We start from the raw sequence: 115,343 nt of genomic DNA, 5'->3' as shown, positions 1-115,343 counted from the left end.
GTGGGATTACTGAACCGCAAAGATTTCTTTCCTTCGCAGCTTTCCGGCGGCCAGCAGCAGCGAGTGGCGATTGCCCGTGCACTGGCGATGGAGCCGGAAGTGATGCTGTTTGATGAGCCGACTTCCGCGCTGGATCCGGAGCTGGTGGGGGATGTACTCAAGGTGATGCACAGCCTGGCTGAAGAGGGAAGAACCATGCTGGTGGTGACACATGAGATGGGTTTTGCCCGAACGGTATCGAACCGCGTGGTGTTTATGCACCAGGGGATGATTGACTGTGAAGGCGCGCCGGAAGAGATGTTTGGTGACAGCGGCTCGCCACGCTTCCAGCAGTTTATTTCCAGCCACCGGGCCAGCTGAGATGACAGATAAAGAACAGATAGTCTGGGGCGATGCTCGTCTGCGCTGGCAGGATGTGGTGCGGGTGGCAAAAACGGGCGCTCAGTTGCAGCTCAGTGAGGGTGCCTGGCAGCGCATTCATGCCGCGCGGGAGATCGTCAGGCTGATTGTGGCGGAAGGGCAGATTGCCTACGGCATCAATACCGGGCTGGGCGCGTTGTGCAATATCACTCTGGCAGAAGATCAGCTCAGCCAGCTGTCGCGCAATACGTTAATGAGCCATGCCTGCGGCGTTGGGCCTGCGCTGGATAATGTCCAGGCTCGCGCCATTATCTGTGCGGCAGTGGCAAATTACAGCCACGGCAAGTCTGGCATATCTCCGCAGGTGGTGAAAAGTTTGCTGGCGCTGCTGAATCACGGCATCACGCCGCAAATCCCTGCGCAGGGGTCGGTAGGATATCTGACGCATATGGCCCATGTCGGGCTGACGCTGATTGGTATCGGCAACGTCAGCTATCGTGGAGAGCGTGTTCCGGCTGCCGTGGCGCTGGAGTCTGAAGGGTTGCAGCCCTGTCCGTTAGGTGCAAAGGACGGTCTGAGCCTGGTGAACGGTACGCCCTGTATGACCGGGCTTTCCTGCCTGGCGCTGGGTGAAGCCAGCCAGCTGCTGGCGTGGGCAGACGTAACCGGCGCGATGAGTTTTGAAGCGTTGCGCGGCCAGATGGATGCCTTCGATGCGGAGATCCTCGCCCTGAAGGGCAGCGCAAGCGTGCAGACAGTGGGTGAAAGGCTGCGACATTTGCTGAACGGCAGCGAGATTATTGCGCTGAGTAAAGGCGTGCGAACCCAGGATGCGCTGAGTTTGCGTTCAATGCCACAGATCCATGGCGCCTGCCGCGATCAGTTCGGGCACGCCGAGAAGCTGATCGAAACCGAGCTCAACGCCGCAACGGATAATCCGCTGGTGCTGGGCACGGTGGATAACTGGCGGGTGGTTTCGCAGGCGAATCCGCATGGTGAATCAGTGGCGATGGCGGCTGACGTGCTGGCCATTGCGTTGGCTGAGATTGGCAGCGTGGCGGAGCGTCGTCTCGACAGGCTTATCAACCCACTGGTCAGCGGGCTTCCGGCGTTTCTGGTGGCGCAGCCGGGGGTGAACTCCGGCATGATGATCGCCCAGTACGTGGCGGCTTCGCTCTGCGGTGAAAACCGACAGCTGGCCCAGCCCGCGGTACTGGACAACTACGTGACCTCCGCGCTGCAGGAAGATCATCTGAGTATGGGAACCAGTGCGGCGCTGAAATTGCTGAAGCTGGCGGAAAATACTTATCAGATCCTCGCGATTGAGTATTTACTCGCGGCTCAGGCGCTGGACTTCCATGACGCAGATAAGGCGGGAAGCGGAACACGTGAAGCCTGGGCATTGCTGCGTGCGCAGGTGGCAACCTGGCAGGAAGATCGCTGGCTGGCCCCGGAGATTGAGAAAGCCGCAGGGATCATCAAGACGCAACACCTGCACCCGGAGCCACCCCTGACTAAATCTTCCGTGCATCCGGCCGGATCAAATCAAACCGCAACTCATCGCTGATAGCATAATAAGCGCTTGGGCCGCCCGCGCGCAAAATCGGGTTGGCTCTGGCCGTCTGGTAAATGCCCTCTTCCAGCAGTGCGTGGTCGATATGGATCGCTACTGCTTCGCCCAGCACCAGCCACTGGTCGATCTTGCCGCCATCTGCTCCCTGCAACTGAATTAACTGAGTTAGCTTGCATTCGAAGTTTACCGGGCTTTCCGCCACCATACTGACGTTAACCTGCGTGCCGGGCAGGGCGGTCAGTCCCGTCAGGGTAAATTCATCTTCACCGTGCGGGACCGAAGCAGAACTCTCATTCATTGCTACTGCCAGCTCGCGCGTGGCCAGATTCCAGACGAATTCTCCGGTCTCAGCAATATTGGCCACGCTGTCTTTCCAGCCCTGACTGGAAAAACCAATGATCGGTGGCTGATAATTGAAGCAGTTAAAGAAGCTGTACGGTGCCAGATTGCGCTCGCCTCTGGCACTCTGTGAGCTAATCCAGCCTATCGGCCGGGGACCAACGATCGCATTCAGTGGGTCATGTGGCAGACCGTGGCCCAGACGGGGTTGATAAGAGTGGCGGGAACGTGTCATCAGAACTCCTTAAAATTCGCAGAATGACCTTATAGTAGCTGGTCTGCAAAGGGAAAAAAGGCGGCAATTGTTTACGATCTTTACCACAGAAGGTATCTTACGCGCCTCAGACAAGAGAGCCGAATATGAAAAATACCGCCGAAAAAACTCAGCTTCATCCCCGCAACCGCCATCGTGGCCGTTATGACTTTCCCGCGCTTATTGCCAGCCATCCGCCTCTGGCGGAGTTTGTGGCTGTGAATCAGTACGGCGATGAGTCGGTCGACTTTGCCGATCCTGCGGCGGTCAGAATGCTGAACCAGGCGCTGTTGCACCATTTTTACCAGATTGAACACTGGACTATTCCGGATGGCTTTCTCTGCCCGCCTGTGCCCGGCCGCGCCGACTATGTTCACCATCTGGCGGATTTGCTGGCGGAAGATAATAAGTCCGTGGTGCCGCGCAATATCAACGTGCTGGACATCGGATGTGGCGCAAACTGCATCTATCCGCTGATCGGCAATCGCGAATACGACTGGCGCTTTACCGGCAGCGAAATCAATGAAGAGGCTATGCGTTCTGCCAACGCTATTATTGCGGCTAACCCCAGCCTGAACCGTGGCGTTCGTTTGCGCAGGCAGAAAGATCATCAGGCGATTTTCAGCGGCATTATCCATAAAAACGAACAGTATCATGCAGTAATCTGTAACCCACCGTTCCATGCCTCAGCCAGTGAGGCACAGCAGGGCAGCCAGCGAAAAGTGCGCAACCTCGGGCTGGCAAAAAGCGCGCCGCTTAACTTTGGCGGTCAGCGGGATGAGCTGTGGTGCGAAGGCGGTGAAAAAGCCTTTATCGCCCGGATCATCGACGAAAGCGTGATGTTTTCCCGCCAGTGCATCTGGTTCACTTCGCTGGTCTCACGCAAGGAAAACCTGCCGGACATCTGGCGCGCGCTGGAGCAGGCCGGAGCCGTTGCCGTACGCACTGTTGAAATGGCCCAGGGTCAGAAGCAGAGTCGCTTCATCGCCTGGACCTTTATGGAAAAACCGGTGCGTGAACGCCAGATGTCCCGCGTTTAATCGGGCGCAGGCAGCGACTGGAAGCTGGCCGCACCGTCGATTTCGGTGCCGGTCTGCATCACCTGGACCGTCTGATGCGGGGCTTTGATCCCTGCAGCATCAAAGTGCTTCTTCACCATATTGTCCAGCGCGAAACGCACGGTCCACTGCTTCAGTGGCTGGGTGGTGAAGGAGACCCGCACGGTAAAGCCCTGGTTAGTCAATCCGACCAGCCCGGCAAAAGAGGGCTCGCCAATCACCATTCCACGAATATCCTTATCCTGCATCAGCTCCTCAACGGCCGCCTGCAGAGTGGCATTTACCCGCTCGCTGTCCTCACGCCTGTCAACATCATAGTTGGCGACAAACGAACCGATACCTCGCACGAAGTTGGCGAAGGTGGTAATCGATGACCACGGAATAATATGGTAAGCGCCGGTATCCTGGCGGACGCCAACCGAACGGATCGACATCCGTTCCACCGTACCGGTAATGGTGCCAATTGTGACCAGGTCGCCGGTATTCATGCCGTTCTCAAACTGGATGAAGATGCCGGTGATAATATCCTTCACCAGGGTCTGTGAACCGAATGACACAGCCAGACCCAGTGCTCCGGCACCGGCCAGCAGCGGCGCGATATTCACCCCAATTTCCGACAGCAAAATCATGATGGTGATGGTGCTGATCACCACCGCCAGCGCGTTACGGAACAGTGTCAGCAGCGTGCGGGTTCTGGCGCTGGGCATTGGCCTGCCGTGCGAGTCGGAAGCCAGGCGGCTTTCAATCAGGCTGGCAAGCAGCGTCCAGCCCACTGCCGAGAAGAACAGGATCATCACGATACGGATAATCACATCGACCATCTTCACGCCTGCACCCACCGTCAGCCAGTGCCACAGGTCAAACAGGTTCCACGCATTGAGCAGCAGCAGGCTGACGGCAAACACGGTCAGCGTTCTTGCCAGTTTCAACATCACCGAAATCCAGCCATTAACCCGCTGCTGCAGCTCAGGATAGTTACGGCGCAGGTCGGGGGACAGGATGATGGTCTTGGAAATCCAGCGGGTCAGAATGCCGGAGATCAGCGCACCAATGCCGATAATGGCCAGCGTGCGAACAGAGGCGGACATCATAAACTTAAGGCTGTCGCCGGGGTTGAACATTGAGAACAGGAACAGCGCGATAAAATAGGCGCTGGCCAGCCAGTGCCAAATCAAGGCAAAAGCGCGGATAAACAGCGAAAAGAAGGTCATTGAACGATCGGCGACACGGTTCAGTTCGATCTGAATGTTGTGGCGATTGTGGAAGATCAGATACAGCGCCCAGAGGGTGATCAGCCCCATCAGCACCACGTTGACCAGCGCAGCCACCTGCACATTCACCTGGTTGGAGACAATCGGCACAATCACCAGCAGCCCGTAGCCAATCACGCCGCTCAGCCAGCTCAGACGGGTATTCCAGTAGGCGGCGCGATCGTCCGGCAAATGGAAAAAGCGCAGCTGTGGAAAACGCGGGCTGAACATCAGCCGCAGGATGGCTTTGAAAAATTCGATCAGCGCAAAAGCATTCAGGAATAACCCCTGCTGATAGGCGATGGTGCGGCTGCCGGCATTCAGGGAATCACTCAGGATCTGCCCGACGAACAGCGCCAGACCGAGCAGCAGCAGGTCGATAATAAACGCGCCGAGGATCACCGAAGGCAGGTGCAGCCAGTTAGTCCGGTCGCTGTTTTTCTGCCGTCCCCACTGACCCATCCGGCGATAAATTGGACTCATTGCCCAACTGATCAGCCAGTAGAAGGCAAACAGCGCGATAGCGAGCATCGCGAAGTGGCTGAGTGCGTTGAAAAAGGTATTTTGATTGAAAGGCTTATGCGGGGCATCAGCGATGTTGCGCTGAAGTTTCTCCACCCGGGTGAGAAACTCCCCGCCAAAATGACGGCTGACATCGGTCACGCTTTCCAGCACCGTTTTATCTTCATCCTCACCGGGTGGCGTCAACACTGGCGCTTTGGTGGTTGAGGGGCTTTCGGAGGCGGAGCGCAGCTGATCGATTAATTCTCGGCGAGACTGATCGTTTTGCAGAATATTCGCCAGTGCGGCGTAGGCGGCTTTTTTCTGTTCAACGCTGGGTTCACCGCTTTGGGAGGAGGTTGCGGCAGACTGTGACTGAGAAGCGGCAACGGCCGCGGCAGGAAGCGATACTGCCTGGCTTTGTCCGGCAAAAATAAAAAAAAGCGTAAAAAGTAGCCACCGTAAGGCGAAACGCCAGGGTGAAAGGGTTCCCAACATCATATTCTCCCATTGCGGCGCAAAGTCGGCGTCGACCAGAAAGTATAGTCTGCTAAGTGTAAGTGGAGGGTAAAGAGGGCTTTTTTTAGACCAGGACGAGTAGAAAGGGCGGACAGGTGTCCACCCTTTCAGATTACGACACGTGCTGTAAAAATTCCTGCAGGCGCGCGCTTGGCGGGTTATCGATCAGCTCGTCAGGGTTGCCATCTTCGGCAATGCGTCCCTTGTCGATAAAGATCAGCCGCGAGGCCACTTTCCTGGCGAAGCCCACTTCGTGAGTCACGATCACCATAGTCATGCCTTCTTCCGCCAGATCCTGCATCACCTTCAGCACTTCATGACGCAGTTCCGGGTCCAGCGCAGAAGTGGGTTCATCGAACAGCATCATTTTCGGCTTTACCGCCAGCGCACGGGCAATCGCCACGCGCTGCTGTTGTCCACCTGACAGCTCGGAAGGGAAGTGATGGGCGCGCTCGGCGAGACCCACTTTGCCCAACAGCTCTTTTGCCAGACGATGAGCTTCTTCCTTCTTCGCGCCACGCACGCGGATGGGGCCAAAGGCGACGTTGTCCAGCGCAGTCATCTGCGGAAACAGGTGGAACTGCTGGAATACCATGCCCGCTTCCTGACGGATCAGACGGTCGTCAACCTTTGGATCGTTTACTTTCAGCCCGTCAACAATCAGTTCGCCGCTGGTGATCTCTTCCAGCTTGTTGATGCAGCGTAACAGGGTAGATTTACCGGAACCGGAAGGGCCGATAATCACCACCACTTCTCCCTGTGTGATAGTCAGATTGATGTCGTGCAGAACCTGAGTCTGGCCAAAATGCTTCGAGACGTTTTTAAATTCAATCACAGGATTTTCATCCTTTTTTCAATGCGACGCAGAACAAAGCTCAGCACCAGCGTAATAATCAGATAGATAACGGCCACGGCGCTCCAGATTTCCAGCGCGCGGAAGTTTCCGGCAATAATTTCCTGGCCCTGACGAGTCAGCTCGGCCACGCCGATCACGATAAACAGCGAGGTGTCCTTGATGCTGACGATCCACTGGTTGCCCAGCGGTGGCAGCATACGGCGCAGCGCCAGCGGCATGATCACGTAGCGCAGCGTTTCACGGCTGGAAAGGCCAAGCGCCAGACCGGCTTCACGAAATCCTTTGTTAATTGACAGTACGGCACCACGGGTGATTTCCGCGATGTAAGCACCGGAGTTAATCATAATGGTGACGACCGCAGCGCTGAACGGATCGATGCGCAGGTCGTTAAAGGCCATCGGCAGGGCGAAATAGATAAACATCACCTGCACGACAATTGGCGTGCCGCGGATCAATTCGATAAATACCAGGGCGATATTGCGTGACAGCCAGCCGCCGTAAGCGCGGGCAAAACCGGCCACCAGGCCGATAATCAGACCGCCGACCAGCCCGAGGACCGAAATCCACAGGGTCAGTCTGGCACCTTCAAGCAGGGCCGGAATTGATGGCCAGATGGCGCTCCAGTCAAACTGCATTATTTCTTCTCCGGTTCAAAACCATTTTTATCTGGGTCGTGGAAAACGCAGGCGAGTGCGCCTGCGAAAAGTGAATCAAAATGTCTTATTTAGGTTCGGTACCGAACCATTTTTTATACAGCGTGTTATAAGTCCCGTTTTCACGCAGTGTTTTCAGGGCGCCGTTCACTTTCTCACGCAGCTCATCGCTGCCTTTCGGGAAGGCGATGCCGTACTGCTGAGCTTCGAGAGAGTCGCCTACCGCTTTGAACTGGCCTTTGCCAGCCGTATGAATGAAGTACAGGATGTTTGGCGTGTCGTGCAGCACTGCATCAGCACGGCCGGTGCCCAGCTCCATATAGGCGTTGTCGATATTCGGGAACTGACGCAGGTCTTTGGCCTTGATGTGCTGTTTAGCGTAGTCCACCGAGCCGGTGCCGCTCTTCACTGCCACCACTTTGCCGTTCAGATCGTCGATCCCTTTGATCGAATCATTACTGGCTTTGACCATCACCTGCAGGCCGCTTTTGTAGTAGCCGTCGGAGAACTCAATGGCTTTCTTACGTTCATCGGTAATGGTGATACCGGCCAGCGCCAGGTCGATGTTACGGGTCTGCAGGGCAGGGATGATGCCGCTGAAGTCCATTGGCTTCAGGGTATAATCAATGTTCAGTTGTTTAGCGATAGCGGCCCACAGGTCCACATCGAAGCCCACATATTTGTCACCCTGTTTAAACTCGAAAGGAACGAAGGCGGTGTCAGTAGCGACAACCAGTTTTTTTTCTGCGGCAGTTGAAGAGACGGCAAACGCCAGCGTCAGCGCAGCCAGGGAAAACTTAACAATCGACTTCATTTTTTTATCCTTATGCAGTCAGGCAAGGTCTATGCCCGATTGAATGCCAGCATCCATATGAAAAAATTATGCCACTTTTTCGGAATATATGAAAAACAGCACTTTAAGTCAATTTTTCCGGACCTGAGCAGTCATTGATGGTGGTTTGCACCAAAAGTGCGCACCAAAACAGGGCGTGAGGTTTATTGTGGTGCAGATCAGTTGTAGCAAAAAAGGACATAAAAACAACCTGCAAGGAGCAGGGAGGAGGAGAATTGTTAAGAGAGTCTGAATTTTACTGAAATGGCTGAAACTGGCGAGGCGTAAAAAAAGAGCAGATGAAATTCATCTGCTCTTTACCGTTCAGTAAAAGGCAGGCTGTGGGGAAGCCTGCCGTCGTGTTACTCGATGTTAGACTCGATGAACCACAGGAATTTATCCAGGTCACGCGAGGCAGCGGTGAAAATATCCGCCGTATCTTCATCTTCCACTTCAGTGATCGCTTTACGGGTGTCATTGGCGACGACAGCATAGCGTTCAGCCAGTGCTTTAAGGTGATCCTGAACGCTGTGGATATTCAGCGGGTAGCTCTTTAACGGCGTTTTATCGTTAACGATCTGAGTTGTCCCCAGTGCCACGCCGCCTAGCTGAACAACACGCTCAGCGATAGTGTCCTGATGCTCGGTGATAGCGGTGCGGAAACCGTCCAGCATCTCATGCACACCAATAAAGTTAGCGCCACGCATGTTCCAGTGCGCCTGCTTGGTGATCAGGGACAAATCAATGAATTCCGTTACCAGACGATTCAGCACCTCAATGGTGGCTTTTTTCTCGTCGTCAGCCACGTTGTTACGGGTGTAAATCAGATCAGAAGATTTCGTTTTTACCAGTTTAGCGGTACTCATCATTAATATCCTCTTAATGGGGTTGTCCTGAAAGTTACGAGAATAAGTATAGCACCGCTTTTTAAATCTGCCGGAAAGTTACTGCCTGTCAGTCTAATAGCCGGAACCTTAAGGTTGAAGTTGCCGGTTAATTGAACATATTCAGCGAGTTAAATGAGATTAATAAAGATTATCAGTTAGGTTTAATTAGTTAAATTACTGATATAATTCTTATTTTTTATTGAAAGGGAAAGGTTAAATGGGGGTGTTATTTTTAATGATTATCTGTTGTCGGATATTTCTGAGCGGAAATTTCACATCGATGTCACCAAAATATAACAGGTGTAATGGCGCAAAAGTTAAAATAACTTCGCCCCATCGGTTGGGGCGAAAATAGACTGGGGCGTCGCGGGTAATCAACTGTCAGTTTGACCCGACATCCGGGAGGGGGCAGGGTGGCAATCATTCCCGCAGCTCGCTTACCGGATCGATTTTCTTTTTTCTGGGTCGCATGGTCAGCGTCGACCCTGCTGAGGCCAGGATAATTGCCAGCAGGCCCAGCCACTGCACCAGCGTCAGCTCCTCACTCAGGAACAACATTCCGGAGAGTGCCGCCATTGCCGGTTCAAGGCTCATCAGCGTGCCGAAAGTTTTCGCTGGCAGACGGGTCAGTGCCACCATCTCCAGCGAGTAGGGCAACGCACTGGAAAGCACCGCAATGGCCAGTGCGACGGGGATCAGCGACAGGCTCCAGATGCCGCTGCTGGCATAAGCCAGACCTATCGGCACAAAAATCAGCGAAGCAATCAGCGATCCCATTGCCACGGTGGCCGGGCCATGCTCAGCGCCGGCACGTTGGCCGCTAAGGATATAGACTGCCCAGAAGGCACCGGCCAGCACTGCCAGCAGGGCACCTTTAGGATCCACACCGGAAATACTCTGCCCGATGGGTAACAGGATCCACAGGCCCAACAGCGCCAGCAGCACCCAGACAAAGTCCAGCGGGCGGCGTGAACCGGCCAGTGCCAGTGCCAGTGGGCCGGTGAACTCCAGCGCCACCGCAATACCCAACGGGACGGTGCGTAACGCCAGATAGAAGGAGTAGTTCATGCCGCCCAGAGCAATGCCATACAGCACCAGTGGCAGGAGCTGCTGACGGCTGAAGCGTAAACGCCAGGGTTTAAAGATAATGCAGAGGATCAGCGTTCCCAGCGAAAGACGCAGAGCAGTAATACCCGGCGCACCAACTACCGGGAACAGGGTTTTTGCCAGCGCCGCGCCGCCCTGAATAGAGATCATGGCTATCAGCAGAACCAAAACGGGTAGCCAGATGGGAGTGTGTGAAGATGATGTAGCAGAGGAAGAGGACATCCTGTAGACCAGCCTTATTTGTCCATCAAAGTGAGAAAAAGTTCCCCACAGTGTAATGGAACGCCCGGTCAAGCGGGTGGAAAGGCTGAAAAAAATGTCAGCGAAACGCTGAAATCAGGGCCAGAACGGTAAAGAAACGTCAGGATTAATTAAGAATAGCCTTAATGAACATTTTTTTACATTCTGATGACGGAGGTGAGGGAACTCCTAAATTATAAGGAAAAAGAATGACATGCAAAACTTCATTAACGTCCTGTTACACCAAACTTTGTGTTGGACAACAATTTCGGGGCAGAGTTTCTTCCTGAGTTTTGTTATATTTTCAGCGTTGTCAGGAGATAAGTATTTTCACATTTGAGGTGGTTATGAAAAAAATTGCATGTCTTTCAGCACTGGCTTGCGTACTGGCAGTATCTGCTGGTTCAGCAATGGCACAAAGCACTGTTTCCGGCGGTTACGCACAAAGCGATATGCAGGGCGTAATGAACAAAGCTAATGGCTTCAACCTGAAGTACCGTTACGAAGATGGCAGTAACCCACTGGGTTGGATCGGTTCTTTGACTTATACCGCTAAAAATGACTCCGAAGCGGGCGTTTACAACAAAGGCCAGTACTACGGCCTGACCGGTGGTCCTGCTTACCGTCTGAACGACTGGGCAAGCATCTACGGTGTTGTAGGTATCGGTTACGGTAAATTCCAGCACAACGGCGTGGATCGTAACAAAACTGATTCAAGCGATGTTGGCTTCTCTTACGGTGCAGGTATGCAGTTCAACCCAGGCATCGAAAACGTTGCACTGGACGTGGGCTACGAGCAGAGCCGTATCCGTAGCGTTGACGTTGGCACCTGGATTGCTGGCGTAGGTTACAGCTTCTAAGTTGTCACCGCCTTGCCGGTTCCGGCTGGCAATAAAAAATCCGCCCTCAGTGGCGGATTTTTTTATGCTCAGAGCACGGTTCTGCTGGCTTACTGGTCAGCATTTCCAGCAGCTGAAGCCGCAACGTAAACGGTGAGCGACAGAGCAGCTGCAATAAAAGTGGCTTGTTCATCCGACGTTCCTCCCGTTCGTTTTATCATCAGGTATAGCACAAGCTATCTTTTGTAGCCAGTGCTATTGCGCGAAATTTTGAGCTGTCGAGAGCTTCGTTTACAATGTGGCACCAACAGGCTGATGCGGCCGTTATCGGGCATCAGTGATAATAATGAGGAAGCTGAATGAGTCGTCGCGCAAAAACAGCAGTGCCCGCGCCACTGAAAGATATCGAAGAGCATGTCGAAGGCTTCCGTCAGGTGCGGGAAGCCCATCGTCGTGAGCTTATTGATGACTATGTTGAGCTGATTTCCGATCTGATCCGTGAGTTTGGCGAAGCGCGCCAGGTGGATATGGCGGCACGTCTGGGCGTGTCTCAACCCACCGTCGCCAAGATGCTGAAAAGGCTGGCTGGCGGGGGGCTTGTAGAGCAGGTTCCTTACCGGGGCGTTTTCCTGACTGCAGAGGGTGAAGCGCTGGCTGAAGAGAGCCGTAAGCGGCACCATATTGTGGAAACCTTCCTGCTGGCGCTTGGGATCAGTCCTGATACCGCACGCCGCGATGCAGAAGGACTGGAGCACCATGTCAGTGATGAAACGCTGGCCATTTTCCAGAAATTTTACGAAAGCCGACAATAACCCATTCTGTGAGTCCGCATGGCAACGCTGCTCAGGCCTTTTCTGCACGATCGCTTCTTGCATCTGTTAGTTGTTCTGGGCCTGCTGCTGGCCTGCTTTGTTCCCTTCAGCCTGCGGCAGCTGCCTGCCGCGGTTGACTGGCCCACGCTGACCACGCTATGTGGTCTGCTGATGCTGACCAAAGGTATTGAAGCCAGCGGCTACTTTGACGTACTGGGACGGCGGCTGGTGCGGCGTTTTCACCATCAGCGGGCGCTGGCGCTGTTCTTTGTCGCCGCTTCCGCACTGTTGTCCACCTTTCTGACCAACGATGTGGCGCTGTTTATTCTGGTGCCGTTGACGTTGTCGCTACGCCAGTATTCTGCACTGCCCATTGCCCGGTTGATCATCTTTGAAGCGCTGGCGGTTAACGCCGGTTCGCTGTTGACTCCCATCGGGAACCCGCAAAATATTCTGCTGTGGCGTCACGGGGAAGCAGGCTTTGGCGGTTTTGTCTGGCAGATGTTGCCGCTGGCTGCCGTGCTGGTCGCCAGTTTGCTGATCCTGACGGCAATCTGTTTCCCCCGTCGCCGGATTGAGCTCTCTTCCCATCAGCAGGAGACAAGCTGGCAGCGTCCATTACTGATTGCCAGCGCCGTGCTTTATCTGTTGTTTATCGTTGCGCTGGAGCTGGACTTTGCCGTCTGGGGTCTGCTGGTGGTGTTTTTGCTGCTGCTGGTGATGGCCCGCCGTATTCTGCTGAGCATTGACTGGAGTCTGCTGGTCGTATTTATCGCCATGTTTATTGATGTCTTCCTGCTGACACAGTTGCCCGCTCTGCAGCACGTTCTTCATCAGATGACACAATTGCCGGGGGGAGGGCAGTTCCTGGTGGCGATTGGTTTATCTCAGGCGATCAGTAATGTGCCTGCCACTATTCTGCTGCTCAGCAGCCTGCCCGCCAGCACGCTGCTTGCCTGGGCGGTAAATGTTGGGGGCTTTGGGCTACTGCCGGGCTCGCTGGCTAACCTGATTGCCCTGCGCATGGCGAAAGATCGCCGTATCTGGTGGCATTTTCATCTCTATTCTGTGCCGATGCTGGCGTGGGCTGTCGCGGTTGGCTGGGGGCTTTATTTAGTAATAAATGCGGCCTGACCTCAGTCTAATCTGACTTAGTAAAGAAACGCTGGTATTTGTCAGTTTACGTTCTATTGTTATAGCAGCGTACTCTTGCGGACCTGGTTTGGGTCCGCTGTAAACTGATGAGAACTATGGCTAATCAATCAACTTCCCCGTCAGATGATGACCAGCGTCATCAGGATGACACCCAGCAGCAGGACAACAACGACCAGTCTGAACGCAAGCGTCCCGGCAAGAAACCGCTGATTATCCTCGGGATAGTGGTGGTAATTGCGCTGATTGTGGCGCTGTGGTTCTGGTTGAGCACCCGCAATATCGAAACCACCGATGATGCCTTTACCGAATCGGATGCGGTCACCATCGCGCCGAAAGCTTCAGGTTATGTCACCAAACTTCTGGTGCGTGATAACCAGCGCGTGAAGAAGGGCGATCTGCTGGTGCTGATCGATCCCCGTGACAATACAGCCCAGCGCGATCAGGCGCAGGCTCAGCTTGGCCTGGCTGTCGCTCAGCTGCATCAGGCTCAGGCCTCGCTGGCGCTGTCTAAAGTTCAGTATCCGGCGCAGAAAGATCAGGCTCTGGCCCAGCAGGCGAAAGCGGAAGCCAACTTGCTCAACGCCCAGGAAGATTACAAACGCCAGCGCGGCGTCGATCCCCGTGCCACCTCTCAGCGGAATATCGATGCGGCCAGCGCGCAGTTAAGAAGCGCCAAAGCCGAGCTGGAAAGCGCCAAAGCGCAGGTTGAAGTGGCTTCACAAATCCAGCTGCAGATTCGACAACAGGAAACCAATGTGGAAGCCCGTCAGTCGCAGGTGCAGCAGGCTCAGGCCCAGCTGAATACTGCCAATCTGAATCTCTCCTATACCGAAGTGCGTGCGCCTTACGATGGCTTTGTCACCAAGCGTAATGTGCAGGTCGGCACACTGGTGCAGGCAGGCAGCTCGCTGTTCTCACTGGTTTCGCCGGACGTGTGGATCACCGCTAACTTCAAAGAGTCGCAGCTGAACCGGATGAAGCCGGGTGACAAAGTGGATATCTCCGTTGATGCATGGCCGGACCTGAAGCTGCAGGGGCATGTGGACAGCGTGCAGATGGGGTCTGGTTCGCGCTTCTCCACCTTCCCGTCCGAGAATGCCACCGGCAACTACGTGAAGATTGTGCAGCGTGTCCCGGTGAAAATCGTTATCGACAAAGGGCTGGATCCGGACAAACCTCTGCCGCTGGGGCTGTCGGTTGAGCCTAAGGTGACGGTTGAATGAGTCACAGCGAGAACTGGAAACCGGCCAGTAATCCCTGGCTGGTCGCCATGACGGTTACGCTGGCGGTGTTTATGGAGATCCTGGACACCACCATTGTTAACGTGGCGCTGCCGCACGTCGCCGGTTCGCTCTCTTCCAGCTATGACGAATCCACCTGGGTGCTGACCTCCTATCTGGTGGCAAACGGCATCGTTCTGCCCATTTCGGCGTTTCTCAGCCGCCTGTTTGGTCGCAAACAATTCTTCCTGATTTGTATTGTGATGTTCACGATCTGCTCTTTCCTCTGCGGTATCGCCACCGAGCTGTGGCAAATCATCCTGTTCAGGGTTTTGCAGGGTTTCTTTGGGGGGGGCTTGCAGCCGGTGCAGCAGTCTGTTCTGCTTGACTACTTCAAGCCAGCCGATCGTGGCAAAGCGTTTGGCCTCTCTTCGATTGCCATCATCGTGGCACCGGTGCTGGGTCCGACCCTCGGTGGCTGGATCACCGATAACTACAGCTGGCGCTGGGTGTTCTTTATCAATATCCCGGTGGGGATTTTCAGCGTGCTGGCGATCTACCAGTTGTTGGAAGATCCGCCGTGGGAGCGTAAGTGGGCGAAGGGTAAACTCAAGATCGATTACATTGGCATCAGTCTGATCACCCTGGGTCTGGGTTGTCTGCAGGTGATGCTGGACAGGGGAGAGGACGATGACTGGTTCAGCTCCAGCTTTATAGTCACCTTTGCCATCCTTACTGTGATTGGGCTGGTCGGTGCCGTTTACTGGCTGCTGTACGCGAAGAAGCCAGTGGTCGATCTGCATGTGCTTAAGGATCGAAATTTCTGGGTCGCCAGCATTTTGATGGCCGGGATGGCGGCGATCCTCTACGGCAGCTCGGTGGTTATTCCTCAACTGGCGCAGCAGGATCTGGGTTATACCGCCACCTGGTCGGGACTGGTGCTGTCGCCGGGCGCGGTGCTGATTGTGCTGTCGATCCCGCTGGTGTTGAAGCTGATGCCGATTGTACAGACGCGCTGGCTGATCGCCTTTGGCTTCATCTGCCTGTTTGTGTCGTTCATTTATTCAGCGACGCTGACGCCAAATGTCGATTTCACCACGCTGGTGCTGATGCGCAGCGCACAAACTATCGGACTGGGTTTCCTGTTTGTGCCGCTGACCACCATCGCGTTCGTCACCATTCCGCAGCGGCTGAACGCCGATGCCTCGGCGCTGTTCACCATGTGCCGTAACGTGGCCGGGTCGATAGGGATTTCGCTTTCCACCGCGATGATCACCGAGCGGGAGCAGGTGCGCAGTGCGAATATGGTGCACAACATGACCCCGCTGAATGAACCGTTCAACCTGACGGTGGAGCGCTGGGCGCAGGGGGTGAGGGACTTCACCTCGGCGGTGGGCGATCCGGTGACCATCGCCACCGGCCAGCTGTATAAAGAGATGATTGCTCAGGCCCGCATTCTGGCCTATATCGACGTCTTTATGGGCCTCAGTATTGTTGCCCTGGTCCTTATTCCCTTATGTTTACTGCTCGCGCCGATTAAGAGCGAGGGCAGTGCAGGAGCACACTGACATGAACGTTTTCCCTTATTCCGCGCGTTCGCGATTCAGCGTGCTGCTGGTCGCCACCCTGGCGCTGTCGGCCTGTTCGGTCGGCCCTGATTACCAGTCGCCGAAGCCGTCCACCCCGGCGACCTTTAACTCACTTCAGTCGGAAGCAGGTTCCCGGCCGCAGGCGACGGTGACTAATCCCGGCTGGTGGAAGTCGTTTAATGACCCTCAGCTGGACAGCCTGATTGAACGTGCCATTGCCGGGAACCTGAGCCTGCAGCAAGCGGTTCTGCGTATTGCCGGTTCGCGTCAGCAGCTGAATCAGGCGCGCGGGGCTTGGTTCCCTTCAGTGAACGGCAAGCTCTCCGCCCAGCGTCAGCAGTTGGGGGTGAAAGGCGAGCTGGAGTCTAACGGTGTTTACGATCAGATCGATCAAACCGATCCGGATCTGAAGTCTGCACTCAGCGGGTTAACCAGGCCGGTCGCCCTGTATCAGGGCAGTTTTGATGCTTCCTGGGAGCTGGATCTGTGGGGCAAGGTGCGCCGTCAGGTTGAAGCCGCCGATGCCCGGCAGCAGGAGTCGCTGGAAAGCCGCAACGATGCGCTGGTCTCGCTGGAAGCGGAAGTGGCGCGGACCTATCTGCAGTTGCGCGGCGCGCAGTCGATCAGCCAGACGCTGCAAACCCAGATTGATGTTGCGCAGCAGACGCTGGAGCTGACGCAGAGCCAGCAGCGTAACGGCCTGGCTCCGCAGATGGACGTCGAAAATGCCCGCGCCCAGCTTAATTCCCTGCGCGCTCAGCTGCCGCAGTATCAGTCCCAGATCCATCAGGCGATGAATGGCCTGGCGGTGCTGACTGGCAAACCTCCAGGCGCGCTGGATGGTGAACTGATGGCCACTAAGCCGTTGCCTGCGTTACCGAAAGAGGTGCCGGTCGGTCTGCCATCCACGCTGGCGCGTCGTCGTCCGGATGTGCGCCAGGCCGAAGCGAAGCTCCATGAAGCTACAGCGAATATTGGCGTCTCCGTTGCTCAACTGTTCCCGGACATCTCGCTGACCGGCCAGTTTGGCATGCGTAACACCGATATCAGTTATCTGGACAACTGGAGCAGCCATTTCTACAGCTTCGGACCGTCAATCTCGATTCCTCTCTTCCAGGGGGGGCAGCTGGTTTCCAGCGTCAAACTGGCCAGGGCAGAGCAGGCCAGCGCAGCGCTGGGTTACCGCCAGACAGTGTTGACCGCTCTGCAGGACGTGGAGAATGCGCTGGTCAGCTACCGCACCGATCAGCAGCAGGTGGATGGCCTGAACGAGACGGTTGATGCGCTGCAAAACGCATTCAACCTGGCGAATGACAGCTATTCCAAAGGTCTGTCATCATTTATTGATGCGCTGGATGCACAGCGCCAGCTGGCTCAGGCCGTGCAGCAGGCCGCTTCGGCAAAAGTGCAGAGCAGTCTTGACCTGGTGGCGTTGTATAAAGCGCTGGGCGGCGGCTGGGAGCTTTATCAGGACGTTAAGCTTCCGGAGTACTCAGTCTTTGGTCCCGCAGAGACCCCTGAGTAAAACCCGTGCTCTCAACGGGGGGGCAGTGTATTCGCCGTCCCTTTTTTTTGGCATAATGCGCGCTGGTTCACATTCTCACATCGCAAACGAAAGGCAATCCTGTGCTAGTTTCCAGCAACGTCACCATGCAGTTTGGCAGTAAGCCGCTGTTCGAAAACATCTCTGTCAAATTTGGCGGCGGTAACCGCTATGGCCTGATCGGTGCCAACGGTAGCGGCAAGTCCACCTTTATGAAAATTCTGGGCGGCGACCTGGTCCCGTCAGGCGGGAACGTGTCGATCGATCCTAACGAGCGCATTGGTAAATTGCGCCAGGATCAGTTTGCCTTCGAGCAGTTCACCGTGCTGGATACGGTGATCATGGGCCACGGCGAGCTGTGGGAAGTGAAAGAAGAGCGCGACCGCATCTATGCGCTGTCGGAAATGAGCGAAGAAGACGGCTATAAAGTCGCCGATCTCGAAGTGAAATACGGTGAAATGGACGGCTACACCGCAGAAGCGCGTGCGGGCGAGCTGCTGTTGGGCGTGGGCATCCCGCTGGAGCAGCATTACGGCCCGATGAGCGAAGTGGCACCAGGCTGGAAGCTGCGTGTGCTGCTGGCGCAGGCGCTGTTCTCTAATCCGGAAATTCTGCTGCTCGATGAACCGACGAACAACCTGGACATCGATACCATTCGCTGGCTGGAGCAGGTGCTGAACGAGCGTAACAGCACCATGATCATCATTTCGCACGACCGTCACTTTCTGAACATGGTCTGCACCCACATGGCGGATCTGGATTACGGCGAACTGCGCGTTTATCCGGGCAACTACGACGAGTATATGACTGCGGCCACTCAGGCCCGTGAGCGTCTGCTGTCTGATAACGCCAAGAAAAAGGCGCAAATCAACGAACTGCAGTCTTTTGTCAGCCGTTTCAGTGCTAACGCCTCTAAATCCCGCCAGGCGACTTCCCGCGCCAAACAGATTGATAAAATCAAGCTGGAAGAGGTTAAAGCGTCAAGCCGTCAGAACCCGTTTATTCGTTTTGAACAGGACAAGAAGCTGTTCCGTAACGCGCTTGAGCTGGAGTCCGTGACTAAGGGCTTCGACCAGGGGCCGCTGTTTAAGAACGTTAATCTGCTGCTGGAAGTAGGCGAAAAGCTGGCAATCCTTGGCCCGAACGGGATCGGTAAAACCACCTTTCTGAAAACGCTGGTGGCCGATTTGCAGCCGGATAACGGCACGGTGAAATGGTCTGAGAACGCCCGTATTGGTTACTATGCTCAGGATCACGCGCATGACTTTGCCAACGATCTGACCGTCTTTGACTGGATGAGCCAGTGGAAGCAGGAAAATGATGACGAGCAGGCGGTGCGCAGCATTCTGGGACGTCTGCTGTTCAGTCAGGACGACATCAGGAAGCCAGCCAAAGTGCTGTCCGGTGGTGAGAAAGGGCGCATGCTGTTCGGCAAGCTGATGATGGAAAAACCGAACGTGCTGATTATGGATGAGCCGACCAACCACCTGGATATGGAGTCCATCGAGGCGCTGAACATGGCGCTGGAGATGTACGAAGGTACGCTGATTTTCGTTTCTCACGACCGTGAATTCGTCAGCTCGCTGGCGACTCGCGTGATTGAGATGACGCCTGGCAAGCTGAACGACTTTACCGGCAACTACGAAGATTATCTGCGTAGCCAGGGTATCGTTTAAAACCAGGCTTATGGGGGGCTTGTGTGCCCGCGCGATGCTGATGTTGATAAAAACAGCGCATGCGCAGGGAACACAGGCCGCTTATAAAGACGCAAAAGGCGCCGTCCCTGGCAGCTCGTTCCGCACCGTCCATGGTGCGGGACGCTTTATTCCCGGCCTGTGTTCGCCGCGCTTCAGGTTTCAGCGTTGTTTGTGGGGAAAGTCTCATTTTCCGCGCTTCAGACATCTGCGTGGTTAAACTCCCAGACGATCGCGCAGGCTGTAATAGGCAGCGCCCATTGCCGTCAGCGGGATACGCATGTTGCGGCCCCCCGGGAACGGGTAGTGCGGCAGGGTCGCGAAGGCATCAAACCGTTCTGCATCTCCCCGCAACACTTCTGAAATCAAGCGGCCTGCCAGATGGGTACAGGTCACGCCATGGCCGCTGTCGCCCTGCATGTAGTAAATGTTGTTTTCCAGCCGGCCGAACTGCGGCATCCTCGATAGCGTCAGCAGGAAGTTGCCCGTCCATCGATAGCCGATTTTCACGCCTTTAAGTTGCGGGAAGGTTTTCAGCAGCTTCGGCATCAGCAGCCGCTCAATATCATCCGGATCGCGTGCGCCATAGACCACGCCGCCGCCGTACAGCAGACGATGATCGGCGGTCAGGCGAAAGTAGTCCAGCAGGTAGTTGCAGTCCTCAACGCAGTAATCCGAAGGCAGCAATGAGGCCGCAAGCTCCGGGCTGAGCGGTTCAGTGGTCAGTACCTGGGTACCGCAGGGCATGCTGCGTTTCGACAGTGCCGGTTCCAGCTTGTTGCCCAGGTAGGCATTGCCCGCGACAATTACATAGCGTGCTTCAACCTGTCCTGTGGCCGTTTTCACGATCGCCGGGTTGCCATGTTTAATCTCAATAACCGGCGATTGCTCGAAGATTTGGCCGCCGTTCAGCTCCACTGCCTTTGCTTCGCCAATGGCAAGATTCAGCGGGTGAAGGTGACCGCCGCGCTTATCCAGCAGCGCACCGACGTAACGGTCGCTGTCGACTTCCTTGCGGATCTGCCGGGCATCCAGCAGCTCAAGCTGGTCATTGCCGTAGCGCTCCCAGTTCTGTTTCTGCTCCTCCAGCGTACTGAACTGCTTAGAATTAAGTGCCACAAACAGGCCGCCCGGTCGGTAGTCGCAGTCGATTCCGTAGCGTTTGATGCGCTCACGGATAATATCGCCGCCTTCAAACATCATGCTGCCCAGCATGCGGGCGGCATCCGCGCCGTAAGTTCTTTCAATCACGTCCACATCGCGGCTGTAAGAGTTCACCACCTGGCCGCCATTGCGCCCGCTGGCACCAAACCCCACGCGGGCTGCTTCCAGTACCACCACCTTATAGCCATTTTCGGCCAGGTGCAGGGCCGAGGAGAGGCCGGTATACCCGGCACCAATAATACAAACGTCACAGGAGAGTGCCCCTTCCAGCGTCGGGAAAGGGGCGTATTTGTTGGCGCTTGCGGCGTAATAACTTTGCGTATGTTCTGTCATTATCAGGACTCCAGAGCGATCCAGATGGTTTTCAGTTCAGTGAATTTTTCGAGTGCATGCAGTGATTTGTCCCGCCCGTTGCCGCTTTGCTTAAAGCCGCCAAACGGCACGGTCATATCACCGTTGTTGTAGTTATTGACGAACACCGAGCCTGCTTTCAGGCGCCGGCTGACGCGGTGTGCACGGGAGAGGTTGTCGGTCCATACTGCAGCACCCAGGCCGTATTCGCTGTCATTGGCCAGTGCCAGCGCTTCTGACTCATCGCTGAAGCGGGTGACCACCAGAACCGGGCCAAAAATCTCCTCGCGGGAAAGACGATCCTGCGGATTAACATCGGTGAAAATGGTCGGGCCGACGCTAGCCGGATGCTGGTTGGTTCGGCCATCCAGAGCCAGCACGTTGCCACGCACTTCGCCATCACGGATAAAGCCCTGCACGTTGTCGGCGTGGGTGGCGTCGATCAGCGTGCCGTGTGTAGTGTCCGGATCGAGTGGGTTACCCGGCTGCCATTTCTGCGCCTCCGCCTTAAGTAACGTCACAAATTCGTCGGCGATGCTCTCCTCAACCAGCAGTCGGGTTCCGGCAATGCATACCTGACCCTGGTTGTAGAACACACCGGCAGCGGTGGCAGCGGCCGCTTTCTGCAGGTCAGGGCAGTCGGCAAAAATGATGTTAGCGCTTTTGCCTCCGGCCTCCAGCCAGACCCGTTTCATGTTCGACTCACCGGCATCTTTCAGCAGCTGCTTTGCGGTGCGGGTCGATCCGGTGAAGGTCATTACGTCGACATCTGCGTGGCGGGACAGCGCCTGTCCGGCTTCATCGCCGAATCCGCAAATGACGTTCAGCACGCCATCCGGCAGACCGGCCTGTTTTGCCAGACCGGCGATTTTGAGGGCGGTCAGCGGCGATTTCTCTGACGGTTTAAGTATCACACTGTTACCGGCCGCCAGCGCCGGAGCCAGTTTCCAGCAGGCCAGCATCAGCGGAAAATTCCACGGCACTACGGCAGCAATCACCCCCAACGGTTCACGGGCGATCAGCGCCAGTGCATCGCTGCTGGTGGGGGCAATTTCACCGTAGACTTTATCAATCGCCCCGGCATACCAGCGGACGGCTTTGATCGCGCCAGGAATGTCATCACGCAGGCTGTGGCGGATTGGCTTGCCGGTATCCAGCGTTTCCAGCAGCGCCAGCTCCTCGTGATGTTGCTCCATTAAATCTGCCAGGCGATTCAGCACGGCCTGACGTCTCTGCGGCGATGACTGCGCCCAGTCGCCCCGTTCAAACACCTCCCGCGCCGCTTTAACCGCCAGACCGACATCCTGCCAGTCTCCACGAGCGACCTGCACCAGCGTCTGCTGGGTTGCCGGGTTTTCAACGGCAAAAGTTGCTCCGCTGACGGCGTTCCGGTACTCACCGTTAATAAATAACCGTGTTTCTGGTTGTACAGTGCGGGCGGACTCTTTCCAGTATTCCAGAGCGTGATAATCCACAGTGACTCCTTCTTTTTTCAATGAGACAGCTTGAATTGATCCTGGGCGCAGCAAAATCAGGCTGCAGCAAAGCCCCGGAAAGAGTCCCGGGACAAAAATCATTATTAAGAACGGCGGTGTGGCACTAAGCGATCAGAACGTTGTCGGGGTATGGGCGCTGATAATGCGGCAGACTTTAGCGGAGGTGTTGCTGAAGCTGTGTGGAATGCCGGTATTAATGGCATAACTCTGCTTCGCAACCAGGTGGTAGCTCTGGCCGTTACACTTCAGAACCACTTCCCCTTCCAGCAGCGTGCCGATCTCTTCCCCCTGGTGCTTGATACGCTCCCCTGTAGTCGAACCCGGCTGATAGGTTTCAATCATCATTGCCAGCGTGCGGTCAGGGCCGCCGTTATGGATAAGCTTCATGGAAACGCCCTGGCTGCCGATTTCAATCAGGTCTTCATAATTGATGATTACCTGCGGCTCAGCCGGGATTTCCGGTTCGGCAAAAAATTCAGATAACGAAAGCCCGTACACTTTCAGGAGCTTTTGCAGGGTACTGATTGCCGGGCTGACTTTATCCAGCTCAATGGTGCTGATGGCGCTGTGTGTTAATCCAGACAGTTCGGCAACTCGGCGCTGCGACAGACCCCTTTGCTGGCGGATCTCAGACAAACGCTTACCGGGCTGGCCCTCATGATTCATAAAAGCATTTCCTTTCAAGTGAGTCAGAGTCGCTGTTTCTCAGCGTTATAGTTCTGACATGCTGTGATAAAACCTTCGAGCAATATGCGCGACAGGGCATATTCGCTACTTTTCCATTCCGGGTGCCACTGTACACCCAATGCATACGGATGGTCGTGGACGCTGACCGCCTCTACCAGCCCATCCTGTGAACAGGCCTCGACGCGCAGCATCGGCCCCAGGGTTTTGGTCCCCTGTCCGTGCAACGAGTTTACCCAGAATGTTTTACTCCCGGGAATCAATTGTGAAATCAGCCCGCCCGGCTGAATTTTGATTTCATGGGAGGGGGCGTACTGCTGCTCGATGGGCAGGTCCGGGTCTTCGCGATGCTCAAGAAACTGAGCATGATCGCATAACCGGCGATAAAGCGTTCCGCCCGTCGCCACCACTAATTCCTGCAGACCACGACAAATGGCAAAAATGGGGATGCGCCTTTCGAGCACGTGCGCAATCAGCGCCATGCTCAGAAGATCTCGCCCGGGATCGGCATCAGGCTCATCGCCGTTTTCACCATAGAGGTGCGGCTGCATATTACTGGGACTGCCGGGCAGTAAAATACCATCAAGCAGGGGCAGGGTTTCTGCCAGCAGCTGCGGCTCTGCCAGCGCATGGGGCAGCGCAATCGGCAAGCCTCCCGCCTCCAGCACCGCATTCAGGTACTTATCTTGCAACGTGTGGCTATGTTGGCCTTTTACCGTGTTACTGCACATCACCACACCGATAACTGGCCTGTAAAATATATCGACCATGATCAACCTCTCATTCTGGACTAAATTTTTGACAAATATTCGATTTCTCGTCTAAAGCGTGCATTATTTTCAGTCTTCTGTATTTTGATAACCCTTTTCTAATTCAAATGCAACATTTGAAAAACAATTTATTTGCGTATAGATTTCTGTTGTGTGCATTATATTTGACATTGTAGTCGTGACTTTGTAACCCACAAAAAGCGGTGAATCATGGAAACCAATATCGTAGAAGTTGAAGATTTTGTGCAGCATGCAGAAGAGAGACGGGGCAGCGCCTTCATAAGAGAGGTGGAAGAGTACCTCAGGCTCTGTCCCGCCACCCAGTATATAGACGTGATGTTGACCGATCTTAATGGCTGCTTCCGCGGGAAACGTGTCCCGGTTTCGGCCCTGCGTAAACTGGAGAAAGGCTGTTATTTCCCGGCTTCCGTATTCGCGATGGATATTCTGGGCAACGTGGTGGAAGAGGCGGGGTTGGGCCAGGAGTTAGGCGAGCCAGACCGCACCTGTATCCCGATTCCCGGCACATTAACCCCTTCAGCTTCCGATCCGGAATACCTTGGTCAGGTTCTGCTGACCATGCTTGATGAAGATGGCGCTCCCTTTGACGTTGAACCCCGTAATGTCCTTAACCGCCTGTGGCAGCAGCTTGCCCGGCATGGACTGCATCCTGTGGTAGCGGTAGAGCTGGAGTTCTATTTACTTGACCGTCAGCGCGATGCCGAGGGGTATCTGCAGCCGCCATGTGCGCCAGGCACTCAGGATCGCAATATGCAGAACCAGGTCTACTCGGTGGATAACCTGAACCACTTTGCCGACGTGCTAAGCGACATCGACGATCTGGCGCGTTTGCAGAAGATCCCGGCCGATGGTGCCGTGGCGGAGGCCTCTCCGGGCCAGTTTGAAGTTAACCTGCATCACACCAAAGATGTGCTGCAGGCCTGCGATCACGCTCTGGCATTAAAACGTCTGGTGCGGCTGGTGGCGGAGAAGCACCACATGCACGCCACCTTTATGGCCAAACCGCATGAAGAGTATGCCGGGAGCGGGATGCATATCCACATCAGCATCCTTAACGATAAAGGAGAAAACGTACTGGTCACTCCGCAGGGGGAAGACTCCACCATTCTGAAGCGTGCGCTGGCCGGAATGATCGAGCTGATGCCTGCCTCAATGGCGCTGCTGGCACCGAACGTTAACTCTTACCGCCGCTTCCAACCCGGTATGTATGTTCCCACTCAGGCCTCCTGGGGGCACAACAACCGCACTGTGGCGCTGCGTATCCCTTGTGGCGATCGCGATAACCACCGTGTGGAGTACCGTGTTGCGGGCGCTGATGCCAACCCTTATCTGGTGATGGCAACCATCTTCGCGGGCATTCTGCATGGTCTGAATAACGATCTGCCGCTGCCGCAGGGCGTCGAGGGCAACGGGCTGGAGCAGGAAGGTCTGCCATTCCCGATCCGTCAGAGTGACGCGCTGTGGGAGTTTGATCAGCATAAAGCGCTGCGCCAGCATCTGGGCGAGCGGTTCAGCCACGTCTGGCACGCCTGCAAAAACAATGAACTGATCCAGTTCGAACGCCTGATTACCGACACCGAGATTGAATGGATGCTGAAGAATGCCTGATCGCATCCCAGAGTACTGATGCAGTACAACGTGTCCTGCCGGAGCCGGGGCATCCTTCTCTGCCGGAGTTTTCCGGCTATTACCCGGCAGCCGCTGGAGGAGAAAACAGCGGCGACGGGGCTGTCACACCTTTACCTGGTGTGCAGAAAGGGGACTGTTAATGGCAATAGCTACAGAAGAAACAACGGAAAAACCGGGATTAAAGAAATCGCTCAGACTCTGGCAGGTCGTGGTTATGGGGCTGGCGTATCTCACGCCGATGACGGTTTTTGATACCTTCGGCATCGTCTCCGGGATCAGTCATGGTCACGTGCCGGCTTCCTACCTTCTGGCGCTTGCTGGGGTGCTGTTTACCGCTATCAGCTATGGCAAGCTGGTGCGCAAATTCCCGCAGGCGGGGTCGGCTTATACTTATGCCCAAAAGGCGATAAATCCTCATGTGGGTTTTCTGGTGGGGTGGTCGTCGCTGCTGGACTACCTGTTCCTGCCGATGATCAACGTCCTGCTGGCGAAGATCTATCTGTCGGTGCTGTTCCCTGAGGTCCCTCCGTGGGTCTGGGTGGTCGGTTTTGTGGCGGTGATGACCGCGGCTAACCTGAAAAGCGTCAGTCTGGTGGCGAACTTTAATACCCTGTTTGTGTTGATCCAGATCTCCATCATCGTGGTGTTTATTTATCTGGTGATCCACGGCCTGCATAAGGGCGAAGGGCTGGGGACCGTCTGGTCGCTGCAGCCGTTTGTCAGCCAGAATGCTCACCTGATCCCGATCATCACCGGCGCCACCATCGTCTGTTTCTCGTTCCTGGGTTTTGATGCGGTGACCACGTTGTCGGAAGAAACTCCCGATGCTGCAAAAACTATCCCAAGGGCAATCTTTCTTACGGCGTTGTATGGTGGAGTGATCTTTATTTGCGCCTCCTTCTTTATGCAGCTGTTTTTTCCGGATATCAGCCGGTTTAAAAATCCCGATGCGGCGCTGCCGGAAATTGCACTGTATGTTGGCGGCAAGCTGTTCCAGTCGATTTTTCTTTGCACCACTTTTATCAATACCCTGGCTTCCGGGCTGGCTTCTCATGCCAGCGTCTCACGCCTGCTGTACGTGATGGGGCGAGATAACGTGTTTCCGGAAAAGGTTTTCGGTTACGTCCACCCTAAATGGCGGACACCGGCACTGAACGTGATTATGGTCGGCTTCGTGGCGCTGTCTGCCCTCTACTTTGACCTGGTGAAGGCAACGGCACTGATTAATTTTGGTGCGCTGGTTGCTTTCACGTTTGTGAATCTCTCAGTGATTAACCACTTCTACCGTCGTGAAGGGCTGAATAAGTCCTGGCGGGAAAAACTGAACTATCTGGTGATGCCGCTGCTGGGTGCGGCCACGGTCGCCGTGCTGTGGTTCAATCTGGAGGCAACGTCGCTGACGATGGGGCTCTCCTGGGCGGCGATTGGCATTGTTTATCTGGCGTGGCTGACCCGTCGTTTTCGCCAGCCACCGCCGCAGTTCGATAAGCTGGATGTCGGGCTGCGTGGTGAATAGCTGAAGGGTCGGAAGGTGGGGAATTTATCTGCCTGATTTCAGCTAAAAAATCCCCGGAAGAGAGTCTCTTTTCCGGGGAGTGTTGCTTAATAAACTTATCCTTTAAGGATATTCGTCAGGATAGTCAGGGAGTGTTTGAACTGCGCATCCGGAATGGTTAACGGATAGAGGAAACGAATAACGTTACCGTGGACGCCGCAGGTCAGCAGGATCAGGCCTTGTTCCATGGCGCGTTTCTGAATGCTGCGGGCAATTTCACCGGAAGGTGCGCCGGTCGCCGGATCTTTAAACTCCGCAGCGATCATCGAGCCACGGCCGCGAACCTGGGCGATGGCCGGGTTGCCTGTACTGTTAAGCGTTTCGCTGAGGTCAGCGCCCAGCGTGTTGGCACGTTTGCACAGTTGCTCTTCATCAATAACGTCGAGCACGGCATGAGCGGCGGCTACAGCAATCGGGTTACCGGCGTAGGTTCCGCCCAGCCCGCCTGGTGCCGGGGCATCCATCAGCTCTGCACGGCCAGAGACGCCAGAGATAGGGAAGCCGCCGCCAAGGCTTTTTGCCATGGTGATCAGGTCGGGTTTTGCATCCGGGTAGTATTCGCTGGCAAACACTTTGCCGGTACGGGCAAAACCGGTCTGGATTTCATCGGCCACCAGCAGAATACCGTGCCGATCGCAGAGCTGACGCAGCGCGTTAACGAATTCAGGAGGCGCGACGTTAAAACCGCCTTCGCCCTGTACCGGCTCGAAGATGATGGCTGCGACCTGCTGCGGGGCGATATCGCAGTGGAAAATATCTTCCAGGCTTTTCAGCGAGTCTTCGGTGCTGACGCCGTGAAGAGCATTGGGATAGCGGGCATGGAACACTGAGCCGGGGAAGGGGCCGAAGCCAGTCTTGTAGGGGGCGACTTTGCCGGTCAGCGCCATGGTCATCATGGTGCGGCCATGGAACGATCCGGTGAAGGTAATCACGCCCGGACGGCTGGTAGCAGCGCGAGCTATTTTCACCGCATTTTCGACCGCTTCAGCTCCGGTGGTGAAAAATGTGGTTTTCACTTTGCCTTCAATTGGCACCAGCTTGTTCAGGCGCTCGGCCAGGGAAAGGTAATTTTCATAAGGGATCACCTGGAAAGCGGTATGGGTGAAGCAGTCCAGCTGCTGTTTTACGGCAGAGATCACTTTTGGGTGACGGTGGCCGGTATTCACTACGGCGATCCCCGCAGCAAAGTCGATATAGTCACGGCCATCGGTATCGGTGATGGTCGCATTTTCTGCTTTGCTGACCAGGAAATCACACATTACGCCGACCCCGCGAGGGGTGGCGTCATGGCGGCGCTGCTGAACATTATTATTTTGCATGGTGTGCTCCATTTATCGGGTAACAGAGAGAGTCGGACAGAATGGTAATGACTGACTTATAATGATTTTTAGCGTTTCTGGGGGGCGGTTAGCCAGATCCAGTTTCAACTATTTTAGGGAGCCACTTTGCGCACACTCGTTGGCGACCTGGTTGCTTACCGCATCGGGCAGGCGATGTCGGGCACACTGGGCAAGCGTCTTTATGATGCGTTACAGCAATCTATTCAGGAAGGCACTCTCGCGCCGGGCACCCGGCTGCCCGCGTCCAGAGATCTGGCGGCAGAGCTGGAGGTGTCGCGCAATACGGTGATTGCTGCCTATGAGCAGTTGCAGTCCGAGGGTTACCTGAAGACCCGCAAGGGGAGCGGGACCTTTATCAGCGATCGCCTGCCGGAACCTGATATGCCGGTGGGCGAGGAGCGGCTTGATGGTGCGCAGAACACTTCCGGCCAGCTCACGCTCTCACGTCGAGGCGAGCAGTTGCTGAGCCGCTCCGGAGCCAGCCAGCGCCAGTGGGGAGCCTTTATGCCTGGCGTGCCGGACGTGCGGCATTTCCCGCACAAGACGTGGCAAAAGATCGTGCGGCGTCTGAACGCCAGGCTGCCAGTGGAGCTGCTGAGTTATTCCCAGCATGGGGGCTATGCTCCTTTGCAGCACGCACTGGTGGACTATTTGCGGGTGGCGCGTTCAGTCAGATGCACTACCGATCAGATCCTGATTACCTCCGGTACTCATCAGTCACTGGATCTGCTGGCGAAGATGCTCTTTAATCCGGGCGACCGGGTCTGGGTGGAGGAGCCGGGTTACTGGGGGCATCGTAGCGTACTGGAGATCAACGGTCTGCAGACTGTCCCGGTAACGGTGGATGATGATGGGATGCAGCTGCCGTCCACCGGGGAGGTGACTGTGCCGCCAGGGCTGATTTGTGTGACGCCTTCGCATCAGTACCCGACGGGGTCAGTAATGGGACTGGAGCGGCGTAAGGCACTGCTTATGCAGGCGAAAGCCTGGGGAAGTCTGATCGTCGAAGATGATTACGACAGCGAGTTTCGCTACGGTGAGAATCCGATCTCGTCCCTGCAGGGGCTGGATGCCTCGGACAGCGTTATCTATCTGGGCACCTTCAGCAAGACGCTTTATCCGGGATTGCGCACCAGTTATATGGTGGTGCCGAAGCCGCTGGCGGAAAGGCTGAAAATAGCCCATTCCGAGCTGTACCGTGGGGGCTATGGCATTACCCAGTTGACTCTGGCGGAGTTTATCCGCGAGGGGCATTATGCAGCGCATGTCAGGCAGATGCGGCAGTTGTACAGCCGGAGGCGCGAGGCGCTGGTAGAGGTGATCTGCCGTGAGCTGGGGCCGGAATTTATCGGGCAGAACAGCAATGCCGGGCTGCATCTGATTCTGGCGCTGCCGGAGACGGTGGATGATGTGGCGCTGAGCAGGCTGCTGGAGCAGCAGGAGGTGTGGACGCGGCCGCTGTCAGTGTATTACCAGGCAGAGGCGAAGCGGCGGGGCCTTATTCTGGGCTATGCCTGTGTGGATGAGGCGGCGATGGCGGAGACTTTTATGCCGATAGTCCGGTGTCTGAAATCTCAAAACAGTGCCTGCGCGGGGAAATTCTGACAAGGTTAAAATCGCACTGGTGCCTGCGTTCCCCGCGCCTTTTGTACATGGTGGAGATGCCAACGTGCACTCTTTGCTGCCCATATTCATGGTGCCAAGACAGAGGCGTGACACCTTCAGCCCGCTGTTGCCCAGATTGATGTATTCCATGTCAGGCTCCTTTTACTTCCGGCGTGTAGAAAGGGTTGCCGGGCGGTTTCAGCGCCTGGTGAAGCTGGACCTGTCCGGGTATTTTCTCCATCGCGGCCTGAATAGCCTGAGTACAGGCTTTGTAGCCATTGCGGTAGACCTCGTCCACGTCGTCGCAGGCCGGGTTAACGTACAACGTCATCGGTTTGGCCGGGACATTGGGCTTCAGCACCACCATAAACGGGTTGTGTCCGCGGGAAGGGGAGACCGACTGCTGGAAAACGCCTGGCCGACCAGGCCGTCACGCGGTCCAATCATGATACTGATATGCGCGGCATTGATGCCGTCGCCTGCAAACCCTTCGCCGATATACATTTCTATGACTTCCTCCTGCTAGTGATATAGGGATGTCGTCCGGGGGGACGGTGGTTGCTCTTCTGGTCTGGCGGCCTCACCGGCGTCAACCAGCGTTAACCCTTTGGTTTCGGGTGCCCAGGCTAGCGAAACCAGTGCGCCAACGGCGAGGATTGCGGCCAGAATGGCGATGGTGGTGGAGAGGCCGAGATGCACGATACCCAGCGGCAGCAGCAGCGTGCCGGTGGCCGATCCCAGGCGGCTCATCGAGGTGGCGAAGCCGACCCCCATTGAACGCACCTCGGTAGGGAAACTTTCTGCCGGGAAGACGCCCACCAGGTTGCTGACGGCGGACATCAGCAGGGTAAATGCGGCGAAGAAGGCGATCAGCCAGCCCGACTGGCTGCCGGTCAGCAGGCTCATCGCCACCAGGCAGGCGGTCAGCACCACAAAGGAGCCGATCAGGAAGCCGCGACGTGAACAGACAGCCGTCAGCACAATACCCAGCACCGCACCCACGATCAGCAGGCCGTTAAGCAGCAGGTCGGTGCCGAAATTTTTATCCAGCCCCATGGCCTGCAGAATGGCGGGCAGGAAGGTGTAGATGGCGAAATAAGGGATCACCAGGCAGACGAAGAACAGGCAGTTAAAGGCGGTTCGCTTGCGATAGAGTGGAGTGAACAACACCATCAGATTGTGCTGCTGACGGTGCGCCGGTTCCGCCTGCAGTGTGACGTGCTCGCCAAAATAACGATGCACGATAGCCAGCGCCTGTTTTTTACGTCCTTTGCGCATCAGCCAGCGGGGGGATTCCGGTGTGCCGATCCTCAGCAGCAGAATGATCCCTGCCGGAACGGCAGAGGAGGCCAGCAGCCAGCGCCAGGCTTCCGGCCCCATCCCGGCAATGAAGTGCCCGGCGAAGCTGGCAGCAACATAGCCCACGGTCCACAGGACGCTGAACGCGCCGAGCATCACGCCGCGATGCTTACGTGTGGCAAATTCGGCCAGCATAGTGTGGCCGACCGAGAAGTCGCCGCCCAGCCCAAAACCAATCAGCATCCGCAGCAGAAAAAGCTGTTCCGGACTGGTGACGAAGAACTGCAGGGCAGACGCGAGGGTGATCACCACAAAGCTGAAGGAAAAGATTTTCTGACGGCCGACGATATCGCCGATCCAGCCGAGCAGCAGGCTGCCAAGAAACAGACCGAGCAGCGCGGAGCTGCCGAGCATCCCTTCCTGAAACGGTGTCAGGCCCATCTGTGATTTGATCTGCGCCAGCGCAAAACCAATCACTCCCAGCACATAGCCGTCGGTGAGGTGTGCGCTGAAGGTCAGCCCGGAGATCTTCAGGTGAAAGCGGTTCAGGGGTATATCATCCAGTTGAATGTTCTGTTGCATCTTTCCGTCCTCGTTGCGTGGAGCGGGCATTCGCCACGTGCAGTTGCGTAACCCTCTGCAACATCTGCGACTGCAGGTCGCCCCGACTTTTGCCACCCGCTGGCTGGTTCCGCGACTGGCTTTTTGAAGAAATGGGAAGCCTTTCACAGGAAAGTGCTCTGCACGAGGCCGTCGGTAGCGTTTAGTCTTCACCTCAGGCAGCATAACGCCAGAATTCCTGACCGCGTGAAGAGAGTGACCGTGCCTTTGTCCCAATTGTTAAAGAAACATCCCGTGGTGGCCGCCGTAAAGGACGCCCAAAGCCTGGAAGTGGCCATCGCCTCGGACTGCGCTATCGTTTCCGTGCTGTACGGCAACATCTGCAACATCGGGCGCATTGTTCAGCAGATTAAGCAGGCCGGGAAAATGGCCTTTGTGCATGTCGATCTGCTGGAGGGCAGCTCCAACCAGGAGGTGGTGATCAACTTCCTGAAAATTGTCACCCAGGCTGATGGCATCATCAGCACCAAAACCGCGATGGTGAAGGCAGCACGCCAACAGGGGTTCTACGCTATCCATCGGCTGTTTGTGCTGGACTCTATCTCCTTCAGCAATATTGAGAAGCAGGTCGCGCAGTCGCAGCCAGACCTGGTGGAAGTGCTGCCGGGTTGCATGCCGAAAGTGCTCGGGTGGATAACAGACAAAATTGCCCAGCCGGTGATCGCCGGTGGGCTGGTTTGTGATGAAGAAGATGCCTGTCTGGCGCTGACTGCCGGTGCGGTGGCCGTTTCGACCACCAATCACCAGGTCTGGCAGCTGCAGCTGGGAACGTAAGGCGCAGGATCTGAAGCCAGAACCGGCACCTGTTCTGGCCGCAGCGGTCAGTGGCTTTTCCAGACCGTCAGCCCGTCAACTCGCTGAGCTTCATCAGCAGCGGGTCCAGATGCCCGTGCAGCGGCTGATAAACCTGGCGGTTGATCTGCTGATAGAGCTGGTGATGTTCAGCGACTGGCTCAAAGCAGTCGGCGTGCTGCACCAGCTGGTCGCTGGCCTGCTGATAGCTTTTATAGACACCCACCGCCATTCCGGCATTGATGGCACAACCGATCGCTGCGGCGCTTTTCATCTGGTTGCGCTGGGTCGGGATGCCAAACACATCGGCAAAGATCTGCATCATCAGATCGCTGTTAGCCCCGCCGCCGGAGAGAATAATGCGGGTGAAGGGTTTGCCCAGCTCCTCTGCCATGCCATCCATATGGTTCTTCATGGTCAGTGCGATCCCCTCCAACAGGGAGCGGAACATATGCGCCCGGGTATGCCTGCCGTCAAAGCCGATAAACGCCCCTTTGCGATACTCTGCTTCAGCTGGTGCGGCCCAGTCATGCAGCGTGATCAACCCTTCGCTGCCTGCCGGAACCCGGCTGCCTTCTGCGTTCAGCAGCGATTCCACCGACACGCCCTTAACGCTGGCTTCCGCCAGTGCCGCCGCGCCAAACTGGTCGCGGAACCAGCTGATGGTCCACATCCCACGGCGTACGCCCATGCATTCATACAGATACTGGCCCGGCACGGAGGCCTGGAAGGGCCAGAATTTTTTTGCGTCGGTGCGGTTGTAATCGCCCTGCACCATTGCACCAATGTAGGTGCCCAGTGAGACAAGGCAGACTCCCTGCTGCAGCGAACCGGAACCCAGGGCTTCCACGGCTTTATCGTGCGCCGTTGCCACTACCGGTAACCCCGCCGGGAAGCCCGTGGCTTCCGCTGCCATCGGCGTGATGTGGCCGAGGATTTCGCCGGGTTGCACCACATCAAAGACCTGGTCGCGACGCAGGTTGCAGTCACGCCAGTCGGCGGCTTTATCGCTCCACTGCTGGCGATCGTTGTCCATTGGCCACCAGCCGATATAGTTGGCGCTGGTATCTTTAATCTCCCCGGTCAGACGGTGGGTGATATATCCAGAGGTGGTGGTCACATAGCCCACCTCGCCGTAGCGGGGATCGTGCTCATAGGGTTTGTTCAGGCGGCGATCCATCCAGTTAATCACCGGCCACGCCAGCCCGCCGTTGGATTTCAGCAGCACCCGGCAGCAGCGGATGATACAGATCCCCATCCCTAAAATGGCTTTCTCATCAAGATGCTGCTGGCGGAAACGCTGCATCGCCTGCTGGCTGGCAGCCTGCAACGCCGTCCACAGATCGTCGTCGGGATGCTCTGCCAGCTGAGGGGCCGGGATCTCCAGCGGACGCAGCGGCTGCTGACCTTCGCACACCACTTCGCCACTGACGCGAAAAATGACCACTTTGGCACTTTGCGTCCCGACATCGACGCCGATCAAATAGCCTGATTTCATGATAACTCTCCTGATAGCTTGTGCGTTTCCTTGTGCCTCTGCTGGCGGAGCTGCCTGAACAGCAGGATGGTAAAGAGGATCACCAGCGTGACCGCACCCAGTCCCATCAGCCACATGCGGTGATACGCGGCATCCGCGGGCAGTGAGTCCTGCCAGTAACCAATAATGGGATAAACAAAGACGTCCGGTAAAAAGCCGATCACCGAGCAGATACCGACGGTGGTGCCCATAATGCGCGTCGGCGTTCTCGCTTCGCCAATGCAGGCAAAGTAGAGCCCGCGTGAGGCATAACAGGTGAAGCCCAGCAGCAGGATCAGCGTGATGGCCACGGCGAGGCTGACCGGGTGAGCGGTGGTGAAGATCAGCAGTGCGACGATCGCAAAGGCTACTATCGCCAGGAACTGGATCACGCGGGTAGGTGAACGCCAGCGGCTGTAGGTGGTAAACACGCCGCCGAGCGGGCCGCAGATGGCGCGGAAAATTTTATTGATGACGATGCCCATATAACTGGCCGCCACCAGCGTCATGCCATACATCTCTGCCAGGTAGTTGGTGGAGTAGCTGAGCAGCGCGTAGATGGTATAGACGCCAAAGATGATCATACTGCAGTACCAGGTAGTGGGGATTTTCAGCACGGCGACGATATCGCGCCAGGTGAATTTCCTGCGCTCCGCTGGCAGTTCTTCCTGCGGCTGATGTGCCGCAGCGTATCCGTCGTTGACCAGAAGCCAGCAGGCGATGCCCAGCAGGATATAGACGCCGCTGTAAACCAGGATCACCGTTTTCAGACTGGACGGATCGTCCGGGCGAAACAGCGAGAAGATCCACATGGTGAAAACGGCCAGCGCCATCACACCCACGCCGCGCAGCCCTTCCATCCAGCCCATGATCTTGCCCTGCTCACTGTGGCTGCCCAGCAGCGAAGCCGCTTTGATCGACACCGACCACAACAGCAGAATGGTAGTGATGGCGAAGGCGACCTGAATCACCAGCATCAACCACAATGGAGGGAAGGTGGACATCAGCAACCCCAGCAGGCCGGTGGCGATCATCGCCACGGTCATCATTTTCCGGTGCGAAAATTTATCCGCCACGATACCGCTGGGGGCATAAAGAATAATCGCCGCAATACCAAAAGTGCTCATAATTAAGCCAATTTCGGTATTGCTGAAGCCCATAAATTTCGCCATGGGGATTTGATAAATATAGCGTAAATAAGCCAGGTCAAAACTTATTCCCCCGCTGATACTGATAACTGCCAGCGTCAGCCAGCTTCGGACAGATAATTTTTCCATGGATTTACTCACCGCAGGCAAAAAAAAAGAGAAAAGCAAGCTCCCCGACGCGCGGGAAGTTACTTTTCTCTGGGTCTCATTCAGTAACGGCAGAATTAATACCACGCCGGAGAACCACGTTACTGTGAATATACTCACACAATCCATAATGACTGAAATAAGAAACGAATTGATTGCCGTTTTATATTTAAATCCTGATGTAATTAGGATTAATCTGTTTAATTTTGATTTTTTTCTGTGATGTTTTTTTGTGACGGCGATCGCTGGCGGGAGTTAAGCTGGCTGTGTTAGCGTTTAATACAGTTACTCGAGACGAAGAGAAAAGTAACTTCTCCGCCAGCCGCGGAGGAGATTGCTTTTCTCTTTTTTTTTGTCCGGCAAAGGAGCGAACCATGAGTGCCAATATGTTAAATGCATTTTCACTGGATTTTTTCTCGCTGCAGGGAAAGGCAGCGATTGTCACCGGCGGGAACAGCGGGCTGGGACAAGCCTTTGCCGTCGCGCTGGCGAAAGCCGGGGCCAACCTGTTTATTCCGGATCTGAATCCGGCAAGTATTGAGACGCGCGATCTGATTGAAAAGCAGGGCGTGCGCGCCGAGTTTATGCAGGTGGATATCAGTAAAAAAGGCGCGGCGGCGCAGGTGATGGCTGAATGCCTGGAGCGCTATGGCCGCATGGATATTCTGGTGAACAACGCCGGGATCTGCCGCCTTAATCCCGTGCTGGAGTTTGGTCGCAGCGACTGGGATCCGATGATTGAAATCAACCTCAACGCTGCGTTTGAAATGAGTCATGAAGCCGCAAAAATCATGGTGCCACGCGGTCAGGGTAAGATCATTAATATCTGCTCGCTGTTCTCCACGCTCGGCGGACAATGGTCGCCTGCCTATGCCGCCTCCAAACATGCTCTTGCTGGGTTGACCAAAGCTTATTGTGATGAATTAGGTCAGCATAATATTCAGGTCAATGGGATCGCGCCAGGCTATTACGCCACGGCTATTACTACCGCGACTCGTGCTAATCCGGAAACTAATCAACGTGTACTTGATCATATTCCAGCCAACCGCTGGGGAGAAACTCAGGATTTAATGGGCGCAATGGTATTTCTTGCCAGCCGGGCCTCTGATTATGTTAATGGCCATTTACTGGTTGTCGATGGCGGCTATCTGGTTCGCTAGGGTCGATTTTATTAAACGCTGTAAAGAGGGATATATGTCATTATCACGCGAAGCAATCGTAAATAATTTAAAAGAGATCGTCGGTCCCCATCAGGTAATTACCGATCGGGAAACCCTTAAGCACAACAGTATTGACCGCTTCCGCAAATATGCTGATATTCACGGCGTGTTCACGCTGCCGCTGCCTGCTGCCGTGGTTAAGTTGCAAAATACGCAGCAGGTATCATCAGTACTGTCATTTATGAACCAGCATAGCATCAACGGCGTACCGCGTACCGGTGCCTCAGCCACTGAAGGTGGGCTGGAAACCGTGGTGGAAAATTCCGTGGTGCTGGATGGCGCGGCCATGAACCAGGTCATCAAAATTGACGTGGAGAACATGCAGGCCACCGCACAGTGCGGCGTGCCGCTGGAAGTGCTGGAAAATCAGCTGCGTGCCAAAGGCTACACCACCGGCCACTCACCGCAGTCCAAACCGCTGGCACAGATGGGCGGCCTGGTGGCGACCCGCAGTATCGGCCAGCTGTCGACTTTGTATGGTGCCATTGAAGATATGGTGGTCGGGCTGGAAGCGGTCTTCCCGGACGGCACCATCACCCGCATCAAAAATGTGCCGCGCCGCGCCGCAGGTCCTGATATTCGCCACGTGATAATCGGTAATGAAGGGGCACTGTGTTATATCACTGAAGTTACCGTGAAAATCTTCAAATACATGCCGGAAAACAACCTGTTCTACGGCTACGTACTCGACGACATGAAGACCGGCTTTAAGATCCTGCGTGAGGTGATGGTGGAGGGATACCGTCCTTCTATCGCCCGCCTGTATGACGCCGAAGATGGTAGCCAGCATTTTACCCACTTTGCCGATGGCCGCTGCGTCCTGATCTTTATGGCGGAAGGGACCAGAGGAATTGCTCAGGCGACCGGAAAAGGGATCCACGAGATTGTTGCCCGCCACCCGGAATGCCAGCCGGTGGAGAGCAAGCTGATTGAAACCTGGTTCAACAACCTGAACTGGGGCCCGGATAAGGTTGCCGCCGAGCGTGAGCAGATCCTGCGCACCAGCAATATGGGGTTCACCACCGAGGTTTCCGGTGACTGGTCAAGTATCCATGCTATCTATGAGAACGTGATCCGTCGTATCCGTACGGAGTTCCCGCACGCGGGCGATATCACCATGTTGGGCGGCCACTCTTCTCACAGCTATATCAATGGCACCAACATGTACTTTGTCTATGACTACAACGTGGTGGGCTGCAAGCCGGAAGAGGAGATCGACAAGTACCATAATCCGCTGAACAAGATCATCGTGGAAGAGACGATCAAACTGGGCGGCTCGATGGTTCACCATCACGGTATCGGTAAACACCGCGTGCACTGGTCCAGGGATGAGCACGGCTCAGCGTGGTATATCATGCAGGCGCTGAAAAAGGCTTACGATCCGAAAGGTATTATGAACTGCGGTACGATTTTCCCGCTGGAGAAGTAACGGCGGAAGGCGTTGCGCCATGATGACCGACGCATTGATACCGGCGTAATGGACCCCGTTATTATTGCAGGGGCGGAATAAATTCCGCCCTTTTAATTTGCATACTTTTAAGACAGGTAGCGAATTTATTCACTGAACCAGATAACAACGCCTCAGGACATTTCCAGCCGGTTTCGCCCTGACGCCTTAGCCTGATACAGCGCTTTATCCGCCAGCCCAATCATCGCCTGACGACTCTCTTCACTCAGCCCGCCCTGCATCACATGCACCCCAACACTGATGGTCACCACGCTGACATCACTGTCACTGTTTTCGTGCGGGATCTGCATTGCCGCGACGGCTTCTATCGCGGACTGAGCGAAGCGCAAAGCCCCCTCTTTATTACTGCCGGAAAGAATGACCGCAAACTCTTCACCGCCGTAGCGGGCGATCAAATCGTCGCTACGATGAGGGACTTGCTGCAGCGCCTCGCCGACACGTCGCAGGCAGTCATCTCCGGCCAGATGTCCGTAGGTATCGTTGAAGCGCTTAAAGGAGTCCACGTCGATCATCAGCAGTGCCAGCGGCGTGCGCAGCTTGCGGGATCGCTCAAGGCTGCGGTCGAGATAGAGATCAAACTGGCGGCGGTTTGCCAGCCCGGTCAGGCTGTCCACCAGCGCCAGGGTTTGCAGTGTGCGGTTCATCGTCGTCAACTGATCGCGTACCAGGGCTAACTCCCGCTGGTCGCGGATATTCTGGCCAATATTACGCAGCAGCAGATAGCCCAGCGCGGCCAGCGCCAGCAGCAGCATCAGGCACAGCACCACATATACTATCAGATCGGCAAACCAGGCATGCAGCAGCTGCTGCCTGTCAAAACCGACCGTCACCACCAGCGGATAACGTTTCAGGCTGGCATAGCCGAACACCCGTTCCACGCCATCCAGCGCGGCTTTATAGATGGCCGTGCCGCTGGGCGACGTTTTCAGCAGGCTGCTGAATAGTGGGCTGCGGGAGATGTTCTGATTAATGGTGCTGTCCGGAAAGGGGCGGGCATAAAGGATACTGCCGTTGCTGCTCATCAGCGCCATCAGGCCACGATCGCCGAGGTTGTAGTAACCGAACATCTGCCGGAAATAGTCAATGCGCAGCGTTGCCAGCAGCACGCCACGAAAGGAGCCGTCGCTGTTATTCAACCGCATTGAGACCGGGATGATCAGATCGCCGGTTGAGCGGCTGCGGATCACCTCACTGATATGCACGCCAGGATCGGTATTTTGGCGGTGATAGCGGAAATAAGCGCGATCGCTGTTATTACTGTGCTGCTGCAACATGTCTTCAGAGGTCACCAGCCAGCTGCCTTTGCTGTCGTAAATAAACAGCCCGTGCAGCTGGGGCAGGGAACTTTTGCGTTCGGCGAGCAGTCTGCGCAGGTAACCCTGACGCTCCGGGTCCAGCCCGACCAGCCTGATACGGTCACGCAAATCCTGCAGCGTCAGCTCAACCTGCAGAAAGGAGTCTTCCGACTGGCGTGAAACCGACTGTGACAGGTTGCGCGCATCGTTTTCACTCTCGGTTACCATCCGTTGCCATGTGTTGATTGTCAACCAGCCGTTGACCAGAATCACCGCACTGCCGATCACCAGCAGAAACACGATCAGCATCCTGCGCAGGCTAAGTATACTGACATCCGGCGCCGGCCGAGGCTCCCTTATCATCAGAAAAACACTCCATTTTGCAGAGGGGTTTTAAAGATAACTATAGTGCCCGGGGCGAGAAATCGTTGTTTTTTAAATCTTAAAATAAACAGAAGTGAACGCGCCGAGGCAAAGATGGCGCGCGGAATATGAAATCAGGCTGATGAGTTCTGCAGACGATGGCACAGAAACCTTAAGGACAGGCAAAACGGATTATCCGCCGCCGCAGACTTCACAGGCCGGATCTTTAGCCAGCTTCATCTCGCGGAACTGCAGCGTCATGGCGTCGTACATCAGCAGCCTGCCTGCCACGCTGCCGCCATAATCAGCCAGCAGACGAATCGCTTCCATCGCCTGCAAAGAACCGATCACTCCGACCAACGGTGCCATGACACCGGCTTCCACGCAGCTCAGCGTGCTGTCACCAAACAGCCGGCTGATGCAGCGATAGCAGGGTTCATGTTCCTGCCAGCGAAAGACGCTGATTTGACCCTCCATGCGAATGGCCGCGCCGGAAACCAGCGGCGTTTTGCTGGCAAAACAGAGGCGGTTAAGCTGCTCGCGGGTGGCGACATTATCGGTGCAGTCCAGCACCACATCCTGTGCAGCAATCAGCTCAGCCAGCTGTGGATCATCCAGCTGTGCATCAATCGCCCGCACGGCAATATGCGGGTTGATCGCCTGCAGCTGCTTACGGGCGGATTCCACTTTAGGCTGACCAATCACGGCGTCACGATGCAGGATCTGGCGCTGCAGGTTAGAGAGGGAAACACGGTCATAATCCAGCAGGGTAAGCTGCCCGGTGCCCGCAGACGCCAGATAAGGGCTGGCGGCACAGCCCAGCCCGCCCAGCCCGACAATCAGCGCTTTCGACGCCTTCAGCTTCTCCTGGCCGTCGAAGTCAAAGCCGCGCAGAACGATCTGGCGGTTATACCGCAGGGCCTCTTCATCGCTGAGTTCGGACAGCATTTACCCCTCCAGCAGGCTGTTGAACGGTTCGACTTCGACCCACTCACCGGCCGCAACGTTACCGCGTTCGCGCTCCAGCACGATAAAGCAATTTGCCAGGCTGAAGGAGCTGAAGACGTGCGAACCCTGATGGCCGGTACTGTGCACTTCCAGCTCGCCCTGCTCATTACGCGCCAGCCACCCGCGCTGGAAATCCAGTCGTCCCGGCGTCTTCTTCAGTTCGCAGGCGACTCTCACACGCTGACGTGGTGGCATTGCCGGAGCCTGCTGGCCAGTCAGCTTTGCCAGCAGCGGCTGTACCAGCTGATAGAAGGTCAGCGCCGCGGAAACCGGGTTACCCGGCAGGCCGCAGAACCAGCTGTTATGCAGGCGGCCAAAGGCAAACGGTTTACCGGGTTTGATCGCCAGCTTCCAGAAGGTGATTTCACCCAGCTCCTCCAGCATGGTTTTGGTGTAATCCGCTTCGCCCACGGAAACGCCGCCGCTGCTGATCACCACGTCTGCCTCGCTGTCTGCCTTAATAAAGGCCGCACGTAGCGCCTCGCGATCGTCACGGATAATCCCGAAGTCGATCACGTCGCAACCGAGCTTATCCAGCATCAGCTTCACGGCAAAGCGGTTGGTATCGTAGATCTGTCCGGCGGCCAGCGGCTGCCCGACCGGTTGCAGCTCATCTCCAGTGGAGAAGATTGCCACCCGCAGTTTGCGTAGCACCTTAACCTGCGGGATACCCAGCGACGCCAGCAGCGGCAGCGTGGCAGCGCCCAGACGAATACCGGCGTTCAGCACGCTGGCACCCTGTACAATATCATCACCGGCCAGGCGGATATTCTGGTGTGGCGTGACCTCAGCAGCGATCTCCACCGCATCGCCAACCTGACGGGTCTGTTCCTGCATCACTACCGCTTCGGTACCTGCCGGGACCGGCGCTCCGGTCATAATGCGGATGCAACTGCCCGCAGGCCATTCACCGCTGAAGGGTGCACCGGCAAAGGCTTTACCGGCAACCGGCATTGGCTTACCAGCCCGCACATCCGCCAGGCGCACGGCATAACCGTCCATTGCGGAATTATCGAATGGCGGCACATTAATCGGGGAGATAACTGATTCCGCAGTAATTCGTCCCGGGGCTGAAGTCAGCGGCACCGTTTCCGTTTCGCTGATGGGGGAGATGCGCGAGAGCATCGTCGACAGGGCATCATCAAGGGAGATCAGTCCCGCAGTAAAGGCTTCCATAGTGTCTCCGGCGTGCCCGAAATGCCGGGCAGGCAAATAGTCAGTTAGCGGTATTATGGCGCGATTTGCCGACAGGGTCACGAAATCCACCGCAACGTTATGGCATAGAATATTTCGGTATTATCAGTCAGCGAACATTCTGCTTTACATCACTTTACAGCCTGCCTATAGTCAAAAACGGGTTGAATTCGAACAAAATCATTCTAAGCCAGTGTTTTTCATGCTGATTTGTCACGCAGGGTAATCGGTTATGGTCAGAGCAGTGATCGCCATTCACGGCGGTGCAGGGGCGATTGCCCGTGCCAGTATGAGCGCAGAAAAAGAGCAGCAGTACATTCAGGCTTTATCCTCCATTGTCTCCAGTGGACAGGCGGTACTGGCCGCAGGCGGCAGTGCGCTGGATGCCGTGACCGAAGCGGTCCGGCTGCTGGAAGAGTGTCCGCTGTTTAATGCAGGTTTTGGGGCGGTGTTTACCCATCAGGGTACCCACGAACTGGACGCCAGCGTCATGGATGGCCGTTCACTGGAAGCGGGCGCCATTGCCGGCGTAGCGCGTATCCGCAATCCTGTTCTTGCAGCCCGTGCAGTGCTGGAAGTGAGTCCTCACGTGATGTTTATCGGCGAAGGAGCAGAAAAATTTGCTGCTGTTCAGGGCCTGGAGCTGGTCGAACCTGATTACTTCTCTACCCAGGAGCGCTGGGACCAACTGCAGCGTGCTCTGTCCGCCGACCAGATGATACTGGATCATGATGGGGCCGCACAGGACAGTGGCGATCCGCTCGATCCCGATCGCAAATTTGGCACCGTCGGCGCAGTGGCACTGGATCTGAACGGCAATCTGGCAGCAGCCACCTCAACGGGCGGCATGACCAACAAACAGGCTGGTCGGGTCGGGGATTCTCCGGTTATTGGTGCGGGTTGCTATGCCAATAATGCCAACGTGGCGGTCTCCTGTACCGGCACGGGTGAGGTCTTTATGCGCACGCTGGCCGCTCACGATATTGCCGCGCTGATGGAATATGGCGGACTTTCGCTGAAAGAAGCCAGCGAGCGGGTGGTGATGGAAAAAATTGTGGTGCTGGGAGGCAGCGGCGGAGTCATCGCGGTAGATCGTGAGGGCAATGTGGCGCTGCCATTCAACAGTGAAGGCATGTACCGCGGCTACGGTTATGTCGGCGATGCGCCAAACGTGGGTATCTACCGCGAAGAATAGTGGAGGCAGGATGGCAGTGACCAATGGGTCCAACTTGCCTGCCGGGCAGGTATTAGCGGTAAAAGATCTCAGCGTCAGCTTCAGCCACCAGGGGGAAGTGGTGCGGGCAGTGAAAAACCTCTCGCTGGCCGTAAATCGTGGGGAAACCCTGGCGATTGTCGGCGAATCCGGATCGGGGAAATCAGTCACCTCGCTGGCCTTAATGAGGCTGGTGGAGCAGGGCGGTGGCGTTATCGACAGCGGTGAAATGCTGCTGCGGCGGCGCAACAATCAGATTGTCGACCTGGCACAGGCCAGACAGTCGCAGCTGCGGGGTATCCGTGGTGCCGATATGGCGATGATTTTTCAGGAGCCGATGACCTCGCTTAACCCGGTCTTTCCCATCGGTGAGCAGATTGCGGAATCTATCCGGCTGCACCAGGGAAAGAGCCACCGTGAAGCGCTGAAAGAGGCGGAACGGATGCTGGATCTGGTGCGTATTCCGGAAGCCAAAAATGTGCTGTCACGTTTTCCACATCAGCTTTCTGGCGGCATGCGTCAGCGCGTGATGATTGCGATGGCGCTCTCCTGCCGCCCGGCGCTGCTGATCGCCGATGAACCCACCACCGCGCTGGACGTGACTATTCAGGCACAAATCCTGCAGCTGATCCGCGTGCTGCAAAAAGAGATGGACATGGGGGTGATTTTTATCACCCACGATATGGGCGTGGTGGCGGAAATGGCCGACCGCGTGCAGGTTATGTATCGCGGGGATGTGGTGGAAACCGGCCCGGTTGACGCTATTTTCAGCAACCCGCAACAGGAATACACGAAAGCGCTGCTGGCGGCGGTGCCAAGGCTGGGTGCGATGACCGGCAAGCCTTATCCGGCCCGCTTCCCGTTGCTGAACACCGGCGCAGAAGAGATATCGCTGCCTCAGGATACCGTCTCTGCGGATGCTGAACCGGTGCTGAAGGTACGCGATCTGGTCACCAGATTTGATCTCCGCAGTGGGATCTTCAACCGCGTCACCCGTCGTGTTCATGCGGTGGAGAAGGTCAGTTTTGATCTGTGGCCGGGTGAAACGCTGGCGCTGGTTGGCGAGTCCGGCTGTGGAAAATCCACCACCGGTCGGTCACTGCTGCGGCTGGTGGAAAGTCAGGGCGGCACCATCACTTTTAACGGCCAGCGTATCGACAACCTGACCGGCGCAGCGCTTTCTCACCTGCGGCGCGATATTCAGTTTATCTTCCAGGACCCTTATGCGTCCCTCGATCCGAGGCTGACGGTAGGGTTCTCAATCATGGAGCCGCTGCTGGTGCATGGTATTGCCAAAGGCCAGGAAGCGGAAGAACGGGTGGCCTGGCTGCTGGAGAAAGTCGGCCTGCTGCCGGAACATGCACGGCGTTATCCGCATGAATTTTCCGGCGGCCAGCGTCAGCGTATCTGCATTGCCAGAGCGCTGGCCCTCAACCCGAAGGTGGTGATCGCCGATGAATCGGTTTCCGCGCTGGATGTCTCTATCCAGGCGCAGATCGTTAACCTGATGCTGGATCTGCAGCGGGAATTGGGTATTGCCTTCCTGTTTATTTCCCATGATATGGCGGTAGTGGAGCGTATCAGCCACCGCGTGGCGGTGATGTATCTTGGCCAGATCGTGGAGATTGGCCCACGCCAGTCGGTATTTGAAAATCCCCAACATCCCTACACGCGCAAGCTGATGTCTGCTGTGCCGGTGGCCGATCCGCGCCATCGCCGTCGGGAGAGAGCGCTGTTGGTGGATGAGATCCCCAGCCCGATCCGGGCGCTTGATGACGAGCCGGAAGTGGCACCGCTGGTGGAAGTCAGCACCGGACACTACGTTGCCCGTCATGCGATTGGCGGTGCCTGAATTGCTGTAAAACGACAACAAGGAACGACAGGAGAAACACGCAAAATGATGAATCAAAGCAAGCGCATACTGTTCACTGCCGGCTTACTGAGCAGTTTTGCTGCCCTACCGGCCTGGGCAGCGAAAGACGCGGTGATCGCCGTCGGCTCCAACTTCACCACGCTCGATCCTTACGACGCAAACGATACGCTGTCGCAGGCAGTCGCCAAGTCCTTCTATCAGGGGCTGTTTGGTTTCGACAAGGACATGAAGCTGGTCAACGTGCTGGCGGACAGTTATGACGCCAGCAAAGACGGGCTGACCTACACCATTAAGCTTAAGAGCGGCGTGAAGTTCCAGGACGGCACGGATTTCAACGCTGAGGCGGTGAAGGTCAACCTCGATCGTGCCAGCAATCCGGACAACCACCTGAAGCGCTATAACCTGTTCAAGTCCGTTGCCACCACCGAAGTGGTCGATCCGACCACGGTGAAAATCACGCTGAAACAGCCGTTCTCCGCGTTTATCAACACCCTGGCCAGCCCGGCGGCGGCGATGATCTCCCCGACCGCGCTGAAAAAGTACGGTAAGGAAATCGGCTTCCATCCTGTGGGGACCGGACCGTTCGTGCTGGATAACTGGAACCAGACCGATTACGTCAAGGTGAAGAAATTCGACGGCTACTGGAAGAAGGGGTACCCGAAACTCGATACCATTACCTGGCGTCCGGTGATCGACAACAACACTCGTGCGGCCATGTTGCAGACCGGTGAAGCGAATTTTGCGTTCCCGATCCCTTACGAGCAGGCCAAACTGCTGGAGAAAAACAGCAAGCTGGCGCTGGTGACTTCGCCTTCGATCATGCAGCGTTACCTCAGCTTTAACGTCACGCAGAAGCCGTTTGATAACGCCAAAGTGCGTGAGGCGATCAACTACGCCATTAACCGCCAGGCGCTGGTGAAAGTGGCCTTTGCCGGTTACGCCACTCCGGCGACGGGAATTGTGCCGCCTTCCATTCAGTATTCGCAAAGCTACCCGGCGCCGGAATATAACCCGGCGAAGGCGAAAGAGCTGCTGAAGGAAGCAGGCTTCCCGAACGGTTTCAGCACCACGCTGTGGTCTTCACATAACAACAGTACCGCGCAAAAAGTGCTGCAGTTTACCCAGCAGCAGCTGGCGCAGGTGGGGATAAAAGTGAAGATCACCGCGATGGATGCCGGACAGCGTGCGGCAGAAGTGGAAGACAAAGGGCAGAAAGAGAGCGGCGTCCGGATGTTCTACACCGGCTGGTCAGCCTCTACCGGCGAAGCCAACTGGGCGCTGACGCCGCTGTTTGCCACCGGATCCTGGCCGCCAGCCATCTTTAATACCGCGTTCTACAGTAATACCCAGGTGGATAAAGATCTGGACGACGCGCTGAAAACGACCGATGGCACCAAAAAAGCTGCGTTGTATAAAGATGCTCAGGACCTCATCTGGAAAGATCAGCCGTGGGCACCGCTGGTGGTGGAGAAACTGGTTTCAGCCAACACCAAAAACCTGACCGGTTTCTACGTCATGCCTGATACCTCATTCAGTTTTGATGACGCCGATCTGAAGTAAACCCCCGCTGGAAACCAACCGCGCCTCTCCCTGTGAGAGGCGCGGCTGTGATAAGCGCAGGATAACTTATGCTCAACTATTTTATTAAACGCTTGCTGGGATTGATCCCCACGCTGCTGATTGTGGCAGTGCTGGTGTTCCTGTTTGTTCATATGCTGCCGGGCGATCCGGCAAGGCTGGTGGCCGGGCCGGAAGCGGACAGCACGGTGGTGGCGCTGGTGCGTCAGCAGCTCGGGCTGGATCAGCCATTAATCCATCAGTTCTGGCACTTTATCAGTGACGCTGTACAGGGCGATTTTGGTCAGTCGATGGTCTCCAAACGGCCGGTTTCCTCGGAGATCGCGCAGCGTTTTTTACCCACTCTGTGGCTTACGCTAAGCAGCATGGTGTGGTCGGTGATTTTTGGCATGGCTATCGGCATCGTTTCTGCTGTCTGGCGCAATCGCTGGCCCGATCGCCTCGGCATGACGCTGGCGGTGTCAGGGATCTCTTTTCCTGCCTTCGCGCTGGGAATGCTGCTGATGCAGGTCTTCTCCGTTGAGCTGGGCTGGCTGCCGACCGTCGGGGCTGATGGCTGGCAGCACTACATTTTACCGTCCATCACCCTCGGGGCTGCCGTAGCCGCAGTGATGGCCCGTTTTACCCGGGCCTCCTTCGTTGAAGTGATGCAGGAAGATTACATGCGCACCGCGCGTGCCAAAGGAGTGCGCGAGTCGCTGGTGGTGGTGAAGCACGGCCTGCGCAACGCGATGATCCCGGTCATCACCATGATGGGGCTGCAGTTTGGTTTCCTGCTGGGTGGCTCGATCGTGGTGGAAGTGGTCTTCAACTGGCCCGGATTGGGTCGTCTGCTGGTGGACTCGGTAGAAATGCGCGATTACCCGGTGGTGCAGGCTGAAGTGCTGCTGTTTTCGCTGGAGTTTATTCTGATCAATCTGATTGTCGATATGCTGTATGCCGCCATTAACCCGGCAATACGCTACAAATAAGGACCCGCGATGAAAAACTGGCGACGTAAAGCGGCTTTGTCCGCCATGCCAACCATTAATCAGCATCGCGTGCGCACGCCCTGGTGGGAGTTCTGGCGGCGTTTTCGTCGTCAGCCGGTGGCAATGGCGGCTGGTGTGTTTGTGGTGCTGTTAATTGTGGTGGCGATCTTTGCGCCCTGGCTCGCCCCGTTCGATGCTGAAAACTATTTTGACTATGACCGCCTGACCGAAGGGCCTTCGGCAATGCACTGGTTCGGCGTGGATTCGCTGGGTCGGGATATCTTCAGCCGCGTGCTACTGGGAACCCGGCTTTCGTTGATCTCCGGCTTCTTCTCGGTGGCGCTGGGCGCGGCGACTGGCACCTTTCTTGGCCTGCTGGCAGGTTATTATGAAGGCTGGTGGGATCGCATCATTATGCGTATCAGTGACGTGCTGTTTGCTTTCCCGGGTATTCTGCTGGCGATTGCCGTGGTGGCGATTATGGGCAGCGGCATGTCCAACGTGATTATTGCGGTGGCGATTTTCAGCATCCCGGCCTTCGCCCGCCTGGTGCGCGGCAACACGCTGGTGCTGAAGCATCTGACCTATATCGAGTCGGCCCGCAGTATCGGCGCCTCTGATGTCACTATCATCATGCGCCATATTCTTCCGGGAACCATCTCTTCGATTGTGGTCTATTTCACCATGCGTATCGGCACCTCGATTATCACCGCAGCCAGCCTCTCCTTTCTGGGGCTGGGGGCACAGCCGCCCACGCCGGAATGGGGCGCGATGCTGAACGAGGCCAGGGCCGATATGGTGATGGCTCCGCACGTAGCCATTTTCCCCAGCCTGGCGATTTTTCTGACCGTGCTGGCATTTAATCTGCTGGGGGATGGCCTGCGCGACGCGCTCGATCCTAAACTGAAGATCTGACTGACAACGAGTAGCCGCCTGGCCATTTCCGGGCCAGGTTTTAAGGAGGAGCGGGATGAAGGCGTTTGATTACCAGCAGGACTTCAAAAATACTGACTTTCGCCAGCATCCGGATCGCTACCAGGTCGGGCGGGGCGAGCAGGGCGTACTGATGGTTGAACCTTATAAGAGCGAAATCCTGCCGCACTGGCGCTTCAAAACACCGGCAATGGCCGAAGCTTCAGCGCAGGAGATTATGCGGTTGTTTGAAGAGTATCGCGTAGCGGATGACTTTGTCGGCATGGATATGGCGCGCAAATTTATCCAGATGGGTTATACCCGTGCGCGCCGCTACGCCAATCATAAAGGCGGAAAAAAGTATGGGCCGGACGGCGAGCTGCTGCCGTTTAGCGTGAATGAGGAGAAAGCGGCTTCCGCCGCTATCTTCAAAGGCTGGTGGGACAAAATCCGCGCGGATAAAGATTATCTTGCCCGTAAAAAAAAGCATCAGGCGCAATACGGCTGAAAACGGCTTCCGACTGGCTGAAGAGTGTTTCGTTATGGGGTATTTTTCAGACTCCGTTCACAAATATTATTTATGTTCATGTATGGTAGTAGACTTTGTTTTTCGCGTATAAGTTGATCCAGATAATTTCGTTGTCAGGGATAGATTAATTATTCTCCAGGAAGGATGAAATCATGTCTGGTGTCACACGTAAGATTACAATGCCCGTCAGTATTGGTTATGGACTCACGGATATAATGGGGGGCGAAGCCTTTACTGTTATGGGTGCCTGGTTATTATTTTATTACACGACTTTTGCCGGGCTTTCGCCGAAGCGCAGGGAAGGATTTTTTGCCGCAGTAATGACGTTTTCCCGTAAAACGACCCTGGCGATAGCGACTTTTGTGATTGGCTTAGTTCTGCAGTTTGGTGGCTTGATTAAGGGAAGTCAGTTCCAACCGCAGGAGGCCATCAATACCATCGCGATTACCCTCTTTGCAGGGACTGTCGGCTTGCTGCTGCTGGCACTGTGGCAGGCATTCACATTTCACCTGAATAAGAGAACGCACAAGATCTTCGTTGATGAAATGGAGCGCCTTAAAAACCACGGTTTCCGTGAAGATGTCACTAATGAAAGCCGGGCCGTTGTCGAGGATCTAACGGGGCTGGGTTATGAAGAGGTGTGGCCAGTTAAGGTGACGGACCAATAGTGGGGGCTGCAAAGCAAACCAAGGGTATTATCGGTAGCGACCAGCCCGCTGGCTAAGAAAGCGGGCTGGACGGACATCAGAGCTTAGTGGCCCAGAGGTCGTACTCGTCAGCATTCTCCACGCGCGCGCGGATCACATCGCCCGGTTTGACGTTTTTCTCACCGTTCAGGTAAACCGCACCGTCGATTTCCGGGGCATCCGCCATGCTGCGGCCGATAGCGCCTTCTTCATCCACTTCATCAATGATCACCAGAATATCGCGGCCGACTTTCTCCTGCAGGCGGCTGGCAGAAATCGCCTGCTGCAACTGCATAAAGCGGTCATAACGCTCTTCCTTAACGGATTCAGGCACCTGATCGGGCAGATCGTTAGCCGTGGCGCCTTCCACCGGGCTGTATTTGAAGCAGCCCACGCGATCCAGTCGGGCTTCCTGCAGGAAGTCGAGCAGCATCTGGAAGTCTTCTTCCGTTTCGCCCGGGAAGCCGACGATAAAGGTCGAACGCAGCGTCAGCTCCGGACAGATTTCACGCCAGCGTTTGATGCGCTCCAGCGTGCGCTCTACGGCACCCGGACGCTTCATCAGCTTCAGAATACGCGGGCTGGCGTGCTGCAGGGGAATATCCAGATACGGCAGGATTTTGCCCTCCGCCATCAGTGGAATAACGTCATCCACGTGCGGATAAGGATAAACGTAGTGCAGGCGCACCCAGACGCCCAGCTTCGCCAGCTGCTCGCACAGGCTGACCATGCTGGTTTTTACCGGCGATCCGTTCCAGAAACCGGTGCGGTGCTTCACGTCCACACCGTAGGCCGAAGTATCCTGAGAAATCACCAGCAGCTCTTTCACTCCGGCTTCCACCAGGCGCTTGGCTTCATCCAGTACTGAGCCAATCGGACGGCTGTCCAGATCGCCACGCATGGAAGGGATGATGCAGAAGGTGCAGCGATGGTTGCAGCCTTCAGAAATTTTCAGGTAGGCATAGTGACGCGGCGTCAGTTTTACGCCCTGTTCCGGCACCAGGCTGAGGAACGGGTTGTGCTGAGGCTTGGGCACATACTGATGCACGTGCGACAGCACCTGCTCGTAGCTGTGCGGTCCGGTGATCTCCAGCACGCGAGGATGCACTTCGCGGATCTGGTTCTCTTTTGCGCCCAGGCAGCCGGTGACAATCACCTTGCCGTTTTCATTCAGCGCTTCGCCAATCGCTTCCAGCGACTCCTGCACGGCGCTGTCAATAAAGCCGCAGGTGTTGACGATAACGATCTCCGCGTCATCATAACGCGGCACCACTTCGTATCCTTCCGTACGCAACTCGGTGAGGATCCTTTCAGAGTCGACGAGGTTTTTGGGGCAGCCCAGCGAGACGAAACCGACGCGGGGAGCCATTGTTGTATTTTGCGACATTACTCATTTCCAGTTCAGCACAGCAATTTGCGCGGGATTTTACCGATGTCGAAGCAAAATTTATACAGCAATATGAAGAGTGCGGACATTCACATTTTAACCCTGAGAATGGCAAAGCCTCATCTGACCGCTATGCTTCAGAAGTCTCTCCCTGTTTTCCGCGATTATACCGATAAGCGGATGCAAAACAGCGTGCTGTATCTGGAGGCGCAATCGCAGGAGGGAAGATATGTCGCGTTTAGTTAAAGGCTGTTTGCTGGCTGGTTGCCTTCTGCTGGGTCAGCAGGCGCTGGCTGCCAGTGTTACTGTCGAACAGTTGCAGAAAGGGCTGGATCATCCCTGGGCAGTGGCCTTTCTGCCCGATAATCAGGGGCTGCTGATCACTGAGCGTTCCGGTCAGCTGCGCCGCTGGCAGGCCGGGAAAGGGCTATCGCCACCGATCGGCGGTGTGCCAAAAGTCTGGGCGCACCGTCAGGGAGGGCTGCTGGATGTGGCTCTGGCACCTGATTTTGCCCAAAGCCGCCATGTTTATCTCAGCTATACGGAAGCCGACAGCGCTGGACGGGCAGGCGGAGTGGTGGGATACGGTACGCTGAACAAAGAGAACAGCCAGCTCAGCGACTTTAAAGTGATCCTGCAGCAGGAACCTAAACTCTCCAGCGGGGCAAATCTGGGGTCGCGGCTGGCATTCGATCGTCAGGGCTCTCTGTGGATAGCCTTCGGTGACAACTTCCAGGCCGAAAGCGCGCAGAACACGGAGGCGCTGACCGGCAAAATCATCCGGCTCAATGCCGATGGCAGCATTCCGAAAGATAATCCTTTTGTCGGTAAAAAAAATGCCAGAGCGGAAGTCTGGAGCTACGGCATGCGTAATCCGCAGGGGCTGGCGCTGAATCCCTGGACGAGTGAAATGTGGGAAACGGAGCACGGTCCACGGGGTGGGGATGAGGTGAATATTCCCCGTAAAGGCATGAACTACGGCTGGCCGATCGCCACCTGGGGGATCGATTACAGCGGTGAGAAAGTGCCGGGTTCAAAAGGGGGAAAAGTCCCCGGAACGGAACAGCCCGTTTTCTACTGGAAAGTTTCGCCGGCCGTCAGCGGCATGGCGTTTTATGACAGCGACCGCTTCAGTGAGTGGAAAAACTCGCTGTTCGTCGGGGCGCTGAAAGAGAAAAGCCTGATCCACCTGACGGTAAATGGTGAGCATCTGGTGGAGAAAGAGCGTCTGTTAAAAGATCGCGGAGAGCGTATCCGCGATGTGCGCACAGGACCGGATGGCTATCTCTACGTGCTGACGGACGACAGTGACGGCAAGCTGCTGAAAGTCGGGCTGAGTCGATAACAATGGCGCTGGCCTATTCCGTATCGCTGACGATGAAGTTGCCGTTTAACTGCCAGCTTTGCCTGTCGCTGACGCGGGTCTGACCGGCAGGCAGATAAGTGCTGATGGCCACTTTAGCCCGCAGTGAGGAGCCGGAAAGGCGGGTACCTTCCCGCCAGAAGGTCAGACGCTTATCGGCAGCCAGGATTATCGCCTGGCTGCGGTCTGTTCCGGCGAGATTACTGGCAATCTCTGCCGGTTGATTATCCACGGAGGCATCATAGAGTTTCAGCACGGCTTTTCCTGAACGGCCAAAACTATAGCTCTGGCTGTCCCGCGCTGGCGCAATGAACTGCAGGCTGAGCGGAGCCGGACGATCGCAGGTGATGTTGACATCAATAATCCGCTCTTCACCCAGGCTTAATTCCGCAGCCGTCAGCTCGTTCCCGTTTTGCTGCAGCAAATCGCCCCGGGTTTGCGATCCATAATCAATTACAGCATCGCTCAACTGAACTGAGCACTCAGCATGGGCGAGCGGTAAACCGGCAATGCTCAGCAACAGAACGAGCAGCGAGTGGCGAACGGGCTGGGTTTTCATTATTCACATCTCGCTGTCAGAGCGGCGTAAAGGGTATCCGGCATGTATTGCCAGGGGCTGTTCAGTTCAATCCGGCAACGGGTGCCTGTTGTGGTCTGGCCAAAGAGAGCACCCTCGGGCAGATCGTCAAAAAAGATGGTTTTATCTTCATTCACGAAGGCAACCAGCTCAGCCTGGTCATTTTTGACCGGCGATCCCGGAGCCAGCTGCACGCCCGGCACGAATGAAACCAGCGCGCGGCGCACTTCGTGGGCCGGTAAACTGATCGGCAGGACGGCACCACGGTAAGGGGTAACTTCAGCAATACCACTCTGCACCTGAACATTTTTTTTCAGGCTGCGGGTGTTGATTTGCACGGTATTCTTTTGCCAGGGTGTCCACGAGGCGATGGCGTAGCCCTGACGGTCGGTCCACACTTTGCCCCGTGGTGTGGTGATTTCCACATCCGCCTGGTTGCTGTTAAGCGAAATGATGCCAAACGTATCGGAAACCTGGCGTGGGGTGAAGGTGAGCCCTTCACTGTGCACTACCGCTCCTCCGCGCGCGCCCAGGGAATAACTGTTGCTGTCGCCTTTCGAAACGCTGCCGTTTAGCTTGCTGTATTTACTGGTCCAGGTCGCTGCGGCGGATACGGACGGATCGCGTTGTGAACGTTTCTCGCTGTTCATGTTCCAGGTCAGCTTTTCATTGACCGTCTGATCAAAGCCAACACCATAGCGAGACTGGTTGTGAGTATTGCTGGCCCAGCTTCTGAGGCTGAGGTTTTCGCCCAGCGGGATGGAAAGGTTCAGATAGAGATAACGATTGTCATAGCCTCTGCCGTCAGTGGTCAGTCGGTTTTTCTGCAGGCCAACGTTAATATTGGTGCGGCCAATGCTTTTTCCCCAATTCATCACGTAACCGATGACATCGGAAGAACGGTAGTTGTGCGTTACGGTGCCAGAGAGCGACAGGCTTCCCAGTACGGGATGGCTATAGCTCAAACCCGTGGAATACTGCGTTTTGATCTGCCCCGTTTCAGCGATAAGTCATGGCGCTGCCCGGTTCCAGGAAATTTTTGCTGTAAAAACTTGCCACGGCGTTTGCCGATAAATGCCCGGTTACGGGATAAGCCAGTGAAGCCTGGTTTTTAATTCCTTTAACGTGACCGCTTTGCTCCTGGCTGTCTTTCGCCAGTGAAAGGGTCTGGGTCAGGGTGCTCAGGAGGGTCTCTGTCAGCCTGATGTCGGCTCGCCAGGCTGCTGACTGATAATCCTGACTGACCAATCCTCCGCTCACCAGCGAGAGTCGGGTATTCTGATAAACGCCTGCAGAAGCTGTAGCCAGCGGGAATTTCTCAGAACTTAAACGCAGTTGACCTGCTGCGAGGCTCAATCCCGTTGAGCTGAATACCCTCGCGGTTCTTGCCTGAACATAGGGGATAATCTGCTGCTGTTCGCCACCGGCATCGTCCCGGATTTTGAGGATAAAATCGTCCTGACGATTGAGCACCGGAATATCTTCCAGCGTCACAGCCCCAGCCGGGAGACGAAAAGATTTTAGCAGGATATCCCGCTGCCAGACTTCAACGGTTGCCGCCAGCGGGATAACAGTATCAATCGTTGCGTGGTTACTCCCGCCCTGCAGCGCCATTTCCGGAAACAGCTGTGCCCCGGTCAGGTTAATGCCGCCGAAAACCGGATCATTAGTCGAGATCTCCCCGGCCTGGAGTACCGAAGAGAGGTTGGTAAAGGTCTTTTGGGTATAGGTATAAAGGCGGGAAAAATCTTTCTTCCCTCCCCAGGTGGAAAAACTCTGTCCGCTGCGTACTATCCAGTCATTAAAGTTGATGCCTGCTTCGCTGGTCAGCGTCTGATTGGTGGCGCTATTAGCGGACTGCCGCTGATAACGATAAACATTAGCGTCGTAATTCAGGATCAGCGCTTTGCCACCTGAGGCGTAATGCAGCCGATCCTGTAACCCGTCAGGCGGCACTTTTAATTCCAGGCTGTTTCTGTCCGGATGCTCAATGACAGTGATGTTATTCTCAGGGGCAGGAATCAGACAGTCACTCTCTGCCGCGGACGTGAAAGCGCGCGGGGTAATCCCCAGCTCTTCCAGGAGGGCGCTGGACCAGCAGGCTTTGCCCTGGCGATCAAAAGTCAAGTCTTTGCTGCCTTTCTGCTGGCCGTTAATAATAAGGGTGACCTGATGATGACCGGGGAGAAAATGGGCTTCTTCCGCCAGCAAATCCCCAACGGAATCATCATAGCCAAGATCGCGTAGCATCTCCCGATCAAAACTATCTTTTGCAAATGCATGACATGACAGGAGCAGGCTGCAAAAGAACACTGTTTTTTTCATCAGGATTATGGGCGCGATTTACAAGGAAATAACATATGGTGTGGTCAGCACACCAAAGCGAGTCACCGGATGGATACGGATCTCTTTAATCTTGCTGGCATCCGATTCCTTCAGGGAAAGCAGAACCTTCTCACCGGGAAGAAGGTAGGTTTTTTTCAGGCTGATGCTGTTTTTCGACGGTAAAAGATCGATCTTATCGGTCATCCTGACGATATACTTTGAAGGATTTTCCACCTGAATAGTTTGGCCGTTGCGCTGCCATTTCAGTAACTTCCATGGCTCCAGATTTTGCGGCAGGCTCGCCGGTGAGATAATGACCGGGATATTCTGACCGATAAGAATTCGGGTACGATTTTGTTTACCGTTATCTTGCGGCACGGAAATAAAATTAATCCGCTGCATGCGCTGCTTGTCCAGCATCACGCCCTGTTTCAGCATCACGCGAACCTGCTGCTTCTGTCCGGCATTTACGCGGGCCAGTTGCGGGGTGATAATTAACAGGTTCTCCCGGTCTTCAGGAATGGTTTGCAGGCTGCTGTGCAACAAAGCCAGGGAGCTGTCAGTATTCTGAACATTGATGGTGGCTTCGCGACCGCCATCATCGAGAAACAGGGCCGGGACTTCTGGCCTCATTCCGGCGGCCTGCGCAGTATTCAGCAACAGCGGGAAAAGCAATAGTGCAGAGAAGAGTTTCGATAATGTTGTCATTTTCTGACTCGTAAAATAGCGAAGGGCTGTCGTCTCTCGCCAGAAGGATTATAAATACACCAGCGAGAAGGTGACATTGCCGTCAATGTCTACTTTTTCACCCCCCGGATAATGGTCGGCTTTCTTTAAAACCAGGAGCGAAGATATTTCAAACGTGGCATTGGTCACTGTGGTGGGGGCCGTATCTCCGCTGCTGGCAGCTAAAGCGAAATAACTGTTTTTTTCCAGTGGTATTGGCGTAGCCTGGGAAATCGTTTTGGCTGTCCAGCTGCTCTTGTCGCTGCTGCTCAACAGGTTGTTGTTGCTTGTGCCATCAGCCGTGGCTGAGGCAACTGCCAGAGCGAGCATCCCCACCTTTTTACCGGCAGAATCATTGCCAATACCAAAAATATTCGCATCAGTCATCGACGTTATATCTATCTTCATTTCCGAACTTACCTCAGCTTTTGTCATCGCTGAAGCCGAACGGTTATCAGTAGTCTGTATCGCTACTGCAGAGGCTGCGTCGCAGGCAACAGATAAGGTACTGTTTCCTGGCTCGAATTGATTAACATCGTTGGTCAGGCTCGATGCCGCTATATTTCCTGCGCTCAGAGAGGTATTACTCAGTGACACTTCACAGGTTGCAGGGGTGATCGTCCCGGTAATTGCCAGCGTGGCGGTATCTGCTGAAAAAGCAGAAAGGCTTAATATACTTGCCGCTAATGCGATAGCCGACGCAATAACTAATTTACGCATGAGTAATTTTCTCCATTTAATTACTTCTTTTTAACATGATGGCTATTTTTTTTTGCATCAGGTTGTTCATGGACTCTTCCATTACGGATTTTTATCAACGGATTCCTTGCCCGGATGGCTATCGTTACATACCTCATCTTAATAAAAGTTAAATGCGGTATTGTTTTTTGATAGCGTGTATTTATATCGGTTAATTTGGTCAGTTATGTCCTTTTTCTGCAGAATGAAATAATGCCAGCTTCTCTGGCATTATGGTATTTGTGAAAATAAAATTAAGTTAATTAACCTTGAGAATGTTAGCCTCAAATTACTGCAACGATCTGTTTACAAATACACTACAGAGAAGGTGACGCTACCGTTAATTTTGACCTCTTCGCCGGCCGGGTAGGCTGAACCTTGTTTCAGATAGATTCGTGGAGAAAGAGTCAGGGTCGCTTCAGTAAAGCTGTCCGGTGTGGTACCGCCCGCATTAGTGGTCAGTGCAACATAGCCATTTTTAGCCAGCAAATAACTATTGCCTTGAGAAGTCCAGCTGGATTTATCCGTACTGGCCAGCACTGTTGCGGCAGTACCGTCAATGTTGGCTGCGGTAATCACTAACTGCAATGATCCGATTTTCCCATCAGCGGAATCCGTCCCCAGACCGAAAATGTTTTGGTCCACGCCAGGCAAAGTCAGTGCAGAAACAGTCTGGAAGTCGGCATTGGTATAGGCACTTGCTGCACGATCGTCGGTGGTTCGCAGTGCGATCTGGCTTGCGGCATCACAGCTGACTGATAACGATTGATAGTCCTGAGTATAATCGTTGGCTTTTGTCAGGAGCTCGGTGGCAGGGATATTCCCCAGATCCACAGAGGAAGCACTCAGCGCGACATCGCAGGTGGTGGGGGTAATAGTGCCTGTCACAGCCATCGTCGCCGTATCAGCAGCTGAGGCAGTAAAGGACATTGTGGCAACAGCCAGCGTGAGGGCTGAAGCGAGTAATGAAATACGCACAGTAATTTTCTCCATTTAATTACTTGTTTTGAAAAATGAGTTGAAAAAATTTCTGATTTACAGAGATGCCGTGGCATCCTCCTCAGATTGTGCAGATTGCAAAAGAGAGAAATCCTTTCAATGCTGTCAGCCTGACCTCTCTGGTCGTGCTGGAAGTATTGCGCTTTTACTCCTGCTGGTATTCTTAAAGCGTCTCTCCGGAGGGGAAACTTAACGGGTACAATGAAGTTTTTATTTTTTTAATAATTTTATGTTTTATATCGATTTTTCACTGCATCTTCTGACAGAAGATAGTCACCCATGCAATTATACAGTGCCTGTTTTACACAGGTTGATTTCAGCGAGATGTTTATAACTGGTCATCAGGATTAAAGAAAAAACAATGTTTCGGTTAAAGCAGTACTGAAACTGTCATTATGCAAATGGTGAGCATAAGGGCTACCGAACCAATTAATAAAGTGCGTACGGTCATCATGGTAATTCTCTCCTTTTAATTACTTATCTGTGTGTGTAGAGGTAATGCCTCGGGTCAGGATAAAACGTATCTTTGATAACTCATTAAGCCTCGTTGATGATTAAAAGCGGCCTCATGACTTGAAACTTAAAGTCAGTAAACTGAAATATGTAAAAAACCGGGCACTTTAAAAGAAGTGCCCGTGAGGGAGAGTAGAGGGAAGGGACTGAGATGAGGGTAAAACGATACTCCCGCTTATCGCATCCAGCGGCAAACTTCCCAGCCGCGCTGTTTTGCTAACTGGTGTAAGCTTTCACTCGGGTTAATAACATGGGCGTGGTCGGCATGTTCCAGCATCGGTAAATCGTTCATCGAATCACTGTAAGCCCAGGTATGATTAAACCGGACATCCTCCTGTACCGACAACCAGTCATTGAGTCGCGTGACCTTGCCCTCTTTATAAGTCATGGTGCCATAGGTCTGGCCACTGTAGCGGTCATCGATAATTTCCACACCAATTGCCAGCGCGGCATGGGCACCCAGTTGCAGAGCAATCGGTGTCACCAGATGTTCACCGCTGGCAGAGACCAGAATAATGGTATCGCCGCGCTCCTGGTGCCAGGCCATTCTTTCGCGGGCTGAGGGGTAAACTCTTGGCATGATGTCGCGGTGGATAAAACGTCTTATCCAGCCCGCTACCGTCAGCGTCGCCATTCCTGCCAGCGGGGACAGCGTGGTATTCATATACTCTTCCATCGACAGCGACCCCCGGTAGTACTGGGTCATCAGCGCTCTCTCCTGCTCTATCAGCGCCTCCGGGGCAAATCCCTGGGAGACCAGCCAGCGTAACCAAAGGCCGGTGCTGTCTTCACAGATAACCGTCTCATCAAGATCGAACAGGGCTAAATCCATCGTTAGTACTCCTCTGGCAACCTGTATTCAGGTTAGCGGAATTTTGTGACCGGCTTAACTGTTCTGCGAAAAATCGGAATTTCACCTGGCACAGCTGACGCGGAAGTGCCAAAAAAAGGCCGCCAGCGGCGGCATATCCCAGATTTATCTAATAAACTTCAAAAAACTTTACGGTAAAGCTGTTCTTTTTCAGCTTCAGAAGCGTTAGCGTAGGTGGGTCTGTGCCCGCCAGCACCAGAAATATTTATCTTTCAAATGGATACTTGGGTCTTGCCATGATGAAAACTCGCCTTTCCGCCGGTCTTGCTCCACTGGCTGCCTCACTTTCACTGCTCCTGATCGTCGTCTCTCCTGCCCGGGCTGAAAACGCCCCCGCACCACCCCAGATTGATGCCAAAGCGTGGATCCTGATGGATTACCACAGTGGCAAAGTCCTGACTGAATCCAATGCGGACGATCGCCTTGACCCGGCCAGCCTGACCAAAATGATGGCCAGCTATGTGATCGGCCAGGCGATTAAAGCCGGGAAGATCACCAATGACGATATGGTAACGGTCGGTAAGGATGCATGGGCCACCGGCAACCCGATTCTGCAGGGTTCATCGCTGATGTTTCTCAAGCCTGGCGACCGTATCCCGGTTTCTGAACTGAATAAAGGCATTGTTATCCAGTCGGGTAATGACGCGAGTATTGCACTGGCCGATTACGTGGCCGGTAGCCAGGACTCGTTTGTCAGCCTGATGAATAACTATGTGCAGGCGCTTGGCCTGAAAAATACCCACTTCAGGACGGTGCATGGGCTGGATTCGGAGGGGCAGTACAGTACAGCTCGTGATATGGCGTTGCTCGGTCAGGCGCTCATCCGTGATGTGCCAGCCGAGTATGCGCTGCATAAAGAGAAAGAATTCACCTTTAACCGTATCAAACAGTACAACCGTAACCGTCTACTCTGGAGCAGCAATCTGCACGTGGACGGTATCAAAACCGGTCATACCAATGGCGCAGGGAATAATCTGGTGGCCTCAGCAACCGACGGCGATCAGCGCTTAATCTCAGTGGTGCTCGGTGCGGCAACGGATGCGATCCGCTTCCGTGAGAGTGAAAAACTGCTGACGTGGGGCTTCCGTTTTTATGAAACGGTGACGCCGATTAAAGCCGATAAGCCTTTCTCAACGCAGCGCGTGTGGTACGGCGATAAAAATGAGGTCAACCTTGGCGTGGCTAACGATGCTTCTGTCACGCTGCCAAAGGGACAAATGAAAAACCTCAAGGCCAGCTTTACGCTGTCGCAGCCACAGCTGACCGCGCCACTTAAAAAGAATCAGGTGGTAGGGATTATCAATTTCCAGTTGGAGGGTAAAACCATTGAACAGCGGCCGCTGGTGGTGATGGAGAATGTGAACGAGGGCGGGTTCTTCAGCCGCATCTGGGATTTCGTGATGATGAAAATGAATGGCTGGTTCGGGAAATGGTTTTCCTGACGGAGTCGCGCTCGTTTCGTGCCAATATTGTTTAACTGATTTCAGGGGCTGGGTTGATACTCAGCCCCTTTTCTTTGGGATCAGAACAGGTCGAAAGTAATCGCGGAGATGGCAATCAGGCCGATCAGCACCACAAAGACGTTGCTGATTTTACCGCTGTACTGACGCATCGCCGGAACCTTGTTGATGGCATACATCGGCATCAGGAACAGCAGCACCGCAATCACCGGCCCGCCCAGCGTTTCGATCATACCCAGGATGCTCGGGTTCAGCGTTGCCACCAGCCAGGTGGTGATCAGCATAAAGATGGCGGTCACGCCGTTCAGCCTGCTTTCCGGCAGCTTTTTGCCTTTTTCTCCCATAGCCTTAACGATCAGGCCATTAAAACCTTCACGCGCGCCAAGATAGTGGCCGAGGAACGATTTGGTGATGGCTACCATCGCAATAATCGGTGCCATCCATGCCATCAGCGGCGTGTCAAAGTGGTTAGCAAGGTACGAGAGGATCGAAATATTCTGTGCTTTCGCTTCCGCCAGATTCTCCGGTGACAGGCTGAGAACGCAGCTGAACACGAAGAACATCACCGTCACCACCATCATCAGATGGCTGCGCAGCAAAATGCGTGAACATTTTTGCTCTGCACCGTCGCCGTACTCCTGACGTTTTGCCACGGCAAAAGCAGAGATAATCGGGGAGTGGTTAAACGAGAACACCATTACCGGGATCGCCAGCCACAGCGTCATCCATAAGCTACTGCCGGAACCGCTCAGGCTGGCATGTTCAAAGATTGAGCTGTTCCAGTGCGGGATCAGGAACAGCGCCAGTGCCATCAGCACCAGCACGAACGGGTAGACCAGCACGCTCATGGTTTTGACAATTATCTCTTTGCCGAAGCGAACAATGGTCATCAGTCCGACAATCAGGATCAGCGCCAGCAGGGCGCGCGGCGGTGCCTGCAGATGCAGCTGATGGGTCAGGAAGCTTTCCACTGTATTGGTGATTGCCACACTGTAAACCAGCAGTATCGGATAGATAGCAAAGAAGTAGAGCAGGGTAAGCAGCTTACCGGCACCGGCACCGAAATGTTCTTCCACTACGCCGGTGATATCTTCGCCTGCTTCACGGCCGGACAGCACAAAGCGGCACAGGCCACGGTGAGCAAAGAAGGTCATCGGGAAGGCGAGCAGGGCCATAATAATCAGTGGGACCAGTCCGCCGATACCGGCATTAATCGGTAAAAACAGCACGCCAGCCCCAATCGCCGTGCCATACAGGCCCAGCATCCACATTGTATCGCTTTTACGCCAGCTGGTTGAATCGACAACGTCCTGTGTCAGCGTAACGGCTTCAGATGATTCCATGACTTTCTCCGGATTGAAAACAATAAAGTAAATAAAGCCGGGCGCAGGCTGAATACAGCCACGCAGCGTGATTTAATTTAGGGCTCTGTATCAGACGGCGACACTCTACCATCTGGCAGAGAAGAAGGAAGTGGAAGATCGGCGCTTTCTGGCGATCGTAATCACAGTTATGAAATTATTATCAGAGTTATGCGCTATCTCTGTTTTTTAATGCAGGTTCATATTCTGGTATATCGTCTTTCTGGTGGTTATTTAAACTGCATTGTGACCGGCGTGCATTGTATAAATTTCAATTTTCTGTTTAAAAAACAACCAGTAATTTAAATTTAAGTTGTTTATTATCATTACGTTGCGTAATTCTTCTGCGTCAGGTTGTTTGCGAATTATCCATTTGCGCAACGAATCAATACTATTTCCTTTTTTTACCATGATGTTGCGCAATAATTCTGGCGGTAATTGAAAAATAAAAAAGGGTGGAATCATATCCACCCTGGCTATGCGCAACAGTTATTTAATCACGAACCCAACCTTTGCGGATTGGCAGGGCGAACAATAACCGGTAAACGGACGAAATATTTTGCAATAAGCGACGTCCACAGAAATACCATGCCACCTGCGCAAACAGGCAGGAGAGCATGCCAACCAGCAGTCCGCCGATCATATCCATCGGCCAGTGAACGCCAAGATAAACGCGCGACCAGGCGATCGCCGTACCGACCAGCATCAGCACCACGCCTGACCAGGCACGATGCCAGCAGAGGAAAGCAATGGCGAAGGTGAAGATAGCCGTGCCGTGGTCGCTGGGGTAGGAGTCATCCGGCGCATGCGACAGGAACTGATGACCCAGACCGATAACGAAGGGGCGCGGATGCGGGAACAGATTGCCAATACACCAGGAAATGGCCAGCGCATAAATCAGGGCAATGCCGGTTTTCAGCACCAGCACCCGTTGCGAGGTGAGCTGGCTTCCAGGTCCCCACAACCACAGTGCAACGATCAGCAGGGGCACGATGGCGATCAAATCCCGTGCGATAAAAGTTGCCAGTGAAATCAGCCAGCCTGGTGATTCAGGCGTGGCATTGACCCAGAGAAACAGCATCCGGTTCAACTCTTCCAGCATGGTTATTTCCTCGTCTTGTTCAGCAGATACGACACGCATCCGAAAGTAAAACATTGGCTCAGCCAGACCCACCAGCCAGCCCATAAATTGTGGGAAAGAAAATGCGCGCCGCGCATCATCTGGCCATAACCCATCAACATACCCAGCGCGGCACCGGCGAAAAAGCACAGCCATGCCAGCCGGGGACGCTGCGGACAGAACCAGAAAAACAACGCCATTACGCCAAAGCCGCTGGATGCATGGCCTCCGGGGAAGCAGCGCCCGGGACCGCTGTCCAGCGGAATGGCGGAAAACAGCGGGTACGACACCGCTTTGCCACCAAACTCAATCAAGTCCCAGGGACAGGAGTGTGCGCTGGTGGCCTTCAGGATGCCGACGACCAGTGGGCCGACGCCGGTCAGCAAAGCAACCAGCACCAGGCGACAATTCCGCCTGATTACGCCTGTCACCAGCGCGATGACCGCCATGGCAATCACTGCATCTTTGGCTATGCGATGGTTAATCAGGTCCAGCCAGAAATTTTCCTTCCAGGGAAACTGCTGTGAAACCGGGTCAAACCACATCCGGGACAGGGCAAAATCCCACGTCTCGTTACGGAACACCCAGGTGAAGGCCAAACCGGTCACCGCCAGCAATATCAGCTGGATAAGATAAAAGCGTCGGGGAAGAAGATAAATAGCATTGTTCCTGGTTGAACCAGTGATTGAGCTTTCGTTAAGACTTGATGATGTTTTCATGACGACCGGATGAAGGTGAATGCAGCTGCGCATGGTGCTGAAAAGCGATTAAGGAAACATTAAGAGGAGGGAGTGCAGATAGAAAAAAACCCGCTAATCATTCGATTAACGGGCTCCACAATTTGGGGATTTCAAAGAAAAGCAGTGGCACTAATTAAGACTGCGCCCCGTTATAAAAGTTCTCAGAAATTTTTAAATTATTTTCAGCCGCCAAACATTGGCCAGATTATGACGATTAGCGTACCGGCTAAGGTCAGCAAAACGTTAGCAATTGCATAGGTGCCGGCATAGCCAAGAGCCGGGATATTACTGCGCGCCGTATCGCTGATAATTTCCATGGCCGGGGCACAGGTGCGTGCTCCCATAATGGCACCGAACAGTAATGCGCGATTCATTTTCAGCACGTAAGCCCCAAACAGGAAGCACAGCACCACCGGCAGCAAACTGACCACCAGCCCCGCAACCAGCATCAGCAGCCCTGTATCGCCCAGTCCATGCGACAGCCCGCTCCCGGCGCTGAGCCCCACGCCAGCCATAAATACCATCAGCCCGAACTCTTTAACCATGGTCAGCGCACCCTGTGGGATATAGCCAAATGTCGGGTGGTTGGCACGCAGGAAGCCGAGCATAATGCCGGAAAATAATAATCCGGCCGCGTTACCAATACTGAAGTTAAAACTGCTGAACTGGAAAGTGATCATTCCGACCATCAGTCCGATTATAAAAAAGGCACAAAAGGCGAGAAGGTCGGTCACCTGACTGTGAATTGAGATAAATCCGATTCGGTCTGCTACGGATTTAACCCTGCGTGCCTCGCCGCTAATTTGTAACACATCGCCTTTATTAAGGATGATGCTGTCATCGATAGGCATTTCAATCTGGCTGCGGATCACCCGATTAAGGAAACATCCGTGATCGGTCAATTTCAGCTGACTGAGTCTTTTATTTACCGCATTGTTATTTTTAACCACGATCTCTTCATTGATAATTCGCATATCGAGCAGATCGCGGTCGAACACTTCTTTGCCATTGCGGAAGCTTGGATCGAGGCGGGAATGTGCATCCGGATAGCCCACCAGCGAAATTTCATCTCCCTGCTGCAGCACCGCGTCGCCGTCCGGGTTCGCCAGGATACCGTTACGGCGGATACGCTCGATATAGCAGCCGGTCTGGCGATATATCCCGAGTTCACGCAGGTTTTTACCGTCAGTCCATGCCACCAGTTCCGGGCCCACACGATAGGCACGGATCACCGGCAGGTAGACTTTACGCTGGCTGTCAGGATCCAGTCCCCGCTCGCGGGCAATTTGTTGCGCACTGGTAGGCAGATCCTGATGCTGTAACTTGGGCAAGTAACGGGCGCCAAAGATCAGACTGACCAGGCCGACAAGGTAGGTCAGGGCATAGCCGAGACTGAGGTTAGACTGAGCCGCATTTAGCAGACTGCCTGCAGGATAAGTTTGTCGCAGCGTATCTCCGGCCCCCACCAGAACCGGCGTGGAGGTCATTGATCCGGCCAGCATCCCGGCGGTCAGACCGATGTCCCAGCCAAACAGTTTACCCAGCCCCAGCGCCAGAATGACCGCGCTGCCGACCATGACCGAAGCCAGCATCAGATAATTTTTGCCGTCACGAAAGAAAATTGAAAAAAAGTTGGGGCCTGCTTCAACACCTACGCAAAAAATAAATAACATGAAGCCCAAATTAAGAGCGTTGGGATTAATACTAAAATGCTGCTGGCCTAACAGGAGAGAGACGACTAAAACGCCAATGGAATTACCCAGTTGGACAGAACCCAGCCGTAATTTACCCAGACATAATCCCAGTGCCAGCACGACAAATAATAACAGAATGTCATTTCCACTTAACAAGTCTGCGACGTTTATATTCACGGTTTAACTTCTTGTTTACCAGTAACGTGTTGAAATAAAGGGCGTTTTGCGCTAAATTTGCCTGACTGCCAGCAGAGCAGCGGCAACATTCAGGTTTATCCGCGAATTACAGCCCAGCGCCAGTTAAAACGGCCGCCATTTTAGTCGCTTCATTCTATTTCAGCCAGTAAAAGCCGTGAACAATTGTAACGGTATTTAGTTTTTACCATCGGGGAAAATGGTCCGGAGTTTGTCTGACCAGGGGACTACATCAATTACCGAGAGAAAATCCTATGATGTTTAAGGGTATGTCCTGGACAAGCGTGATAAGCAGTCTTGCCCTGTACTGCATTGTCTTTCTGGCGGTGCGTTATGACATGTTTATCCAGGGTGCCGCGGCAATGCAGGCGCGTCCCGGTTTGCTGATGTTAACCATTCCCGGAGCGGTAGCTGCGCTGACTTCGAAAGAGGCTCCGCTGACGGTGGCGCTGTTGGGGGCTCTGCTCGGTACGCCAATCTGCCTGGCGATTATGCGCTGGTACTCAATGTGGGGACACGATCTGCTGCAGGAGCTGGCTTTTGATGCCAGCGCGATTTTCTGGTGCGGATCCGGAGCCCTGGCCGTGATGCTGTTGAGAACCATTTTCTGGCATCCGCATGGCTGAGGCCCGGCAGGGAAGAACGGTGCAACGGGTGTGAAAATACGCAGATAAAAAAAGAGGGTCGATAGCAATATCGACCCTCTTTTTGCCGGAAGCTCCCAGCCGCAAGAATTTTACTGGAACAGGCCCAGATTCTCTTTCGCGTAAGCTTCGAAATCAGTACAGCCACCGATGTGATTCTGATCGAGAAAAATCTGCGGCACGGTTTCTACTGGTTTGCCGACGGTTTTTTCCAGGTCAGCCTTGGTGATGCCTTCGGCGTGAATATCCACATAGCGGAAATTGAAGTCATCACGCTCTTCAGTCAGCTTCTCGGCCAGTTCTTTGGCACGGACACAATAAGGACAGCCAGGACGTCCAAAAATCACTGCAAACATAGGTTTCTCCTCAAAGGTCAAAAATTTATGTGATTTGAATCACAAAATAATCTGAATTGGCGCTTATGATGCCCGCATCATTGGGTAAAAGGAAGAAGGAATTACCTGTTGATCCGATTCGTCCAGGCTATACCCCGGTGGAATTATGTGGGTCCTCTCTTACCCCGCACTTGATCTGGTGCTACCCTTGCCGGCAACATTTTATCGCTCATTCTTCAGGAGAAAAGCATGACGCCGACCATTGAGCTACTTTGCTCTCACCGCTCTATCCGGGCCTTTACTGACCAGCCCATCGGCGACGCCGGGCGGCAGGCCATTCTGGCCGCTGCCCAGTCGGCATCCAGCTCCAGCTTCCTGCAGTGTTCATCTGTGATCCGGATTACCGATCGTGAACTGCGTGAAAAGCTGGTTACTCTGACCGGCGGCCAGCGGTATGTCGGCCAGGCGGCTGAGTTCTGGGTGTTCTGTGCCGATTTTAATCGTCACCTGCAAATCTGTCCGGAAGCGCAGCTGGGGCTGGCCGAACAGCTGCTGCTGGGCTGCGTGGATACCGCACTGATGGGGCAGAATGCGATGATTGCTGCAGAGTCTCTTGGCCTCGGCGGCGTGTTTATCGGCGGTATCCGTAACAGCATCGCTGAAGTGACCGGGCTGCTGGGGCTGCCGAAATTTGTCCTGCCGCTGTTTGGCCTTTGCCTGGGCTGGCCCGATCAGAAACCGCAGCACAAGCCGCGTATGCCAGCACAAATGCTGGTGCATGAAAACCGCTATCAGCCGATCGATCCTGAAGTGCTGGCCGCTTATGACAGCCAGCAGGAAGAGTACTATCTGACCCGTGAAAGCAACCCGCGGCGCGAAAGCTGGAGCCAGCACATCCAGAAAACCATTATTAAAGAAAGCCGGCCATTTATGCTGGATTATCTGCACAAGCAGGGTTGGGCAACACGTTAAGCTCCCCCGGAGGCATCTGGTGAAAATTGCGATTCTTTCCCGAGACGGTTCACTCTATTCGTGCAAAAGGCTGCTGGAGGCCGCCCGAAAGCGCGGCCACAGCGTGGAAGTGATTGACCCGCTTTCCTGCTACATGAATATCAATCCGGGTTCTTCCGCAATCCACTATCGCGGCAAGCAGCTGGACCATTTCGACGCGGTGATCCCTCGTATCGGCTCGGCCATTACCTTTTATGGCACAGCGGTGCTACGCCAGTTTGAGGTATGCGGCAGCTACCCGTTGAACGAGTCGGTGGCGATAACCCGCGCGCGGGATAAGTTGCGTTCGCTGCAGCTGCTGGCGCGGCAGGGGATTGACATGCCGGTTACCGGTTTTGCCCATTCACCGGATGACACCAGCGATCTGATTGAGATGGTGGGCGGAGCGCCGCTGGTGGTAAAACTGGTTGAGGGCACGCAGGGGATAGGAGTGGTGCTGGCGGAAACACGTCAGGCGGCCGAAAGCGTGATCGACGCCTTCCGGGGACTGAACGCCCATATTCTGGTGCAGGAGTTTATCAAGGAAGCCCACGGCCGGGATATCCGTTGTCTGGTGATTGGCGGCGAAGTGGTTGCTGCAATTGAACGAGAGGCGAAGGAAGGGGACTTCCGTTCCAACCTTCATCGTGGCGGCACGGCGCGCAGCGTGGAAATCACCTGCCGTGAGCGGGAAATGGCGATCGACGCCGCCGCGACGCTGGGCCTGGACGTGGCCGGGGTGGATATTTTACGCGCCAGCCGTGGACCACTGGTTATGGAGGTTAATGCCTCGCCAGGGCTGGAAGGCATTGAAAAGACCACGGGTTTGGATATTGCCGCGATGATGATCGCCTGGATTGAAGAACAGGCGCGACCTGGTTTCTGTCTGAAAACCGGCGGATGACGTCATATTTCTGTCGCAATCGTGGTGTTCCGGGGCTTTTTTCCGTAAGCTAGGGCGCAATTTTAAGGCAGTATGAGACAAATCACATGGATTCACTCGTCGTTCCGGATATCGACGTCATTCGTCGTTGGCTGGATCAGCAAAGTATTACCTGGTTTGAGTGTGACTCCTGTCAGGCGCTTCACCTGCCGCATATGCAAAATTTTGACGGCGTGTTCGATGCCAAGCTCGATCTGGTGGACAACGTCATACTGTTTTCCGCACTCGCCGAAGTAAAGCCCACCGCGCTGATCCCGCTGGTTGGCGATCTGTCACAGATCAATGCCAGCTCGCTGACGGTAAAAGCCTTTGTGGATATTCAGGATGACAACCTGCCCAAGCTGATTGTCTGTCAGTCGCTTTGCGTTACGGCCGGGCTGACTTACGGTCAGTTCGTGCACTTTATGAAGCAGAGCGAAGAACAGATCTCCATGGTGGTGATGGAAGCCTTTGCCAACCATCTGCTGATGATGAACGAAGATGAAGAAGAACGCGGTGAGTTCATCTCCTCTCACTCCATGCTGCATTAATTCCTCTCTCTGAACTGCCCGGGTCGATCGACGATTGGCCCCTTTGAACTTCCTGTCTGGTGCATATTTCTCCTGTTAACCTCAGTTGTTGCTATTTTCAGCAGACTTCCGGCCACCAGTGCCATTTTTTATGCTGCATTTAAGCGGCAAACGCCCGATTTTCCTCGTCGTTTGTGCCGCGTTTGGCCTATCACATAGAGGAAAACTGCATTAAAAATCGATAAAAGGCGTTTTTTACGCCTGGGTCTGGCCTGGATCATAGAGTGGGGCTATTCTTGCGAAGCTGCGTTTCGCGTGCAACGTCGCTACAGGTATAGGTTTTTTCTATTTAACAGCAGGGTGAATAATCATTCATTCTAATGGCCTTTACAGGCCCGCTGTCATAACGAGCCGTGATTATCTTTTTCTGGAGGAAGGAAAAACATGTTCAACCAACGTAAAAAATGGTTGTCAGGTGTGGTGGCCGGTGTGCTGATGGCGGTTTCCGCGGGATCGGTGGCTGCTGATAAGACGCTGCACGTCTATAACTGGTCAGATTATATTTCCCCGGATACCGTGCCGAATTTTGAAAAGCAGACCGGTATCAAAGTGGTGTATGACGTCTTCGACTCAAACGAAGTGCTGGAAGGCAAACTGATGGCGGGGAGCACCGGTTACGACGTCGTGGTGCCTTCTTCCAGCTTCCTCGCCCGCCAGCTTCAGTCCGGCGTGTTCCAGCCTCTGGACAAGAGCAGGCTGCCTAACTACAAAAACCTCGATCCAGACCTGCTGAAAAAGCTGGACCAGCACGATCCGGGCAATAAATACGCCATCCCGTATCTGTGGGCGACCACCGGTATTGGCTATAACGTCGATAAGGTCAAAGCGGTACTGGGTAAAGATGCGCCGGTCGACAGCTGGGATCTGGTGCTGAAACCGGAGAACCTCGAAAAGCTGAAGAGCTGCGGCGTTTCCTTCCTCGATGCGCCGGAAGAGATTTTTGCTACCGTGCTTAACTACCTGGGCAAAGATCCTAACAGTAGCGATCCGAAGGATTACTCCGGTGCGGCAACCGACCTGCTGCTGAAGCTGCGTCCGAGCATCCGCTATTTCCACTCTTCCCAGTACATCAACGATCTGGCTAACGGCAACACCTGCGTGGCTATCGGCTGGGCAGGGGACGTGCTGCAGGCTAAGAACCGTGCGATTGAAGCAAAAAATGGCGTGCACCTTGCCTACAGCATTCCTAAAGAGGGCGCGCTGGCGTTCTTCGATATGCTGGCTATTCCGAAAGATGCCAAAAACGTCGATGAGGCCTATCAGTTCCTGAACTATCTGATGGAGCCAAAAGTCATTGCCGACATCTCAAACAAGATGTTCTATGCCAATGGCAACAAGGCTTCTGTACCACTGATTAATGCTGACATTCGTAACAATCCGGGCATCTTCCCAACCCCGGAAACCATGGCGAAACTGTTCGTGCTGAAAGTCCAGGATCCGAAACTCGATCGTGTGCGCACCCGTGCATGGACTAAAGTTAAGAGTGGTAAGTAATTAACAGAGGCTGACTCTTTCTTCACGGAATAACAGAGGTGCCTGCCTGGCCTCTGTTTTGTTTTTTACGGCAGGGCCCGGAGAGTTATGGAAGTGAACGACGCGATCCCCCGTCCGCAGCAAAAAGCGGGCAAGGCGTTAACGCCGCTGCTGGAAATCCGCAATCTGACCAAGTCTTTTGACGGACAACATGCGGTTGATGATGTCAACCTGACCATCTACAAAGGCGAGATTTTTGCGCTGCTGGGTGCCTCCGGCTGCGGCAAGTCTACTTTGCTGAGGATGCTGGCGGGTTTTGAATCCCCGACATCCGGACAGATTATGCTCGACGGCCAGGACCTGTCCCATGTGCCGCCGTATCAGCGACCGATCAATATGATGTTTCAATCCTACGCGCTGTTCCCGCACATGACGGTTGAACAGAATATCGCGTTTGGCCTGAAGCAGGATCGCCTGCCAAAAGGCGAAATTGCCACCCGCGTCGCTGAGATGCTGACCCTGGTGCACATGCAGGAGTACGCCAAACGTAAACCGCATCAGCTTTCCGGCGGTCAGCGTCAGCGTGTGGCACTGGCCCGTAGCCTGGCGAAACGGCCAAAACTGCTGCTGCTGGATGAGCCAATGGGGGCGCTGGATAAAAAGCTGCGCGATCGGATGCAGCTGGAAGTGGTCGATATCCTTGAGCGCGTGGGCGCGACCTGTGTGATGGTCACCCATGACCAGGAAGAGGCGATGACCATGGCCGGGCGCATTGCGATTATGAACCGCGGCAAGTTTGTGCAGATTGGTGAGCCGGAGGAGATTTACGAGCATCCGACCACGCGCTACAGCGCGGAGTTTATCGGCTCGGTAAATCTGTTCGAAGGCCTGCTGCGTGAACGTCAGGCTGACGGCCTGATTATCGACAGTCCGGGGCTGATCCACCCGCTGAAGGTGGATTCCGATGCTTCGGTGACCGACGGCGTGCCGGTTCATGTGGCGCTGCGCCCGGAAAAAGTGATGTTGTGTGAAGAGGTTCCTGCTGACGGCTGTAACTTTGCCGTCGGGGAAGTGGTGCACATTGCCTATCTCGGCGACCTGTCGATATATCATGTGCGTCTGCGCAGCGGCCAGATGATCAGCGCCCAGTTGCAGAACGCCCATCGCTTCCGCAAAGGCGCGCCGACCTGGGGAGACGAAGTGCGTCTCTGCTGGGACGCGGACAGCTGTGTGGTTCTGACGGTGTAGTGGGGGAGTTATGAGCCAGCATTCTTCAAATACCACTGAACCACCAGGCCGCACTCCGGCACCGGTTTCCTCTTTGCCGGGCCGCCTGAAGATAAAGCATGGCCGTAAACTGGTCATCGCTTTACCTTATCTCTGGCTGATCCTGCTGTTTCTGCTGCCGTTCCTGATCGTGCTGAAAATCAGCTTTGCTGATATTGCCCGTGCTATCCCGCCGTATACCGATCTGCTCAGCTGGGCTGACGGTCAGCTGACGATGGTGGTTAATCTCGGTAACTATCTTACGCTCACGGACGATCCGCTGTATGTGGATGCCTATCTGCATTCGTTACAGGTCGCGGCAGTCTCCACGGTAATCTGCCTGCTGATTGGTTATCCGCTGGCGTGGGCGGTGGCGCACAGCTCACCTTCCACCCGCAATATCCTGCTACTGCTGGTTATCCTCCCTTCGTGGACCTCGTTTCTGGTGCGCGTCTATGCCTGGATGGGGATCCTGAACGATAACGGGGTGCTAAACCGGTTTCTGATGTGGACCGGCATCATCGACCATCCGCTGACAATCCTCTATACCAATCTCGCGGTGTATATCGGCATTGTGTACTGCTATCTGCCGTTTATGGTGCTGCCAATTTATACCGCGCTGACACGTATTGATTATTCGCTGGTGGAAGCCTCGCTGGATCTGGGCGCAAGGCCGCTGAAAACGTTCTTCAGCGTGATTGTGCCATTGACCAAAGGTGGGATTATTGCCGGATCGATGCTGGTATTTATTCCGGCGGTCGGTGAGTACGTTATTCCTGAACTGCTGGGAGGCCCGGACAGTATTATGATTGGCCGTGTGCTGTGGCAGGAGTTCTTTAATAATCGTGACTGGCCGGTGGCATCGGCGCTGGCGGTCATTATCCTGCTGATCCTGATCCTGCCAATTATCTGGTTCCACAAGCATCAGAATAAAGAGATGGGGGAGAAGGAATGACCACGTTACCGACAATCCGCTCGCCGTGGCGTATCGCTATTCTGGTGGTGTGCTTCTTCTTCCTGTATGCGCCGATGGCGCTGCTGGTGATTTACTCCTTTAACTCGTCACAGCTGGCGGCATGGGAGAGTTTCTCACTGCACTGGTATAACGTGCTGTTCCATGATGATGCGATGATCGGCGCAGTGACGCTCAGCCTGAGTATTGCGGCGCTGGCGGCTACCGCCGCCTCGATCCTCGGCACGATTGCCGCAGTGGTGATCGTGCGTTTTGGCCGTTTCAAAGGGTCAACCGGCTTTGCTTTTATGCTGACTGCACCGCTGGTGATGCCGGATGTGATCACCGGGCTGTCACTGCTGCTGCTGTTTGTGGCGATGGGCAATGCTTTTGGCTGGCCTGCCGATCGTGGCATGTTAACCATCTGGCTGGCACACGTCACTTTCTGTACGGCGTATGTCGCGGTGGTGATTAACTCCAGGCTGCGCGAACTGGACCGCTCGATTGAAGAAGCCGCAATGGATTTAGGTGCAACGCCGCTGAAGGTGTTCTTTGTGATTACCGTGCCGATGATTGCTCCGGCTATCGTCACCGGCTGGCTGCTGGCCTTTACGCTGTCACTGGACGATCTGGTGATTTCCAGCTTCGTGACCGGGCCCGGAGCCACCACGCTGCCGATGCAGATCTTTGCAACCGTGCGCCGGGGGGTGAATCCGGAGATTAACGCGCTGGCCTCGCTGATCCTGTTCGTGGTCGGGATTGTCGGGTTTATCGCCTGGCGGTTTATGGCTCATGAAGAGAAACAGCGGCTGCGGGATATTCAGAAGGCCCGGAGCGGGCACTGAGGTCAACGCCAGCTTTGGTACCCACAAGGTCAAGACTGGTTCTGGCAACGACAAGGTCAAAACCGGCGCTGATGTCCGGCGTCGGTAAAGTGAGCCTCATCCGGGACGCCGTAAACCCGTCCATGGGGGCTTGATTGCCGCGTCCCTGCAGCAACATTATTGCTTTGAAGCGGAGGGGTTATCCGGATAAGCGGACTGTTGAGCGCATGGACGCGCGAATCAAGCCTACAGGGAAGTATTTACGGCGTGTCCGTGTTCCGGATAACCCCTCCTGCAGACATCAGATTTAGCAGCGACTTAACGTACTAACCGCCAATCCTGAGCTGCTTCAGTTTTCATCAGTTTTTGCCGCTACTCACCCCAGCACTTTCAGCACGCAGGCCTTAAAGATCTTAATGCCCACTGGCAGCGAGTTCAGGTCGAAGTGCATATCCGGGTGATGCAGGCCCGGCACCAGTCCGGTTCCCAGTCCCCAGAAGCCGGATTTTACCTGCGGACGCTGTACCGCATAGTGGAAGAAATCTTCGCTGCCAGGCGTGGAGCGAACCGGCATTACTGCCTCTTCTCCCAGCACTTCTTTAATCGACTCTGAGATCAGCGTGGTCATCTCATCATCAATTTCTGCTGCTGGCATCGATTTCAGCACCATGATTTCAGCCGTTGCGCCGTAGGCCGCCACGCTATGCTGGATCGCCCTTTCCACTCTGGCCTGCAGCACTTTCATATCCTCATTCTCTGCCGTGCGCAGATCGAATACCACGCGGGCTTCATCAGGGATCGAGTTGGTCACCCCGGCGTCACAGAGAAAACGGGTCGCTTTCGCACTCCAGCTGTTACCCGGGGCCATATGCACGGCATTGACGGCCTGAACCGCGCTGCTGGCAGCATCCAGCGCGTTAATGCCCAGATGAGGGCGTGCGCCATGTGCGGTCTGACCGCGCACGGTAGCCTCAATGGTGACGCAGGCCGAGTAGTAAACGGCAGGGATGGCGGTGCCGACGGCGCACTCTTCGGCCGGACGGACGTGGAAACCCAGGATCATATCGACATCGTCAACAGCTCCGCCAGCAATCATCGCCAGCGCACCGGTGCCCAACTCTTCCGCAGGCTGGAAAATGACTTTCAGGCGGCCTTTCTTCACCGCGCCTTCTGCGATCAGTTCCTGAGCGGCGGCCAGCACTACTGAAGAGTGTCCATCATGACCGCAGGTATGGCGTGCGCAATGTTCGCCATTAATGACGTGGCCAAGTGCATCCATATCTGCGCGCAACGCCAGAGTGGGACCTGGCACGCCGCTGTCCAGCACGGCCACAATGCCGGTGGTGGCATTAAAATTATCCTGAACCTGATAACCGGCGGCTTTCAGCTGCTGGCTGATATAGGCCGAGGTTTTAAACTCCTGAAACCCCAGCTCCGGGATCTCATGCAGATAAGCGTAATGTTCCAAAACTTTTAACACGTTAAGCTCTCCATTCAGCCACTATCAGGGGTTAGCCTTCCGATAATCACACAGCCCTTGCCCTGTCCGGAAGTAAATTATGACGTTAAATGTAACATCGTCTGGAAATAGAGGAGTGGGAGGAACATCCCGCCGCCATTTAAAGAATAAATACCGGGATTCGACGTTTTTTATAATACCTGTCAAACTGTTCCGCAGAGAAATATCCCGGAGAGTGGATATATTCCTTCAATTGCGCTAAAAATAGTTGGCGGTTATTTCATGATATCGGGAACCCAGGTGCGTCAGCAGGAGAAAAACCATGTCAGAAGTGCTGAGAGAAGGTAAAGCGGTTCTGTCATCACCATCGGTTATCCCCGTGCCGGTGCTGGTGGCCGGGATTGGCATTATCGCCATCCGCTGTCTCGGTGTTGGCCTGCAGATGCACGAGCTGGGGCTGAATGAGCTGATGAGTTTTGTCCACCGCAGCGCCCAGGCCTGGGATTCCACTCTGATCTTTATTGCCAGCCAGCTGCTGTTTTTTGCCCAGTTGCGTTGTGCCATTGCGGTGATGCGTGGCCGCCGTTGGGGACGCCTGGGTTACGCTCTGGCGCAGGCAGTGGTGATGTTCTATCTGTTTATGGCCTCAATGGGATGGGTCTACCCTGAGCTGTTTAATATCAGCGGCGGAAGCGATGGCCGTATTCTTCCTTTACTTATTTCCCTCAAGCTGCCGGATCTGTTGATCATGCTGCTGCTGTTTGTCCCTGCCAGCAGTCGGGAATTTTTTCGGCATCGCTAAACGTACAGTGATACAATCCCCGCCCGCTTTTTTAATCCGGATTAACTGATTTCTCATGCACTGCGCCCTTTACGATGCCGACCGCTGCCGCTCCTGCCAGTGGCTGGAGATCCCTTATCCACGTCAGCTTGAAACCAAGCAGGAACGGCTTCGTCAGTTGCTGGCTGAGCAGCCTGTCGGACAGTGGCTGGCGCCGGTGATTTCTGCTGAGCAGATGTTTCGTAATAAGGCCAAAATGGTGGTCAGCGGCAGCGTGGAGCGACCGGTGTTGGGTATCATGCATCGTGATGGTCATCCGGTTGATCTTTGTGACTGCCCGCTCTATCCGCAGAGTTTTTCCGAAGTCTTTGCAAGACTGAAGCCGTTTATTGCCCAGGCCGGGCTGACGCCGTATAACGTCGCGCGTAAACGAGGCGAGTTGAAGTTTATCCTGCTCACTGAAAGCTCACACAGCGGCGAGCTGATGCTGCGCTTTGTATTGCGCTCAAAAGAGAAGCTGGCGCAACTGGAGCATGCGCTGCCAGCCCTGCAGCAGCAGTTGCCGCAGCTGAGCGTGATCTCTGCCAATATCCAGCCGGTACATATGGCCATTCTGGAAGGGGAAGAAGAGATCCCACTGACAGAGAATCAGGCGCTGGCCGACCAGCTAAACGATGTGCCGCTGTGGATCCGCCCGCAGAGTTTCTTCCAGACCAATCCGCAAGTGGCAGCCTCGCTGTATGGCACTGCCCGCCAGTGGGTCAGCGAGCTGGCCGTCGGCAGTATGTGGGATCTTTTCTGTGGGGTGGGCGGTTTTGGCCTGCACTGCTCAACAAAAGAGATGAGCCTCACCGGTATTGAGATTAGTGCGGAAGCTATTACGTGTGCGAAACGCTCGGCTGCGGCAATGGGCCTGGAAAACATCAGTTTTGCCGCGCTGGATTCGACGGCGTTTGCCACCGGTGAAGGGGAGGTGCCGGATCTGGTGCTGGTGAATCCTCCGCGACGCGGAATTGGCGTGCAGCTCTGCAACTCTCTCAGCGCGATGGCGCCAAAGTGGATCCTCTATTCCAGCTGTAATGCGCAGACGATGGCCAGTGATATTGCGTTAATGGCTGATTATTCGGTGGAAAAAGTGCAGCTGTTCGATATGTTCCCGCACACTGCCCACAGTGAAGTACTGACGCTGCTGAAGCGTCGCTGAGCGCCGCTACTTTTCACTGCCAAGCCAGCGCAGGCTCAGCTTACGCAGGGTGCCATCATCCTTGATGCCCTGCAGGGCTTCGTCTAGCTGGCTGAGCAGCTCCTGATTGCCTTTTCTCACGGCGATCCCCAGCCCGGAGCCGAAATAACGACTGTCCGTCACTGGCTCGCCGACCCGGGCCAGCTGGGGATTGGATTTCAGCAATTCATATACCGCTGGCGTATCGCCAAAGATGCCTTCCAGCCTGTCGTTATGTATATCCAGCAGCGCATTCTGGTAGTTGTCATAGGTCACGGCAATGATGTCCGGCCATGCCGATTGCAGATAAGCCTGCTGGGTGGTCTCGCCACCCACGCCTATACGTTTGCCTTTTAGCTGCTCAAAACTGCTGTAGCGCCCCTTCACGGCGACGATGGTGCCAGAGTTGGCGTAATAGGGCTGGGTGAAATCCACCTGTTTTTGCCGCTCAGCGGTGATGTCCATCCCGGAGATGACCACGTCATAGCGGTGAAATTTAAGCGAAGGCAGCAGGCGATCAAAAGCGTTATTAGTGAAGATACACTGGGTTTTCATGCGCTCGCACAGGGCTTTTGCCATGTCGATATCAAACCCTACCAGTTGCCCGTCACCGTCAAGAGACTCAAAGGGTGGATTGGTTGCCGAAAAGGCGAAACGAAGGGGGCCATTGGCCAGCGAGTTAAAGCTGAGGCTGGCAAGCAAAAGGGCCAGGACAAACTTGTGCATCACTTACCGTCCTTGCGGTCAAAATACCCGGCTATTATACCAGTCGGCGATAACGGGCTATCCGCTGATTAACCTGCAAAGAAGGGCTGTTTCCTGGAAATACCGGTGGTGCTGACCACCACCGGTACGATCAATTACGGTGTTCGAAGGCCAGCGCGCGGCGCTCAATCAGACGCATCATCAGGGTCAACAGTCCATTGACGCACAGATAAATCAGGCCTGCGGCCGCAAATACCGTCACGTCATAGGTCCGTCCGTACAGCAACTGCCCGTGTCCCATCACTTCCATCAGCGTGATGGTGTAAGCCAGGGAGGTACTTTTAAACACCAGCACCACCTCGTTGGAATAAGAAGAGAGGGCACGTTTAAAAGCATAGGGCAGCAGGATGCGCAGGGTATCTTTACGGTTCATCCCCAGAGCGGCACAGGACTGCCACTGACCGGAAGGGATGGCCCGCACGGCACCGTAAAACAGCTGAGTGGTATAAGCTGCACTGTTCAGCGACAGCGCCAGTAGCGCACACAACCAGGGCTGCGAAAGAAAATGCCACAGCCACGGGATCGACTGAATCGACGGGAACTGCCCCGGGCCGTAGTAGATCAGAAAGATCTGCACCAGCAGCGGAGTGCCGGTAAACAGCGTGATATAGCCACGCACGATCAGGTTCAGCACCGGAACCTTCAGGGAGAGGATCACGGTAAACAGCAGTGAGAGCAGTAGCGCCAGCATCAGTGATGCAACGGTCAGCGTCAGGCTGGTATGCAGTCCTTTCAGCAGCTCGGGTAAATAGCTCAGCATCAGTTATTCCCCCGCTCAAACCGCGTGGTATGGGCATCAATCCGCTTGAGGATCTGCTGGCTCAGCAGAGTGATCACCAGGTAAATCGCCGCGGCGATCATGTACCAGGTAAAAGGCTCCTGCGTGCGGGAGGCAATGCTTTTGGTCTGCAGCATGATGTCATTAACGCTGATCAACGACACCAGCGCGGTATCTTTCAGCAACACCAGCCACTGGTTGCCCAGGCCCGGTAATGCGTGACGCCACATCTGTGGCAGGATCAGGCGGAAGAAAATCGCCGTCGTCTTCATTCCCAGCGCCTGGCCAGATTCCCACTGACCAACCGGCACTGCTTTCAGCGCGCCGCGCAGCGTTTGCGATGCGTATGAAGAGTAGAGAACAGACAACGCGATCACGCCACAGAGAAACGGGCTGACATCGAAATTCTCGATGGTCATCTGTACCGGGATTTTCACCAGGCCCAGATTAATGGTGAAACCATCGGAAAGCGTCAGCAGCAGCTGCGAAGCGCCGAAGTAGACAAACAGCACCACCAGAATCTCCGGCAGGCCGCGAAACAGCGTCACCAGACCGGTACCGATCCAGGCGACAGGCCGCCAGCGGGCTGATTCCCAGACGGCAAAAATCATTGCCAGGATCAGGCCCACGACCAGCGCAGAAACGGCAAGGCCGACGGTCATCCCGGCGGCGCTTGCAAGAGGATAAAGTTCGCTCATTCAGAAATTACTGCTGAAACCATTTGCTGTAGATGGTTTTGTAAGTGCCATCTGCCTTCACTTTGTCCAGCGCAGCGTTGAACTGGCTCTGCAGCTCGCTGTTGCCCTGGCGAACCGCGATGCCCAGACCGGTGCCGAAGTAGGCTTTATCCGTCACTTTCTCACCGACCGGAGCCAGGTTAGCGTTCTGTTTCAGCCACTCGTTAACCACGGCAGTATCACCGAACACGGCATCGATACGACCATTTTTCAGGTCGAGGATGGCATTCTGATAGCTGTCGTAAGGCACTGTGCTGACACCAGCCATTTTTTCAGTCAGGTATTTCTGGTGTGTGGTGCCGTTCTGCACGCCAACACGTTTGCCTTTCAGCGCGTCAACGGAAGCGACTTTGCCTTTCTGGGCAATAAACAGCGCGGAGTTGTCGTAGTAGGCTTTAGTGAACAGCACCTGTTTTTCACGCTCTGGCGTGATGTCCATACCGGCCATCACCGCATCAAAGCGACGGAACTTCAGGCTGGGGATCAGGCTGTCGAATGCCTGATTAGTGAAGGAGCAGGTCGTGTTCATCTCGCGGCACAGCGCGTTAGCCAGGTCCACATCGAAGCCCTGGATCTTATTGTCAGAGTCAACAAACTCAAACGGAGGATATGAGGCTTCAGTAGCAAAACGGATGGTCTGTGCGGCGCTTGCGCTCAGGCTCAGGCCGGCTAACAGCGCGGCGAGTACGACTTTTTTCATCATTATGTCCTGCATCAGTGCGATAAATAATGGGCAAACGCTTCGGTTTGCGGCTGTGTAAAGCGGCTGGCATCGCCCTGTTCGACCACGTAGCCATTTTCCATATACACCACGCGGCTGGCGGTTTTGCGCGCCACTTCCACTTCGTGGGTTACGATCACCTGGGTGATATTGGTCTGGGAGAGTTCCTGAATAATTGACACAATCTGGGCGGTAATCTCCGGATCCAGTGCGGCGGTCGGCTCATCGAAAAGCAGGACCGCAGGCTCCATCATCAGTGCCCGGGCAATGGCCACCCGCTGTTGCTGACCACCGGAAAGATGCAGTGGGAAGCGGTCGGCAAATTTGGTCAGTCGCAGGCGCTCCAGCAATTTGTCGGCGCGGGCATGGGCCAGATCTTTGCTCAGGCCCAGCACGCGACAGGGCGCTTCGATCAGGTTCTGTGTCACCGTGAGATGCGGCCAGAGATTGTATTGTTGAAAGACCATGCCGACATTCTGCCGCAGTTCGCGGATTGCTGCATCGGAAGGGCTTTTACTGAAGTCAAAATGGTGGCCGGCGATACCCAACGTGCCGGAGCGCGGCATCTCCAGCAGGTTCAGCACGCGCAGGAGGGAGCTCTTACCGGCACCGCTTGGACCCAGCAGAACCAGCGTCTCGCCTTCGGGGCACGCCAGTTGAATATCGAACAGCGCCTGGTGGGCACCGTAAAAGCAGTTAATACCGTTAAGTTGAATACTCATGCGCAAAAAATGAATAGTAATTAGTGCTGCAAATCTTAACGTTGACGGCATAGTTATGCAATCATCGCTTTGAAAATTCGCGAATGCATGGATTAAAAGTTAAAGGCTAGCACATTATCGTGCGGGTTGAGCTAAATAGCAGCAGGGTTTGGGGCAGGGGGCGGGTTCGCGCCCTCATTCAAAAAGGACACGAACCGGAGGTCTATTTCAGCAGACGCTGGCTGAGGGAGCCGCCATCGATATGGGGATTCTGTCCCAGGTAGCGGACATCGTCCACGGCCCAGCAGGTGCCTTCACGCACCATCAGCACTTCATCCTGCCATTTCACCGGTGTGCTACCGTCGCGGGTCAGCTTCACCCGCAGCGGGATATTGCGCGCGTCGGTATTCGGGATAGTTGAAGAGTCAGCCACGCTGGCTGAAGTCGGTCCGGCAGGCAGGCTGGAGAACAGGTCACCCTGCGCCAGTGCCGCTTCTTTATCCTGTTCGCTGTTGGCTTTCAGCAGGGTCTGGTAGAGTTTGTCGCTAAGATACGGGCGGTATTTTGCCAGCTGCTGAGCGTCAGGCAGGCCCTGGGTAGGATTTTCAATGCGCATATCGTAGAACTGCTGCGCAACAGAATCCGGGCCGCCATCCACACACGGGCCCATGCGGGTGCCGATGTCCTTATAGGCGGGTTGAACTGTGGTACAGGCGCTCAGCAGCAGCGCCAGCGGAGCCAGCGCAGCAATCGCTTGGTATTTCATCTTGATTTCCTTATTGTTTCTGGATGGCGTTTTTTAGCATAAAGTATAGCCGCTCTGCTTGACCGCAAGGGCTACATCTGGAAAGAACTGTTAAAGGAGAAAAAACGATGCAGTTTTCAACCACTCCCACCCTCGAAGGCCAGCCGATCGCAGAATATTGCGGTGTGGTGACCGGTGAGGCGATCCTGGGCGCCAACATCTTTCGTGACTTTTTTGCCGGCATTCGCGACATCGTTGGTGGCCGCTCAGGCGCCTATGAAAAAGAGCTGCGAAAAGCCCGGCAGATTGCTTTTGCCGAGTTGGAAGAGCAGGCTAAGGCGCTTGGCGCTGATGCGGTAGTCGGCATTGATATCGATTATGAAACGGTCGGTAAAGACAGCAGCATGCTGATGGTCAGCGTCAGCGGCACCGCTGTTAAAACCCGCAGCTGATGCGTTTGCTGTTCGCTCTGGCAGCGGCGATGCTGCTCAGCGCCTGTGCACCGCCCGGGCTGGAAAAACATGAGGGTTACGTGGTAGACACGCGCCACCCCGCATGGGGCGCACGCCCTCGGGTCAAGGTTCTGGTGATCCATTATACCGCCGAAGATTTTCCCAGTTCGCTGGCAACCCTGACCGATCGCAATGTCAGCGCGCATTATCTGATCCCGGCCAGGCCGCATCAGCTGGGAAATCAGCCGATGGTGCTGCGGCTGGTACCGGAAACTCAGCTCGCCTGGCATGCCGGGATCAGCTTCTGGCGCGGCGCGACCCGGATAAACGATACTTCCATTGGGATTGAGCTGGAGAATCAGGGATATAAGCGCACAGCAGGCGGGCTGATCTGGTATCCGTTTACTCCCCAACAAATGGGTGCTCTGATGCCGCTGACCCGCGATATCGTAAAGCGCTATAACATCCTGCCGCAGGACGTGGTGGGACACAGCGATGTTGCGCCGCAGCGTAAGCAGGACCCGGGCCCGCTGTTCCCCTGGCACTGGCTGGCAGAGCAGGGTGTTGGAGCATGGCCAGATGCGGACCGTGTGAGGTTCTTCCTGGCGTGCAGAGCGCCGGACCAGTTGACCGATCCGGCCAATTTGCTGACCCTGCTGGCACGCTATGGCTATGAAGTGACGCCCGGTATGACGCAGAAGCAGCAGCAGAAGGTGATTGCGGCCTTCCAGATGCATTTCCGCCCGGCAGACTATCGCGGGCTGGCGGATGCGGAGAGTGAGGCTATTGCTGAAGCGTTGCTGGAGAAATACGGAACGGGCTGAATAACGATGAACTCTGCCCTGGCTGCGGAGGAATGTTCGCCCCGTAGCCAGGTTCAAATGGCGTTAAAGCGCGGCTAAAAAGGCCTTCCACTCTGCTACCAGTGTTTCCAGCGCAGGGCGGTCCACATCCAGATGCGTGACCAGGCGCGTCACACTACCGGTGCTGAGCAGGATTCCTCTCTCCTGCATCCACGCCTTCAGCGGGGCAATCTGCGCTTCTGGCAGGCGTACAAAGACCATATTGGTATCCTGACGGGAGACGTCCACCCCGAGGTTTTTCAGCTGGCTTGCCAGCCAGGCAGCGTTGTCGTGATCCTCTTTGAGGCGGGCCACATTATGCTCCAGGGCATACAGCCCGGCGGCGGCCAGGATGCCAGACTGGCGCATCGCGCCACCGGTCATTTTCCGCCAGCGCCGTGCGCGCTGAATATACTCTTCACTGCCACACAGCAGCGATCCCACCGGTGTCCCCAGTCCTTTTGACAGGCAGATGGTCAGCGTGTCGCAGTAGCGGGTTAACGCTTCAAGCTCAACGCCCAGCTCAACGGCAGCATTAAAAATGCGCGCGCCATCCACATGCAGCGCCAGTTTGCGTTCACGAGTGAACTCCCATGCCTCTTTCAGGTAGCTCAGCGGCAGCACTTTGCCGTTATGGGTATTTTCCAGGCTCAGCAGCTTAGTGATGGCGAAGTGGAAATCGTCGGGCTTGATAAACTGTGCCACCACGTCGAGCGGCAGGGTGCCGTCTGCAGAAGCCAGGATCGGCTGAGGCTGAATGCTGCCCAGTACCGCCGCACCACCGGCTTCATATTTGTAATTATGCGCCAGCTGGCCAACGATATATTCCTCACCACGCTGGCAGTGGCAGAGCAGCGCAATCAGGTTGGCCTGGGTGCCAGTTGGCAAGAACAGCGCAGCTTCTTTACCGCTGAGGCTGGCCGCTTTCGCTTCGAGTGCGTTAACCGTGGGGTCATCGCCGTATACGTCGTCACCCGTTTCAGCAGCCATCATCGCTGACAGCATGGCGGCACTCGGGCGGGTTACCGTATCACTGCGTAAATCAATCACTCTTGCACTCCTTTGATAAAAAACGGACGCCGCAGCGTCCGTAAAAAAAGACATCAGAATGTTTTACCGCAGCCAGTTGGTTTTTGCCAGTTCGACAACTTCGTCGCCACGCCCGCTGATAATGGCGCGCAGCATATACAGGCTGAAGCCCTTGGCCTGCTCCATTTTAATCTGCGGCGGCATCGCCAGCTCTTCGCCGGCCGTCACCACATCAATCAGTGCCGGGCCATCATGCGCCAGCGCCTGCTGAATGGCGGCATCCAGCTCTGAGGCCCGCTCCACGCGAATGCCCTTTACGCCACAGGCGTTGGCAATTGCGGCAAAGTCAGGGTTTTCCAGCTCGGTCCCGTCGGTCAGGTAGCCTCCGGCTTTCATCTCCATGGCGACGAAGCCCAGCACGCTGTTGTTGAAAACCACCAGCTTAACCGGCAGCTTCAGCTGCGCAACGGAGAGAAAATCCCCCATCAACATACTGAATCCGCCGTCGCCACACATCGCCACGACCTGGCGCTGACGGTCAATCGACTGCGCACCCAGCGCCTGGGGCATGGCATTCGCCATCGAGCCATGATTGAACGAACCGATCAGGCGACGCTGGCCGTTCATTTTCAGGTAGCGGGCCGCCCAGACCGTCGGTGTGCCCACATCGCAGGTAAAGATGGCATCATCGTCAGCATACTGGCTGAGCTGCTGGGCCACATACTGCGGGTGGATCGGCTGTTTGTCGTTGGCGGTAGCCAGGTCATCCAGCCCTTTACGCGCTTCGGCATAGTGCTCCAGCGCCTTATCGAGGAAGTCGCGATCCTGCTTTATGTCCAACTGTGGTAGCAGGGCGGTTAGCGTGGTTTTGATATCGCCAATCAGCGCCATATCCACATGGCTGTGCGCTCCGATGCTACCCGGATCGAGGTCAATCTGAATGATTTTTGCCTCTGCCGGATAAAACGCCCGGTAGGGAAAGCGCGTACCCAGCAGCAGCAGCGTGTCAGCGTTCATCATCGCGTGGAAACCGGATGAGAAGCCGATCAACCCGGTCATGCCGACATCATAGGGATTGTCATATTCCACATGTTCCTTGCCGCGCAGGGCATGAACCACCGGCGCTTTCAGCGTCTGAGCCAGTTTCACCACTTCATCGTGGGCCCCGGCACAGCCGCTGCCACACATCAGGGTGATATTTTGTGAACCGTTCAGCAGCCCGGCCAGCTTTGCCAGCTCTGCTAAAGGTGGCTGCACTACCGGCAACAGCGGAGGATACCAGTTTGCCGTGGCATTCTCCGGCGCGAGCTTGAGTGCCACATCGCCAGGCAGAACGACCACTGAAACGCCGCGATTCAGGATCGCTTTGCGCATGGCAATACCCAGTACCTGAGGCAACTGTTCAGGATTAGACACCAGCTCACAATAGTGGCTGCACTCCCTGAACAGCTCCTGCGGATGCGTCTCCTGGAAGTAGCCGCTGCCTATTTCACTGGAAGGAATATGCGCGGCAATGGCCAGCACCGGAACGTTATTGCGATGGCAGTCGAACAGGCCGTTAATCAGGTGCAGGTTGCCCGGTCCGCAGGAACCGGCACAGACCGCCAGTTCGCCGCTGATCTGCGCCTCGGCTCCTGCGGCAAAAGCGGCCACCTCTTCGTGACGGGTGGGCATCCATTCGATAGTGCCCATGCGGTTCAGACTGTCGCTCAGGCCATTAAGTGAGTCCCCGGTAACGCCCCAAATGCGCTTAACGCCGGCGTTTTCTAATGTTTTTGCCACCAGAGCGGCTACGGTTTGCTTCATGCTTGACTCCTTTTTTCTGGTCTTATCCCAAATTAAAACCGACTGGGAAAAGCATAGTCGAGACCGGGGGGAATGGGAGACGGATAATGGGGCCGTGGCACGTTCAGGCCCCAAGGAGGATCAGGCAATAATGATATCGCTGACAGGGAGGCAGCTGCATGCCAGAACATATCCGGCCTGCTGCTCTGAATCACTCAGCGTCTGGGTACTGCTGGTGGTATAACTTCCGCTGAGGATTTGTGTTTTACAGCAGCCACAGACGCCGGATCGGCAGGCTGCTTCAATGCTGAACTGGTTCTTCTCCATGGCGTTAAGGAGTGTATTGCCAGCGCTGAAGGTAGCGGATTTTACCTGACCCGAAGAACGCAGCGTGAATATCTCTGCTTTGCCATTCTCTTTGGTGTCGTCGGGCGCGGTAAAGTTCTCCTGCCAGATATTCTCAGCCCCAAGGTCGCGAGCGAATTGATCCATTTGATGCATATATGGTTGGGGACCGCAGATCATTACCGTTCGCTGGTTGATATCCGGCACGCATTTTTGTAACCATTCACGGGTAATTCGTCCTGCGGGAAGATCGACCGTTGGAGCATCTTCGGCAATGATTACCAGCTTTAGCCAGCTGGAGAGCGTGGCCAGCTCCTCAGCGAAAATCACCTCACTGGCGGAGCGCACGCTGTACAACAAACTGACGCTGCACTGAGGTTGCCAGGCCCGAAGCCAGCGGCACATTGACATAATGGGGGTGATACCACAGCCTGCAGCCAGCATCAGGTAGCTGTCGGCCGGGTGCTGTTCACAGGTGAAGGATCCCTGCGGGTCGGAAAGCCATATATAGTCGCCAGGCCGGACATGCTGAGTGAGCCAGCCGGAACCGAGCCCCTCTGCGATATGGCGAACTGTCAGCGTAATGTACTCACTCTGGCCCGGTGTGGATGAGAGAGTATATGCGCGAAGGTTAGCGGAGTTAGCCACCTGGACTAAAGCAAATTGTCCTGCCTGCCAGCGGTAAAAATCAGCGTTGATCAGGGCAATGGTCCAGACGTCTGAGGTTTCCTGCCGGACATGATGGACCTGCATGCGCCAGCGGCAAAGTGGATGAGTGGACATGATTTTATCTCTCGCCAATAGGGGAATGGGAAGTTTGCATGACCGTCTCCTTATGGGGCCAGGATGGCGTGCAGGTCGTTTTCAACCGTGGTCACCGACTGCAGGGCAAATTCTTTTTCCAGCAGTGCCAGCACATTTTCACTCAGGAAGGCCGGTGCAGTCGGGCCGACGCGAATATTTTTCACTCCCAGTGACAGCAGGGTCAGCAGTACCACAATGGCTTTCTGCTCAAACCAGGAGAGCACCAGTGAAAGAGGCAGGTCGTTAACTCCGCAGTTAAGCTTTTCCGCCAGCCTGATGGCGAGCGTAATGGCTGCATAGCTGTCATTGCACTGACCAACATCCAGCAGGCGGGGAAGCCCTTCCAGCGTGCCAAAATCAAGTTTGTGAAAGCGGTATTTGCCACAGGCCAGCGTGAGGATCAGACAGTTATCAGGAACTGCGGTAGCCAGATCGGTGAAATAACTGCGTTGTTCCCGGCTACCGTCGCAACCCCCAATCAGAAAGACGTGACGCAGTTTGTTTTGCGCCACCAGGTCAATCACGCTGTCGGAGGCATCCAGCAGGACCTGGCGGCCAAAACCAACGGTAATCTTGTGCGGAATTTCACTCCAGGGAAAGCCCGGGAGCGCCTGTGCCTGTTCAATAACGGCGGAAAAATCTTCTCCATCAAGGTGATTCACACCCGGCCAGCCAACAATACTGCGGGTCCAGATACGATCCTGATAATGGCCGCTAAATGGATCGATAATACAGTTAGAGGTCATTATCACCGGCCCGGGGAAGCGGGCGAATTCTTCCTGCTGGTTTTGCCAGCCACTGCCGTAGTTAGCGACCAGGTGAGGAAATTTTTTCAGTTCAGGGTAGCCATGAGCGGGCAGCATTTCCCCATGGGTGTAGACGTTAACGCCCGTGCCTGCCGTTTGCTGCAGCAACAGCTCAAGGTCTTTCAGGTCGTGGCCCGAAATCAGAATGGCTTTGCCAGCCACGGGGCGGGTGTTCACTGACACGGGCTGAGGATGGCCGTAAACGCTGGTCTGTGCTTCATCCAGCATCGCCATAATCGCAAAGTTCATTTTGCCAATGTCCATTGCGGTCTGCACTAATTCACCCATCTGGTCAGGTGAGGTGCCCAGCCATGCCATTATCTGATGATATTGCTGATAAATATTCACATCGTAACGGTGATGAACATGAGCATGTTCCATATAGGCCGCCGCCCCTTTCAGGCCGTACAGGCAGAGCAGGCGCAGGCCAAAGATATCTTCATCGGTTTCGCCTTGTGCCAGCGCCCAGCTGGCGGCCTGCTGCTGAAGCTGCTGCAGGTCGTTGCTCAGCAGGGTAATTTCAGCGGCGGGATGAAGGGGACCGCGTGAGAGGCCAGACAGCTGCGCTTTCAATTGTTCACGATAAGCGATGGCCTGCCGGGCATACTCCACGATGCGTTGAGAGTCGAAATTCACATTCGTCAGGGTGGCAAAAAAAGCCCTGGGAGCGAAGCTGTCAATATCATGATCCACAATGTCATGCTCGCGCGCTTCCAGCGCCCAGGCTGACAGCCCTTGCAGAACGGCAATCAGTAAATCCTGCAAATCGGAAGTCTGGGCTGTTTTGCCACACATGCCCTGAGCATATGAACAGCCATTACCAGAGGGAGATCGAATCGTTTGCTCACATTGAACGCAAAACATGCTGAACCTTTATAAGTTGTATTTAAAATGCAACTTTATACCTATGCTGTTTCGGGTGCCGCAAAAAACACCCGCTTAGTTGATCAGGCTCAAAAACAGCGATCAGGAAGAGAACAGGGCAATCAGAATGGGTGCCGCCAGGCTGAGAATAAAGCCGTGTACGATAGCTGCAGGCACAATCTCCATCCCGCCGCTGCGCTGCAGGACCGGCAGAGTAAAGTCCATGGAGGTTGCGCCGCACAGTCCCAGTGCGCTGGAGCGGTGATGGGCGATCAGCGCCGGGATCAGCATAATCGCCAGCAGTTCACGCAGCAGATCGTTGAAGAAGGCCGCACTGCCGATCACGGGCCCGAAGGATTCGGTCATCAGTATCCCGGAGAGGGAGTACCAGCCAAAGCCCGAGGCCATTGCCAGCCCGGTTTTTAACGGCAGGCCCAGTGCAAATGCGGCTATCACTCCACCGATCATTGCGCTGACAAAAACCACCAGGGCCACCATCAGGCCGCGGCGATTCAGGATGATTTGCCGCAGCGTCATGCCGTTTCCGCGCAGCTGCAGACCAACCAGGAACAGCAGAAACAACAGCGCATATTCGCTGGCTTCCGAGGCAAACTTCAGCGGTGGCCAGTGGCAGAGGCCAATCACAAAGCCGCCGACCACCACGCCGCAGAGCTTCAGGGACTCCAGCGCCATATGCAGCCGGGAGGGTAGCGCTTCCTTGTGATGATTATGCTGCCAGGGAAACCTGGCTTCGAGCAGGCGCAGTGCCAGCATGTTGCAGATAAGGATGCAGGCGGCGCTGATCAGGCAGTAGTGGAAAATGGCCAGCAGATTGGTCGCCAGGTTATCAAGGAAGGCCAGGCTGATCCCCATAAAAAACAGGATCACATACACCATCCAGCTCAGCAGCTTATTGACCAGTTTTTGCAGAGAAACGCGCTTAGCGGGCAGAAGATAACCGACAATAAGCGGCACAAGGATGATCAGAAGTCCTGAGTACATGATGCAGTTCGTCCGTGGAAGTCATTTTGGCGCTATCCTGACGAAATTTTCAATCTGAGTAAAGCTCTGTTCAGGCCGGTAACTTGACCCATTGAGAAAGGACGACCATTCTCTGTAAAAACACAGGGAAAACCTGATGCTCATTGAACACATTTCCATTGCCGGCTTCCGCGGAATGCCCAGACTTTCTCTGCCGCTGGAGCAGGGCAACGTGCTGATAGGCGAGAATGCCTGGGGCAAATCCAGCCTGCTGGATGCCCTGACATTGCTGCTGGCTCCACAGGGCGAACTCTACTCTTTTGCGCTGCACGATTTCCATTTTCCGCCTGGCTCACAGGGGGAACGGCTGCGCCAGCTGCATATTCAGTTTACCTTTCGTGAAAGTGAAGAGGGTGAAGCAGAGACATCCCGTCTGAAGGCTTTGAGATCGGTTTGGCAAGATGGCTCAACGGGATATAAACAGCTTACTTTCCGTGCTGAAGGTGAAATTCTGGACGGCGAAAAAGTCAAAACACGCCGGCAGTTTCTGACTGCCTCAGGTGAGATAATCAGCGAAATTAACACCGAAAGTCTGACCCGGGAATTGATTAAATTGCATCCGGTGCTGCGGCTGCGAGATGCGCGTTTTAATCGCCGCCTCAGGCTCGAAGCCTCCTCCGAAGCAAATAAACAAAATATTGCCCCACTGGTCACCCAGGTTGATACGCTGACCCGTGAGCTGGCCTCCAGCCCGCAAAACCTGACCGATGAGGCTATCCGTCAGGGATTGCTGACCATGCAGCAACTGCTGGAGCACTATTTCGCCGTACAGCCGGCTGAGCTTTCAACGCCGCAGCGTCGCACTCCTCCAGCACACCGGCAGGATCGGCAGGGCTGGCGGGCACTCGATAGCCTGAATCGCCTGATTGCCGGAGATGATAACCGCAGCCGCCAGTTGATCCTGCTGCGGATGTTTGCCCTGCTGGTTCAGGCACAGGGTACCTGTCAGTTAGACCCTCTTTCGCGCCCGCTATTGTTGATTGAGGATCCGGAAACCCGGCTGCACCCAATTATGCTGGCGGTAGCCTGGGGGCTGCTCAGCCTGCTCCCGCTGCAAAAGATCACTACCACCAACTCCAGTGAGCTGCTGTCACAGGTCCCGGTTGAGGACGTCTGCCGTCTGGTGCGTGAAGCGGATCGGGTGGCGGCATGGCGGCTCGGTCCCACGGGAATGAATGCCGAAGACAGTCGACGTATTGCTTTCCATATCCGTTTTAACCGGCCTTCATCATTATTTGCCCGTTGCTGGCTGCTGGTGGAAGGTGAAACCGAGGTCTGGGTGATGAACGAGCTGGCCCGGCAGTGCGGGTTTCACTTTGCCGCAGAGGGCATCAAGGTGATTGAATTTGCCCAGTCTGGCCTGCGGCCTTTACTGAAATTTGCCCAGCGGATGGGGATAGAATGGCATGTGCTGACCGACGGCGATGATGCGGGGAATAAGTACTCCGCCACCACCCGCAGCCAGCTGAAAGATCATCAGCAGCATGAACAGCATCACCTGACCCAGTTACCCGCACTGGATATGGAGCATTTCCTGTACAGGCAGGGATTTTCAGACGTTTATCATCGTTCAGCACGGCTGCCGCCGGATGCGCCGATGAACGCAAGACGGATTATTACCAGAGCCATTCAGCACTCTTCGAAACCGGAACTGGCCATTGCGGTTGCGGCGGAAGCCGCAGAGCGGGGTGTGGGGTCCATTCCCCCGTTGCTGCGCACAATGTTTGATACGGTGCAGTGGCTGGCACGCAGAAGGGCGGATTAATTTCAAATTGAGCGGGCTTGAAAAATGACAGCGAAGCCCAATCTTACTAATGTTGGTGAAAAGAGATGATAAAAATGCCAGCTGGTGTGGCTGGCATTTTACACAAGGGTTGGTCAGAATGAGTGAAGGAAAGGTCAGGCACTGACTGCCATCGCCGTTTCCACAGGAACGATAAGGCTGGCATGATTGCCTTTCGGCCCCTGATGCACATCAAACTGGACTTGCTGCCCGGCTTTCAGCGTTCTGTAGCCATCCATCTGGATGGTTGAGTAGTGGGCGAAGATATCATCGCCGCCACCGACCGGACAGATAAAGCCGAAGCCCTTGGCATTATTGAACCATTTAACAGTACCCGTCTCCATGCTTCTACATCCCTCGCAAGACATTCAAATGGGTGAGGTGACTCTAAGCTGGTCAAAACGCATTCAGCTTATGCCTGTACTGTAGAGAAATAGCATAGAGCGTCAAGCAATTGGGGCATTGAGAGCGGGACGAAATCGTCAAAATTTGAAGCAGTTAACGCTATTGCAAATTTTGTGATGAAGGTCGCGTAGCGGCAGTTTGCAGCAAAAATTCATCGGCGCGGGCCAGCATTTTGGGCGTGTTAAACTTACCCTTAAGAGTGTTAGTCTGGCGTAAGCGAGCAACGTTTTCACATTGGGTACGTATGGGAAACACTAACGATTGGCTTAACTTTGAACATCTTGCAGATGACAAACTCCGTGAAGGACTCAAGCCACCTTCGATGTATAAAGTTATTCTTAACAATGACGATTATACACCTATGGAATTTGTTATTGACGTACTGCAAAAGTTCTTTTCTTATGATGTTGAACGTGCAACGCAACTGATGCTTGCGGTCCACTACCAGGGAAAGGCGATTTGCGGTGTTTTCACTGCCGAAGTGGCAGAGACCAAAGTCGCTCACGTAAATAAATACGCCAGGGAGAACGAGCATCCGTTGCTGTGTACGCTGGAAAAAGCCTGAATAAGGCGATCTATTGGGGGAGGTGCCTATGCTCAATCAAGAACTGGAACTCAGTTTAAACATGGCTTTCGCCAGAGCGCGCGAGCACCGTCATGAATTTATGACCGTCGAGCATCTGTTACTGGCACTGCTCAGTAATCCGTCGGCCAGAGAGGCACTGGAAGCCTGTACGGTGGATATCGTGGCTCTCCGGCAGGAGCTCGAAGCCTTCATCGAACAAACCACCCCGGTCTTGCCGGTCAGCGAAGAAGAGCGCGACACTCAGCCGACGCTCAGTTTCCAACGTGTTCTGCAACGTGCGGTTTTCCACGTGCAGTCATCCGGCCGCAGCGAAGTGGCAGGCGCCAATGTGCTGGTCGCTATTTTCAGTGAGCAGGAGTCACAGGCTGCATATCTGCTGCGTAAGCATGAAGTCAGCCGTCTTGACGTGGTGAATTTCATCTCCCACGGCACGCGCAAAGATGAACCCGGCCCGGCTTCAGGGGCTGAAAACCCGGTAAACGAAGAGCAAGCAGGCGGGGAGGAACGTATGGAAAACTTCACCACCAATCTTAATCAGCTTGCTCGTGTGGGCGGCATTGATCCCCTGATCGGGCGCGATAAAGAGCTGGAACGGACCATTCAGGTGCTTTGCCGCCGCCGTAAGAATAACCCGCTGCTGGTGGGTGAGTCAGGCGTGGGTAAAACCGCCATTGCGGAAGGTCTGGCCTGGCGTATCGTGCAGGGCGACGTGCCGGAAGTGATGAAAGATGCCACGATTTACTCGCTGGACATCGGCTCGCTGCTGGCCGGAACCAAATACCGCGGCGATTTCGAAAAACGTTTTAAGGCGTTGCTCAAGCAGCTGGAGCAGGATAACAGCAGCATTCTGTTTATTGATGAGATCCACACCATTATCGGTGCTGGTGCCGCCTCCGGTGGCCAGGTGGATGCTGCAAACCTGATTAAGCCGCTGCTCTCCAGCGGGAAAATCCGTGTGATGGGATCCACCACCTATCAGGAGTTCAGCAACATCTTTGAAAAAGATCGTGCGCTGGCCCGTCGTTTCCAGAAAATCGACATTACCGAACCTTCTGTTGACGAAACGGTGCAGATCCTCAATGGCCTGAAGCCGAAGTACGAAGCGCACCACGACGTACGTTACACCGCCAAAGCGGTTCGTGCAGCCGTGGAGCTGGCAGTGAAATACATCAACGATCGTCATCTGCCGGATAAGGCGATTGACGTGATTGATGAGGCGGGTGCTCGCGCACGCCTGATGCCGGTCAGCAAGCGTAAGAAAACGGTGAACGTAGCAGATATTGAATCCGTGGTTGCCCGCATTGCGCGTATTCCGGAGAAAAGCGTTTCTGCCACCGACCGCGACACGCTGAAGACCTTAAGCGATCGCCTGAAAATGTTGGTATTCGGCCAGGATGATGCGATTGAGGCCTTAACCGAAGCGATCAAAATGAGCCGCGCCGGTCTGGGTCAGGATCGTAAACCTGTCGGTTCCTTCCTGTTCGCTGGTCCGACCGGCGTGGGTAAAACCGAGGTGACCGTACAGCTGGCGAAAGCGCTGGGTATCGAGCTGCTGCGTTTCGACATGTCAGAGTACATGGAGCGACATACCGTCAGTCGTCTGATTGGTGCGCCTCCGGGTTATGTTGGCTTCGATCAGGGCGGGCTGCTGACTGATGCGGTGATCAAACACCCGCATTCTGTGGTGCTGCTTGATGAGATCGAAAAAGCGCATCCGGACGTATTCAACCTTCTGCTGCAGGTAATGGATAACGGCATGTTGACCGATAACAATGGTCGTAAAGCCGATTTCCGTAACGTGGTGGTGGTGATGACGACCAACGCTGGCGTGCGTGAAACTGAGCGTAAATCTATCGGCCTGATCCAGCAGGATAACAGCACCGATGCCATGGAAGAGATCAAAAAGATCTTTACGCCGGAGTTCCGCAACCGTCTTGACAACATTATCTGGTTTAAACATCTCGATACCGAGGTGATCCATCAGGTGGTGGACAAGTTTATTGTCGAACTGCAGGCGCAGCTGGATGCGAAAGGCGTGTCGTTGGAAGTCAGTGATGACGCTCGTGACTGGCTGGCTGAGAAAGGCTACGACAAGGCGATGGGTGCCCGTCCGATGGCGCGTACCGTACAGGAAAGCCTGAAAAAACCGCTGGCAAACGAACTGCTGTTCGGTTCACTGGTGGATGGTGGATCGGTCTCTGTGGCTCTCGATAAAGAGAAAAACGAGCTGACCTACCACTTCCTCAGCGCCGAGAAGCGTAAAACGGAAGGCACGGTCCACTGATCAGGATCCTGAAAAAGCAAAAGGCCGCACGGTGTGCGGCCTTTTTTTTAGGGTGCTGCGGGCTTTTCAGCGGCAGCACGGCAGGATATTAGCGACTACGGAAGACAATGCGGCCTTTGCTCAGGTCGTACGGGGTCAGCTCTACAGTGACTTTGTCGCCCGTCAGGATGCGGATATAGTTTTTGCGCATTTTACCGGAGATGTGAGCGGTAACCACGTGTCCGTTTTCTAACTCAACGCGGAACATGGTGTTAGGTAACGTATCCAGTACGGTACCCTGCATTTCAATATTGTCTTCTTTGGCCATCGAATCCTCTAGGTGTTACAACCTTAGTTTTGAACCGGCAAGATAATGCCGAATTTCAAGTATTATGTAAAGAATTGTTGGTGATTTCACCAGCGTTAACCCCTCTGTACGTGCTCTGCGCAGAGGAGCTCAAAATTAAAACTGAGTAGAGTAATGGCGTCAGCGTGGGGGAATAGAGGGCTAAGAGTGGGTCTGCATTCGCTCCTGCGCGTAATGAAAACCGAAAGACGAGGTGCGTTAATATTCCCAGCCAGGCCAATCCCGGCTCGCCAGTAACAGGAGGCGAAGGGCGGACGACATACCAAACGCGCATATTATATCACTGTTCTCCACGTCTGCGTGGAAAACATCGCGAAATAGCATCAAAAAAGGGTCTGTTGCTGCCAGCACTCTGCTGCCATAGATTGATGCGCCAGTGAATTCACCTGCTGCAGATAGTCCGCTCTGGCAATCTCTTCTGCACCCAGCGACGCGGTATGCGGGTTCAGTACCTGGCAGTCGATTAGCCTGCCACCCTGCTGCTGAAAATAGCGGCTGAACACCAGCAGGGCAGTTTTAGAGGCATTTTCGCTGCGGCTGAACATCGACTCACCGCAAAAGATCTGCCCCAGTGCCAGCCCGTACATCCCTCCGACCAGCTCGTTACCCAACCAGACCTCAACAGATTGTGCGTGACCGGCTTCAAACAGCTTGAGCCATGCGCGCTTCACTTCGTTGGTGATCCACGTTCCTTCCTGACGATCGCTGGCACAACCTTCGATTACGTCATAAAAATTCTGATTCATGGTGACGGAGTAGGGAGAACGCTGATGAAAACGTTTCATACTGCGGCTGAGATGAAATCTTTCCGGATAGAGCACCGCACGAGGATCGGGTGACCACCAGAGGATCGGATCTCCTGGCGAGAACCACGGAAAGATCCCCCGATAGTAGGCGCTGAGCAGGCGCGGCGGGCTGAGGTCGCCGCCCATAGCCAGCAAGCCGTTAGGTTCGCGCAGCGCCATCTCCGGCGGCGGAAAGTTCAGTGACTCCCTGGAAAGCTGAATCAGACGCATGGTGAAAATCTCTGTCAAACGAGAGCCTTTGACTATAGCGCAAACTGCTGGTGAAAATACCAGTAACGCCCTTGTTTTGAGATTAATTCGGCGTGATTTCCCTGCTCGGTAATACAGCCGTTATCCATAATGCAAATTTTGTCGAAATGGCTGAGCCCCTGGAGACGGTGCGTCACCATGACCAGCGTTTTATCCTGTGCTACCTGGCGCAGCAACTGGAGGATTTGCTGCTCGGTTTCCGCATCCAGTCCTTCCGTGGGTTCATCAAGCAGCAGCAATGAGCCACCGTGGAGCAGAGCGCGAGCCAGCCCCAGACGGCGCAATTCACCACCGGAGAGCTGACGGCCACCTTCACCCAGCCAGGCATTCAGACCCTGATCGTTATTCAGCAAGGCTTCCAGCCCTACCTGGCGCAGCACTGCGGCCATTTGTTCATCGCTGCTGTCCGCCGAGGCCAGCCGCAGATTTTCCCGCAGTGTGCTGCTGAATAGATGCACGCGCTGGGTCACCACGCTGGTGACAGCCCGCAGCGAGGCTTCATCCCAACTTTTCAGCGGCTGGCCGTTCAGTGCTATCTCTCCGGCGTCAGGATCCCAGGCGCGGGTCAGCAGCTGAAGCAGGGTCGATTTACCACAGCCAGTCCGCCCCAGCAGCGCGATATGCTCACAAGGCGCGACATCCAGTGAGATCCCCTGTAATACGTTTCGGCCACCTTGCCAGGTGAAGTTTACATCACGAAGGGAAAGTTTCGCTCCCTGTGCGACAGGTGGCATTGACGTGGGGAACTCCACCGCGGGCTGCTGGCTGACGATCTGGCTGACCCGCTTTGCCGAGGCCATCACCTGACCGAGATGCAGGAAAGCGCCTCCGACCGGTGCCAGCGCTTCGAAGGCGGCCAGGGCGCAGAACACAAACAGCGCAATCAGTGCGCCGGGCTGTGTATCCCGGCCCACGCCACTGGCGCTGAGCCAGAGCATCAGCACGACAGTCAGTCCGGTAATCATTAACAACAAAGCCTGGGAAAGGCCGCCAAGGCTTGCCTGAGCGCGCTGAGCCTGCTGCCAGTCCGTTTCGGTCTTATCCAGTTCAGCACGGAAGCGCGGCGCGGCACCATACAGTTTCAGCTCGGCCTGGCTATGCAGCCAACTGGTCAACTGGCTGCGGTACTGAGCGCGCAAACGGGTCAGGGCGATACCTGCCGGGCGGCCCATGCGATAAAAAATCGGTGGCAGCAGTAGCAGCGTCAGCAGCAGCAGGCCGCCCAGCGTGACGGCCAGCTGCCAGTCCAGCCAGCTGAGACCGACGGTGACCGCCAGAATGACCGCCATTGCCCCGATCAGCGGCGAAATGATGCGCAGATACAGGTGATCAAGAGTATCCACATCCGCCACCAGTCTGTTCAGCAGGTCACCCTTGCGGAAGGCGGTCAGTCCGGCCGGAGAGAGCGGCATCAGTCTGCTGAAGGTAAAGACCCGCAGATGTTCAAGAACCCGAAAGGTACCATCATGGCTGACCAGGCGTTCGAAATAGCGCGCAGCGGTGCGGGTGATTGCTGCACCCCGCACACCGGCAGCAGGCAGCATATAGTTAAAGCTGTAAAGGCCGGCCACACCGGCCAGCGAAGAGGCGGCGAGGAACCAGCCTGACAACGTCAGCAGACCGATGCTGGCCAGCAGAGTGACGACAGCCAGCACCACGCCCAGCGCCAGCCGCCATATGTGGCGGCGATAGAGTGCCAGGAAGGGCAGCAAAGTTTTCATTCCACAGTCTCCTGACGACGGGATGCCAGATCGGCAAAGGCACCTGCGCTTTGCGAAAGTTGCTGATGGCTACCCTGCTGAATAATTTTACCGTCACGCATCAGCCAGACTTCATCCCAGTGCGCCAGCTGATCGAGCTGATGAGTGATCAGCAGCGTGCTCTGCTGGTGAGAGGCTGACTGCAGGGCCTGATTGACATGCTGCTCGCTGTGGCTGTCCAGACTCGCGCCCGGTTCATCCAGCAGCAGGAGCTTGCAGGGTTTATACAATGCCCTTGCAACGGCGATGCGTTGTGCCTGCCCCACTGACAGGTTTGCTGCCATCTCGCCAGTTTCGCTCTGCAGACCCTCTGGCAACTGTGACAGGAATTCCGTGACCCCGGCAGCCTCACAGACCTGCTGTAGTTTTTGCATATCGTGGTTGCCATTCAGCGCGATATTTTCGACCAGCGTGCTGGCAGGCAGGTGCGGATTCTGCCCGACCCAGGCCAGCTGCTGCTGCCAGTATTCCGGCTGGATATCCCGCAGCTCCACGCCGTTCACCTGCAGCGACCCCTGATAGGGGAGGTTGCCGAGCAGCGCATTCAGCAGGGAGGTTTTTCCTGCGCCGCTCTGGCCTACCAGCGCAATCCTCTGTCCCGGCCGGAAAGTGAAATCAAGCGGACCAGCCAGCGGTACTCCCTGCGGAGAAACGATCATCAGCTCTGCAGCCCTGATGGTCAGACCGAGGCCCAGTTCAGGTGTCTGTTCACCGTGGCGGGTTTCCAGCTCACCCATCTCTGTCAGGAAAACTTCGAGAGAGTCTGCGCCACCCACAGCCTGCGCTTTCGAGTGATAAAAAGCGCCCAGATCCCTGAGAGGCAGGAAGAATTCCGGTGCGAGTATCAGCGCGAGGAAACCGGCAAACAAAGTGATGCCGCCGCCGTAGTGGCCGAAGTTCAATTCGCCGAGATAAGAGAAACCGAAGTAGACGGCCACCACGGCAATGGAGATGGAGGCGAAAAACTCCAGCACGGCGGACGAGAGGAACGCCAGGCGCAGCACTTCCATGGTGCGCTGACGGAAATCGATTGAGGCTTCACGTATTTCCCGGGTTTCAGCCTCCACGCGATGAAACAACCGCAACGTATCCATCCCGCGCAGGCGGTCGAGGAAATGCCCGCTGAGTCGTGCCAGAGCCAGAAAATTACGGCGATTGGCATCCGCTGCGCCCATACCCACCAGGGCCATAAACAGTGGGATTAACGGCGCGGTAGCCAGCAGAATCATCGCTGCTGCCCAGTTAACCGGGAACAGGGCAATAAGGATAAAGCAGGGGATAATCACCGCCAGCAGCATCTGTGGCAGATAGCGGGAGTAGTAATCCTGCATATCTTCGATCTGCTCCAGCAGAAGCGTGGCCCAGCTTCCTGCCGGTTTGCCCTGAATCCAGGCCGGACCAAGGGCTTCAAGCCGGTTAAGTACCGTCCTGCGCAGTGTCTGCCGGATGGCTTTACCACACTCAAAGCCCGCCTTTTCGCGTAGCCAGACCAGCAGTGCACGCAAGGCGAAACAGCCGAAAAGCAGTATAAAGTGAGGGATCAGATCCGCGCGGGAGTGCTGCTCAACAATCAGGGATTGCAGCAGCCCGGCGAGCAGCCAGGCCTGCAGCAGGATCAGCAGCGCGCTGAAAATTCCCAGATACAGCGAAAGCCTTAACCAGCGCTTGCCATGCCCGCTCTGGCTTTTCAACCAGCGAAGTAACTGTTGCTGCCGTGATTTGTCCATGCCTTACCAGAGAGTCGGGCGCTCAGCGCATACGGGCTGTAACGACCCCGTAATGTTCAGGGGAATTGTTGGTAATGTTACAATGCAGAAAGAAAAAAGGCGACCAGTTGCGGTCGCCTTCGGCAAGATTGATGCAGGTTTTTAACAAGTTACTGAGAGTTTTTAACTAACCCATCCAGATAACGTTCTGCATCCAGCGCAGCCATACAGCCGGTGCCTGCGGAGGTGATCGCCTGACGGTAGATGTGATCCATTACGTCACCGGCAGCGAATACGCCCGGGATGCTGGTCTGCGTGGCGTTACCCTGCAGACCTGAGTGCACCTTGATGTAACCATTTTCCAGTTCGAGCTGATCTTTGAAGATAGCCGTGTTAGGGCTGTGGCCGATGGCGACAAACAGACCGGTAACGTTCAGCTCTTCGGTCTGGGTTTCATCCAGCGCAGAGCGCAGGCGCAGGCAGCTGACGCCCATCTGGTCACCCATCACTTCGTCCAGCGTCTGTTGAGTGTGCAGCACAATGTTGCCGTTGCGCACTTTTTCCATCAGCCGGTCAATAAGGATTTTTTCAGCACGGAAGCTGTCACGGCGGTGGATCAGGTGCACTTCCGCAGCAATATTAGCCAGATACAGGGCTTCTTCCACAGCCGTATTACCACCGCCAATAACGGCAACTTTCTGGTTTCGATAGAAGAAGCCATCACAAGTGGCACAGGCAGATACGCCTCGCCCTTTAAACTCTTCTTCTGATGGCAGGCCCAGATAACGGGCTGAAGCGCCAGTCGCGATAATTAACGCATCGGCAGTATATTCGCCGCTGTCACCAGTCAGGCGGAAAGGACGATTCTGCAGATCAACAGTGTGAATATGGTCGAAAATGATCTCGGTGTTGAATTTCTCAGCATGTTCCTGCATGCGTTCCATCAACAGCGGGCCGGTCAGATCATGCGGGTCGCCCGGCCAGTTTTCCACTTCAGTTGTGGTGGTCAACTGACCGCCTTTCTCCAGCCCGGTAATCAGAACCGGGTTCAAATTCGCACGGGCGGCGTAAACGGCGGCGGTATAGCCTGCTGGGCCTGAACCCAGGATAAGTAATTTACTGTGTTTGGCGGTGCTCATAAGACCCTCAATTGTTGACTGGCAACCCTGGTTCGATTGTAGGGAATTTAGCGGGGCAAAAAAAGCATTCTGCAATTTTGTTAACAATGGCTGTGAAAGGTTTAACCAATTCACCGTTGAACCACCAGAGGGAGGTGTGCGCCATAATGGAGCAGGCTTTGACTTATGGCGGTGCATTCCGGCCTGAATAGTCATTTAAAAACAGTCACGCAGCGATACTTCTGGCATGTTGTACTGATTTTAGTTGTTTTGCTTTGACAATCGGCTGCGCTTTTGCGAAAACAGTGTAGGAAGCAAAGGGTTTTTCGGCGCGCAAAACAGGTTTTCATCCCAACATTTGCGCTTCTCGCCAGATAAATCCGGTCTGTCATTGGTCATGACGCATGGTGTGGACAGACAACATGCGTCATACGGATGGGCGTTTTGAATCGCAGCAGGCTCCAGACTTCACTTAGAACAACCCTGTGACAATGAACTCGTTCAGGGTATGGCAGGTAAAGGGAAGGCATTAAGAGAGACAATAATAATGGTAGACAATAAAAAACGGCCCGGTAAAGATCTCGACAGAATCGATCGCAACATCCTCAATGAACTGCAGAAGGATGGGCGTATCTCTAACGTCGAGCTTTCGAAGCGTGTAGGTTTATCACCGACACCATGCCTTGAGCGTGTTCGTCGTCTTGAAAGGCAGGGTTTTATCCTTGGCTATACCGCCCAGCTTAATCCGCACTATCTGGATGCTTCGCTGCTGGTATTCGTTGAGATTACTCTGAATCGTGGTGCACCTGATGTGTTTGAGCAATTTAACGCCGCAGTGCAAAAACTTGAGGAAACTCAAGAGTGTCATCTTGTTTCAGGGGATTTCGACTATTTGTTGAAAACCCGCGTACCAGATATGTCTGCCTATCGTAAATTGCTGGGTGAAACCCTGCTGCGCCTGCCGGGCGTGAACGATACGCGCACCTATGTGGTCATGGAAGAAGTGAAGCAAAGTAACCGCCTGGTCATTAAAACGCGGTAACACAGGGCAGGTGCAAAACCTGGAAGATTTCGGTACACTCCTGTGAATTCATACAGGTTCAGCGTCGGGCTTGCCCGGCGCTGTTGCCTTCATAGTTTACAGGCACCTGGAGATACGCTTGAGCCAGGAATACACAGAAGATAAAGAAGTTTCGCTACAACCGCTGAGCAGTGGACGTCGTCTGCTGGAAGCGTTGCTGATTATTGTTGCTCTTTTCGCCGTTTATTTGATGGCGGCGCTGGTGAGCTTCAATCCTTCCGATCCCAGCTGGTCGCAGACCGCCTGGCACGAACCTATCCACAATCTGGGCGGCGGCGTTGGCGCATGGCTTGCGGATACGCTGTTTTTCATTTTTGGCGTGATGGCTTATGCCATTCCTCCGGTCATTTTAGGCCTGTGCTGGATCACCTTCCGTCAACGTAATTCTCAGGAGTACATTGACTACTTTGCCGTAGCGCTGCGCCTGATTGGCGTGCTGGCGCTGGTGGTGACATCCTGCGGGCTGGCCGCGTTGAATGCTGATGATATCTGGTATTTTGCTTCGGGCGGCGTGATAGGCAGCCTGCTGAGCAATGCCATGGCTCCGTGGTTCAGTGGGGCAGGTGGCACATTAACGCTGCTGTTTATCTGGGCTGCGGGCGTCACTCTTTACACCGGCTGGTCCTGGCTGACCATCGCCGAGAAAATCGGTGGTGTGGTGATGGGCGTGCTGACTTTTGCCAGCAACCGTTCACGTAATGATGAACGCTGGCAGGAAGAAGATGATGAAGAGGAGCGGCACGAAGAGTCATCGACACCGGTGCTGAGACAGAGCGCCCACGCGGGTGATGACGATGTGCTGCTGGCTGCACCGAAGAAAAGGGGGGGAGAGCAGGAAGAATACGATGAAGAGGAAGAAAACGATCCGCTGCTGAGTAAAACTGCTGTCGCAGCTACAACCGCTTCGGTTGATGCTGTTGCCTCTGCTGCGGTTCCTGAGGCGACGGCTGCTCCGGTAGTGCCAGTTGCTCCTGAGGCAGAGGTTTCTGCGGCAGTGGTGCAACCTGCACCGCTTTCCTCTCCGCATCCCGCTGTCTCTCAGCCTGCTCATCTCGCTTCTTCTGCTCCCGCTGCACCGACACCTCCACCGGAACTTTACCGGTTCGAGATCCCGGATGAGACACCTGCGCCGTCCGTCCCGCTGGACGAGGAAGATGACGGGCCGCGGATGGGGAACTGGCGTAATGCCTCATCGTCACCTTTTGATTTTTCTGCCCAGCCGGTCTCTCAGCCTTCTGACGTGGAAAGGGGAATGGGGGATGCAGTTAAAGTGGCTGCGGCTGCTTCAGCGGTTGCGCCATTTATGCCGGGCTTTACTGCCACCAGCGAAGCGGGTAATCCTCAGGTGAAACAGGGGATTGGTCCGGAACTGCCGCGTCCTAACCCGGTCAAGCTTCCTACACGGCGTGAACTCGCGTCGTACGGCATCAAACTGCCTTCACAGCGTATGGCGGAAGAGAAGGCAAAAGAAGAAGAACTGCGCCAGCAGAGTGCTGAAATTCAGCCAGCAGGTGGCGTTGCAGAAGACGATGACGCGCTTGAACAGGCGCAGTTGCGTGAGGCCTTTATGGCCCAGCAGCAGGCGCGTTACGGCGAAGAATTTGCTGAAGATGATGAAGAGGCGCTGCAACAGGCAGCGTTGGCTCGTCAGTTCGCAGAGCAGCAGACTCAGCGTTATGGGCAGGAAGAGGTGCAGAGCGAAAGCCCGACTTTCCGCCTGGACACTGCTGGAGCCTTTGATTTCTCTCCGATGGATGATCTGGTGGACGAGGGGCCAAGTGAGCCGCTGTTCACTCTGTCAGCCGCGCCTGAGGTTGAAGCTCCGGCAGAGCAGCCGCAGTGGCAGCAGCACAGCCAGGCACCTCAGCAGGCCCCTGTTCAGCAGTCTGTTGCACCTGCGTGGCAAACGCCTCCGGCTCAGCAACAGCCAGATGCACCTGCGTGGCAGACTTCACCTGCTCAGCAACAACCAGCAGCGGCATCCTGGCAAACGCCTCCGGCTCAGCAGCAGCCACCCGCTGCCACCATGCCCTCGCAGCCGGAAGCGCCAGCTCAGCCAGCGGCTGACAGCCTGTTCCATCCATTCCTGGTTCGCCATGAGCAGCCGATGGAAAAACCGACCACGCCGTTGCCAACACTGGATCTGCTGAGTGCTCCTCCTGTTGAAGCTGAGCCGGTGGATATGTTTGCTCTGGAGCAGACAGCCCGCCTGGTGGAAGCTCGCCTGGGCGACTATCGGGTGAAAGCGGAAGTGGTTGGCATCTCTCCTGGGCCGGTGATCACCCGTTTCGAGCTGGATCTGGCTCCTGGCGTTAAAGCAGCGCGTATTTCCAATTTGTCCCGGGATCTTGCCCGTTCGCTTTCCGCAGTCGCGGTTCGCGTGGTGGAGGTTATTCCGGGCAAGCCTTACGTCGGCCTGGAGCTGCCTAACAAGCATCGTCAGACAGTTTACATGCGTGAAGTGCTGGAGTGCGACAAGTTCCGTGACAACCCGTCACCGCTGGCGGTGGTGCTGGGCAAAGACATTGCCGGTCAGCCAGTAGTGGCCGATCTGGCGAAGATGCCGCACCTGCTGGTTGCCGGTACTACCGGTTCCGGTAAGTCGGTCGGCGTGAACGCGATGATCATCAGCATGCTGTATAAAGCCACACCGGAAGAAGTGCGCTTTATCATGATCGACCCGAAAATGCTTGAGCTGTCGGTATACGAAGGCATCCCTCACCTGCTGACGGAAGTGGTTACCGATATGAAAGATGCGGCCAATGCGCTGCGCTGGAGCGTTGGTGAAATGGAGCGTCGCTACAAGCTGATGTCGGCGCTTGGCGTGCGTAACCTGGCGGGTTACAACGAGAAGGTCGCGCAGGCTGAGTTGATGGGCCGCCCAATTCCGGATCCTTTCTGGAAACCGGGTGACAGCATGGACACCACCCCGCCGGTTCTGGAAAAACTGCCATACATCGTGGTGCTGGTGGATGAATTTGCCGACCTTATGATGGCGGTAGGCAAGAAAGTGGAAGAGCTGATTGCCCGCCTGGCTCAGAAAGCGCGTGCGGCAGGTATTCACCTCGTTCTGGCGACCCAGCGTCCTTCGGTAGATGTGATCACCGGCCTGATTAAGGCCAACATCCCGACCCGAATTGCCTTTACCGTATCAAGCAAGATCGACTCGCGTACCATCCTCGATCAGGGTGGGGCAGAGTCTCTGCTGGGGATGGGGGACATGTTGTATATGCCGCCTAACTCCTCAATGCCGGTGCGTGTGCATGGTGCATTTGTTCGCGACGAGGAAGTGCATGCAGTGGTACAGGACTGGAAGGCCCGTGGCCGTCCGCAGTACATTGAAAGCATTACCGCTGGTGAAGAGAGTGAAGGTGGTGGTCTGGGTCTGGAGGGTGATGAGGAGCTTGATCCGCTGTTCGATCAGGCGGTGGCGTTTGTGGTGGAAAAACGCCGGGCTTCCATCTCTGGTGTTCAGCGTCAGTTCCGCATTGGTTACAACCGTGCAGCGCGTATCATCGAACAGATGGAAGCGCAGGGCATCGTGTCTTCTCCAGGCCATAACGGTAATCGTGAAGTGCTTTCGCCGCCGCCGCATGAGATGTAATGCCAGCGTCGTCTGATTTTTTTACCGTAATGAGCGGGCCGGGGTGACCCGGCCCGTTGAGTTTCCGGGCTTAAGCCCCATATCCAGCAGAGGTGCCGGTGGCATTCAGGTGAATCCCCTGTTGCTATTGCTTCAGCCTGGCTACAGTTATCCACGTAAGCTTCCCTGCCGTCAGGGATATAAAAGTTTCAATAAGGATGCCGTAATGAAAAAATTAATGATCTCCTGCTGCCTGCTGGCGGCTTTCACCTCCGCCAACGTACTGGCTGATGCGTCTTCCGATCTGCAGCAACGCCTGGATAAAGTGAAAAGCTTCCATGCCAGCTTCTCGCAGAAAGTGACTGATGGCAGCGGCCAGTCGGTGCAGGACGGTGAAGGTGAGCTGTGGGTTAAACGTCCGAATCTGTTTAACTGGCATATGACGGCACCGGATGAGAGCATCCTGATTTCCGATGGTAAAACCTTATGGTTCTACAACCCGTTTGTTGAGCAGGTCAGTGCTACCTGGCTGAAAGACGCCACCAGCAACACGCCGTTTATGCTGATTGCCCGTAACCAGGGCAGCGACTGGAAGCAGTACAACATTAAACAGCAGGGTGACAATTTTGAGCTGACGCCGAAATCAGCCGATGGAAATCTGAAACAGTTCACCATTAATGTTTCCACCAATGGCACCATCAACCAGTTCAGTGCGGTTGAGCAGGATGGGCAGCGCAGCAGTTATGCGCTGAAAAGCCAGCAGAATAGCGCGGTCAGCGCCGATAAATTTCAGTTTACGCCGCCAAAAGGCGTGACGGTTGACGATCAACGTCAGTGAGGTGAGCGTGAGCAATCTGTCCCTGGATTTCTCCCACAACGAGTTTCAGCCCCTGGCCGCGCGGATGCGGCCACGCACGCTGGCAGAATATATCGGGCAGCAGCACCTGTTGGCGCCCGGCAAGCCGCTGCCACGGGCGATTGAAGCGGGCCATCTGCATTCGATGATTTTGTGGGGACCGCCGGGGACAGGAAAGACGACGCTGGCTGAGATCATCGGCCGCTATGGTCAGGCCGATGTCGAGCGGATTTCAGCTGTCACCTCCGGGGTGAAAGAAATTCGTGAGGCGATTGAGAGAGCGCGGCAAAACCGCAACGCAGGCCGCCGAACCATCCTGTTTGTGGATGAGGTGCATCGCTTTAATAAAAGTCAGCAGGATGCGTTTCTGCCGCATATTGAAGATGGCACCATCACCTTTATTGGTGCTACCACGGAAAACCCTTCCTTCGAACTTAACTCCGCTTTGCTTTCGCGTGCCCGAGTCTACCTGCTGAAATCTCTGACCAGTAAAGATATTGAAACCGTGCTGGAACAGGCAATGCAGGACAACGATCGTGGCTATGGCAAAGAAAACATTGTGCTGCCTGAGAATACGCGGCGAATGGTGGCTGATCTGGTTAACGGCGATGCCCGTCGTGCGCTGAACACGCTGGAAATGATGGCCGATATGGCTGAGGTGAACAGCAAAGGCCAGCGTGATCTGACGGCACAACTGCTGAATGAAGTCTCTGGCGAACGCAGTGCCAGGTTCGATAACAAGGGCGATCGTTATTACGACCTGATATCTGCCCTGCATAAGTCTGTTCGTGGTTCAGCTCCTGATGCGGCTCTGTACTGGTACGCGCGGATCATCACTGCAGGCGGAGACCCGCTGTATGTAGCACGTCGTCTGCTGGCTATTGCCTCTGAAGATGTCGGCAATGCCGATCCACGAGGAATGCAGGTTGCTATATCCGCATGGGATTGTTTTACCCGCGTCGGCCCGGCTGAAGGTGAACGTGCCATAGCCCAGGCAATTGTTTATCTGGCCTGCGCGCCAAAAAGTAATGCCGTTTACACCGCCTTTAAAGCAGCGATGCGCGACGCCCGCGAAAGCCCGGATTTCGACGTACCGGAGCATCTGCGCAACGCGCCAACTAAGTTGATGAAGGAAATGGGGCTGGGGGCGGAATATCGCTATGCTCATGATGAGCCCAATGCCTATGCTGCTGGAGAGGACTACTTCCCGCCTCAGATGGCACAGACTCGCTACTATCAACCGACCTCCCGCGGCCTGGAAGGAAAGATTGGCGAAAAGCTGGCCTGGCTTGCTGAACAGGATCAAAATAGCCCGACAAAACGCTATCGCTGAAACGGGTGTTGCGGTAAGGTTAGCAAGGAATTCAACGCATTCGCCCGCCGGATGCGCTTCTCTTTATTACTCAATAAATATTCACAGGACAAGCATGCTCGATCCCAATCTGCTGCGTAATGAGCCAGACGCAGTCGCTGAAAAACTGGCACGCCGGGGCTTTAAACTGGACGTTGAAACGCTGCGCTCGCAGGAAGAGCGACGCAAAGTTCTGCAGGTAGAAACTGAAACCCTGCAGGCTGAACGTAACGCCCGATCCAAAACTATCGGGCAGGCCAAGGCGCGTGGGGAAGATATTGAGCCATTACGTCAGGAAGTGAACGCGCTGGGCGAACGCCTGGATGCGGCCAAAGCGGAACTGGATGTACTGCAGAACGAAATCCGTGATGTGGCGTTAGCGATACCTAATATCCCGGTTGATGAAGTTCCCCTGGGCAAAGACGACAGCGAAAATCTGGAAGTCAGCCGCTGGGGTGAGCCACGCAAATTTGATTTTGCAGTGCGCGATCATGTGGAGCTGGGTGAAATGGCCTCCGGGCTGGATTTTGCCATGGGCGCCAAGCTGACCGGCTCTCGTTTTGTGGTTATGCAGGGGCAGATCGCCCTGATGCATCGCGCCCTGAGCCAGTTTATGCTGGATCTGCATACTGAACAGCACGGCTATCTGGAAACTTATGTGCCGTATCTGGTTAACCATGCTTCGCTGTACGGCACCGGCCAGTTGCCTAAGTTTGGTGAAGATCTGTTCCATACCCGTCCGCTGGAAGAAGAAGCGTCCAGCAGCGATTATGCGCTGATCCCGACTTCCGAAGTGCCGCTGACTAACATGGTTCGCGACGAGATCGTTGAAGAAGAGTCGCTGCCGCTGAAATTCACCGCTCATACGCCGTGCTTCCGGTCTGAGGCCGGTGCCTATGGTCGTGATACCCGCGGTCTGATCCGTATGCACCAGTTCGATAAAGTTGAAATGGTGCAGATCACCCGTCCGGAAGACTCCATGCAGGCGCTGGAAGAGCTGGTTGGTCACGCCGAGAAAGTGCTGCAGCTGCTCAACCTGCCATATCGTAAAGTGCTGCTGTGTACTGGCGACATGGGCTTTGGCTCCTGCAAAACCTACGACCTTGAAGTATGGCTGCCAGCGCAGGATACCTACCGCGAGATCTCTTCCTGTTCTAACATGGGTGATTTCCAGGCTCGTCGTATGCAGGCTCGCTGCCGCAGCAAATCTGAGAAGAAGACGCGCCTGCTGCACACTCTGAACGGTTCAGGTCTGGCTGTTGGCCGCACTCTGGTTGCGGTGCTGGAAAACTACCAGCAGGCCGATGGCCGTATTGCAGTTCCGGAAGCACTGCGTCCTTATATGAAAGGCCTGGAGTTTATCGGCTGATTATCCGTACCCTCTGCTTTCTGAAAGCGCCCACCGGGCGCTTTTTTTGTGATGTTGCCCGACCATGTCCCTGATCAAAAAAACTTTTCAACGCCTGCATTATCCCACCAATATCATTGCTCAGTGTGTCCGTTGGTATCTGGCTTATTCCCTGAGTCTGCGCAATCTGGAAGAGATGATGCCTGAGCGCGGTATCACCGTCGACCATTCCACGCTTCACCGCTGGGTTATCCGGCCGGTACCGTTGCTGGATAAGGCTTTTCGCCGGCATAAACGTGCCTTGGGACGCCGGTGGCGAATGGATGAAACGTATATCAGACTGAAGGGCCAGTGGAAGTACCTTTACCGGGCCGTGGACTCTGACGGACAGGCCATTGATATCTTGCTGGCCGCGAAGCGGGATGCGGGCAGGGAGCAGGATGAATGTATCAAGGTCAGACAGAGTAAATACCTGAACAACATGGTGGCGCAGGACCACCGCAATATCAAACGCAGGAGAAAGCTGATGACGGGATTCAAATCCTTCCGGCGGGCACAGGCTATCTGGGGCGGGTATCGAAATCATCCACATGTTACGAAAAGGGCAGCTTCAGCACCCGCACGAGGACGGATTTCTCCCGGCAGAGCAGTTCTGTCGTCTGGTTGCATAAAAAACCAACAGGCCCGCTTTCCGGCAACCTGCCGCTGTTAATGCGACAGAACCATTTTTAGTCGTAGAATAACCAAAAATAAAAGTTATCGTCCGTAATATCCACCAGCAAGCCAAAGATGTCATTTTTCATAGAGATAACACACTTCGAACATGGGATAAGTATCCCGCTAACTCGTTGTAGATAAAAAATTTAAATCGGTGTCCGGCAAATCGTGCTGCGGTTGATTTCTGGCCGTTGACAATAATTTAGCGAATGGCATTATGCGCGCAAAATATTCCGCCGTTTTGGTCGTTTCTGACAATGTCTACCTGGTCTCGCCCCGTTATTGTGCTGCTCTGCGGCCTCTTGCTGCTGACGATTTCTATCGCCGTGCTAAACACTCTGGTGCCACTCTGGCTTACCCATGATGCACTGCCTACCTGGCAGGTTGGCGTGGTCAGCTCTTCTTACTATTCGGGCAACCTGGTCGGGACTTTGCTTGCGGGCCGGATAATCAAGCGTTTTGGATTTAATCGCAGCTATTACATCGCCTCCATTATTTTCGCTCTGGCTACGGCAGCATTAGGCTTTGAAAGCGGTTTCTGGGCGTGGTCTGCCTGGCGCTTTATCGCCGGTATCGGCTGCGCATTAATCTGGGTGGTAGTGGAAAGCGCCTTACTCTGTAGCGGCACCGTGCGGAACCGTGGTCAGCTGCTGGCCGCTTATATGATTTTCTATTATCTCGGTACCGTTGCCGGGCAGCTTCTGGTCAGTAAGGTCTCCACAGAGCTGCTTCACGTGCTGCCGTGGGTGACCGGAATTGTCGTCGCTGCGATCCTGCCACTGGTGTTTACCAAAGTGACGGCGAAAGGGGATGATGAAGACGCTTCTCCGGGACGTATGTGGCCAATGCTGCGTCGTCGCAGCGCTCGTCTGGGGATCAACGGCTGCATCATTTCAGGTATTCTGCTGGGGTCACTTTACGGCCTGATGCCGCTGTATCTCTCTCATCAGGGGATGAGCGACTCGACGGTAGGCTACTGGATGGCACTGCTCGTCAGCTCCGGCATTATCGGCCAGTGGCCGGTCGGTCGTCTGGCTGACCGCTACGGTCGTCTGTTGGTGCTGCGCGTGCAGGTTTTTGTGGTGATCCTTGGAGCGCTGGCAATGCTGAGCAATACGGCTATGGCACCTGCGCTGTTTGTGCTGGGTGGGGCAGGTTTTACACTGTATCCCGTGGCGATGTCCTGGGCCTGCGAGAAAGTGGCTCATCACGAACTGGTGGCGATGAATCAGGCGCTGCTGTTGAGCTACACGTTAGGCAGCCTGCTTGGTCCGGCGATGACTTCAATGCTGATGCAGAACTATTCTGACCGGGTATTGTTTGTGATGATTGCTTCAGTCGCGCTGGTTTATCTGGTGATGTTGCTTCGCAAAGCCGACCAGCATGCCACACCGATTGCTCACGCATAAAAAAAGGAACGAAATCATTCGCTCCCTTTAGTGGCGGAGTTCATTCCGCCCTGGTCGTACATTCACACCATCCGTGATGGCGGGTTCTTCTCTGGCCGTCAGTCAGTACATAACCTTATGGCCATAGCCTTCCAGAATGCTTTTCACCCGGTCCATGGTTTCAGCTTTTGGTGGGTGAACGCCATCGAGCTTATATTCTTCGCCCATCGCCACCCATTTATGCTTGCCCAGCTCGTGATAAGGCAGCAGTTCGATTTTTTCCACGTTGCCCATATCACGGGTAAACTCCCCAAGGCGGTGCGCAGACTCATCATCGTCTGAATAGCCAGGCACCACCACGTAGCGGATCCAGGTGCGGATGTTTTTCTTCGCCAGGTAGCGAGCAAAATCCAGTGTGCGGTGGTTTGATACGCCGACCAGGATCTGGTGAACCTCATCGTTAATCTGTTTCAGATCCAGCATCACCAGATCGGTCACTTCCAGCAGTTCGTCGATCACCGGATCATAGCGGCGTACAAAACCATTGGTGTCCAGGCAGGTGTTAATCCCTTCTGCATGGCAGGCGCGGAACCAGTCACGCACAAATTCAGCCTGCAAGATGGCTTCGCCACCAGAAGCCGTCACGCCGCCGCCTGAAGCGTTCATAAAGTGACGATACGACAACACATCCTTCATCAGCTCTTCAACGGTAATCTCTTTGCCACCGTGCGTGTCCCAGGTATCACGGTTGTGGCAATACAGGCAGCGCATCAGGCAGCCCTGGAAGAAGGTAATAAAGCGGATGCCGGGGCCGTCGACGGTCCCGCAGGATTCAAATGAGTGGATGCGACCAGTGACTGACATTGCGATGAATTCTCCATTGTGGACCTGCCTTTCCGGCAGGTACGCAGTCTTAAGCTGCGTTAAGTCTGTTTTGCCAGCCACCTGATGGAACACTGCAGAGGGCTGGCAAACAAGACTGGAAAAAGGCTCCGGTGAAGGAGCCTTTTATACTCAGAAGGGCAGAGATTACATCGTCTGTGTGAAGGTACGGGTAATCACGTCCTGCTGCTGCTCTTTAGTCAGCGAGTTGAAGCGAACGGCATAACCGGATACGCGGATGGTCAGCTGAGGATATTTCTCAGGATCGTTCATCGCATCCAGCAGCATTTCGCGGTTCATCACGTTAACGTTCAGATGCTGGCCGCCTTCGATGCTGGCTTCGTGGTGGAAGTAACCATCCATCAGTCCGGCAAGGTTAGCTTTACGCACGTCATCATCTTTACCCAGCGCGTTTGGCACGATGGAGAAGGTGTAGGAAATACCGTCTTTCGCGTAGGCGAACGGCAGTTTCGCTACTGAGGTCAGTGAGGCAACTGCACCTTTCTGATCGCGACCGTGCATTGGGTTAGCACCTGGTCCGAATGGCGCACCAGCGCGACGGCCATCAGGAGTGTTACCCGTTTTCTTACCATACACTACGTTAGAGGTTATGGTCAGAACAGACTGAGTTGGCACCGCGTTACGGTAGGTCTGCAGTTTCTGAATTTTCTTCATGAAACGTTCAACCAGGTCACAGGCGATGTCATCCACGCGGGCATCATTATTACCAAACTGCGGATATTCACCGTCGATTTTGAAGTCAATAGCCAGACCATCTTCATCACGAATGGTGGAAACTTTCGCGTATTTGATAGCAGACAGCGAGTCAGCCGCGACGGACAGACCTGCGATACCACAAGCCATAGTACGGTAAACGTCACGGTCATGAAGCGCCATCAGTGAAGCTTCATAGCTGTACTTGTCGTGCATGTAGTGGATGACGTTCAGTGCGGTGACATACTGTTTTGCCAGCCAGTCCATGAAGTGATCCATACGGGCCATCACTTTGTCATAGTCCAGCACTTCATCCATCATTGGCGCTTCTTTCGGGCCAACCTGCATTTTCAGTTTTTCATCCACGCCGCCGTTGATGGCATACAGCATGGTTTTCGCCAGGTTTGCACGGGCGCCGAAGAACTGCATTTGTTTGCCCACGATCATCGGGCTGACGCAGCAGGCGATGGCGTAGTCATCGTTGTTAAAGTCAGGACGCATCAGGTCATCGTTCTCATACTGAACGGATGAGGTATCGATGGAGACTTTAGCCGCATATTTTTTGAAGTTCAGTGGCAGCTTCTCTGACCACAGAATGGTCATGTTTGGCTCCGGAGACGGCCCCATGGTGTACAGGGTATTCAGGAAGCGGAAGCTGTTTTTGGTGACCAGGGTACGACCATCCACGCCCATACCGGCCAGGGATTCTGTTGCCCAGATTGGGTCGCCTGAGAACAGTTCATCGTATTCCGGTGTACGCAGGAAGCGCACCATACGCAGTTTCATCACCAGGTGGTCGATCAGTTCCTGTGCTTCCTGTTCGGTGATTTTGCCCGCGTTAAGATCGCGCTCAATGTACACATCCAGGAAGGTGGAAACGCGCCCGAAGGACATTGCTGCGCCATTCTGTGATTTAACTGCTGCCAGATAGCCGAAGTAAGTCCACTGTACGGCTTCCTGCGCGGTTGTGGCAGGGCCGGAGATATCACAACCGTATTTGGCTGCCATCTCTTTGATCTGCTGAAGGGCATGGTGCTGGTCGGCAATTTCTTCACGCAGACGGATAGTGGCTTCAAGATTCACGCCGTTTTCCATATCGCTTTGCAGAGAAGTGAACTGCGCGAACTTGTCTTTCATCAGCATGTCGATGCCGTACAGCGCAACGCGACGGTAGTCACCGATGATACGGCCACGGCCATAAGCATCCGGCAGACCAGTCAGCACGCCAGATTTACGGCAGCGCAGGATATCCGGGGTGTAAACATCGAACACGCCCTGGTTATGAGTTTTACGGTATTCGGTGAAGACTTTTTTCAGGCCGGCATCCAGCTCGCGACCATAAACTTTACAGGAGCCTTCGACCATTTTGATGCCGCCGAAGGGGATCAGCGCACGTTTCAGTGGAGCATCAGTCTGTAAACCAACGATGGTTTCCAGTTTTTTATTGATGTAGCCCGCATCGTGAGAGGTGATGGTGGACGCCAGGTCGGTATCAAAATCGACAGGTGCGTGAGTGCGGTTTTCCAGCTTGATGCCTTCCATCACCTGGTCCCACAGCGCAGTGGTCGCTTCAGTGGCTCCACTCAGAAACGCTTCGTCACCTTCATATGGGGTGTAGTTTTTCTGGATAAAGTCACGAACGTTAACGCTGTTCTGCCACTCGCCCTGTGCAAAGCCTGCCCAGGCCGCAGCCTGTTTTTCATTGTGCTCGCTCATTTGAACCTACCTTAATTACATTGAGTTCTTTCGTTCCCGCCGCCGTGAATCCGGCGACGGATGTCAAATCTTGATTTCGGGATCAGTGATGATCGCCATCGCGCAGATAGATAACCCAGTAAGTCAGACCCACCAGCAAACCGCCGCCAATTATATTGCCCAGGGTGACGGGGATCAGGTTATCCATAACAAAGTTACTGACTGTCAGACTGGAGAAGTGTGCTGCTGTGGTGCCGGTCGCCAGCCAGAATTCTGGTGAGGCGAAGTCTTTAATCACAATAGCCATCGGGATAAGGAACATGTTAGCGATGCTGTGTTCAAACCCGCTGGCAACGAACATCGCGACCGGCAGCACCATGGCAAACATTTTGTCCGTCAGGCTGCGGCCGGAGTAGCTCATCCACACCGCCATACACACCATCAGGTTAGCCAGCGTGCCCAGGCAAACGGCTTCGAGGAAAGTATGGTGCATTTTATGGTCAGCCGTTTGCAGAACATTTAACCCCCATGCACCATTTGCCACCATATACTGGCCAGCAAACCAGATCAGCCCGACAAAAAACATCGCGCCGAAGAAATTCCCTATGTAAACGTTGATCCAGTTACGAGCCAGTTGCCCCCAACTGATACGACCGCTGGCTTTTGCCACCATGGTCAGTACGGTAGAGGTGAAGAGGTCGGCTCCACAAACCACGACCAGCATCAGACCGAGGGAAAAGCAGATGCCACCAACGAGCTTAGCCAGGCCGTAGGGTACAGCTTCAGCACCGGTGGTGGCCGTGATATAGAACACAAAAGCAATGGAGATGAAGACTCCGGCGGTGACAGCCAGGAAAAATGTCGTGAAGGGATGTTTTGTCGCTTTGTAGACACCGGCTTCTTCGGCAACTTTGGCCATTTCAGACGGTAAGAGTAAATCGAACGGGTTGCCAGTTTTCACACCAACTTCTCCCAAAATTTATCAACGACGAAATACTAACAAAGGAGTATAGGG

99 protein-coding genes and 4 pseudogenes (1 of these 103 running past the window's edge) are annotated in these 115,343 nt (G+C 55.0%); 49 read left to right on the top strand and 54 right to left on the bottom strand.

Going from position 1 to position 115,343, the window contains the following annotated elements:
- Positions 1-360: the 3' portion of an ABC transporter ATP-binding protein gene (locus GSQ70_RS14550; RefSeq protein WP_158783203.1), read on the top strand. Its footprint begins 423 nt before the window's first position; only the last 360 of its 783 coding nucleotides appear in the window; its start codon lies off the left edge, out of view; the stop codon is at positions 358-360.
- Between the two features lies 1 nt (position 361).
- Positions 362-1,927 (top strand): histidine ammonia-lyase, encoded by a 1,566-nt coding sequence (hutH, locus tag GSQ70_RS14545; RefSeq protein WP_158783202.1) that lies wholly within the window; start codon positions 362-364, stop codon positions 1,925-1,927.
- Here the strand turns inward: hutH and GSQ70_RS14540 are convergent.
- Positions 1,875-2,507 (bottom strand): flavin reductase family protein, encoded by a 633-nt coding sequence (locus tag GSQ70_RS14540; protein ID WP_158783201.1) that lies wholly within the window; start codon positions 2,505-2,507, stop codon positions 1,875-1,877. The two genes, hutH and GSQ70_RS14540, sit on opposite strands and share 53 nt — an antisense overlap.
- A gap of 125 nt (positions 2,508-2,632) precedes the next feature.
- Here GSQ70_RS14540 and rlmF point away from each other — a divergent pair, with 125 nt between their 5' ends.
- Complete coding sequence (rlmF, locus tag GSQ70_RS14535; RefSeq protein WP_158783200.1) at positions 2,633-3,565, top strand: 23S rRNA (adenine(1618)-N(6))-methyltransferase RlmF; 933 nt, start codon at positions 2,633-2,635, stop codon at positions 3,563-3,565.
- Here the strand turns inward: rlmF and ybiO are convergent.
- The 6 genes from ybiO to rhtA all read right to left on the bottom strand — a co-directional run bounded on the left by ybiO (position 3,562) and on the right by rhtA (position 10,410).
- The gene (gene ybiO, locus GSQ70_RS14530) at positions 3,562-5,832 is read right to left on the bottom strand and encodes a mechanosensitive channel protein (protein WP_158785323.1); all 2,271 of its coding nucleotides are present in this window, start codon (positions 5,830-5,832) and stop codon (positions 3,562-3,564) included. The two genes, rlmF and ybiO, sit on opposite strands and share 4 nt — an antisense overlap.
- Before the next feature lie 133 nt (positions 5,833-5,965).
- Entirely contained in the window at positions 5,966-6,688 is a 723-nt protein-coding gene (gene glnQ, locus GSQ70_RS14525; protein WP_158783199.1) for a glutamine ABC transporter ATP-binding protein GlnQ, read from the bottom strand.
- A complete protein-coding gene (glnP, locus tag GSQ70_RS14520) occupies positions 6,685-7,344 on the bottom strand; it encodes a glutamine ABC transporter permease GlnP (protein WP_158783198.1) in 660 nt (219 codons plus the stop codon). The genes glnQ and glnP overlap by 4 nt, the downstream gene beginning before the upstream one ends.
- Positions 7,345-7,429: 85 nt before the next feature.
- Complete coding sequence (gene glnH / locus GSQ70_RS14515) at positions 7,430-8,176, bottom strand: glutamine ABC transporter substrate-binding protein GlnH (protein ID WP_158783197.1); 747 nt, start codon at positions 8,174-8,176, stop codon at positions 7,430-7,432.
- A gap of 380 nt (positions 8,177-8,556) precedes the next feature.
- The gene (dps, locus tag GSQ70_RS14510; RefSeq protein WP_158785322.1) at positions 8,557-9,060 is read right to left on the bottom strand and encodes a DNA starvation/stationary phase protection protein Dps; all 504 of its coding nucleotides are present in this window, start codon (positions 9,058-9,060) and stop codon (positions 8,557-8,559) included.
- Between the two features lie 441 nt (positions 9,061-9,501).
- Positions 9,502-10,410, bottom strand: a complete 909-nt coding sequence (gene rhtA / locus GSQ70_RS14505; protein ID WP_158783196.1) for a threonine/homoserine exporter RhtA — start codon at positions 10,408-10,410, stop codon at positions 9,502-9,504.
- Between the two features lie 365 nt (positions 10,411-10,775).
- Here rhtA and ompX point away from each other — a divergent pair, with 365 nt between their 5' ends.
- Positions 10,776-11,288: an outer membrane protein OmpX gene (gene ompX / locus GSQ70_RS14500; RefSeq protein WP_158783195.1), complete on the top strand. Its 513-nt coding sequence runs from the start codon at positions 10,776-10,778 to the stop codon at positions 11,286-11,288.
- A 46-nt stretch (positions 11,289-11,334) separates the two neighbouring features.
- On the opposite strand, the gene GSQ70_RS26245 is transcribed toward ompX, so the two are convergent.
- Positions 11,335-11,460 (bottom strand): hypothetical protein, encoded by a 126-nt coding sequence (locus tag GSQ70_RS26245; protein WP_255455415.1) that lies wholly within the window; start codon positions 11,458-11,460, stop codon positions 11,335-11,337.
- A 166-nt stretch (positions 11,461-11,626) separates the two neighbouring features.
- Between GSQ70_RS26245 and mntR the strand changes: the two genes are divergently transcribed.
- The 6 genes from mntR to GSQ70_RS14470 all read left to right on the top strand — a co-directional run bounded on the left by mntR (position 11,627) and on the right by GSQ70_RS14470 (position 19,262).
- Complete coding sequence (gene mntR, locus GSQ70_RS14495) at positions 11,627-12,079, top strand: manganese-binding transcriptional regulator MntR (RefSeq protein ID WP_158783194.1); 453 nt, start codon at positions 11,627-11,629, stop codon at positions 12,077-12,079.
- Between the two features lie 18 nt (positions 12,080-12,097).
- Positions 12,098-13,213 carry an SLC13 family permease gene (locus tag GSQ70_RS14490; protein WP_158783193.1) on the top strand — a complete coding sequence of 372 codons (1,116 nt, stop codon included), beginning with the start codon at positions 12,098-12,100 and terminating at the stop codon, positions 13,211-13,213.
- A gap of 116 nt (positions 13,214-13,329) precedes the next feature.
- Entirely contained in the window at positions 13,330-14,457 is a 1,128-nt protein-coding gene (locus GSQ70_RS14485; RefSeq protein ID WP_158783192.1) for an HlyD family secretion protein, read from the top strand.
- Complete coding sequence (locus tag GSQ70_RS14480) at positions 14,454-16,022, top strand: DHA2 family efflux MFS transporter permease subunit (protein WP_158783191.1); 1,569 nt, start codon at positions 14,454-14,456, stop codon at positions 16,020-16,022. Before GSQ70_RS14485 ends, GSQ70_RS14480 begins: the two co-directional genes overlap by 4 nt.
- 1 nt (position 16,023) lies before the next feature.
- The gene (locus GSQ70_RS14475; RefSeq protein WP_158783190.1) at positions 16,024-17,568 is read left to right on the top strand and encodes an efflux transporter outer membrane subunit; all 1,545 of its coding nucleotides are present in this window, start codon (positions 16,024-16,026) and stop codon (positions 17,566-17,568) included.
- 101 nt (positions 17,569-17,669) lie between these two features.
- Positions 17,670-19,262 carry an ABC-F family ATPase gene (locus GSQ70_RS14470; protein ID WP_158783189.1) on the top strand — a complete coding sequence of 531 codons (1,593 nt, stop codon included), beginning with the start codon at positions 17,670-17,672 and terminating at the stop codon, positions 19,260-19,262.
- Between the two features lie 234 nt (positions 19,263-19,496).
- On the opposite strand, the gene GSQ70_RS14465 is transcribed toward GSQ70_RS14470, so the two are convergent.
- The 4 genes from GSQ70_RS14465 to puuD all read right to left on the bottom strand — a co-directional run bounded on the left by GSQ70_RS14465 (position 19,497) and on the right by puuD (position 23,745).
- A complete protein-coding gene (locus tag GSQ70_RS14465) occupies positions 19,497-20,777 on the bottom strand; it encodes an FAD-binding oxidoreductase (protein ID WP_158783188.1) in 1,281 nt (426 codons plus the stop codon).
- A gap of 2 nt (positions 20,778-20,779) precedes the next feature.
- Positions 20,780-22,270, bottom strand: coding sequence for an aldehyde dehydrogenase PuuC (gene puuC / locus GSQ70_RS14460; protein WP_158783187.1), 1,491 nt, complete (start codon positions 22,268-22,270; stop codon positions 20,780-20,782).
- A gap of 132 nt (positions 22,271-22,402) precedes the next feature.
- Positions 22,403-22,957 carry an HTH-type transcriptional regulator PuuR gene (gene puuR / locus GSQ70_RS14455; RefSeq protein ID WP_158783186.1) on the bottom strand — a complete coding sequence of 185 codons (555 nt, stop codon included), beginning with the start codon at positions 22,955-22,957 and terminating at the stop codon, positions 22,403-22,405.
- A gap of 23 nt (positions 22,958-22,980) precedes the next feature.
- The gene (puuD, locus tag GSQ70_RS14450) at positions 22,981-23,745 is read right to left on the bottom strand and encodes a gamma-glutamyl-gamma-aminobutyrate hydrolase (RefSeq protein ID WP_158785321.1); all 765 of its coding nucleotides are present in this window, start codon (positions 23,743-23,745) and stop codon (positions 22,981-22,983) included.
- A gap of 210 nt (positions 23,746-23,955) precedes the next feature.
- Between puuD and GSQ70_RS14445 the strand changes: the two genes are divergently transcribed.
- Together GSQ70_RS14445 and GSQ70_RS14440 are read left to right on the top strand one after the other, a co-directional pair.
- Positions 23,956-25,374: a glutamine synthetase family protein gene (locus GSQ70_RS14445; RefSeq protein ID WP_158783185.1), complete on the top strand. Its 1,419-nt coding sequence runs from the start codon at positions 23,956-23,958 to the stop codon at positions 25,372-25,374.
- Between the two features lie 160 nt (positions 25,375-25,534).
- A complete protein-coding gene (locus tag GSQ70_RS14440; RefSeq protein WP_158783184.1) occupies positions 25,535-26,911 on the top strand; it encodes an APC family permease in 1,377 nt (458 codons plus the stop codon).
- A 95-nt stretch (positions 26,912-27,006) separates the two neighbouring features.
- On the opposite strand, the gene GSQ70_RS14435 is transcribed toward GSQ70_RS14440, so the two are convergent.
- Positions 27,007-28,269, bottom strand: a complete 1,263-nt coding sequence (locus GSQ70_RS14435; RefSeq protein WP_158783183.1) for a 4-aminobutyrate--2-oxoglutarate transaminase — start codon at positions 28,267-28,269, stop codon at positions 27,007-27,009.
- 126 nt (positions 28,270-28,395) lie between these two features.
- Here GSQ70_RS14435 and GSQ70_RS14430 point away from each other — a divergent pair, with 126 nt between their 5' ends.
- Positions 28,396-29,895 (top strand): PLP-dependent aminotransferase family protein, encoded by a 1,500-nt coding sequence (locus GSQ70_RS14430; protein ID WP_158783182.1) that lies wholly within the window; start codon positions 28,396-28,398, stop codon positions 29,893-29,895.
- A 151-nt stretch (positions 29,896-30,046) separates the two neighbouring features.
- Here GSQ70_RS14430 and GSQ70_RS14425 read toward each other — a convergent pair.
- Together GSQ70_RS14425 and GSQ70_RS14420 are read right to left on the bottom strand one after the other, a co-directional pair.
- Positions 30,047-30,405 (bottom strand): annotated as a pseudogene (locus tag GSQ70_RS14425) (formaldehyde-activating enzyme).
- 12 nt (positions 30,406-30,417) lie between these two features.
- A complete protein-coding gene (locus GSQ70_RS14420) occupies positions 30,418-31,806 on the bottom strand; it encodes an MFS transporter (protein WP_370521063.1) in 1,389 nt (462 codons plus the stop codon).
- Here GSQ70_RS14420 and GSQ70_RS14415 point away from each other — a divergent pair.
- Together GSQ70_RS14415 and GSQ70_RS14410 are read left to right on the top strand one after the other, a co-directional pair.
- A pseudogene (locus GSQ70_RS14415) lies at positions 31,802-31,894 on the top strand (LysR family transcriptional regulator); the annotation flags it as partial. The gene GSQ70_RS14420 and the pseudogene GSQ70_RS14415 sit on opposite strands and share 5 nt — an antisense overlap.
- A 122-nt stretch (positions 31,895-32,016) precedes the next feature.
- The gene (locus tag GSQ70_RS14410; RefSeq protein WP_158785320.1) at positions 32,017-32,589 is read left to right on the top strand and encodes a glycerol-3-phosphate responsive antiterminator; all 573 of its coding nucleotides are present in this window, start codon (positions 32,017-32,019) and stop codon (positions 32,587-32,589) included.
- A 67-nt stretch (positions 32,590-32,656) separates the two neighbouring features.
- Here GSQ70_RS14410 and GSQ70_RS14405 read toward each other — a convergent pair whose 3' ends face one another.
- Positions 32,657-34,105, bottom strand: a complete 1,449-nt coding sequence (locus tag GSQ70_RS14405) for an FGGY-family carbohydrate kinase (protein ID WP_158783180.1) — start codon at positions 34,103-34,105, stop codon at positions 32,657-32,659.
- Positions 34,102-35,547: a nitrate/nitrite transporter gene (locus GSQ70_RS14400; protein WP_370521062.1), complete on the bottom strand. Its 1,446-nt coding sequence runs from the start codon at positions 35,545-35,547 to the stop codon at positions 34,102-34,104. The genes GSQ70_RS14405 and GSQ70_RS14400 overlap by 4 nt, the downstream gene beginning before the upstream one ends.
- Before the next feature lie 245 nt (positions 35,548-35,792).
- On the opposite strand from GSQ70_RS14400, the gene GSQ70_RS14395 reads away from it, so the two are divergent.
- Both GSQ70_RS14395 and GSQ70_RS14390 read left to right on the top strand, forming a co-directional pair.
- Positions 35,793-36,578: an SDR family oxidoreductase gene (locus GSQ70_RS14395; RefSeq protein WP_158783178.1), complete on the top strand. Its 786-nt coding sequence runs from the start codon at positions 35,793-35,795 to the stop codon at positions 36,576-36,578.
- Positions 36,579-36,612: 34 nt separating this feature from the next.
- Positions 36,613-38,067, top strand: coding sequence for an FAD-binding oxidoreductase (locus GSQ70_RS14390; RefSeq protein ID WP_158783177.1), 1,455 nt, complete (start codon positions 36,613-36,615; stop codon positions 38,065-38,067).
- A gap of 152 nt (positions 38,068-38,219) precedes the next feature.
- On the opposite strand, the gene GSQ70_RS14385 is transcribed toward GSQ70_RS14390, so the two are convergent.
- The 3 genes from GSQ70_RS14385 to moeA all read right to left on the bottom strand — a co-directional run bounded on the left by GSQ70_RS14385 (position 38,220) and on the right by moeA (position 41,948).
- On the bottom strand, positions 38,220-39,710 hold the full coding sequence (locus GSQ70_RS14385) for a sensor domain-containing diguanylate cyclase (RefSeq protein WP_233268310.1): 1,491 nt from the start codon (positions 39,708-39,710) through the stop codon (positions 38,220-38,222).
- 246 nt (positions 39,711-39,956) lie between these two features.
- Positions 39,957-40,712, bottom strand: a complete 756-nt coding sequence (gene moeB, locus GSQ70_RS14380) for a molybdopterin-synthase adenylyltransferase MoeB (protein ID WP_158783175.1) — start codon at positions 40,710-40,712, stop codon at positions 39,957-39,959.
- On the bottom strand, positions 40,713-41,948 hold the full coding sequence (moeA, locus tag GSQ70_RS14375) for a molybdopterin molybdotransferase MoeA (RefSeq protein ID WP_158783174.1): 1,236 nt from the start codon (positions 41,946-41,948) through the stop codon (positions 40,713-40,715).
- Between the two features lie 250 nt (positions 41,949-42,198).
- On the opposite strand from moeA, the gene GSQ70_RS14370 reads away from it, so the two are divergent.
- From GSQ70_RS14370 to GSQ70_RS14340, 7 genes and pseudogenes are all read left to right on the top strand, one after another.
- Positions 42,199-43,161 carry an isoaspartyl peptidase/L-asparaginase gene (locus GSQ70_RS14370; protein WP_158783173.1) on the top strand — a complete coding sequence of 321 codons (963 nt, stop codon included), beginning with the start codon at positions 42,199-42,201 and terminating at the stop codon, positions 43,159-43,161.
- A gap of 10 nt (positions 43,162-43,171) precedes the next feature.
- Complete coding sequence (gene gsiA / locus GSQ70_RS14365; protein WP_158783172.1) at positions 43,172-45,031, top strand: glutathione ABC transporter ATP-binding protein GsiA; 1,860 nt, start codon at positions 43,172-43,174, stop codon at positions 45,029-45,031.
- Positions 45,032-45,076: 45 nt separating this feature from the next.
- Complete coding sequence (gsiB, locus tag GSQ70_RS14360) at positions 45,077-46,612, top strand: glutathione ABC transporter substrate-binding protein GsiB (RefSeq protein WP_158783171.1); 1,536 nt, start codon at positions 45,077-45,079, stop codon at positions 46,610-46,612.
- 68 nt (positions 46,613-46,680) lie between these two features.
- A complete protein-coding gene (gene gsiC / locus GSQ70_RS14355; protein WP_158783170.1) occupies positions 46,681-47,601 on the top strand; it encodes a glutathione ABC transporter permease GsiC in 921 nt (306 codons plus the stop codon).
- 9 nt (positions 47,602-47,610) lie between these two features.
- Positions 47,611-48,516 (top strand): glutathione ABC transporter permease GsiD, encoded by a 906-nt coding sequence (gene gsiD / locus GSQ70_RS14350; protein WP_158783169.1) that lies wholly within the window; start codon positions 47,611-47,613, stop codon positions 48,514-48,516.
- A 55-nt stretch (positions 48,517-48,571) separates the two neighbouring features.
- Complete coding sequence (locus GSQ70_RS14345) at positions 48,572-49,021, top strand: DUF4385 domain-containing protein (RefSeq protein ID WP_158783168.1); 450 nt, start codon at positions 48,572-48,574, stop codon at positions 49,019-49,021.
- A 302-nt stretch (positions 49,022-49,323) separates the two neighbouring features.
- Positions 49,324-49,710 (top strand): annotated as a pseudogene (locus GSQ70_RS14340) (MFS transporter); the annotation flags it as partial.
- Positions 49,711-49,786: 76 nt separating this feature from the next.
- Here the strand turns inward: GSQ70_RS14340 and rimO are convergent.
- Positions 49,787-51,115, bottom strand: a complete 1,329-nt coding sequence (rimO, locus tag GSQ70_RS14335; RefSeq protein ID WP_158783166.1) for a 30S ribosomal protein S12 methylthiotransferase RimO — start codon at positions 51,113-51,115, stop codon at positions 49,787-49,789.
- Positions 51,116-51,160: 45 nt separating this feature from the next.
- Between rimO and GSQ70_RS14330 the strand changes: the two genes are divergently transcribed.
- Both GSQ70_RS14330 and GSQ70_RS14325 read left to right on the top strand, forming a co-directional pair.
- A complete protein-coding gene (locus GSQ70_RS14330) occupies positions 51,161-51,361 on the top strand; it encodes a hypothetical protein (RefSeq protein ID WP_158783165.1) in 201 nt (66 codons plus the stop codon).
- A complete protein-coding gene (locus GSQ70_RS14325) occupies positions 51,345-52,460 on the top strand; it encodes a PQQ-dependent sugar dehydrogenase (RefSeq protein ID WP_158783164.1) in 1,116 nt (371 codons plus the stop codon). Before GSQ70_RS14330 ends, GSQ70_RS14325 begins: the two co-directional genes overlap by 17 nt.
- A gap of 13 nt (positions 52,461-52,473) precedes the next feature.
- Here the strand turns inward: GSQ70_RS14325 and GSQ70_RS14320 are convergent, their stop codons facing one another.
- The 7 genes from GSQ70_RS14320 to GSQ70_RS14290 form a co-directional block, all read right to left on the bottom strand.
- A complete protein-coding gene (locus GSQ70_RS14320) occupies positions 52,474-53,037 on the bottom strand; it encodes a hypothetical protein (RefSeq protein WP_158783163.1) in 564 nt (187 codons plus the stop codon).
- Positions 53,037-54,044: a fimbria/pilus outer membrane usher protein gene (locus tag GSQ70_RS26240; protein ID WP_255455439.1), complete on the bottom strand. Its 1,008-nt coding sequence runs from the start codon at positions 54,042-54,044 to the stop codon at positions 53,037-53,039. The genes GSQ70_RS14320 and GSQ70_RS26240 overlap by 1 nt, the downstream gene beginning before the upstream one ends.
- A gap of 10 nt (positions 54,045-54,054) precedes the next feature.
- On the bottom strand, positions 54,055-55,305 hold the full coding sequence (locus tag GSQ70_RS26235) for a fimbria/pilus outer membrane usher protein (RefSeq protein WP_158783161.1): 1,251 nt from the start codon (positions 55,303-55,305) through the stop codon (positions 54,055-54,057).
- Positions 55,306-55,398: 93 nt separating this feature from the next.
- Entirely contained in the window at positions 55,399-56,088 is a 690-nt protein-coding gene (locus tag GSQ70_RS14305) for a fimbria/pilus chaperone family protein (protein ID WP_158783160.1), read from the bottom strand.
- Between the two features lie 48 nt (positions 56,089-56,136).
- Positions 56,137-56,826, bottom strand: coding sequence for a DUF2574 family protein (locus tag GSQ70_RS14300; RefSeq protein ID WP_158783159.1), 690 nt, complete (start codon positions 56,824-56,826; stop codon positions 56,137-56,139).
- 324 nt (positions 56,827-57,150) lie between these two features.
- Entirely contained in the window at positions 57,151-57,822 is a 672-nt protein-coding gene (locus tag GSQ70_RS14295; RefSeq protein WP_158783158.1) for a DUF1120 domain-containing protein, read from the bottom strand.
- Positions 57,823-58,531: 709 nt separating this feature from the next.
- Positions 58,532-59,188: an HAD family phosphatase gene (locus tag GSQ70_RS14290; protein ID WP_158783157.1), complete on the bottom strand. Its 657-nt coding sequence runs from the start codon at positions 59,186-59,188 to the stop codon at positions 58,532-58,534.
- Positions 59,189-59,463: 275 nt separating this feature from the next.
- On the opposite strand from GSQ70_RS14290, the gene GSQ70_RS14285 reads away from it, so the two are divergent.
- Complete coding sequence (locus tag GSQ70_RS14285) at positions 59,464-60,669, top strand: serine hydrolase (protein ID WP_158783156.1); 1,206 nt, start codon at positions 59,464-59,466, stop codon at positions 60,667-60,669.
- Positions 60,670-60,749: 80 nt separating this feature from the next.
- Here the strand turns inward: GSQ70_RS14285 and GSQ70_RS14280 are convergent, their stop codons facing one another.
- From GSQ70_RS14280 to GSQ70_RS14265, 4 genes are all read right to left on the bottom strand, one after another.
- Positions 60,750-62,030, bottom strand: coding sequence for an HAAAP family serine/threonine permease (locus GSQ70_RS14280; protein WP_158783155.1), 1,281 nt, complete (start codon positions 62,028-62,030; stop codon positions 60,750-60,752).
- Between the two features lie 511 nt (positions 62,031-62,541).
- On the bottom strand, positions 62,542-63,147 hold the full coding sequence (ybjG, locus tag GSQ70_RS14275; RefSeq protein WP_158785319.1) for an undecaprenyl-diphosphate phosphatase: 606 nt from the start codon (positions 63,145-63,147) through the stop codon (positions 62,542-62,544).
- 5 nt (positions 63,148-63,152) lie between these two features.
- Positions 63,153-63,887: a phosphatase PAP2 family protein gene (locus GSQ70_RS14270; RefSeq protein ID WP_158783154.1), complete on the bottom strand. Its 735-nt coding sequence runs from the start codon at positions 63,885-63,887 to the stop codon at positions 63,153-63,155.
- A gap of 203 nt (positions 63,888-64,090) precedes the next feature.
- Positions 64,091-65,779, bottom strand: coding sequence for an aspartate:alanine antiporter (locus GSQ70_RS14265; RefSeq protein WP_158783153.1), 1,689 nt, complete (start codon positions 65,777-65,779; stop codon positions 64,091-64,093).
- A 272-nt stretch (positions 65,780-66,051) separates the two neighbouring features.
- On the opposite strand from GSQ70_RS14265, the gene ybjM reads away from it, so the two are divergent.
- Positions 66,052-66,423 (top strand): inner membrane protein YbjM, encoded by a 372-nt coding sequence (gene ybjM, locus GSQ70_RS14260; protein WP_233268309.1) that lies wholly within the window; start codon positions 66,052-66,054, stop codon positions 66,421-66,423.
- Between the two features lie 110 nt (positions 66,424-66,533).
- On the opposite strand, the gene GSQ70_RS14255 is transcribed toward ybjM, so the two are convergent.
- Positions 66,534-66,797, bottom strand: coding sequence for a GrxA family glutaredoxin (locus tag GSQ70_RS14255; protein ID WP_158783152.1), 264 nt, complete (start codon positions 66,795-66,797; stop codon positions 66,534-66,536).
- A 228-nt stretch (positions 66,798-67,025) separates the two neighbouring features.
- On the opposite strand from GSQ70_RS14255, the gene nfsA reads away from it, so the two are divergent.
- From nfsA to potI, 7 genes are all read left to right on the top strand, one after another.
- Positions 67,026-67,748, top strand: coding sequence for an oxygen-insensitive NADPH nitroreductase (nfsA, locus tag GSQ70_RS14250; RefSeq protein ID WP_158783151.1), 723 nt, complete (start codon positions 67,026-67,028; stop codon positions 67,746-67,748).
- 19 nt (positions 67,749-67,767) lie between these two features.
- Positions 67,768-68,670 carry a 30S ribosomal protein S6--L-glutamate ligase gene (gene rimK, locus GSQ70_RS14245; protein WP_158783150.1) on the top strand — a complete coding sequence of 301 codons (903 nt, stop codon included), beginning with the start codon at positions 67,768-67,770 and terminating at the stop codon, positions 68,668-68,670.
- Between the two features lie 86 nt (positions 68,671-68,756).
- Positions 68,757-69,239 (top strand): YbjN domain-containing protein, encoded by a 483-nt coding sequence (locus GSQ70_RS14240; RefSeq protein WP_158783149.1) that lies wholly within the window; start codon positions 68,757-68,759, stop codon positions 69,237-69,239.
- 423 nt (positions 69,240-69,662) lie between these two features.
- Positions 69,663-70,772: a spermidine/putrescine ABC transporter substrate-binding protein PotF gene (gene potF, locus GSQ70_RS14235; RefSeq protein WP_158783148.1), complete on the top strand. Its 1,110-nt coding sequence runs from the start codon at positions 69,663-69,665 to the stop codon at positions 70,770-70,772.
- A gap of 93 nt (positions 70,773-70,865) precedes the next feature.
- Entirely contained in the window at positions 70,866-71,999 is a 1,134-nt protein-coding gene (potG, locus tag GSQ70_RS14230; protein ID WP_158785317.1) for a putrescine ABC transporter ATP-binding subunit PotG, read from the top strand.
- A gap of 10 nt (positions 72,000-72,009) precedes the next feature.
- Entirely contained in the window at positions 72,010-72,972 is a 963-nt protein-coding gene (potH, locus tag GSQ70_RS14225) for a putrescine ABC transporter permease PotH (RefSeq protein WP_158783147.1), read from the top strand.
- Positions 72,969-73,814, top strand: coding sequence for a putrescine ABC transporter permease PotI (potI, locus tag GSQ70_RS14220; protein WP_158783146.1), 846 nt, complete (start codon positions 72,969-72,971; stop codon positions 73,812-73,814). Before potH ends, potI begins: the two co-directional genes overlap by 4 nt.
- Before the next feature lie 355 nt (positions 73,815-74,169).
- Here the strand turns inward: potI and GSQ70_RS14215 are convergent, their stop codons facing one another.
- On the bottom strand, positions 74,170-75,273 hold the full coding sequence (locus GSQ70_RS14215; protein ID WP_158783145.1) for a M20 peptidase aminoacylase family protein: 1,104 nt from the start codon (positions 75,271-75,273) through the stop codon (positions 74,170-74,172).
- A gap of 301 nt (positions 75,274-75,574) precedes the next feature.
- On the opposite strand from GSQ70_RS14215, the gene GSQ70_RS14210 reads away from it, so the two are divergent.
- Positions 75,575-76,054 (top strand): YbjO family protein, encoded by a 480-nt coding sequence (locus GSQ70_RS14210; RefSeq protein ID WP_158783144.1) that lies wholly within the window; start codon positions 75,575-75,577, stop codon positions 76,052-76,054.
- Between the two features lie 55 nt (positions 76,055-76,109).
- Entirely contained in the window at positions 76,110-77,237 is a 1,128-nt protein-coding gene (gene rlmC, locus GSQ70_RS14205) for a 23S rRNA (uracil(747)-C(5))-methyltransferase RlmC (RefSeq protein ID WP_158783143.1), read from the top strand.
- A 6-nt stretch (positions 77,238-77,243) separates the two neighbouring features.
- Here rlmC and GSQ70_RS14200 read toward each other — a convergent pair whose 3' ends face one another.
- The 6 genes from GSQ70_RS14200 to GSQ70_RS14175 form a co-directional block, all read right to left on the bottom strand.
- Positions 77,244-77,981, bottom strand: a complete 738-nt coding sequence (locus tag GSQ70_RS14200) for a transporter substrate-binding domain-containing protein (RefSeq protein WP_158783142.1) — start codon at positions 77,979-77,981, stop codon at positions 77,244-77,246.
- 130 nt (positions 77,982-78,111) lie between these two features.
- The gene (artM, locus tag GSQ70_RS14195) at positions 78,112-78,780 is read right to left on the bottom strand and encodes an arginine ABC transporter permease ArtM (protein ID WP_158783141.1); all 669 of its coding nucleotides are present in this window, start codon (positions 78,778-78,780) and stop codon (positions 78,112-78,114) included.
- A complete protein-coding gene (gene artQ, locus GSQ70_RS14190) occupies positions 78,780-79,496 on the bottom strand; it encodes an arginine ABC transporter permease ArtQ (protein WP_158783140.1) in 717 nt (238 codons plus the stop codon). Before artQ ends, artM begins: the two co-directional genes overlap by 1 nt.
- A gap of 7 nt (positions 79,497-79,503) precedes the next feature.
- Positions 79,504-80,235, bottom strand: coding sequence for an arginine ABC transporter substrate-binding protein (gene artJ / locus GSQ70_RS14185; protein ID WP_158783139.1), 732 nt, complete (start codon positions 80,233-80,235; stop codon positions 79,504-79,506).
- Between the two features lie 14 nt (positions 80,236-80,249).
- A complete protein-coding gene (artP, locus tag GSQ70_RS14180) occupies positions 80,250-80,978 on the bottom strand; it encodes an arginine ABC transporter ATP-binding protein ArtP (RefSeq protein WP_158783138.1) in 729 nt (242 codons plus the stop codon).
- A gap of 202 nt (positions 80,979-81,180) precedes the next feature.
- On the bottom strand, positions 81,181-81,723 hold the full coding sequence (locus GSQ70_RS14175) for a lipoprotein (RefSeq protein ID WP_158783137.1): 543 nt from the start codon (positions 81,721-81,723) through the stop codon (positions 81,181-81,183).
- Positions 81,724-81,830: 107 nt separating this feature from the next.
- On the opposite strand from GSQ70_RS14175, the gene GSQ70_RS14170 reads away from it, so the two are divergent.
- Together GSQ70_RS14170 and GSQ70_RS14165 are read left to right on the top strand one after the other, a co-directional pair.
- Positions 81,831-82,154, top strand: coding sequence for a heavy metal-binding domain-containing protein (locus GSQ70_RS14170; RefSeq protein ID WP_158783136.1), 324 nt, complete (start codon positions 81,831-81,833; stop codon positions 82,152-82,154).
- Positions 82,151-82,978, top strand: a complete 828-nt coding sequence (locus tag GSQ70_RS14165) for an N-acetylmuramoyl-L-alanine amidase (protein ID WP_199257332.1) — start codon at positions 82,151-82,153, stop codon at positions 82,976-82,978. The genes GSQ70_RS14170 and GSQ70_RS14165 overlap by 4 nt, the downstream gene beginning before the upstream one ends.
- A gap of 63 nt (positions 82,979-83,041) precedes the next feature.
- On the opposite strand, the gene ltaE is transcribed toward GSQ70_RS14165, so the two are convergent.
- From ltaE to GSQ70_RS14140, 5 genes are all read right to left on the bottom strand, one after another.
- Positions 83,042-84,046 carry a low-specificity L-threonine aldolase gene (gene ltaE / locus GSQ70_RS14160; RefSeq protein ID WP_158783134.1) on the bottom strand — a complete coding sequence of 335 codons (1,005 nt, stop codon included), beginning with the start codon at positions 84,044-84,046 and terminating at the stop codon, positions 83,042-83,044.
- A 63-nt stretch (positions 84,047-84,109) separates the two neighbouring features.
- Positions 84,110-85,831 carry a ubiquinone-dependent pyruvate dehydrogenase gene (poxB, locus tag GSQ70_RS14155; protein ID WP_158783133.1) on the bottom strand — a complete coding sequence of 574 codons (1,722 nt, stop codon included), beginning with the start codon at positions 85,829-85,831 and terminating at the stop codon, positions 84,110-84,112.
- Positions 85,832-85,951: 120 nt separating this feature from the next.
- A complete protein-coding gene (gene hcr / locus GSQ70_RS14150; protein WP_158783132.1) occupies positions 85,952-86,938 on the bottom strand; it encodes an NADH oxidoreductase in 987 nt (328 codons plus the stop codon).
- Positions 86,939-86,988: 50 nt separating this feature from the next.
- Positions 86,989-88,629 (bottom strand): hydroxylamine reductase, encoded by a 1,641-nt coding sequence (gene hcp / locus GSQ70_RS14145; RefSeq protein ID WP_158783131.1) that lies wholly within the window; start codon positions 88,627-88,629, stop codon positions 86,989-86,991.
- Positions 88,630-88,731: 102 nt separating this feature from the next.
- On the bottom strand, positions 88,732-89,631 hold the full coding sequence (locus tag GSQ70_RS14140) for a lysine exporter LysO family protein (protein ID WP_158783130.1): 900 nt from the start codon (positions 89,629-89,631) through the stop codon (positions 88,732-88,734).
- 136 nt (positions 89,632-89,767) lie between these two features.
- On the opposite strand from GSQ70_RS14140, the gene GSQ70_RS14135 reads away from it, so the two are divergent.
- Entirely contained in the window at positions 89,768-91,435 is a 1,668-nt protein-coding gene (locus tag GSQ70_RS14135; protein WP_158783129.1) for an ATP-dependent endonuclease, read from the top strand.
- 134 nt (positions 91,436-91,569) lie between these two features.
- On the opposite strand, the gene cspD is transcribed toward GSQ70_RS14135, so the two are convergent.
- Positions 91,570-91,797, bottom strand: coding sequence for a cold shock-like protein CspD (gene cspD / locus GSQ70_RS14130; protein WP_158783128.1), 228 nt, complete (start codon positions 91,795-91,797; stop codon positions 91,570-91,572).
- 305 nt (positions 91,798-92,102) lie between these two features.
- On the opposite strand from cspD, the gene clpS reads away from it, so the two are divergent.
- Complete coding sequence (gene clpS / locus GSQ70_RS14125) at positions 92,103-92,423, top strand: ATP-dependent Clp protease adapter ClpS (RefSeq protein ID WP_034941207.1); 321 nt, start codon at positions 92,103-92,105, stop codon at positions 92,421-92,423.
- A 28-nt stretch (positions 92,424-92,451) separates the two neighbouring features.
- Positions 92,452-94,728, top strand: a complete 2,277-nt coding sequence (gene clpA / locus GSQ70_RS14120; RefSeq protein WP_158783127.1) for an ATP-dependent Clp protease ATP-binding subunit ClpA — start codon at positions 92,452-92,454, stop codon at positions 94,726-94,728.
- 88 nt (positions 94,729-94,816) lie between these two features.
- Here the strand turns inward: clpA and infA are convergent, their stop codons facing one another.
- The 5 genes from infA to trxB all read right to left on the bottom strand — a co-directional run bounded on the left by infA (position 94,817) and on the right by trxB (position 100,734).
- Entirely contained in the window at positions 94,817-95,035 is a 219-nt protein-coding gene (gene infA, locus GSQ70_RS14115) for a translation initiation factor IF-1 (protein WP_002211347.1), read from the bottom strand.
- Positions 95,036-95,397: 362 nt separating this feature from the next.
- Entirely contained in the window at positions 95,398-96,090 is a 693-nt protein-coding gene (aat, locus tag GSQ70_RS14110) for a leucyl/phenylalanyl-tRNA--protein transferase (protein WP_158783126.1), read from the bottom strand.
- 32 nt (positions 96,091-96,122) lie between these two features.
- Positions 96,123-97,850, bottom strand: a complete 1,728-nt coding sequence (gene cydC / locus GSQ70_RS14105; RefSeq protein ID WP_158783125.1) for a cysteine/glutathione ABC transporter ATP-binding protein/permease CydC — start codon at positions 97,848-97,850, stop codon at positions 96,123-96,125.
- Positions 97,847-99,616 carry a cysteine/glutathione ABC transporter permease/ATP-binding protein CydD gene (cydD, locus tag GSQ70_RS14100; RefSeq protein ID WP_158783124.1) on the bottom strand — a complete coding sequence of 590 codons (1,770 nt, stop codon included), beginning with the start codon at positions 99,614-99,616 and terminating at the stop codon, positions 97,847-97,849. Before cydD ends, cydC begins: the two co-directional genes overlap by 4 nt.
- Positions 99,617-99,765: 149 nt before the next feature.
- The gene (trxB, locus tag GSQ70_RS14095) at positions 99,766-100,734 is read right to left on the bottom strand and encodes a thioredoxin-disulfide reductase (RefSeq protein ID WP_158783123.1); all 969 of its coding nucleotides are present in this window, start codon (positions 100,732-100,734) and stop codon (positions 99,766-99,768) included.
- A gap of 526 nt (positions 100,735-101,260) precedes the next feature.
- Here trxB and lrp point away from each other — a divergent pair.
- The 7 genes and pseudogenes from lrp to GSQ70_RS14060 all read left to right on the top strand — a co-directional run bounded on the left by lrp (position 101,261) and on the right by GSQ70_RS14060 (position 111,058).
- Entirely contained in the window at positions 101,261-101,755 is a 495-nt protein-coding gene (gene lrp, locus GSQ70_RS14090; protein WP_006118610.1) for a leucine-responsive transcriptional regulator Lrp, read from the top strand.
- Between the two features lie 118 nt (positions 101,756-101,873).
- Positions 101,874-105,398 carry a DNA translocase FtsK 4TM domain-containing protein gene (locus tag GSQ70_RS14085; protein ID WP_158783122.1) on the top strand — a complete coding sequence of 1,175 codons (3,525 nt, stop codon included), beginning with the start codon at positions 101,874-101,876 and terminating at the stop codon, positions 105,396-105,398.
- Positions 105,399-105,603: 205 nt separating this feature from the next.
- Positions 105,604-106,215 carry an outer membrane lipoprotein chaperone LolA gene (gene lolA / locus GSQ70_RS14080; RefSeq protein WP_158783121.1) on the top strand — a complete coding sequence of 204 codons (612 nt, stop codon included), beginning with the start codon at positions 105,604-105,606 and terminating at the stop codon, positions 106,213-106,215.
- Positions 106,216-106,222: 7 nt separating this feature from the next.
- Positions 106,223-107,566: a replication-associated recombination protein A gene (locus GSQ70_RS14075; RefSeq protein WP_158783120.1), complete on the top strand. Its 1,344-nt coding sequence runs from the start codon at positions 106,223-106,225 to the stop codon at positions 107,564-107,566.
- A gap of 94 nt (positions 107,567-107,660) precedes the next feature.
- Positions 107,661-108,953, top strand: coding sequence for a serine--tRNA ligase (serS, locus tag GSQ70_RS14070; RefSeq protein ID WP_158783119.1), 1,293 nt, complete (start codon positions 107,661-107,663; stop codon positions 108,951-108,953).
- A 64-nt stretch (positions 108,954-109,017) separates the two neighbouring features.
- Positions 109,018-109,603: pseudogene (locus GSQ70_RS14065) on the top strand (IS6 family transposase).
- A 303-nt stretch (positions 109,604-109,906) separates the two neighbouring features.
- Entirely contained in the window at positions 109,907-111,058 is a 1,152-nt protein-coding gene (locus GSQ70_RS14060) for an MFS transporter (RefSeq protein WP_158783118.1), read from the top strand.
- A 102-nt stretch (positions 111,059-111,160) separates the two neighbouring features.
- Here the strand turns inward: GSQ70_RS14060 and pflA are convergent, their stop codons facing one another.
- The 3 genes from pflA to focA form a co-directional block, all read right to left on the bottom strand.
- Positions 111,161-111,901 (bottom strand): pyruvate formate lyase 1-activating protein, encoded by a 741-nt coding sequence (gene pflA / locus GSQ70_RS14055; RefSeq protein ID WP_158783117.1) that lies wholly within the window; start codon positions 111,899-111,901, stop codon positions 111,161-111,163.
- Positions 111,902-112,066: 165 nt separating this feature from the next.
- Positions 112,067-114,349: a formate C-acetyltransferase gene (pflB, locus tag GSQ70_RS14050; protein WP_158783116.1), complete on the bottom strand. Its 2,283-nt coding sequence runs from the start codon at positions 114,347-114,349 to the stop codon at positions 112,067-112,069.
- 82 nt (positions 114,350-114,431) lie between these two features.
- Positions 114,432-115,289, bottom strand: coding sequence for a formate transporter FocA (gene focA / locus GSQ70_RS14045; RefSeq protein WP_158783115.1), 858 nt, complete (start codon positions 115,287-115,289; stop codon positions 114,432-114,434).
- Between the last annotated feature and the right edge of the window lie 54 nt (positions 115,290-115,343).

The sequence above is a fragment of the Pantoea sp. BAV 3049 genome (assembly GCF_009765445.1).
In the GTDB taxonomy this organism is placed as follows: Bacteria; Pseudomonadota; Gammaproteobacteria; order Enterobacterales; family Enterobacteriaceae; genus Erwinia.
This window is presented reverse-complemented; position numbering and strand designations above follow the sequence as displayed.

Bases quoted from the DNA above. Each gene is read 5' to 3' on its own strand.
- hutH (WP_158783202.1), top strand. From the start codon at position 362: ATGACAGATAAAGAACAGATAGTCTGGGGCGATGCTCGTCTGCGCTGG.
- GSQ70_RS14540 (WP_158783201.1), bottom strand. From the start codon at position 2,507: ATGACACGTTCCCGCCACTCTTATCAACCCCGTCTGGGCCACGGTCTG.
- rlmF (WP_158783200.1), top strand. From the start codon at position 2,633: ATGAAAAATACCGCCGAAAAAACTCAGCTTCATCCCCGCAACCGCCAT.
- ybiO (WP_158785323.1), bottom strand. From the start codon at position 5,832: ATGTTGGGAACCCTTTCACCCTGGCGTTTCGCCTTACGGTGGCTACTT.
- glnP (WP_158783198.1), bottom strand. From the start codon at position 7,344: ATGCAGTTTGACTGGAGCGCCATCTGGCCATCAATTCCGGCCCTGCTT.
- glnH (WP_158783197.1), bottom strand. From the start codon at position 8,176: ATGAAGTCGATTGTTAAGTTTTCCCTGGCTGCGCTGACGCTGGCGTTT.
- dps (WP_158785322.1), bottom strand. From the start codon at position 9,060: ATGAGTACCGCTAAACTGGTAAAAACGAAATCTTCTGATCTGATTTAC.
- rhtA (WP_158783196.1), bottom strand. From the start codon at position 10,410: ATGTCCTCTTCCTCTGCTACATCATCTTCACACACTCCCATCTGGCTA.
- ompX (WP_158783195.1), top strand. From the start codon at position 10,776: ATGAAAAAAATTGCATGTCTTTCAGCACTGGCTTGCGTACTGGCAGTA.
- GSQ70_RS26245 (WP_255455415.1), bottom strand. From the start codon at position 11,460: ATGAACAAGCCACTTTTATTGCAGCTGCTCTGTCGCTCACCGTTTACG.
- mntR (WP_158783194.1), top strand. From the start codon at position 11,627: ATGAGTCGTCGCGCAAAAACAGCAGTGCCCGCGCCACTGAAAGATATC.
- GSQ70_RS14490 (WP_158783193.1), top strand. From the start codon at position 12,098: ATGGCAACGCTGCTCAGGCCTTTTCTGCACGATCGCTTCTTGCATCTG.
- GSQ70_RS14485 (WP_158783192.1), top strand. From the start codon at position 13,330: ATGGCTAATCAATCAACTTCCCCGTCAGATGATGACCAGCGTCATCAG.
- GSQ70_RS14480 (WP_158783191.1), top strand. From the start codon at position 14,454: ATGAGTCACAGCGAGAACTGGAAACCGGCCAGTAATCCCTGGCTGGTC.
- GSQ70_RS14475 (WP_158783190.1), top strand. From the start codon at position 16,024: ATGAACGTTTTCCCTTATTCCGCGCGTTCGCGATTCAGCGTGCTGCTG.
- GSQ70_RS14465 (WP_158783188.1), bottom strand. From the start codon at position 20,777: ATGACAGAACATACGCAAAGTTATTACGCCGCAAGCGCCAACAAATAC.
- puuR (WP_158783186.1), bottom strand. From the start codon at position 22,957: ATGAATCATGAGGGCCAGCCCGGTAAGCGTTTGTCTGAGATCCGCCAG.
- puuD (WP_158785321.1), bottom strand. From the start codon at position 23,745: ATGGTCGATATATTTTACAGGCCAGTTATCGGTGTGGTGATGTGCAGT.
- GSQ70_RS14445 (WP_158783185.1), top strand. From the start codon at position 23,956: ATGGAAACCAATATCGTAGAAGTTGAAGATTTTGTGCAGCATGCAGAA.
- GSQ70_RS14440 (WP_158783184.1), top strand. From the start codon at position 25,535: ATGGCAATAGCTACAGAAGAAACAACGGAAAAACCGGGATTAAAGAAA.
- GSQ70_RS14435 (WP_158783183.1), bottom strand. From the start codon at position 28,269: ATGCAAAATAATAATGTTCAGCAGCGCCGCCATGACGCCACCCCTCGC.
- GSQ70_RS14420 (WP_370521063.1), bottom strand. From the start codon at position 31,806: ATGCCCGCTCCACGCAACGAGGACGGAAAGATGCAACAGAACATTCAA.
- GSQ70_RS14405 (WP_158783180.1), bottom strand. From the start codon at position 34,105: ATGAAATCAGGCTATTTGATCGGCGTCGATGTCGGGACGCAAAGTGCC.
- GSQ70_RS14400 (WP_370521062.1), bottom strand. From the start codon at position 35,547: ATGGATTGTGTGAGTATATTCACAGTAACGTGGTTCTCCGGCGTGGTA.
- GSQ70_RS14395 (WP_158783178.1), top strand. From the start codon at position 35,793: ATGAGTGCCAATATGTTAAATGCATTTTCACTGGATTTTTTCTCGCTG.
- GSQ70_RS14390 (WP_158783177.1), top strand. From the start codon at position 36,613: ATGTCATTATCACGCGAAGCAATCGTAAATAATTTAAAAGAGATCGTC.
- GSQ70_RS14385 (WP_233268310.1), bottom strand. From the start codon at position 39,710: ATGCTGATCGTGTTTCTGCTGGTGATCGGCAGTGCGGTGATTCTGGTC.
- moeB (WP_158783175.1), bottom strand. From the start codon at position 40,712: ATGCTGTCCGAACTCAGCGATGAAGAGGCCCTGCGGTATAACCGCCAG.
- moeA (WP_158783174.1), bottom strand. From the start codon at position 41,948: ATGGAAGCCTTTACTGCGGGACTGATCTCCCTTGATGATGCCCTGTCG.
- GSQ70_RS14370 (WP_158783173.1), top strand. From the start codon at position 42,199: ATGGTCAGAGCAGTGATCGCCATTCACGGCGGTGCAGGGGCGATTGCC.
- gsiA (WP_158783172.1), top strand. From the start codon at position 43,172: ATGGCAGTGACCAATGGGTCCAACTTGCCTGCCGGGCAGGTATTAGCG.
- gsiB (WP_158783171.1), top strand. From the start codon at position 45,077: ATGATGAATCAAAGCAAGCGCATACTGTTCACTGCCGGCTTACTGAGC.
- gsiC (WP_158783170.1), top strand. From the start codon at position 46,681: ATGCTCAACTATTTTATTAAACGCTTGCTGGGATTGATCCCCACGCTG.
- gsiD (WP_158783169.1), top strand. From the start codon at position 47,611: ATGAAAAACTGGCGACGTAAAGCGGCTTTGTCCGCCATGCCAACCATT.
- GSQ70_RS14345 (WP_158783168.1), top strand. From the start codon at position 48,572: ATGAAGGCGTTTGATTACCAGCAGGACTTCAAAAATACTGACTTTCGC.
- rimO (WP_158783166.1), bottom strand. From the start codon at position 51,115: ATGTCGCAAAATACAACAATGGCTCCCCGCGTCGGTTTCGTCTCGCTG.
- GSQ70_RS14330 (WP_158783165.1), top strand. From the start codon at position 51,161: ATGTCGAAGCAAAATTTATACAGCAATATGAAGAGTGCGGACATTCAC.
- GSQ70_RS14325 (WP_158783164.1), top strand. From the start codon at position 51,345: ATGTCGCGTTTAGTTAAAGGCTGTTTGCTGGCTGGTTGCCTTCTGCTG.
- GSQ70_RS14320 (WP_158783163.1), bottom strand. From the start codon at position 53,037: ATGAAAACCCAGCCCGTTCGCCACTCGCTGCTCGTTCTGTTGCTGAGC.
- GSQ70_RS26235 (WP_158783161.1), bottom strand. From the start codon at position 55,305: ATGCTACGCGATCTTGGCTATGATGATTCCGTTGGGGATTTGCTGGCG.
- GSQ70_RS14305 (WP_158783160.1), bottom strand. From the start codon at position 56,088: ATGACAACATTATCGAAACTCTTCTCTGCACTATTGCTTTTCCCGCTG.
- GSQ70_RS14300 (WP_158783159.1), bottom strand. From the start codon at position 56,826: ATGCGTAAATTAGTTATTGCGTCGGCTATCGCATTAGCGGCAAGTATA.
- GSQ70_RS14290 (WP_158783157.1), bottom strand. From the start codon at position 59,188: ATGGATTTAGCCCTGTTCGATCTTGATGAGACGGTTATCTGTGAAGAC.
- GSQ70_RS14285 (WP_158783156.1), top strand. From the start codon at position 59,464: ATGATGAAAACTCGCCTTTCCGCCGGTCTTGCTCCACTGGCTGCCTCA.
- GSQ70_RS14280 (WP_158783155.1), bottom strand. From the start codon at position 62,030: ATGGAATCATCTGAAGCCGTTACGCTGACACAGGACGTTGTCGATTCA.
- GSQ70_RS14270 (WP_158783154.1), bottom strand. From the start codon at position 63,887: ATGAAAACATCATCAAGTCTTAACGAAAGCTCAATCACTGGTTCAACC.
- ybjM (WP_233268309.1), top strand. From the start codon at position 66,052: ATGATGTTTAAGGGTATGTCCTGGACAAGCGTGATAAGCAGTCTTGCC.
- GSQ70_RS14255 (WP_158783152.1), bottom strand. From the start codon at position 66,797: ATGTTTGCAGTGATTTTTGGACGTCCTGGCTGTCCTTATTGTGTCCGT.
- nfsA (WP_158783151.1), top strand. From the start codon at position 67,026: ATGACGCCGACCATTGAGCTACTTTGCTCTCACCGCTCTATCCGGGCC.
- GSQ70_RS14240 (WP_158783149.1), top strand. From the start codon at position 68,757: ATGGATTCACTCGTCGTTCCGGATATCGACGTCATTCGTCGTTGGCTG.
- potF (WP_158783148.1), top strand. From the start codon at position 69,663: ATGTTCAACCAACGTAAAAAATGGTTGTCAGGTGTGGTGGCCGGTGTG.
- potH (WP_158783147.1), top strand. From the start codon at position 72,010: ATGAGCCAGCATTCTTCAAATACCACTGAACCACCAGGCCGCACTCCG.
- potI (WP_158783146.1), top strand. From the start codon at position 72,969: ATGACCACGTTACCGACAATCCGCTCGCCGTGGCGTATCGCTATTCTG.
- GSQ70_RS14210 (WP_158783144.1), top strand. From the start codon at position 75,575: ATGTCAGAAGTGCTGAGAGAAGGTAAAGCGGTTCTGTCATCACCATCG.
- rlmC (WP_158783143.1), top strand. From the start codon at position 76,110: ATGCACTGCGCCCTTTACGATGCCGACCGCTGCCGCTCCTGCCAGTGG.
- GSQ70_RS14200 (WP_158783142.1), bottom strand. From the start codon at position 77,981: ATGCACAAGTTTGTCCTGGCCCTTTTGCTTGCCAGCCTCAGCTTTAAC.
- artM (WP_158783141.1), bottom strand. From the start codon at position 78,780: ATGCTGAGCTATTTACCCGAGCTGCTGAAAGGACTGCATACCAGCCTG.
- artQ (WP_158783140.1), bottom strand. From the start codon at position 79,496: ATGAGCGAACTTTATCCTCTTGCAAGCGCCGCCGGGATGACCGTCGGC.
- artJ (WP_158783139.1), bottom strand. From the start codon at position 80,235: ATGAAAAAAGTCGTACTCGCCGCGCTGTTAGCCGGCCTGAGCCTGAGC.
- artP (WP_158783138.1), bottom strand. From the start codon at position 80,978: ATGAGTATTCAACTTAACGGTATTAACTGCTTTTACGGTGCCCACCAG.
- GSQ70_RS14175 (WP_158783137.1), bottom strand. From the start codon at position 81,723: ATGAAATACCAAGCGATTGCTGCGCTGGCTCCGCTGGCGCTGCTGCTG.
- GSQ70_RS14170 (WP_158783136.1), top strand. From the start codon at position 81,831: ATGCAGTTTTCAACCACTCCCACCCTCGAAGGCCAGCCGATCGCAGAA.
- poxB (WP_158783133.1), bottom strand. From the start codon at position 85,831: ATGAAGCAAACCGTAGCCGCTCTGGTGGCAAAAACATTAGAAAACGCC.
- hcr (WP_158783132.1), bottom strand. From the start codon at position 86,938: ATGTCCACTCATCCACTTTGCCGCTGGCGCATGCAGGTCCATCATGTC.
- hcp (WP_158783131.1), bottom strand. From the start codon at position 88,629: ATGTTTTGCGTTCAATGTGAGCAAACGATTCGATCTCCCTCTGGTAAT.
- GSQ70_RS14140 (WP_158783130.1), bottom strand. From the start codon at position 89,631: ATGTACTCAGGACTTCTGATCATCCTTGTGCCGCTTATTGTCGGTTAT.
- GSQ70_RS14135 (WP_158783129.1), top strand. From the start codon at position 89,768: ATGCTCATTGAACACATTTCCATTGCCGGCTTCCGCGGAATGCCCAGA.
- cspD (WP_158783128.1), bottom strand. From the start codon at position 91,797: ATGGAGACGGGTACTGTTAAATGGTTCAATAATGCCAAGGGCTTCGGC.
- clpS (WP_034941207.1), top strand. From the start codon at position 92,103: ATGGGAAACACTAACGATTGGCTTAACTTTGAACATCTTGCAGATGAC.
- clpA (WP_158783127.1), top strand. From the start codon at position 92,452: ATGCTCAATCAAGAACTGGAACTCAGTTTAAACATGGCTTTCGCCAGA.
- infA (WP_002211347.1), bottom strand. From the start codon at position 95,035: ATGGCCAAAGAAGACAATATTGAAATGCAGGGTACCGTACTGGATACG.
- aat (WP_158783126.1), bottom strand. From the start codon at position 96,090: ATGCGTCTGATTCAGCTTTCCAGGGAGTCACTGAACTTTCCGCCGCCG.
- cydC (WP_158783125.1), bottom strand. From the start codon at position 97,850: ATGAAAACTTTGCTGCCCTTCCTGGCACTCTATCGCCGCCACATATGG.
- cydD (WP_158783124.1), bottom strand. From the start codon at position 99,616: ATGGACAAATCACGGCAGCAACAGTTACTTCGCTGGTTGAAAAGCCAG.
- trxB (WP_158783123.1), bottom strand. From the start codon at position 100,734: ATGAGCACCGCCAAACACAGTAAATTACTTATCCTGGGTTCAGGCCCA.
- lrp (WP_006118610.1), top strand. From the start codon at position 101,261: ATGGTAGACAATAAAAAACGGCCCGGTAAAGATCTCGACAGAATCGAT.
- lolA (WP_158783121.1), top strand. From the start codon at position 105,604: ATGAAAAAATTAATGATCTCCTGCTGCCTGCTGGCGGCTTTCACCTCC.
- serS (WP_158783119.1), top strand. From the start codon at position 107,661: ATGCTCGATCCCAATCTGCTGCGTAATGAGCCAGACGCAGTCGCTGAA.
- GSQ70_RS14060 (WP_158783118.1), top strand. From the start codon at position 109,907: ATGTCTACCTGGTCTCGCCCCGTTATTGTGCTGCTCTGCGGCCTCTTG.
- pflA (WP_158783117.1), bottom strand. From the start codon at position 111,901: ATGTCAGTCACTGGTCGCATCCACTCATTTGAATCCTGCGGGACCGTC.
- pflB (WP_158783116.1), bottom strand. From the start codon at position 114,349: ATGAGCGAGCACAATGAAAAACAGGCTGCGGCCTGGGCAGGCTTTGCA.